This is a genomic window from Vibrio sp. CyArs1 (assembly GCF_022432925.1).
In the GTDB taxonomy this organism is placed as follows: domain Bacteria; phylum Pseudomonadota; class Gammaproteobacteria; order Enterobacterales; family Vibrionaceae; genus Vibrio; species Vibrio mediterranei.
Genome location: NZ_JAKRBO010000005.1, coordinates 288,357 through 403,699, shown reverse-complemented (window position 1 = coordinate 403,699; position 115,343 = coordinate 288,357). Strand labels below are relative to the sequence as shown.

Below are 115,343 nucleotides of genomic sequence, written 5' to 3'. Positions count from 1 at the left end.
ATCAGAATGACTTTCCCAAATTCCAATACCAAACGTTAAAGTGTAAAAAACTATCGGTGCAATTAAGGCTAACACTGCAACTGTTAAACATATTTTTGATTTCAAAATGATGCCTTACTTTAAAAATATTTATAACGCCCTGTTAAGGTGTGAGCAACGCAATACCGATGCCGCCGCATACCACCTTAAACACTAAACGCAACGCATAGTAAAAATGCCACGCGTTGCGAATCACTCTTAAACAGTTTGTTAGCTCTTGTCCCAACTAAGCAAAATATATGCATGATGCTCCCAATGTAACTTTTTTATCGGAATTGATAACTCATGCGCTAGATTCAAAATTGTAGGCTTGTAAACTTTTGGAAAAGCGTCGCCAAGAATTATCGAATGTACACATTGCAATAGGTCTATGTAAATTGGAGCTGATGTTGATTCCAAAGACGTAGGTATTGCAACATACCTAAACTCCATTTCATCTTTGTAGTCTGGTTGCTTTGTAAAGAAAAACTCTTCAACATGCTGATTTACGAAGCTTATTGCAATTTCACTAGCTGGGAGACTATCTAGTTCTGAACCATCTATATCTAAACAAGGTATATTACGATTTAGATCTGGTTCTTCATACCGAACATCCCCGTAACTAATTTGATAATTTGATTCAAGTTGCATTTTCAATTGATTAATTAATTTAGATTTGGAAACAACGATACATACGCCTTTGTGATTATCACCATATTGAGCCCACATTCTAGATTTAAGAGCACCGTGAGAACGCAAATTACCATCGACGATATCATTTTGGCAAAGTGATATAAATTTGGATTTTTCTCTTAACAACTGGTCTATTAGGAATGTAGCTTCATCAACTTTTTTGTCATGGTGTTCTTCCCACCCCCACCCAACAGCACCCGTTAACTTAGGTTTATACTCCTGAGGGTCATTCGTACCTGAAAACTCCCCCATCCGAAGAGTTTTATTAAACAGAATATGCTCCAAAGCTGTTTCTTTGCGAGTGAAATGGAACAGCGCATCTGCGGATGATATGAATTTAATATAATCATCATTAATACTGTATTGTAATTTCAAAGTCTTTCTCCAGAAGAGAGCTAACGCCGCGTTAAGGTGTGAGTAACGCAAGGCCGGAGCCCCTGCAAACTACCTTAACCACAAATACTAACGCATAGTGAAAATGCCACGCGTTACGAATCGCTCTTAAACGCTTTGTTAGTTGCCTTTTCCCAGAGCTTTATTGATGTGTCAGCAATTTTGCCAAACCACATTTCAAAAAATGCATCACGTTTGTTGGATATGACATTAAAACCTGTTTCGTGTGCAACCACTTCATCACCGTAGACTGATTCGGCGGTTACTGTAACTGTACAACTATTAAGTTGATCATTTGCGGACTCGGAAAGGCAGTAACTAAATATAACTTCAGATGAATTGGCACTTAAAGCGAATGGTAATGAAGTAGCAATATCCTTGCTATGAGGGTTCTTTTGTTGGATAACTTTTGAGAAATCATTGAAGTTAGTGATCTCAATTTCCTCGCCGGATGCTAAATATAATTGAAACCTTTTAAGAATAGCTGCACCATTACCATCGTTGATCAATTTAAACTCGCGAATTACTTGATGATCTTTAGACGCAGCTGAAAAGTAAGTATGGATTATAGGTAGTAGCTCTTTTCGGTTGTGCTGACGCTGCACAAATAAGGTTAGGCACGCCACTAACAGCGCTAAAAAGACTAATATTACTTCCATTGAACCTCCATAATCTTGGTGGCAACTAACGCCTTGTTAAGTAGCAGCTAACTTGCACGACACTCAAGCATAGCCACGGTAAACACTAAACTCAACCAAAACAAAATCGCCAAAAATTAGCTGTCTGCTTGAACAATTTGTTATGTCACGCAATTGGTTTGAGCACACTTTTCCACAAAGATGGAATAGATAGTTGTTCAATTTTTTCGAATGGCTCTCGCGAGTCTACCTCGGTAAAATAACTTATAGCAAAAATAACAAGTACAAAAAGACCGGATAATGCGTTGCACCATAACTGGAACTTATCAGAGCCGAACATCAACTTAACTAACTTATCAACAGCCAAAACTTCATTATGTACTTCTAGGCTTAGTATCGAGTACAAAGCGAAAAAGTTCGGCAACATGAACAGCAACACTATCGTTGCACATGTGTTCATAATAAATCGCTTTGGATTCTCGGCTGGAATATTTAACCTGAAGAACTTTCGCTCCGCGTCCTTTCTGTTCTTCTGGATGAACATTTCAAGAGCAAAAATCGCCAAATATACCGGGTAAGCAAAGACAGCTGAAGCCACCATCCCAACTTTAAATATGACTCCAAAAGCTAAACAAAGTATGAGCCCCAGTCCTACTGCATTAGCGAAGTAGGCAATTACACTAAATTCCATAGTTTCCATTTATGCCTCCAGTGACATAACGCCTGCAATAAGGTGTGCCCCACTGAACCAGCAAAGCGCACCGAACTCAATACCAAAACCGCCTAGTGTAAAGCATCACCTTGATTGCCTTGTTATGTTTAAACTAACTCCCTCTGAGCAGAAAGTAAGTAAGCATAGTTCTTAAGCGAGTCTGGTAATTGAGCACAAGTTGGAGTGTCTTTAATTGCTAGCTTAACTGATGCTGCAGCCCCTGCTCCAAGAGTCAGCATACTCGGAATCGATGCTGGGATTGCCGTAAACAATGTTGCTAAAGCACCAAGTAACCCTGATAAAGCAACAAATTCATCAGTTGCAACTTTTGTAATAGACTTGAATACTACGTTTTGATCTAACTCACCAACTACTTTACTGTAATTTTCAAGTTCTCTTTCCAGAGTACTTTTTACTTTTTCTGCTTCCTTAACCGTATTTTCTGCCGAACAGATTCTCGCCGTAAAAGTATCTATAACATCTCTTAAAGCAAGTAATTCTGGTTGTCGTTTTTCTCTAAAACTTAATACATCTTCGAGAGGAACATCAGAAGCGGGAATTGGGAGCATATTAAACAGGCTAAACTCTGTCGCAGCCCTGATGATAGAAGCTTCTTTGGGAATAAAGACTTCAGGCTGTGTTTGAAAAAGACTCCACTCACAATCGTTCGATTTGTTTAAATGAACCAATGATGCAAGCTGTGAATACAATGGGATTTCTTGAATATACAAGCCTCTACCCGCTAATTCAACGTCCAATCCAGCAGGGGGTTTACCATTGACCGCGAGCCCTTCCGCTTTTAACAAATCAAGTTCTGGATTAGAGGGGCCAAGGAAACTATCACGCATCATGAAGCTTTCCATCGCGCTAAAATCAATAACATCCCAAAATAATAGAGCATAGCGTAAGCTATCTAACTCTAACTTATATTTCAGGTCTCCGTGATAGCCCTCTTGTGTTCCATCCGAAGGAATAAAAGTTGGCCCAACTACAACACCACGTCTCATAAACTCTCCTTTAAACATAACGCTTTATAGACGGATTATTTCCGTACTTCCGCACACACTACCGCCTTCTAATAACATAGAATCTGACCATGTTAGATCATTAGTGTATGAAAATCCGTAGATTAAGTATTATTAGCTTTGTTGCACATCACAAAATGCGGAAATTTTCCGTATAAGTCCTCAAATCTTACTTAGACTCAACAACTGTACACAAACACAGTATCGGAGTAAGTTATGAAATCCCCGTTTTTGAACTACATTCGTGACTTTATGCGCGCGAGGCACTATTCGGAAAGGACAATAGACGCCTACCTCTCTTGGATATTTCAGTACATTGTTTATCAAGATAAAAAGCATCCAAAGGAAATGGGTACTGCGGAGGTGGAAGATTTTCTTTCCTATTTGATTACAAGTCGTAACTTGGCTATGCGTACTCAGAATCAAGCACTCAACGCGCTAGTGTTTTTATATAAACATATCCTTCATGACCCTATAGACGTCAATATGCGCTTTAAGAAATCTAATAAGAGCAAAAAGCTCCCTACAGTCCTCACAGTAAAGGAAGTAAGCAAAGTGCTTGAAAGTATGCCGCCGAGCTTTTTATTGCCAGCACAACTCATGTATGGCTCTGGCTTACGTCTTATGGAGTGCCTTCGGCTCAGGTATCAAGATATCGACTTTGATTATGGCGCATTGAGAATATGGCGAGCGAAAGGAAATAAGAATCGAGTAGTTACGTTAGCCAGAGAGCTATTCCCAGCGATACGGCAACAGCAGCAACACGTTGAGAGTATTTGGAGGCAAGATGTTAAGCAGAGTGACTATTCCGGCGTGTGGCTCCCCAATGCATTGGCGACTAAATACCCAAACTCAAACAAAGAGCTCAACTGGCAGTTTCTGTTTCCTTCTGCTCGGCTGTCTATCGACCCTACTTCTGATTTGATTCGTCGACACCATATTAATGAGTCGAGCGTACAAAAAGCTCTGAAATCTGCGGTGAAAAAGACGGGGATAGAAAAGCAGGTTAGCTGTCACACGTTGCGGCATTCATTTGCAACTCACTTACTGGAAAGCGGCGCAGATATTAGAACAGTGCAGGAACAATTGGGACATACAGACCTTAAAACTACGCAGGTCTACACGCACGTCATTAACCGAGGAGCGAGTGGCGTGAAAAGTCCGTTATCTAATATTCTTTAGATACAAAAAAGGAGAGCTTTCGCTCCCCTTTTACATAGACCTAACTGCTAATTAAAGAGCAGCTTTCGCTTTTTCAACTAGAACTGCGAATGCAGCTTTGTCGAATACCGCGATGTCAGCAAGGATCTTACGGTCGATCTCGATAGATGCTTTCTTAAGACCGTTGATGAAACGGCTGTAAGATAGACCATTTTGACGAGATGCAGCGTTGATACGTGCAATCCACAGTTGACGGAATTGACGTTTCTTGTTGCGACGGTCACGGTAAGCGTATTGACCAGCTTTAGTAACTGCTTGGAAAGCTACGCGGTAAACACGTGAACGTGCACCGTAGTAACCTTTAGCTTGTTTTAGAACTTTCTTATGACGTGCACGAGCTTGTACACCACGTTTTACGCGAGGCATTATGTCTCTCCTAAACTAAACGATTGATAAACTAAAAAGAATTAAGCGTATGGCATCATACGAACAACTGCAGCCACTTCACACTTAGGAAGGATTGCATTTGGACGAAGCTGACGCTTGTTCTTAGTAGTACGCTTAGTCAGAATGTGACGTTTTGTAGCGTGCTTGTACTTAATACCACCAGCAGTTTTCTTAAAACGCTTAGCAGCACCTTTGTTGGTTTTCATCTTAGGCATGATGAATAACTCCGCATTGTTGAGTTGATTAAACAATAGTAATTAGGGCGAACAAAACCCAGCTGTTCAGAAAACAGCTGGGTTTTCTTACTTGTAAAGCCGTTAATTACTTCTTCTTAGGGGCCAATACCATGATCATTTGGCGACCTTCGATTCTAGTCGGGAAAGATTCTACTACAGCTAAATCTACAGTATCTTCTTTCAGACGATTTAGAACGTCGACACCAATGTCTTGGTGAGCCATTTCACGGCCACGGAAGCGAATTGTTACCTTCACTTTGTTGCCGTCTTCTAGGAAACGCGTCAGGTTGCGTAGTTTTACCTGATAGTCTCCAATATCAGTTCCAGGACGGAATTTTACTTCCTTAATCTGAATCTGCTTTTGCTTCTTCTTCTGCTCTTTCGCAGCTTTGCTCTTCTCGAAGAGGAACTTGCCGTAGTCCATCACACGACAGACTGGTGGCTCGGCGTTAGGGCTGATCTCTACGAGATCCATACCAGCTTCTGCAGCTGCATCTAGTGCTTCTTGAATCGATACGACACCAACAGATTCACCATCTGCACCTGTTAGACGAACTTCACGAACGCCACGAATTTCACCGTTTAAACGGTGCTGGTTTTGTTTGGCCGGTTGTTGGCCACGTCTTCCGCCTTTAATAGCTTATTCCTCCAGATTGAGCTTACGGCTAGAAACCTCGACTTGGATGTATGAGATAAAGTCATCCACTTTAAACTTGCCTAGGTCCTTACCCTTACGTGTACGTACTGCAATTTCTCCGGCTTCCATTTCTTGGTCGCCACAAACAAGCATGTACGGGATACGCTTCAAAGTATGTTCGCGGATTTTAAAGCCAATCTTCTCATTTCTCAAGTCCGCTTTGGCTCTAATTCCACTTTTTTGCAGTTTTTGTGTTACTTCTTGAACATAATCAGACTGTTTGTCAGTGATATTCATGATAACAGCTTGTTCTGGCGACAACCACGTTGGGAAGAAGCCAGCGTATTCTTCGATAAGAATACCGATGAAACGCTCAAGAGAACCTAGGATTGCACGGTGAATCATAACAGGAACTTGACGTTCGTTGTTTTCATCCACGTATGTAGCACCTAGACGACCCGGTAGGTTGAAGTCTAGCTGAACTGTACCACATTGCCATGCACGATCTAGGCAATCATATAAAGTAAATTCGATCTTAGGACCGTAGAACGCACCCTCACCTTCTTGAATCTCGAATGGAATTTCCATTGCTTCAAGAGATTGTTTTAGTGCTTCTTCAGAGCGATCCCAGATTTCATCGCTACCTACACGCTTCTCAGGACGAGTCGACAGTTTCACCACGATGTTATCAAAACCAAACGTGTTGTATGTGTCATAAACCATCTTGATGCAAGAGGTTACTTCGTCTTGGATTTGGCTTTCAGTACAGAAGATGTGTGCATCATCCTGTGTAAAGCCACGAACACGCATAATGCCATGAAGTGCGCCTGACGGTTCGTTACGGTGACATGAGCCAAACTCAGCCATACGTAGCGGTAGATCACGGTACGATTTAAGACCTTGGTTAAAGATCTGAACGTGACCTGGGCAGTTCATCGGTTTAATCGCGTATTCACGGTTTTCTGATGAAGTCGTGAACATTGCGTCTGCGTATTTGTCCCAGTGACCAGAACGTTCCCAAAGAACGCGATCCATCATTAGAGGACCTTTTACTTCTTGGTAACCATATTCAGTCAGTTTTTCACGAATGAATACTTCTAAGTCACGGAATACAGACCAACCGTTGTGGTGCCAGAACACCATGCCTGGAGCTTCTTGCTGCATGTGGAATAAATCCAGCTGCTTACCAATTTTACGGTGGTCACGTTTTGCCGCTTCTTCTAGACGCGTCAAGTGCGCTTTAAGCGCTTTTTTATCGTGGAATGCAGTACCGTAGATACGTTGAAGCATCTTGTTGTCACTGTTACCACGCCAATATGCGCCTGCCACATTCAGTAGTTTGAAGTGTTGGCAGAAGCCCATGTTAGGAACATGAGGACCACGGCACATATCAATGTATTCTTCATGATGGTAAAGGCCTGGACGGTCGTCTTTAGAAACGTTCTCGTCTAGGATTTCCATCTTGTATGGTTCGCCGCGACTTTCAAATGTGTCACGAGCTTCCTGCCAGCTAACCTTTTTCTTGATAACTTGATACTTGGTTTTTGCTAGCTCTTTCATACGTTTTTCGATTTTTTCAACGTCTTCCATAGTAAGAGACTGTTCTAAATCGATATCGTAGTAAAAGCCATTGTCGATCGTAGGACCGATTGCCATTTTCACATCTGGGTACAGTTGTTTAATAGCGTGACCAAGTAAGTGAGCACAAGAGTGGCGAACAATTTCAAGACCGTCTTCGTCTTTCGCCGTGATGATTTCTAGGCTCGCATCGTTTTCAATTAAATCACAAGCATCTACGCGTTCGCCATCTACACGACCAGCGATGGTTGCTTTCGCAAGACCAGGACCGATTGAAAGAGCGACATCCATTGTAGAAACAGGGTTATCAAATTGACGTTGGCTACCGTCAGGAAGAGTAATTACAGGCATGTAGTATCCTATTTACAGTGGTCTTGCACACCAAGCAAGACATGTTTTATTGGTTAGCAATTTTCAGTGAAGCGAAAACTGCCGCGATTTCATTGTGTTATCAGCTTATTTTGATGCAAATACGGATGCACCAGCCAAAGCGAACGAACATTGTAAACAAAGCTCAAGAAATAACAATCAGAAATGTGACATGTTTAATAAAACAACGATAACTCGCCTCTTTCCCACGGCATGGCATGCCTCGTAAATTCCTGCTGTTGCAGCCTCATTCTCGTTATGTGAATCTTTGATTTCACATCAATAGCTTCTAATCTATATATTGGGTATGTTGGAAAAAGGAACTTCTTATGGACCATTCAGAATATTACGTCAAACTCAATCAGGATGGGCATTCTACCGTATATTGTGAAGGACACTTATCGCTAGGGAGCGAAGTTATCGAAGTGGAAAACCAACTCGACCAAAATCATGATGATTCCACCGCCATCATTATGCTTGCTAATGGCACTAGAATATCCGGAGTCAAAGTCGTCGAATAAGATAAACAAAAAATAAAAAGGAGGCATGCTTGCCTCCTTTTTAACATCCTCACTCCGTGAGTCACGAACTCGCGTTAGCGTATCTCGCTTGCTGTATCCATGCTCTTACCTCATTAGGCGACATAATGGCAGGATCACCCAACGATTTGTCATCGGCTTCAGCAAGCTGTTTTGGCAAAATATCAATAAGCAGTTCTAGATCTTTGTGGGAATGAATCTCCTCATCAAAGACCTTTGCCATATCACGACTGTACGACGCATGACGAGCCCTTGCCGCTTTGACCAACCCTTCTAACAGCGTATACCAAGTTGTCATAGGACCTTGCACAATCGAGGCAGACTCTGCTGCTGAATCAATAAAGGCAAATGGTACGGTAGTAATCGGCTTGTTGTATTCCATCGCAGCCAAGATCCAATCGGTATCAAATGAAAAATCATACACTGTTGGATTACGAAGGATAACTTGCAGCGCATCACGGGAATAAAGCTTAAATGCCGCCTGAGTATCTTTAATACCTTGAGAGAATATTTGCTCCCCTATCATTCGCTGCATATGGCGTAGAGTCTTAATGCCGATGCCCCAACGCTCTTCTTGTTTGACCAAAATCGACTCTGGATGTTTGCGATTACCTAAAACCACTTGTTTGGCCTGTTCTAAGTAAGGTTCTAGCAGCAATCCTATTTGCCCTAAATGAACTGAGTTGTCAGCATCGGTATAAACAACGACATCTGCGCCCTCATCTATGGCCTTTTGGCAACCAAGTACAATCGCTCCACCTTTACGAGAGTCGTCAGCACTATTCAGATTAGCTAACGGTCCTTCATCCGTATCCAAATGTTCCGACAGTTTAAATACTGTGACTTTATCGGGCTGCTCTGTGGTCTTAACGATACCTTTCGCAATATCAGCACTATCATGAGGGCATCCATCATCTACTGGGTAAAGATGCCAATCGATGCAACTTCCCGAAGTGATCCAAGCTAGCTGTTCTACCTTCATTCTCAACGAATCTTCACCGTTGGGGTTTTGTTCTGTTTTGGGGTTTAATCGATTGTGCTCTCCCCACATCGCAAACACCACACCAATGCGCAATGGTGTTTGGATTTTTCTTACATAGCGCTTTGAGGCAACCAATTTAACAGCTAAGCGGTATTCCAGTGGCGCTTGGTCTTCTATCGCTAATTGCTTTAAGTCGCCAACAGATAGGCTGCTCAACGCATCCAGTTGCTCTGCTAATTGCAACAAGCCCCTTTGTTGGTGATTATCGGTAAGGTCGAAATGTACGTTCGAGTTTTGGAGAAGCGTAGATGCTTGCTTAAGATCTTGATTGCTAGCCATGGTCCCTGCCCTAATTAGTGGAAACAAAAGCAGACTAGGATTTATGGACGTGAGTTCAAATAATTGTCTTCAATATATCTAGCAGGTAATTCTAAACAAACCATATGAAATCGCGTTGTTTACTTACTGGTTTTCTTGCTCTACCGGAACTGGAGCAAAACTCCTTCGTTGCACAGCCTCGACACCCGAGCTACTCTCTGCGCCAATATTGGCTCTTGGTACTTGCCTCTCTGTGCTGAGTGTATTGTCTAAGTCCCCCAAATCAGCTTCATTTGCCAGAGCATTTATCTCATCTCGTTCTGCGGCTTCGTAATCGAACTCATCAATTGGCGTCGCGATTATCGTAACCTCGTTTTCAGCTGGCGCTGGTGAAGTTTGAATCAAGTGACGATTAGTCACCACTGCTCTAGCTGGGGCGGAGGTTGGAGCTGCATTATTAATGCCTTCGGGCGTTTCGTTAGGTTGTGATGCTGGTTTCGGCACAAAGCCTTGAGATTGAGAAAAATTCGATTCAATGCCTTTTAGTTTTTTTTGTCCTGGAACAGTTTGCGTAGCCACTGGTGGTGGCGTGCTCGATGGTAAGCTTGTCTGTGTGCGAGTAGATTTTAGGCCAATCTTGGGACCAGAGAATGCAAAAAGATTGAGTTTTTCCTGCCAAACTTGCAAAACTGCCGCATCATTTTCCCACGATTGGTCATAGCCACCAGCAACATCAAAAGTCTGCATTTGCGTCAGCAGTTGAGTATTTGCTTGTTCGTTTTTTTGATGAAGATACTGCTGCATTTGAGACCATTCCGTCCCTCCAGTCAGTAAATAACGCACACTATTAGCCCAATACTCATACGCTTTCGGGTCATTGTCTAAGTTGGCACACACCGTGGCTAGAGCTTCAGCAAGACCTGCGTATTGCCACATTTTTTCCGTACCCAGTTTTGCTTCCGAGGCTAATATTTGCAGACTCAGTCTATGGTATTGTTCCGCTGCTTGTTTAAATCTTCCGTTACCAGCCAGTAAGGTGGGCTGACTAAATACCCTTAATTCGACGTCCTGAACCTGTGCACTAGTAGACGTGGCAAAGGAAAACAGGAATAACAACAGCAGAAATCTAATTGTAGTCATCAAACGTCTCCACTAAACACTTACCAGGATGATAGAAACGTGAGTCAAACTGTACGTCTCGGTATTCTCGTGTTCCCGATGGTTGATAGAGTTTTCCATTCTGCTTGTATAGCAAGGCTTCTAGAACCCCAGCGTTGGTCTTAAGCGTAATACTCTTTTCGTACTTACTGTTTCTTTCATAGCGGCCTTCATACCAACCTCGTTGCGGATCGTAGAGTTCACGCACTAGTACCATCAAGCGGTCGGTATAATCGGTCTTCCACAACGCCCACATTTGAAAAGCCACACGAGTCGATACCAAAGCAAGCAAATCATGGGAACTTCCATCTTCGGCTAACGTTATCCATGGAGTACCCAAGGCATAGACCGCGTCATAAACAAAATAAGGATCGCCTGCTACTACATGATCACCTCGCGCGGTATAGATTCTATCTACATCCCAACGCGCTTCTTGCACTAAATAGAGAGAATCTGCCATCGCAGACATTACCGGGTCAGAATGATTCGCATCGTTAGAACTGGAATCCGAAATCTTATCCCAGTTAAACTCTAACCCCATCCATAAGTAAGGAGTGCTGTAGACAGGTCTTAGGACGTCAAAATCTCTGGGGTCTCTACCATCAAAAAGCAGGTCAATGCCATAAATAGTCGCAACGTCATACGGGTCTATTCGCATCGCTTTGTAAGGTACAACTTGCCAATCTAAATAAGCATAAGAGGTATATTCTTCGACGCCCAAACGCCCCTCTTTATAACGGGTCACATTGCCTCCATATATTGCACCGCCGAACAACTCACCATCTTCATTGATAAGTTCACAGAAGTTCCAGCGCAATACTGCCTTATCAATGTATTCGGTAAATTCAGGAGAGAATTGCTTAACGATGGCGAGTGCAATAAGTAAACGCCCAGTATCTAACGAGGACCATCCAATATCACTAGGTTGCAAACCATAATCCACTTTCTGTCCCGTCTGGGTGTGATAAACCTTGTGCGGAACTTGTCCCATACTCAAGTTCATGTCATTGAGAAAAGTCAGTACTAAGGTGAGTCGTTCGTCGTATTGTTTGGTTGAGATAAACTCGAACTCTTTCGCTGCGAGCAAGGCGAATAGATAATCGGCAATGCCTGACATATTGGTTGATGGGTAGTTGTCGATGCCATTAACTAATCCAGTTTGAAGCTGGGTGTTGTTCTCAATGTATTTCCAGGCAGTACTTGCCCAAGCCAACTCTTGTTCAGTTAGCTTTCCGTAACGTCCCTGACGAAATGTCTGAGAAGTATTGATTGCTTCAACACCAGAACTTACACCTTGGACAATGGTTCCACAGGCATAAAGTAGAGGCAGAGCTAAAAGCAAAACAACCAGCCTTTGCATTCGATGCGCCCCTAAGACTTATTTTTCTTCTTTTTATAGTTCTCGCGTGGCAAGCACTGACCTTCATAACCAAAAGGCGATTCCAATGCTTTTTCCCACAAGCTCGGTGCTATATCGTCATGGTACTTGAGTAACTTCCCTTGTTGTTTGTAGAGCAGAATTTCTAAGGTGATACCATTATTGTTCGATGTAAATGTGTTGATACGACCGGTACCATTCTCAAAAATACCCTCGTAAAACCCTTTATCTCTATCGTAAAGGTGAGAAATATGATCGAATAGTAGATCGGTATACTCTGTATCCCATAAAACCCACATCCCCATCGCGCCCTTTACTGCAACAGCGGAGAACTGCGGTAGATATTCGCCATTCTCAGAAATAGTATTCCAAGCAAAGCCATCGGTATAAATGGTGTCATAAACGAAGTATGGAGGCCCTGCTAATTGGTGCTCGGTACGCGCAGTGATAATGCCGGTTTGCTTGTATCGTTCCTCTTGTACACGATAAATTTGTAACGCGAACTCAGCCATCCATTCATTAGTATAACTGTAGTTGTGTCCTGTCCTATCGTCGGTCAAGTCCCACCCTAACTCAATACCATCTAAAACATAACTTTCAGTTACAACGTAACTATGTGCTTTGAGCTTTCTAGGATCTCGGGTATCGTAAGGGACATCATAACCGTACAAATTGATGGTGGCATAAGGCTCTGGATCAGAGGCTTGACTAGTGTCAAACCCCCAGAGTTGGAATCCTTTGGCTGCATACTCTTCGTAACCCAATCTGCCCTCTTGCAGATACTGAACAGGCTTGTCTTTCTCCAGCAACGCACCAAACATAGTGCCGTTCTCGTCAACGACATTACAGAAATTCCATCTCAAAATCGCTTGGTCGATACCGGTCGCATACTCTGGATAACGATGTTTGACGATATATAGCCAGATGAGCAATCGGCCTAAATCGAGAGCAGAATAACCGATTTCCCCTGGTTGGTTACCGTAGTCCACTTTGGCAGCAGTTTGTGTGTTATAAGCCTTGTTAGGTAACTCGCCACGGAATAGGTCCAATCGATTTAACGTCCCTATAAAGGTAATCAATCGGCGGTCCATTTCCTCTTTCTCAATAATTCCTAACTCGTACGCACTCACCATACCTGCTAGGTAGGATGCCGCATCCCACCAAGTGACCGATGGGTAGTTATTTACCGCATTCACCAGACCTGTTGGCTCTTGATAATTATTCTCGAAGTACTTCCAAGCAATACGAGCCATATCCATTTCTTTTTCGGTAAGCTCACCTTGTCGAGCCTGCGGAATGCTCCAATGACTTTTACGTTCGACAATATCGTCGGAAAACTGATTATATTTATTACCACAGCCAGCCACTGCAAGCGCAACACATAACGTTGTCAAATAGCGCATGTTATTCTCCCTAATACAACCTTGTCCTTATTTTGCGCCTACGCTTAATAATGGTCCGTTTTCTATGTAGGCCAGCGACTCTAAAACAATGCCATTGGTGTTCGCGGTAATTGCTCTATTAGGTCGTCCATCAACTTCATAACGACCCGAATACCACCCTTTCGTTTCTGAGAACAGAGGCGATACTTCACTAATTAACAAATCCGTGTATTCATTCTCATACAAGGCGTACCAACCAAACGCAGCCTTGGTAGATAGGGTTTTTAGGTGTGACTGGTCTTTACCATCATCTGAAATTGCGTTCCATTCTTTACCGTCAGAAAAAACCGTGTTGTAAACGAAATAAGGTGGCTCATCGACGTTATCTTCACTTACTGCAGTAACCACGCCAGTATCATCATATCTGCGCTCTTGAGCACTAAACACACGGTGCGCGAAGATTTTCGAGACGCTGTCAGAACCAAACTCTAGCCCATCAAGAATATAAGACTCACTAACCACGTAGTTGTGAGCATGGAACTTAGCCGGGTCACGTTTATCGGTTGGAATTTCAATACCGTAAATATCAATCAGGTCTAGATAATCAATATATTTCATTGAATTAAATACATCTCGTCCCATCAGGAACAGAGATTTAGACGCGTACTCTTCATAACCAATACGTCCTTCTTGCACTAACTCAAAACCGCCTTGTTCACTTGGTCTAGAACCGTATAGATATCCATCGATTAGCATTTCGTTAATCTTCCAATGATTAAGAATGTTGTTTACATCTGCGTTGAAATTAGGATATTGCCAGATCAATATATTGAGTGGCACTAGTATTCTACCGATATCAATGGCTGACCATCCTATCCCTTCAGGAGTCGGGTTGTTTTGGTAATCCACCATTTCTAACGTTTGTGTGTTGTAAGCTTTATTTGGCAACTTACCTTCAACCAGAGGAAGTCTAGCAAGTGAACGCAACGCTTTCTGCATTCGCATTTCAAACACTTCATCAGTGATCACATTGATTTTTTCCGCAGCAATGAGGCCCATTAAATAAGAGGCGGTATCCCACATAGTCGTCGACGGATAGCCATCAACGGAATTCACCAATCCCGTGTTATCTTGGTAATTGTTTTCAAAGTAGCGCCACGCCGTATTCGCCCAAGTAAACTCTTCATGAGATAACACTCGATTTTCTTTAAGTGGGATCTCTTCGTGGGCTTCAAAGGTGATATTGCCTAACACCTTTCCGTAGTCTCGCGTCTCTATATTGAAAGCGATGACCAATGCAGTACACAGACCAAGAATGAAAACAACGTGGTGCCTTGCAGCCAATAATGCGTCTTTAAACTTCATACTTTAAATCCTCTGTGCTGGTGACTTCTTCTTTGTTTTTCTCTTCTTTTGGAGGCTCCCAAAAAGCGGCAGCTATCATTCCCCACATAGCTAGCATGTTATTGAGAATCCAGAATGTGTTGAACACTAGACCGCCACCGGAATATTCACCCCAAGAGCCCGTGTAGTAACCGACCCAAGCATAAAAAATAGCGAAGAGACTTAAGCCAAACACCACCATTTGAGGCAATACAAGTTTGGCAAAATTACCTGTTTGTCTTTCTTTTGGTGTGGTTGGGAAGCTAATTTTGCGTCCTCTAAGCACTGTCCAAAGCGCACGCAAATTAACTGGGAAAAATGACAAGAAATTTGTCTTACCTTTGTAGCCATCCACACCCCAAGTGCCCACCATCATCGCGATTTCCGCAGTTAAGATGTACGGCAAGAAATGTAAATAAAAGGTCACATCATAAGCACTAACAGGAGCGATTGAGGTAAGAAAATAGATTATTGGACAAGCGAGAAAAATGATATTCCAGACTGCCGATAAGTTAGACCAGAAGCTCGCGCCATACATGAGTTTTTGCTTAAAGCTCAAGCCCTTCCTGAAAATCGGATTGTCATTCATAAAGATGTCGATGGAACCACCAGAGTACTTAAAGCGCTGAACCGTCCAAGTTTGCAAGTCTTGCGGTGACAGCATTTTACTTTCTACTCTCGGATGCATTACCGAACGCCAGTTTCGTTCTGTATCTGAATGAAGAACAATCGAAGTGTACAAATCCTCTGATACGTGGAATTTGTATGGTGTAAATTCCGTATCAAACAAAATCTCATTTCTAAGGTTGTCTGAAATCGACTGATCAACCTCTTTTTCCTTAGTCAGTTTTCGTATCTGCTTTTCAACATCTTGCTGCTCTTTGGTGATCTGTTCAGCGTATGCTCTTAGCGCTGCTTCCATTACCGCCTCGCGTCTATGAATCGAGCCTGCACCACAACAAAATGACGCGTTTACCCAGTTACGACGACGTTGAATAACGTCATAGAACATTTGCGGATCATTGACAAAAGGATCCTGACCAAAGGTCACTGGCCCGTAAAACTTTTCTACTCCTTTGCCAAGAGCGGCGGCAGCTTTACCAAATTTACGCTCCAGCCAGACCGGAAGACGAACTCCTTCTGGTAAATCAAAGAACCATTGTGGTGTTTGGACCCAAGCCACATTTGGGTCTCGGAAATAACCTAGCGTATTCTCTAGAATCGTAGGTAGTGGCCTAGTGTCAGCATCACAGATAACCACGAAATCACCATAAGTCTGTTCCATGGCATTTCTCAGATTACCGGCTTTGAACCCCACATTTCCCTCGCGAGTGATGTATCCAACATTCATCTCCTCTGCAAGTGCCTTCATCGACTCCCGCTTTCCATCATCAAGAATGAAAATTTTCATCTCGATGTCATGGGGGTAAGTAATTCGTTGGGCGTCTTCAATACTCAGTCTGACGAGGTCAGGCTCTTCGTCATAGCTTGGGAAAAACACATCGACCGCTAACGGCCTGTCCTCGGCGGAGTCTTTAACACATTGATTGATATTTGATGGTGGCTCTTTCTTAGGTTCATCTTTAGTTTTCCATAAGTTAAACGTAAACAATATAGAGCCGATAAATGCACAAGATTCTGCAAAAGCCAATGGAAGTGAAAACCACAATGCATCCATGTTCAGAGCGTAAGTCCAACGCCACCACAGGTACCAAACACCTAACGTTAAATTACACGTCGCTAAATATTGATACAGCAACTCTCTCGGTATACTGTGAGGTACAGGTTCCGGCGGCACTCGATGTTCATACTTTTGAAAATAGTTGTCCATTTGCCTAGCTTCCCTATAGAAAATGAAATTTCCTACTTATTAACCCTAATGTGTCGATTTAAAAACACCTATCATTTAACGCTCTGCACATTAGTAATCTCCTTTGGAATAGTGATTACTGGATATCACTTCTCCATCCCTTGACTTAATATCAATCACAAACTCTGAACCCACCATATTTAGCGGAACTGAAGCAATGTCAGAAATCGAATTTGAAGCGATGATTACGTCGTTTTGTTCCCAACACAAATTGAGTTCATTGTTATTATCGAAACATTCGAGCGACACGGTTGCTTTTGAAAATTCGCTTCTTGAGTCATTGATTACACTGATATTTATAATCTTATATGACTTGTAATTATTTACACTGGCAATCGCTAAAATAGGCTGAAATGACTCTTTAACTGCAAAATAGGCAGGTTTAGGATTTCGTTCTGCATCAAGAATTGCCCAAGTTACGGCTTGCCAACTATCCACAAACATAAATTGATATATTGCAGCGATGCCTTTATTTTTTTTCAATCTAAGTTGCTCAGCGGCGTATTTATTCACTTGCCTTTGATATTGCTGTGTATTAGCAATATAGTCATTAAGAGAGTTCCCTACTTCCACCCTTGCAATATTGAGCGTTTCATGATGCTGATAATTATGATACGAAAGCTTCTTAAGCTGTGCTTTATTGAGTGGCCAATTAGACTCCCCATTCAATATTGTTTCCACGACATCAACATCAGGGAAAGACTGTGCCCCAAATTCACTGATGATTGGCGGGCCTGCGATTTTACGGTAGTCCTTATAATGACCCGAATACCAACCAAACCATGGATGCTCATGGGTGTAAGACGCTTCTCTTGCAATACGATGGTCGCCCGTTGCTTTTAAAGCCTGATAAACGGCTTTAGTAAGTTCCAAATTATGGTCAGGTTGATAACTTTGGTACTTATATTTCATCCACGTTGCATCCCACGGCGGTTCATTGTGAGCGCTCCAAAATGCGATAGAAGGATGGTTGTATAGCATATCGGTCATATCTCTGGCCTGAGATTCTGCTTCAGAGACCAAACCAATTGAGTCCTCATAACCCCATTGCAATGGGAAGTCTTGCCAAACAATTAGACCGAGTTCATCTGCTTTATCATAAAAACGCTTACCTGCAACATGAGCATGTACTCGAACACTATTGATATTGGCTTCTCGCATCAACATCAAATCACGTTCATATTCTTCATTCCCCATTTCACCTAGCCACTGACTACCAATGTAATTAGTCCCACGAATAAAATACGGTTGGAAGTTTACGTAGAAATGTTGGTTGTCCTCTGAATATTCAAAATGTCGAAAGCCTATTTTTTCAGAGCGTTGATGAGACAAAATTCTTTCACCTTCGAATACTTCAACACTAAGGTCGTATAAAGTTGGCGTTCCCCAATCATATGGCCACCACAGTTCCCTCTTCATACTAGGAATGGTCCAAAGGATGTCCGATTTTCCTTTAATCACCGAACGAGTAAATTCGTAGCGCTCAATCGTCGCTTCAGATCGTTCGGTGTTATGACGTTGCAGTGTGATAACAATGGTTGCGTCAGCGGTAATACTGCTATCCAAAGTCAGTTTAAGTTGCCCAGTCGTCTCTCCATCACGACTTATCTCAGGGACAAATTTAAATGCTTTTATCGCTATCGGGCCAGTTCTCTCGAGAGCTACGCTTCCCCATATTCCTCCAGAATTTGCTTCTTGCCCTCTATCGGACCAAGCTCCTCCAGGTCGAGTGTCATGGTGATTTAGAACGCCTTTAATCTCTTTTTTGTTGAGAGACCAATCTTCTACTTTCTGGTCATTTTCGCTCGTTACCACCACAGAGAGTTGATTGTCGTTGGTTTTGATAACATTTGTGACTTCGTAATCAAAGGGGGCGAAATATCCGCTATGAGGCGTGAAAGGAATATTGTTGAGTGCAACTCGTGCTTGATAATCGACAGCATCAAACTTGAGCCAGTAACGCTTCGATGAGTCATAATTACTGACATCGAAGTTGGTCTGGTACAAAGCACTACCTGAATACTCTACGCCTGAACTGTACCAATTTGATGGAACTGCGATGCTCGTTTGCTCTGCATTTTCAGAACTAAGCTTTTTGAAATCCCAATAGCCATCCAATGACTGGGTGGCATCAGTGTGAGCTAGCTCGGTAGACGTACAGCCTACCAATAGTATTCCAATACTTAACTTTGCAATCCAACGCCACATCCCAGCCACCTATACCACCGCGTCATATGACTTAATTAAATGGAAAGTATTGCGGTTGTCATCGAATGTTAGTTCGACTTTATCAACTAAAGCCGCAAGAATAATAAAGCCTCTGCCTGACGTTACCCACGTGTCGGGATCGTCCGCGTCCGGTTCAATAAAATCGGCCTCAAGCGCAGACGCAAAATCATCTTGAGACATTCCTTCTCCGAAATTGGTGATATCAACGGTGATCGTCGAGTCTGTCAACGTACTAACAATTTCTATGACCTCACCCTCACGCTCTTTATAAGCATGCTCAAAAGCATTATTTACCAACTCAACCACGCACAGCTCTAGTTCATCAATAACACTGTTTTTGACCGCTTGTTGAGACCAAAATGCCTTCAAGTCATCGGCAACGTTTCTTGATGTAATCAGTGAGCTTTCGTAAGTGTGAGTAAATACATTGCTATCAACCATGCTTTCTCCCATCACATTTTATTAATCACATCGGCTAAACGATTCAAAGCTGGGTGTGGGCGCAGGTTCGTCCACTGAGTTTTATCCTCAACCTCACCGTCATGTCCTATGCCAAAATCACCAAAGATAGTCTGTTCCTCGACAACAGCATTGGTATGAATTCGCGTATAATCAAACACCAGAGAGTGTTTTATTGTCGCATTGGCGTCCACTTGACAGTTTGCGCCAATCAAAGCTGGACCAGTGATGGTCGCACCCTCTTTAATTTGGCATCCACTACCAATCACGACTGGCGGAATAATATTGCATTTTTCAAGATCGACTTGAGTGTTAATCCCGAGCCAAATACCCGCTTTCACTTGCGTGCCCGGCACTCTATAACCTGGAACTTTTCCGCTCAATACGTCCTCGGTAACACCCCAAATATCCTTGATGTTACCGACATCCAGCCACTGAAAGTTCATTTCAACAGCGTAAAACGGTACATGTTGCTCTACGAGTTTAGGGAATAACTCACTACCAATATCAAACTCTTGGTCGCTAGGTATATAGTCGAAAATAGCGGGTTCAAAGATGTAAATACCTGTATTGGCAAGATTAGACAGCGCATCTTCGCGAGCGGGCTTTTCCTGAAAACTTTGCACCAAACCTTTATCGCCCGTTACCACAACACCGTATTTTTCGACTTCTTCTTCAAGCACTCGTTTGGTTATAATGGTCGCAATACCTCCGCATTTTTTATGCTTGCGAACCGCCTCTTTCAAATCAAGGTCAATCCACGCATCACCACAAACCACGACAAACGTCTCATCAAAGAATCCCGAAAACTCTTGAATGCGTTTCATCCCCCCAGCCGAACCTAGGGCTTTGCTTTCAAACTTGCCGTCTTTAAGCTCTCCTTCACAAGAATAAGAAAGCTGAACATCAAAATGGTGACCATCGCCGAAATAGTCTTCTATTACCTCAGCCAAGTGACTTGTATTAATGACAATCTTAGTAATATTGTGTTGAGCGAATAACTCGATCATCGACTCCATTACAGGTTTACCTAATATCGGAATCATAGGTTTAGGTATCTGCTGAGTGATGGGTCTAACTCGAGTCCCCTTGCCTGCCGCCAATATCATTCCTTTCATTGCCTATCCCCTAGCCTAATTAGAATTACCACTTAAACCGACGCCGTCATTGCATCCTCAACCGTGTCATAGGTTTTTACTAGCCTATCCATTCGGGTCAACTTCAATAGATCTCTAACAGGTTGTTTAGCGCCAACAATAGCAATTTGCCTATCTCGAAGGAGCTTATAAACCGCCATTACAGCTCCTAGGCCACTGCTATCCATGAAATTTACATTCGATAGATCAAGCAACAAATTAGGTTTAATATCGCCCTGAATATCTTCCATAGATTGCCTAAACGTTGGAGCCAACTTAGCGTCAAAACGCGATTCTTGTACTTCCACAACCGTAAATAGGTCGTTGTTCGACACTTCATAATTCATAGTAATTTTCCTATTGGTTTGGTGCCCATTTACAAACTAAAATACTTATATCATCATCAAAAACGTCACTCTTTTGCCACTCCCTCACCTCTGACACAATGGCATTCGGTTTGTTTTCAAAGTCTGTAGCGGCATGGTGTTGTATCCTCTCTTTTAATCTTTCTTCGGTGTAAAACTCGCCTTCAAATCTAGCTTCAGTGATGCCATCGGTATAAAGCCAAACCTCATCGCTTGGACCAAGCGTCACCGACTTTTGCTTGTAGTCTGCAAAATCAAACATACCAACAACAAAGTTATCCTCTCCAAGAAATTCCGTAGACTGCGTTTCATGCTGATACCACACAATTAGTGGATGACCAGCAATGCAATAATCTAGCTGCCCAGTTACCTGGTTCAATACGGCATATACCATAGTAAAATAAAGGGGGTTTGAATCATCTTGGCTATATATGTCATTTAGTTTCGCCACTACCTCATCAGTTCGGCGAATTACTTTTCCTGAGGACGATTCCTTATAAACCACTGAGTTTGGACCACTTGCGATAGACAGCGTTTGTTGAACGGAGAAGGACAACAATGCAGAAGATACCCCATGTCCCGACACGTCTAATAAATAGAAACCAATATGCTGCTCGTCGAGTTCGAAATAACCCAAAATATCACCACCAATCTGCGCACTCGGAATTGATGTGTAATTCATCAACACGTTGTTGAATTCAACTTTCGTTGGTAGCAATTGACGAATAAAATCGCCTGCCGCGTCTAAGTCTTGTCGGATGGTGGCATACGCATTATCAAGCGCCTGATTCTTTTTGAGTAATTCGTTATGAAGATTTAAATTTCTAAAACCAGCTCGAATACGCGCATCTAGTTCGTCTATAGCTGTATTTTTCGCAACAAAATCATCAGCACCTGCATTAATCCCACTGACAATCGAGTCATTATCATCTTTAGCAGATAATAAAACGAAGAATATATAGCGATTGTAATCTGTCGATTTTAGAGCTTGGCACAATTGAACCCCATCCATTTTAGGCATAACCCAATCACTCAATACGAATTGAATATGTTCGCTTTTCTGCAGTATTTCTAAGGCTTCATAACCATGACTGGCTACAGTGACACTATACCCCTTCTTCTTAAGAAGTGAGCTCATTAGAATCTGCGTGGTTTTATTGTCTTCCACCAATAAAACCTCTTTAGATTCTGCTGCGTCTTTGAACTCTTTTTGTGTCATTTACGAGATTCCGTCTCACTTATGAAGCATTATTTACTAGAATAGAAACTGAGAACGAAAAAACAAAAAAAATATTTTGCTTTTCTTTACCTTAGAGCAAGGTTGTATATCTGAAGTTAGGACTACGGCTTGCAAGGACGCAATAATAAATGAAGAAATACGTCATTATTGGCTTATCAACCATCACATTTTCCTCGTTGTGTTTTGGTGATGAATATCTATCAAATACTCGCGAGCATGCGCCTGCGCCTATTTCCCCAAACCTGACCAATAGTGACAACTCCATCAATAATAAAGATGAATACAGTGAATTAGACTTAATTTGGCGAGGCGTAGAAAGCTCCTTCGAACTGCCATTTGGTGAACTAAAAGACCGAGAAGGGTTATCGGGGCTAAGTGGTAACTTTTCACTTAACTTGCCATTAATTCAAACCCAAGATGCCAACTTGCCTTCCGGCGCAACAAATGGCCCTTCCAATGTCAATTACACAGCAAATTTATCGTTGAAATATGTATTAATCGGCAACTGGTTTGCCTCTGGCACTCTTTATTACTATTTCGATAAAGATCAGCAACAAACATGGAACCCAGACTTTACCTATGTTTTTGGTTACAGCGATTGGCGTCCTTACACTTTTAGTCTTTTGTATTCCAATTACGGTGGGAATCGTTTTTCACCTGAACCAGGCGGCTCAAGAACCAATTTTGATGAGGGTACAGTATCGCTTGGATGGAAGTTTCCAATTACCGGAAAGCTACTAGAGTGGACTCGAGTTTCCGAAGACGGGAGCATTGGGTGTCAAGTCGACTACAATTGGACACCCTCTTACTTCGACCTTGCGTCCTCCAGTTACAAGGCTCATCACCGAACCGCATCTCTAGGGTGTAAGTACGCTATTTTCGGGAACTGGTACGTTAACGCCACCGCATTCTATTACTTTGATAAGTCCCAACAACAACCCTGGAATCCCGACTATACCTATGGGTTTGGGTATTTCGATTGGCGACCAGGAACAATCACTTTGCAATATAACAACTACTCCGGTAACCGTTGGAACCCTGGTAACGCGGCTGAAGGCACTGGCCGTTTCCTAGATGGCTCCATCACCATTGCATATTCATTTTCATTTTGAGTCTCTTAACTTTTTCGTGCAAATTGCGTCGCATATTGGCTTCCACGTAAATCTCAAAATGACACAGAACATCTGCTAAGAATTTTTATTTTAGTTTTCAGATTGTTATAGCCATGAGCAAATTGGCACATATTCTGCTCTACTCCGATCGCGACGGTTTTGTGGAAAACAGTTCAAAACCTCCTAATTCATATGTTAATGCATCAACGAAATTGGCTAGAGAGAATCCCATGGACGGAACAAAAAACGACGACCTGATTACAGGTACTGACCAAGCCGACAATCTAAACGCTAAGTCCGGTAATGATGAAATTCATGCTAAACAAGGTAATGATTTCGTGGCGGGTGGCGAAGGTTCTGATCATATTCAAGCCGGTGAAGGTGCGGACACGGTGCTAGGTGATGTGGAATACGATTCCTCGTCAAACAGTGAAACTTCAGATAGTAGCAGTGGCGATGATAGTTGGGGAACCACGACAACCGTCTATACCTATTCTGGTTCAGAGTCGAATTCATCAGAAGAAACCATTGTACATGGTGTACGTCTAGGCAATTACATCATAGAGCAAACGGGCAACCTCACTGCAAACTTCAATGTAAGTGGCACCTACGAGACGGTCATAGTCACAATCAAAGATGACCAAGGTGTCGTCATCCACTCTCAAGAAGCCATTGTTGACGAAAACGGTGATGTCGTCATCGATTTTGAGTTTACTGAATCTCAAGTGTCTGCTGATACACCTGTCTTTTTTTCGTTAGAAAGCGTTGATGGTACTCCCATTGATGACGATCTTGAGAGCGTCAATATCGCCGTTCACAACATCTTTAACGACCAAATTTATGGTGGCGCCGGAGACGACATTCTCAAGGGGCAACAAGGTAACGACACCATTTATGGTGGAACGGGTGACGATTTCTTAGATGGTGATATCAATGACGACCGTTTGTTCGGCGAAGAAGGCAATGACGTTTTAGTTGGTGGTAACGGAGACGACTATTTATCCGGCGGCACCGGAAATGACACCCTTCTTGGCAGCGACGGAAACGATACGTTACATGGAGATGAAGGTGACGATACGCTGTTAGGTGAACTTGGTGACGACACTATTCACGGCGGCGACGGTGCAGATATTATCATTGGGGACGACGGCACCGACACCCTATACGGTGATGCAGGTGATGACAAAATCTTTGGTGGCAAAGGTGATGATCTCCTAGAGGGTGGCGAAGGCGCGGACGAGTTACAAGGCGAAGAAGGTAACGATAATATTCTTGGTGGTTCAGGTGCAGATTTTGTTATCGGTGGTGCTGGTAATGACACTATTTCCGGAGGCGACGACAATGATCTCTTGCTCGGCGGCGATGGCGATGACGTAATGCAAGGTGACGCTGGAAATGACGTTCTTGTTGGCGAATTTGGTAACGATACGCTCTCCGGCGGTGACGGCAATGACGTGCTTATCGGTGATTCAGGTAATGATGTGCTTGTCGGAGGCCTTGGTAACGATGAGCTCTATGGTGGCGAAGGCAGTGACACAATAGACGCAGGCGATGGTGACGACATAGTGCATTCGAATGAAGGAGCCGATGTTATCGCTACAGGCGCAGGCAACGATCAAGTATATGCAGGTGAAGGCAATGACGTGATCAATACAGGCTCAGGCGATGACATTGTATTTGGACAAAGCGGTAGTAATGTCATTGATACAGGAACGGGGGCCGACACTATTTACACCGAATCTGGTGACGATGTCATTTCTTCGGGTGCCGATAACGATACCATTTTTGCCGGCTCCGGACTCAATCAAATAGATTCAGGAGATGGCGACGATACTATCTATGCGGATGATGGCGCAGATAACGTCATTTCTGGGCTTGGAGACGATGTCATCTATGCTGGCGACGGTAACAATACCGTTAAGGCTGGGATTGGTGACGACAAAGTTTACGCGGGGTCAGGTGACGACGATATTGATGCGGGTGACGGACACGATGAAGTTTTTGCGGGCGGCGGCAATGACACCATCAATGCAGGACTAGGAAACGACTCTATTTTTGCAGGCGGTGGCGACGATGTTGTTTTGGGGCAACAAGGGGCCAACAAACTTTTTGGTGAGGCAGGCAATGACACCTTAACTGCGGGCAGCAATGCCAGTGAACTCTTTGGTGGTTCTGGCAATGATGTACTAACAGGTTCTGACGAAAACGATCTACTCGCTGGTGGTTCAGACGACGACCAACTATTTTCTGGCAAAGGTGATGACACCATATTTGCCGGCTCAGGTGCCGATAACGTGGTCACGGGTGAAGGTAATGATACCGTGTTTGGCGAAGCGGGTAGCAACACCATCAGTACTGGTACAGGAGATGATGCAGTTTACGGAGGTACTGGGGCTGATACCGTTGATGCAGGCGAAGGTAATGACGCTATTTATGCCGACCGAGGCAATGATGTTGTGCACGCAGGCTTAGGTGATGACCACATTGATGGTGGTGACGGTGATGACAAGCTCTACGGTCAAGACGGAAACGACGCTATTTTTGGTGGCGACGGTGACGATGAGTTAGTAGGTGGTGACGGCTATGATTTCCTCGCTGGTGGCGCAGGCGATGATGTCATGACCGATGATGGACAAGACACATTATTAGGTGAAGCAGGCAACGATACGCTCACAGCGGCAGCGACTGGCTCACACAATATCTACGGTGGCACGGGTGATGATACGCTGATTGGTAGTGATGCCGCGGACACACTTTACGGAGGAGCCGACAACGACACCATTACTGGCGGCGGCGGCAACGATACCCTATTCGCGGGAGACGGTGCGGACACTGTCACTGCAGGTACTGGGGATGACACGGTTTATGGCGAAGCGGGTAACAATACTGTCGACCTTGGTGAAGGCAACGATACGTTATTCGGCGGTTCTGGAAGTGACCATGCTGTTGGCGGGCTTGGTAACGATAGTCTCTCCGGTGGAGGTGGCGCAGATGTTCTATCAGGAGACGCTGGTGAAGATACGCTGGATGGCGGGGATGGTAATGATGAACTATCCGGCGGGGAAGCAACAGACGTACTTCTTGGTGGCGCAGGCCATGACACCTTAAGTGGTGATGCTGGAAACGACTTTATTTACGCAGGAAGCGGCGACGATACCCTGCTTGGGGGCGATGGTACCGACCAACTATTTGGTGAGTCAGGAAATAACCTGATTGATGGTGGTAGCGGTGACGACATTCTAATGGGCGGCACGGGAAACGACACCATTTTAGGCGGTGACGGTGATGATTTCATCAAAACGGGCGCCGGTAACGATACGGTTTCTGGTGGTGTTGGTAATGACAATATCAGCGCTGAGTCTGGTAGTAATGTGCTATCCGGTAACGCAGGTGACGACACTATCACTTCAGCGGATGGTAATGATACTTTGGATGGGGGCGAAGGTAATGACGCGCTTACTTCCGGAGGGGGACATGACACGGTTCGCGGTGGATTAGGCAACGATACTATCGTCGCTTCGGCAGGTAATAATACCCTTTACGGTGATGAAGGAAATGACACGATTAGTTCCGGTGCGGGTGACGATACCTTGTATGGGGGAAGCGACAACGACTCGCTCATTGCAGGTGCAGGTCATGACAAACTGTATGGAGGCGACGGCAACGACACGCTCAATGCAGGCTCTGGCCATGACGTCTTAGAAGGTAACGAAGGGGATGACAAACTCTACGGCTACGGCGACAACGACCAACTCGACGGCGGTTCCGGTAATGATCAGTTGTTTGGTGGTGATGGCGATGACCAACTAATTGGTGGTATTGGTAACGACAAGCTCAAGGGTGATAGTGGTGTCGACCTACTCTACGGTGGCGAAGGCAATGACCGTTTAGAAGGCGGGGCAGGAAACGATACCCTATTTGGGCAAGATGGTAATGATACTCTCTATGGTCAATCCGGTGACGACCAAATGTTTGGTGAGTTGGGCGATGACAAACTCTTCGGCGGTAGCGGTAACGACAATCTCTCCGGTAAGGAAGGGAACGATACGCTCGATGGCGGAGGTGGTAGTGACTATGTAGATGGCGGTGTGGGTAACGACACCTTACGCGGCGGTAGCGGTGATGATCTTGTCTTTGGTCAAGAGGGCAATGACTCTCTAGATGGAGGGTCGGGTCTTGATCAACTGTTTGCAGGTAGCGGTGACGATACTTTGACATTTGATAGTGAGGAAATGACCTCTGGTGATGCGAACACCGTATATTTTAGCGGGGGTGAAGGGTTCGATGTCCTTGTCGTGGGTAGCGACGGTGACAACCAAACTATAGATATGTCTAAAACTGCATTCCAAGAAATAGAAGGGGTAAGAGTCAACTCTTCAGATACTGACATATCCATTGCATTAGACAAAATAGTAGTTAACGACACCGCTGGAGAGGCGAATGGACAATTCGTGTGTACTGGCGCCAACTCCATCGACCTCACAGGTTGGGGTTGGGAGCTAAAAGGTACGACGACAGACATGGCTCAAGGTTTGAAAGATGCCTACGAAGCACAAAATCTTGATACATCTAACCTATACGGCTACAAGCTCGAAAGCTCCGACGGTAAAGAGGTCACGATTTGGAGCGACCTCGACCAAGACAATATCAACTTCCCAACAGATATTGCTTAACCTTTTTCCTTGTGAGTTCCTGACTGTTTGCCCTTCGAAAGAAGGGCTTTTTTATGCTGCCATTTAAGAGTAAAGCTGGAGTAAATTTAGAGATAAGATCTTGGTTTTAAGAATGGAGATAACCGTATACTTTTTCGTTGCAGTGCTGGCAGTGATAAGAGTGATGGTGGGTTTTCTGACCACAATGCGGACAAGGAATCATACGTTGATCTTTACTCAGTAATATAACAACTAACCCTATGGGCCCCAAGACATAACCAAGTAAAATCCCTGCAATTAGTCGACCTTTAAGTGCCCCTACTACCCCACTCGCAATAAAAAACGCGCCATAAAAGCTTAGCCAAAAAAGCATGTCTGAATCCATCTATACTTCCCTCATCGCCCGATAATAGCTAACCGTTAGCGGTGCTGTTAGGTAATCCCAAAGTGTTCTCTGTTCCAAAACAATAAATACTTCAGTTTGCATGCCAGGGTATAGCTCGATGTTTTCTAACTGATGCAGCGCTTCGGCGTTTAACCTCACTTGTACTTTGTAGCCAACGACATTGTCATCTGCATCATCACCCAAACGGTCTGCAGCGACATAAGTCACCTCACCATCCACAGGCGGTGTCTTTCGAATGTTATAAGCGCTTAATCTGACTTTGGCTTCAAGACCGACTCGCACCACATCAATATCTTGTGGAGGTACCAAAGCTTCAATAATCAACTCATCACTGTCAGGGACGATTTGCATTAAGATATCACCAGGATTCACCACTGCACCTACTCCAGCAATATTAACACCAACAACCGTTCCTTGATGTTCACTGCGTATTGTTACCCGTTCGCGCACATCCGACGCCGCTTTCAAGGCTTCTTTGACGTCGCGCGCTTCTTTTTGAGTCGAGGCTAGCTCAGCAGCATAGCTTTGCTGTTGTTCTAGGCGCTGCGCTTTATGGGTTTGCTCTAAAGCGTTTAGCTGCCTGAGTCCAACCTCAATATCGGCATTCACCTCTGCAAGCTCTGCGTCAATTCTTGCCAATGCTCTTTGTAGTTCCAACATTCGAGTCTTTGAGACATAACCTTTATCCACCAGCCCCTTGGTCATATCAATTTCTTGTTTAACTAAGGAGAGTTGTCGTTCCACTGCTCGCTTTTGAAACTGCCCTCCTCGTACTTGCTCATCTAATAAGGCTTTACGCTGTAAGTACTGCCCTTGTGAGAGCTCTGATTTCAAAAGAGCCTGTTGAAACTGGACTTGCTCGTTACTCACGATATTGCTCAATATCTGCGTACGTTCAATGGTGTTAGTGGCTAGTTCAGTCCTATCTCCCATACTCCAATCAACAACACTGCGCTCTTCGAGCAGTGCTTTTAATCGGCGTTTTTGAAACTCTAACGACATAAGCTTGAGATCTAAGCGCTGAAAATCTGCTTCTGCCCTCGAGTTCGATAACTCTACTAGAACTTCACCGACTTCCACATGCTGACCCTCACGCACAAAAATCTGTTTTACGTATCCACCTTCCAGATGTTGTACAGGTTTACGTTTGCTCTCTACTACCACGACACCTTTTGCGATAGATGCGGAGCTAAGCTCTACACTCGTACTCCACCAGACAAAACCAAACACCGTTAGTAAGGTAAGTACTATCCCTGATTTAATGACTTTCGATGTATCAAAAACCATAAGTCCTCCTACCCTGCTGTTCGCGCTGTTGATGCTGCTGGTTCTGGAGTAGTATCCACACTCGAAGATAAACCGAGGAACTGCTCACTCTTACCAGCTTTCTCGACCTTCCCATCTTTTAAGAGCACAACCCAATCCATTTGACGAAGAAAACCAGGGCGATGACTGATCATCACAACGGTGATTTCGTTCTCTTTACAATGTTGGAGCACAATAGCGAGCGCGACTTCACCTTCTGGGTCAAGGTTTGAGTTGGGTTCATCAAGTACTAGCACTTTAGGGTTGGAGAAAATCGCTCTAGCAAGACCAATTCTCTGCATCTGACCACCAGACAGCTGCAAACCACCTTCACCGCAGTAGGTTTGATACCCTTCAGGAAGCGAGATAATCAGTTCATGTATGCACGCTAATTTTGCCGCTCTAACTACATCCTCATCATCAGCGTCACTGAAACGACAAATGTTGTCTCTCACCGTCCCAGCCAGCAAACCAACATGTTGTGGTAAATAACCAATGTGTTCCCCGAATTGTATATCCGACCATTGGCCTATAGCCGCCCCATCCACTTCTATCATTCCAACACTTGGCTGATAGATCCCCATAATGAGTTTCGCTAAGGTAGACTTTCCGGAGCCTGAATTACCCAGTATGGCAAGTGCTTGACCGGCGCCAAGTTTAAAACTAATGTTCTGCAATATTGGCTCCTGCACATTAGGTAACTTCAGCCCTACATTCTTGAAATGCACTTGCCCTTTAGGATCCGGTAGTTTAATTTTCTGCGTTGCATCTTCGGAGCTTTGTAACACGTTTAAACGTCGCCAAGACTTATACGCAACGTACCAAGATTTCCAACTACCCACCGCCTGTTCAAATGGGGACAACACGCGCCCCATGATAATGGAGCTCGCAATGATCGCTCCTGTACCAAGCTGTTGATTGAGAACTAAATACACGCCTAACGACAGAACTACCACTTGAAGTAAGGTTCTGAAGTATCGACTAAGTGCCAGTAGCTTTCCCGCTTTCGAATTAACTAACCACTGATAGGCAAGCATCTTTTCACTTTTATGTTCCCATACACGGCCAATATTCTCTGACATTCCCATCGCTTTAAGCATTGGGGCATTGCGCAAATAGTCGTTTAGCTCCATGTTGGTGCGATTTGAAAACTGAACAGACTCTTCATTAGTGGTTCTTGACTGAACCAACATGATCATTGCTAACAAGACAAAAGTAACAGTGCCAAATAGAGCAACTAAGCCAATGTATGGGTGAAGCATAAAGAGAATAATGAGGAAGAACGGTGACCAAGGAATATCGAAGATTGCAGACGTCGATGGCGTCACCAGAAAATTACGGATCTCCGATAGATCCTGCAAACCTTGCTTTTCAATTCTGTTGGTTTGGGAGGATTGAGATATGCTTCGAGACAACAATAAGCCGCTTAAAGAAGCATCCAGTTTAAGTCCCGATTTTTGAAGAAGCTCTGTTCGAATATGCTCTAGTAGGAACTGCGCGGTAATAAGAAACAGCACAATCCCCATCAACGCAAACATGGTTTCCATGCTATAACTCGACAAGACTCGATCGAATAACTGCAAACCATAAATAGGTAAAGACAGAACTAAGAAATTAATCGCAAGACTGAACCAAGCGGCTACCCACAATTCCTTGCGAGCCTGAGAAAACGCTGTTCTGATACGTTCCATGTGTTCTCTATACTGTTGTAATTGCTTCGTACTGGGCAGTATAGGAACTACGTTGGGTATTTCGAGATTATTTGATGATCAAACTCTCTTTAGAAACAAATCCTTAGTGTAACGCTCACATCGTTTAGGCAAGTTGTAAAAGACGGCTGATTTCTTGCCCAGTCACAAACTGTCTTTGGCTTTCTTTTAACACCCAATTAATTGGATTTCTCACCCATGGCTGTGGGTCATTTTTTGGAAATCGGTCTACCGTTCTTAATCCAACCACGTTCAAACCTACTTCCTGACACGTCTCTATACATCGTTTGGCGTGCCATGCTTGCGCAACCACTATCACGTTACGGCCCACGGATTTATCTAACGCTTTTCTTGCTACGTCAGTCGTGGTTTGGTAGTTGTCATCAGCAATTACATGTGCATTGGGCAAAGCCGTAATGTGCTCTGCTACTTCTTGTTGTATATGCGCGTCAAGAAATCCGTTTTCACGAACCAAATCAGTGGCTACATTGGCAAGTCGTTTGTTGACATCTTCGCTATCACCGAAAGAAAATGCCACTACGCTATGTGCATTGAGTGGTGAACCAAAGTTTTCGCTAACGAGCGTTGTAGTTTCTAAATACTGAGCAAGCCTTTGTTTCTGAAAGGTATCTAGCCGATAGTCGAGTTGTTCAGATTTAAGAAAAGTAGCCAAGACACTGGCTGACTGGCGAACGAGAGAAACGTTAGATTGAGAGAGTAAGTCGATGAATTTTCGCATAGGAGCACCTTAATTTCAGCTCGCCTATCCGTTGACTTTTGAAGAGTCCTTTGACGCAGAATATAGTAACAGAATTATCGAAAAAGAACAGAAAAACGTTCAATTATTATACAAATCACTTCTAATTTAAAACCTCCTGATAAGTATCGTAAAAACTAGATTAGAAAAACATTATTCATGTCTTATCATTTAGTTAAGTATGGAATCTAGAGTAAGGGAGCAATATAAGTGCAAAAGTTGATGGCAAAGCTAGCTCTCTACATTGCTTTCATTCCCGTGCTCACTTTTGCGTCCGATGAACCAGAAGCACCCAGTTTTTATGGCGGAAGAGGCGTCTCTCAGGGTGATACCTCTGAGGCACCTTCCACTATCGAATACCAAAGAAGGGCGCTCGCTCCCCCAATTATTGTCGAAACGATAATTGATGTCCCTTCAAATGTTGAGCTTAACAAACCATCATTGTCCCCAACTAATTCAAGTCAAACTGTTGAACTAGATTTGTCTCGTTTAACGCGCAACGATTGGCTACTTGCAAAAAAATCCATGTACTACTTTGATTTAAATTATCATCCTGAAACTGGGTTCTGGGATTCCGTACAAGGCTATCATCACGCGACCATGTGGGATATTGCCAGTGGAATTTCGGCAACACTCGCGAGTTATGAACTAAACCTTATTTCCAGAGAAGAAGTGAGAGATAAACTCAGCCTTACTTTGGATACGCTCGCCACTATAGCGTTGTATCAAAACACCCTTCCAAATAGAGAATACAGTACCAAACATGGAAAACCATCAGGCAGTTACAGCGACACCAAAAGTAATGGCAATGGTTGGTCGGCGCTTGATATAGGTCGATTACTTATTTGGCTGCGCATCACCGAAAAAATGCTGCCCGAACTGGCTAGTAAAGTCGCCATCATAGAAAAAAACTGGAAACTCGCATCAGCCGTTCACAAAGGTACGCTTTATGGCACCAAACTATATAAAAACAAAGAATACTATCGACAAGAAGGACGCTTAGGCTATCTGCAATACGCCGCACAAGGGTTTGAGTTATTCGGTTATAACTTAGCGCAGAGCTTTACCAAACAGCACGTAGAAAAAGTGTCGGTCGATGGTATGTCTGTATATGTGGATAATCGAAACGTCCCCTATTTCACTACTGATCCCTATGTACTAACTGCCATAGAAATAGGGGCAAAGAACGTATGGTGGAATCAACTTGATCAACTTTACCAACTGCATAAAAAACGTTCCAAACAGTTAGGGCAACCTCAAGTATTTGCTGAAGACGCGATGAGTAAAAGTCCTTGGTTTGCCTATAACAATATTTACTATTATGGCAAACCTTGGCTGAGCGTGAGCCCCGGGGGTAAACCGATCGAGAACCCACAGACGTTCAGTTCAAAGATAGGATTCGGACTAAGTGTTTTATATGCCGACGATTTCTCACAACAACTCTACAACACGGTTGTTAAAACAAGTCTAAGCTCTCGAAGTATCCCAACTGGTCGTTATAAAAATGGCGGCACTAACACCGCCTATAACATCAATACCAACTCTCTTGTGCTTACAGCACTATGGTATAAAGCTCTTGGTAATCATGCTCTCTACCCTTATGCATTAGAGCAGTCAAATTCCGCCAAATAGCCTGCAAGTTCACCAATGTTGTCACCTAGAGTGTTCTTACGTTAAACACATGCTCTACATTGCTGATAGCTGAAAGGAGTTCATCGTTAGGCTCTTGCTCAATATCGAGAATGGTATACGCGACCTCCTCTCGGCTTTTATTCAGCATATCGAGCACGTTAATATTCAAATCAGCCAACAGAGACAATACGCTACCCAAGACCCTAGGGACATTATCGTTAGCAAACGTAATTCGGTAGCCCTCTGCCCTTTCTAAACGAATCGTAGGAAAGTTAACTGAATTAGTAATGTTGCCATTTTCCAAGAAATCAATGAGCTGCTCCGCCCCCATGATGGCGCAATTTTCCTCTGCTTCGGACGTCGAAGCGCCAATATGAGGCATGAGGATCACGCCATCACGCCCAATAAGAGAGGGCGTTGGAAAGTCAGTCACATACTGATCAATTTGGTGATTCTCGAGCGCGGTTATTACTGCGTCTGTATCGACAATTTCTTTACGAGCAAAATTCAGCAACACCATGCCTGGTTTAGCTGAAGACAATAAATCGTGGTTAATCAATCCTATAGTTGAAGGCAGTGCAGGAACGTGAACGGTCACGAAATCACATTTTGCAATCACCGACACTAAATTCTCCGCTCTCTTAATACGACTTGATAACCGCCAAGCCGCTTCAACACTCAGCGCTGAATCGTAACCAATCACGTTCATACCAAGATCAATAGCGGTGTTAGCGACAGAGGCACCAATTGCGCCTAAACCAATTACACCAAGTGTTTTGCCTTTGATTTCAGAGCCAGAAAAACGCTTCTTTTCCTTCTCTAATAGCTTATCCATCGCCATAGCATCAGTCATATCCGAAAGGGTATGGGAGTAACGAATCCCACCCACGACATCTCTTGCCGATAACAAAAGCCCGGTTAATACCAACTCTTTCACTGCATTGGCATTAGCACCCGGCGTATTAAACACGACGATTCCATTTTCTGTGCAAGATTTGATCGGGATATTGTTTACCCCTGCTCCGCATCGTGCAATGGCTTTAACGCTTAAAGCAATGGACTCATCATGGAGTTTATGACTACGAAGCAAAATTGCATCAGGCTCACCAAACTCACTACATACTTCATATTTGTCGCGTGAGAACTTATCCAATCCTTGATTCGAAATAGCGTTGTAGGTCTTTATTTTCTTCATTGTCGCTTCACCTTAAGTTGAAATTCCATTTCTACTCATCAGCGTACTGTTATTGTCCCAAAGCTGGCTTTTTTCTGTTGTGCCAGAGACAACAAAGCACCTGACCAGCAGGTGCTTTGTAATTATTGTGTGACTTCAGCATAAGCCCAATCTAGCCATGGCAGTAACGCTTCCAAGTCGCTAGATTCAACGGTAGCCCCGGCCCAAATCCTGAGTCCCGCTGGCGCGTCCCGATAAGCGCCGATATCAAACGCGACACCTTCATCATCCAACAATTTAATCATCGCTTTAACTTGCTGCTCCGATGCATCAAGCGTGAGGCATACACTGGTGTTAGAACGTTGTGTTGGTTCTTTAGCTAAGAAGTGTATCCACTCTCGTGATTCAACGAAGTTTGTTAGTACAGCAAGGTTGGATTCCGATTTCTCAATCGCCGCACCTACACCGCCAATATCTGCCACCCAATCGAGAGCATCAATATAGTCCACCACGCATAACATAGAGGGTGTATTGATCGTCGCCCCCTTGAAAATGCCTTCTATAAGCTTTCCACCTTTTGTCATGCGGAAAATCTTCGGCAGTGGCCACGGGGGTGTATAAGACTCTAATCGCTCGACCGCTTTAGGGCTCAAAACAATGACCCCATGAGCCCCTTCTCCACCTAACACCTTCTGCCAGCTGAAAGTGACCACATCCAGTTTTTCCCAAGGCATAGGCATCGCAAACACAGCGGAGGTTGCATCACAAATAGTCACCCCCTCTCTATCATCACTAATCCAATCACCATTCGGGACTTTCACTCCAGAGGTCGTGCCATTCCATGTAAAGATGGTATCGTGTTGTGGATTTGCCTGTGTTAGATCTGGTAGCGACCCATAATCGGCTAAATAGCTATTTACTTGCTCAAGTTTCAATTGCTTGGTGATGTCCGCTAACCAACCTGAGCCAAACGACTCCCAGTGGAAAACATCGATTGGACGATGACCTAACATCGACCACATCACCATCTCCATCGCTCCAGTATCGGACGCAGGAACGATGCCAACACGATAGTCTTCTGGGATACCCAGTATTGCTTTGGTTTTTTCTATCGACTCAGCCAGAACCGCTTTGCCTAAAGACGAACGGTGACTGCGGCCTAATGTGGAAGCATCCAGTTGAGTGAGATCATACCCCGGACGCTTGCTACATGGTCCAGAAGAGAAGTTAGGGTTTTGCGGTTTGAGTTGAGGTTTCATAAGCCTCCCTGCTTGTGAATATTGAATAACTATTCATCACATTGTCGTAAAACAGACGCTAAGGCAAGAGGGTTATGCTGATCGGCAATAAATATGTGTATTTACTGTGTGAAATGAGCCGTTTTCTCTGCAAAAACAACAAAAGAGTACTTTGGATTTTTGAGACAACCCCAAATTAAAAAGGCAGTGCTTTTACGCACTGCCTTAAACGAGATACTGTTTGTTGCTTATCCCACAACACCAACAGCAGCTTGCATGATGATGCCGCAGATGTAAGCTCCGTACGTCCCTAGCGCATAACCAAGTACTGCCATCAAAATACCTACTGGTGCTAGTGATGGGTGGAAAGCCGCGGCGACAACAGGCGCTGATGCTGCACCACCAACGTTGGCTTGGCTACCTACAGCCATGAAGAATAGCGGTGCACGAATCAGCTTAGCCACAAATATCATCAACAATGCGTGAATCGTCAGCCATGTGATACCGATAAAGAAGTAGCCCGGATTATCTAGAATCGCAGTCACGTCCATTTGCATACCGATAGTCGCCACTAGAATATAGATAAATGCTGAACCGATTTTAGAGGCTCCAGCATGTTCTAGTGTGCGCGCGGGTTTGAACATAGAAGCAATCAATGCAAATGTCGTAACAAGAACGATGAGCCAGAAGAATCCTGACGTCAGACTGTATTTCTCTAACCCTGGCGCATTGGTTGCGATCCAAGGAGCAATCAAATCAGAGCCAAAATGTGCAAGACCCGTTAAGCCAAAGGCGATCGCCACGACTTTCATCATATCTGTCGTTGTGATTGGACGAGAGTTTTCCTCTTCGTATTTCGCAACGGTTTCTTTTAGTTCATCAATAGAAGAGGTGTCAGCTTTAAGCCATGCATCCATTTTCTTTTGACGACCAGCCATGATAAGCAAGATAGCCATCCAAATGTTGGCACAGATAACGTCAACCGTAATCATCGCAGAAAATAGTTGGTCGCCTACACCGAACACTTCTTTCATTGCAGCTTGGTTAGCACCGCCACCAATCCACGAACCCGCAACTGTTGTTAGGCCACGCCATACATCACCAGAAACGAGGTCTGGATTGATAAAATCTAAAATTACGATTGCAGCTGGTCCACCAATGATGATGCCCAATGTGCCCGTTAAGAACATAATTACCGCTTTCGAACCTAAGCCGAAGATCTTCTTCAAATCTGCAGAAATGATCAACAGAACCAAAGCGCCAGGCAGTAAGTATCGGCTAGCAACAAAATATAACTTTGAGTCAGAGCCGTCGATAATGCCCGTTGTATTAAGTAAAGACGGGAGGAAATAGCACAGCAACAGACCAGGGACAAAAGAGTAGAACTTTCTCCAGAAAGGATTTTTACTACTCTCGGTGATAAATACTCCACCAAGAATGGCAGCGAGTAAGCCCATTATGACTGCGTCATTCGTGATCATTATTGTTAGTCTCCTTAACTTGCATCCATTGAAACATTTAGACACATTTGGTCAGTGGCCAGAGACTATACATACATCTCTTTATTGTCACAAATTTTAACAATTTTTACCCAATCGAAATGAATAAATAGAAATTCATCTTTGCCAAAAATCGATTAGCCTACACGTTTCGAGTCTGTTGATTGCGTATAGTCATTCACTAGAATTAAGTAAAAACACTATATTATCAGCAAGTTGTAATACGTATTTCATGTTGTTCAGCAATCATTTTGACAACAATTCCTTCACCATTAATCATCAATCTCGCAATACAACCAGGCGCATAAAAATTGTTAAATCGTACAAATATCAAACAAGCATCGATTGATTGTTATTTGATGTAAATCACATTTGAGAACATAAAAGTGTTGAGTTTTAACGGTGATTTTCACGAAACTTGCCACCATGTATCACATTTTCAACACTATTTACCGCAACTGAACCAAAAAAAGAGGAGCAAAGCTCCTCTTTCGGTTACTCGATAACATTGAGTATAGGTCATTCCATCGTCGGCATTGAGAATGAGCTTGTATGCTGTTCTAATCGAACACTAGCAGGCCAACGACTAGTCACGGTTTTCATCTTGGTATAGAAACGTACGCCATCATTTCCATGAACGTTTAAAGGTCCAAAGATAGAACGCTTCCATCCTCCAAAACTATGAAATGCCATTGGAACAGGAATTGGCACGTTCACACCCACCATGCCAGCTTGAACATCCTCACTAAACTGACGTGCGGTTTCCCCGTCACGAGTGAAAATAGCGGTCCCGTTACCATATTCATGTTGATTGATTAATGATAACGCCGTTTCGTAGTCACTGACACGAACCACGGCTAACACCGGTCCAAAAATCTCTTCCTTATACACTGTCATTTCTGGCGTGACGTTATCAATCAGAGTTGGGCCAACAAAGTACCCTGTTTCATTTCCCGTCACGGTAAAGTCGCGGCCATCAACAACAATTTCGGCACCTTGCTCTTCGCCGCTAGTGATATAGTCGCAGATGGCTTGTTTGTGAAGCGCAGATATCACCGGGCCCATATCGTTTTCAGTACCCTCCACAATACCTGGGCCTACTTTCATTTGTGAAATTTGCTGTGTGAGCTTCTCAATCAAACGGTTTGCGGTCTCATCGCCGACTGCCACTGCGACGGACAGTGCCATACAACGCTCACCTGCAGCACCATATGCCGCCCCCATAATGGCGTTGGTCGCCATATCCATATCGGCATCTGGCATCAAGATGCAGTGGTTCTTCGCCCCGCCAAGGGCTTGGCAGCGTTTCCCATGAGCAGAGGCTGTGGCATAAATGTATTCAGCGATTGGCGTAGAACCAACAAAACTAACCGCCTCTACTTTAGGTGACGTAAGCAAGGCGTCTACAACTTCTTTATCACCATTAACTACATTAAAGACACCATCAGGTAATCCCGCTTGTTTTAACAATTCAGCAAGAATCAAAGCCGTTGACGGATCTTTCTCAGACGGTTTCAACACAAAAGTATTACCCGTCGCTATGGCAACTGGAAACATCCACATTGGAACCATGGCTGGGAAATTAAACGGAGTAATACCAACACAAACACCGAGAGGTTGCATTAAAGAGTGACTGTCAACGCCAGTACCGACATTAGCTGAGTGCTCACCTTTCTGTAAGTGAGGGATACCACAGGCAAACTCCACCACTTCTAACCCACGAGTCACCTCCCCTATCGCATCGGAGTATACCTTGCCATGCTCATTTGAAATGGTGCGTGCTATCCGATCCATATTCGCTTCAAGTAACGCCTTGAATTGAAACATCACTCGCGCACGTTTGAGCGGTGACGTCTTAGACCAAGCTTTAAAGGCTGTACTCGCCGCTTCAACCGCTTGCTCAGCTTCATGAGCGTAACTCAATACCACTTGTTTTGTTTGTTCTCCGGTTGCAGGGTTATAGACCGCACTAAAGCGCTCACTTTCACTGTTAACAATCGCCCCTGCGACATAGTTTTGAATGGTTTCCATAGTATCTCCACAATTCTAATAAATACTCAGGCATCAAATATCACTGCGATGTACTCGGCCTGAGTGCATGTAGTTACATTCGATTTTTCCACGCTGAAACAAGCGTTAGATAGTTCGCCTTTATATTCGCTTTGAATGTGTCGTCATCTAATTGGTTAGCAAGCCACGCTTTCGAAGGCTCACCAAAGATAGTCCGCCCTACGGCAAACCCTTTAACAAGCTTACTGGCTTGAGCGTGTTTAAACCCTTCAGCCAGCGCTTCTTTCGAGGCATCTAATCCAAGTAAGACAACGCCATAGCAATGGCTGTCATTGCTTGACACTAGATCTTCAACCGCTCTCCAGCCTTCAGGTAATAGAGGAGGCAACTTCCACCAATCCGGTTTGATTCCTAACTGATAGAGTCGCTGTATCGTTTCGATATAATAGTTATCACCTTGAGGCATCGAGCTTGGCAGAATGACTTCAATCAGTAATTCATGCCCTGATTGGCAGCATGCAAGATAAACATCACTTAGTAGGCGCTCTTGTTGCTTTTTGAGTTCAAGAGCATCGTCGGGATGATAGAAGACTAAGCACTTCACAATGTGTTCTTTAGGCCAAGACACAAGTTGCGAACCAATATTGCCATGTTCAAGCTCCAAGGGACGAGAGCCTGGCAGCTCGATTGGTCTTCCAATCCACCAACCTTTACCTGTAGCTTCATTGAGTGCGGCTTGTCCATAAGTACTATCACATAACAAACCGGCTCCGCCTTGTAACCCCTGCTCACGCACTGTTTCTGAATACGCTTCTAGTATCAGCTTCTTGAGCTTGGGTAACTGACTCAATGACGCACCGACATCTTGAGCCATTTGCTCCAATTGAATTCGATGGTCAAAGGCAAGTATGCAAAGGTCGTCCCACTCTTTATCTCGAGTAGTCACACGATGTAAGTGATTCAATCTTGTATCTAAGTCTGGCCTTGGGACTTGCTCTGCACGTGATAAGTAATCGTCCAACTCCTCTTTCGAAGGCATCGCCGGAGCGCAACCGTGACGAGAGACAACTAGTGCTCCACAAGCATTCGCATAATCACACGCTTGTTGCCAGCTTTCATCATTGAGGTAGCCTCGCAATAGTCCAGACATAAAGGCATCGCCAGCGCCGAGCACATTAAGCACATCAACTCGTACACCCGTTGCGTTAATTGCACCATCAAGGTGGTCTGGAATTTGCGAATCGTAGACCGAGCAACCTAAAGCACCTCGTTTGCAAACCAATGTCGCATCAGTGACTTTGCGCACCCCATTAAGTGCTTGTAACGTCTCGGTTGAACCACCTGCAATATGGAACTCCTCTTCTGTCCCGACGATCAAATCGAACAGGCCGAGTACCTCTTGTAATTGTTCAGTGACAGCTCCTGATTCAATAAAGCGAGTCTCACCATCACCCAGTGAAGTTAGTCCCCAAAGCACCGGACGATAATCGATATCCAACGCCGTTCTTACGCCGTGCTTTCTGGCATAGCGAAGTGCGGTAAGCACGGCATCTCGGGTCTTAGGATTCGACAAATGCGTGCCCGTGATAGCGAGGCAGCGTGCTGACGCAATATAGTCTTCGTCTATATCGTCAGACGTAATGGCCATATCTGCACAGTTGTCACGGTAGAAGATCAGCGGGAAAGTATCTTCATCTTTGATACCCAATATGACTAAGGCAGTTAGACGTTCTTTATCAGTAATTAAGAAACTGGTGTCTACATCAAGTCTTTCAAGCTCTTCACGAAGAAATCGCCCCATATGTTCATCGCCCACACGAGCCAGCATTGACGACTTTAACCCTTGTCTCGCTGTGCCATACGCGACATTACCAGATGAGCCACCTAGGTATTTCGAGAAGCTGCTCATGTCTTCTAGCCGTGAACCAATTTGCTGACCATAAAAATCGACGGCCACCCTGCCCATGCAAATCACATCAAACTTCTTATCCTTCTGCCTCATTACTTCATCTCCTCCAAGATTAGTGAAATATTTATTTCATTTTATTATAAATTGGAATTATCGATAAAAACCGTGATCGGCCGCCAGTTTTTATGTCCAATCTAATCAACAAACCTAAAAAACGATCGAAGTCGAAAATTATTTTTCATTTAACCGAGATCGTTTATCAAATCACCCCACCATGCCCCGATCCATTTATAACTTTTAAAAAACACACGTTACAGATTATTTATTTCGTTGTAAAACATATACTTAAAAAGACAAACACCAATAAGCAAGAAAATCAAGTGAGATCGAGATAACACTTTTAACAATTACGACACATTAACAGTGGTGATATTTTGAACATCACCTTATAGTTAAAAACCAACGGATAGTAGAAAATATTTTTCAATCAAGTTTGCTGCCACCGTTAGTAAAAAGTCAGAGTGAATACTGAATAAATGCTCTACAGATTTCATCTAATAACGAAATGAAATATTCATATTTGTCGATAGATAAGTGTGATGGATACCAAGGAGGCATTTATGCCAACTAAGAAACAAGGGATTACTATGTTGCTGGACAGAATGTTAATACTCGCATCAAACACCAAAGCACTGCTTAAAGGAACGCTATTAGTTCTTGGACTTATTGTTCTTACCGCTTGTGGTCAGGAAGAGAAAAAAGACGATGTAACACGCATTGGAGTAGCGATACCAAACTTCGATGACACCTTCATGGTTTATATGAAAGATGCCATGGATAAATACGCTAAGCAGTTTGATGGCAAAGTCGAACTCACATTTGTGGACGCCAAAGAAGACGCAGCCAAGCAATTAGGCCAAGTAGAGAACTTCATCGTTCAGCAAATGGACGCCATTATTTTGGTTCCAGTTAACACCGATGCCACGCAACCTCTTACAGACCGAATCATCAAGGCAGGGATTCAACTTGTTTATCTGAACCGTCGACCTGACTATCTGCCCGATAGTGTGTTCTACGTTGGTTCTGAAGAGCTGAAATTTGGTGAAACACAAGCTCAATACATCACAGATTCAGTGGACGGCGGTAATGTTGCCATTCTTATGGGTATGCTGACTCATGAAGCCGCAATCATGCGCACTAAAGGTGTCGAAGACTACTTGTCTAAAAATCCAAACTTCCACGTTGTCAGAAAACAAACCGGTCTATGGCAGCGCTCACAAGGCATGACGGTTATGGAAAACTGGCTCAATTCAGGAGACAAGCTTGATGTCATCGTTGCAAACAATGACGACATGGCTCTAGGAGCAATTCAAGCATTGCGCGCAGCAGGCAAGCTTGATGACACCTTAGTCGTTGGCGTTGACGCAACACCTGATGGTTTGGTTGCGGTAAAAGATGGAGCCCTAAGCGCTACTGTATTCCAAGATGGCGCGGGCCAAGCACGAGGTGCTATCGATGCTGCGGTAGATGCTGTTAAAGGCAAAAAACATCAACAGGTCACTTGGATCCCCGCTGAGCTTGTGACTCAAAGTAATTTAGCAGCATTCGAAGCGAAGCAAAAAGGTTAACCACCCACGCTCCGTGTTCTCCCCCTCTTTAGAATACGGAGCTTTTTTCGGAGTAGTAATAGTATGAGCCAAGTCTTACTAGAAATGCGTGGAATCACCAAAACCTTTCCTGGTGTAAAAGCGCTCGATAATGTGCAGCTCACTTTGAAACAAGGCCGAGTTATGGCGTTGATGGGTGAAAATGGTGCGGGTAAATCAACCCTAATGAAAGTGATGTTTGGTATTTACCAAAGAGACAGCGGTACCATTCGCTACAAGGGAGAAAATGTTGAGTTTCAAGGCGCCAAAGAAGCGTTAGAAGCGGGTATATCAATGATACACCAAGAGCTATCTCCTATCCTGCATCGAAGCATCGCAGAAAATATCTGGCTAGGTAGAGAACCGCTAAAAGGGCCACTACGCCTTGTAGACCACGCTAAGATGTACAGCGACACCACAGAGTTATTGAGTAAATTGGACTTAAAACTCGACCCCAAAACTCCAATGAGTGAACTGACCGTCGCAACTATGCAAATGGTGGAGATTGCAAAAGCTATCTCCTATCAATCAGAGATCATCATTATGGATGAACCAACTTCCGCACTCACGGATAAAGAAGTTGACCATCTGTTCGAAATCATCGAAATGCTGAAGTCTCGTGGTTGTGCGATTGTTTACATCAGTCACAAGATGGATGAGATATTCAGGATCTGTGACGATATTACTGTCTTTCGTGACGGCTGTTTTGTTGGCGAGCGCGAAGCGAAGCTTACTAACAATGACGAATTGGTACAGATGATGGTAGGCCGAGATTTAGGAGAAGTATTCCCTCCCCCTACTGCCAAACCTGGTAAAACTCGCTTGGAGGTGGAAAACCTCACCGTTGAAGGCGCATTCAGCGATATCAACTTCAAATTACACGAAGGAGAAATTCTTGGTATCGCGGGTCTAGTAGGCGCAGGTAGAACCGAGTTAATTGAAACGCTTTTCGGCGTTAGGCAAAAAGACGCAGGCACTATTCGAATCAATGGTGATTACGTCGAAATTAACACACCACAAGATGCTATCCGACACAAAATGGCCTTCCTAACCGAAGATCGACGACATTCAGGGCTTTATCTGATGCTCGATATTTTCGCCAATACCTCCATTGCTCATTTGGACGCCTACCGAAACAAAGTCGTCAACGTGCTCGATGTGAGAAAGATGAAGCAAGACAGCCAAACCCACTGTGAAAAGCTAAAAGTAAAAACGCCGGGAATGTACGAAATGATCGACAATCTGAGCGGCGGTAATCAACAAAAAGTATTGTTGGCTCGCTGGATGCTGACCAAACCTGACATCTTATTCCTAGACGAACCCACAAGAGGAATCGACGTTGGAGCCAAGTCAGAAATCTATAAGCTAATGCGTCTGCTAACCGGCATGGGTAAAAGCTTGGTCATGATCTCATCAGAACTTCCAGAAGTCATGGGAATGAGCGACCGCATCTTAGTTATGCATGAAGGCAAACTCAAAGGTCTTATCGACGGCCCTGATGCGACGCAACAGAAAATCATGTCGATGGCACTCAATTAAACATTGAGACACCTCCAATTTAAAACACCACGAGTCTTTCAAACTAGGACTTGAGGCCAGAGTAGTAACTCAAGGAATGCAGTTATGATTGCTAAACTGATTAAAGCGACCTCACCTGAAGGTCAAGCTCAAACTAATTTCAAGCGCATGGTATCTAAATATGCGATATACGTAGTATTTGTCTTCATGTGTGTTGTGATGTCCATCCTATCGCCCGTTTTCCTATCGGTCGCTAACTTATTAAATGTAATGACTCAAATGGCAAGTATTGGTCTTCTTGCGCTTGGCGTTACTATCATCATCATTACCCGAGGCATTGACTTATCTTCTGGTTCAGTACTTGCTGTAGCGGCCGTAGTCTCAGCCAGTATGGCGCAAACCATCGACTGGTCAATGCGTATGTACCCTGCGATGCCAGAGCTACCTATCATCGTTCCTATTCTAGCGGCATTAGCTGTTGGCGCATTATGCGGTTATATCAATGGAGCACTCATTGCTTACACTGGTATTCCTCCATTCATTGCGACTCTAGGTATGATGATCGTTGCCCGTGGCGCTGCCCTGCTTTACTCAGATGGCCGCCCTGTAAGTAGCCTTATTGATTCTTATCAATGGATTGGCCAAGGCAGCATCGTGGGTATTCCTGTTCCTGTTATCATTTTCGCTGTGATGGCTTTCGTGTCATATGTACTACTGAACTACACCCGATTTGGTAAATACGCTTATGCCATCGGTGGTAACGAAACCGCCGCGTACGTCTCTGGCATCAATGTAAAGCGCTATAAGATCTTGGTTTATACCTACGCGGGTTTGTTAGCGGGTATATCTGCGCTGATTTTGGCGGCTCGAATCAACTCTGGTCAACCGGGCCTGGGGATCATGTACGAGCTAGATGCAATCGCAGCAGCGACTGTCGGCGGCGTATCGCACGCTGGGGGCATTGGTACGATACAAGGAACTATTATCGGTACCATGATTATGGGTGTACTTCAAAATGGTCTCGACCTTCTCAACGTTTCGGCCTACTGGCAGCAAGTAGTAAAAGGCTTAGTCATTATCTTTGCCGTTATGTTTGATATGAAGCGCCATAAGAAGAGTAAATAGTGCAACTACAGAATAACTTTGAGTAGGGTACGAGGCGGCTCTTATCTAGGATACCTTGGATTCCTCGGTATAGTCGCTCTCGGTTTGGCTCATCGCGCCTTTTTACAAGGCGCGTTTTTCTTCCTCGTCACACACTCAATGAAACAAATATTTCAAACCACTATAAAATGAGGTATTTTGTACGTCTGTCCTTTGATTTTGGCTTTCGGAGAACTCTATGATAGCGGCTGCTACATTAAGTGAACTACAAGAACAAATACGTTTGGAATATTCCGGCTTAAGTAAACGACTTCAACAAGTAGCAAAATATGTGCTTGATAACCCTAATGATATCGCACTGGAAACTGTTGCTATCATTGCGCAGAAAGCCGAAGTTCCACCTTCCACCTTAATTCGATTTGCCAGCGCCTTTGGTTTTAGTGGCTTCAATGAGATGAAACAATTATTTCGTAACAAAATCGTTGAAGAGACCTCAAGCTATACTGATCGAGCAAGAATCCACAAGCAGCTACACACAGAACCATTAGCGCCTGAAAGCCCAAAACAGATACTTCAAGAGTTTGCCAACGCTAACTCACAAGCCATGAATTTCCTGGCAAACCAAACCTCAGAGCACGATCTTAATAGTGCTATCGATATTCTACAGAGCTGTGAAAACATCTATCTAATTGGCTTACGCCGCTCTTTTAGCGTGGCTTCCTACTTCACTTATGCACTACGTCATTTAAACAAACGTGCATTTCTGATTGATGGCCTCGGGGGAATGTATGAAGAACAACTGAGCATGATTGGTCCAAACGATGCCATTGTTGCCATCAGCTTTAGTCCTTATGCCAATGAAACCGTCGCCCTAAGTGAAGTGGCTTCCAAAGCAGGTGCGAAGCAGATTGTGATAACCGATAGTCAGGTAAGCCCCCTCGCTGCTTTTAGCGATGTCAGTTTCGTCATCAAAGAAGCCAAAGTGGACGCCTTTCGCTCTCAATCCGCTTCGCTATGTTTGGTTCAGAGTATTGCCGTTGCCATGGCGATTAATAATGAACACGAATAAAAACAGCGCCCTAAATTGGGCGCTGTTTTTATGACATCGTCAAGAACTAGATAAAGACCGTTCGCTTGCTATTCATTGACTCAATTGCGGCGTCTGCTAAACGCAGTGCAAACTCGCCATCGATACCGGAACAATTAGGCTTACCACCATTAAGAATGTCTACGAAGTGTTGCCACTCCGCAATGTACGCCTCTTTATATCTCTCTAAGAAGAAGTGTAGTGGTTTCGCGCATTCTACTCCTTGAGCAGAAGTCATACTTATCAGGTTCTCACGGACGTTTTCCGCTTGAAGCATGCCTTTCTCGCCGTGCAGTTCAATACGCTGATCGTAGCCGTAACCAGACTTACGACTATTCTGAATCGTAGCGATTGCACCAGACGCAAAGTTCAATACAATCACTCCGGTATCAATGTCACCTGCCTTTCCGATCTCAGGGTCTATTTTACAACTGCCATGAGCAGTGACCGAGACCGGGTCTTCACCCAAAATGAATCTCGCCATATCAAGATCATGGATAGTCATATCACGGAACATGCCACCAGATACTTTACTGTATTCCGCAGGTGGCGGCTCTGGGTCGCGAGAGGTAATCGTTAGTGTCGCTGGCTCACCTACTTCACCTTCAACCGCGCGTTGTTTCAGATTAGCAAAGTGAGGGTCAAAACGGCGATTAAAACCGACAAGTAAAGGCACCTTATATTGTTCGACAACACCCAAGCAATCGCGAACTCTGCTTGAGTCGAGATCGATCGGCTTTTCGCAGAAGATCGTTTTACCTGCTTTCGCGCCCAGTTCAATCAAATCAGCGTGAGTATCGGTAGCGGAACAAATACATACCGCATCAACACTTGTGTCGGCCATTGCTTCTTCAATAGATTGACGTTTAGCACCATATTGGTCGCATAAAAGATTGGCATTGACATCATAAGGGTCAATCACCGAATACAAGTTAGTTTCAGGGTGATTGGCAATGTTCACAGCATGAACTTGCCCAATGCGCCCTGCTCCAAACAGCGCGATATTATACATTCTGCACTCCTTCCTTTGCTTGTCGTTTGTCCAACTCGATGGTGAGTCAAACCAGAATAAGTTGCTCATGAGCGGCATGGTTTCGGTAGGTAGCCATATGACACTCATCACGATTACATGTAGTCCTCAGAATTAATCCATGCATGAGGACTTTCCCAACTGAACAGCCATTTGCGCTTAGGTCCGGCCATTACATTCAGGTAATAGCTGTCATAGCCTGCCATGGTAGCTACAGGGTGGTAACCTTTTGGCACCATGACCACGTCTTTGTCATACACCGCCATGCACTCATCTAACTCCCTATCATCGGTGTACACGCGCTGCATACAAAAGCCTTGAGACGGGTCTAAGCGATGATAATAAGTTTCTTCTAAATAGGTTTCTTGGCCGTCGATATCTTGGTCGTGTTTATGGCTAGGATAAGAACTCGTACAGCCCTCTTCAGTAAAGACCTCGACGACGAGCAGGCTGTCCGCGAGTTTGTTATCTGGGAGAATATTGTGTACGTACCTTTGGTTCTGTCGCTTACCTCGGTGCTCAGCATCAACATCTTGAGGGGCGATATGACGAGTCGGAAAAGTACCTTCACTGGGCGCTTCGCAAACCGCCAGTTCCAAATCCGTTTCAGCCAGAATCTGAACACTCTGCAGGGGTGCGACATACACTGAGTGTGGCCTAATACGCTGTTGGTTTTCATCTTTTTCAAATGGCGACATACGTTCACCTATATTACTAAACACCTGATTATTAACCGTCACAGTTGCTCTTCCCGACACCAAGACTAAACACTTCTCGGTAGCCGTTTGATCAAGCATTAACACTTCCCCTTTTGCGATCTCATAAACTGAAAAGCCAACGTATTGCCAATTTGCACTCTCTGGCGTAATCGATTGAACACGGGAATCAGGAGATGATTGAGAGTACTTAGAAAGCAGATAAGACATAGGGAGCGCTCCGTTGCCAATGAGGCCTTGTGAAATATTTAATTCAATTATATTTATATGAAATATTTATTTCGTGACATAGACAACAAAGTCCACTTAATACGGAGAATATTTAACCGTTAAGTGGACACATTATTTGCTTAGAACAGGGCTTTCATACCTTTAAGCATCTTAGTAGCGACATCGTAATAATCTTGCTCCCACATTTGATCATTTAGATATTCGCCCGAATAGAAGCCTTGGTAACCCGTAGACTGGATGGCATCAACCCACTCAGACAAAGGAATATCGCCTTGACCAATAAAGTGACCACGTAACTCTCTTTCATCTGGCCAAGCTGCTCCTTCTTCAGGGCGAGTACCATCTGAAATATGGACGTTGTAGATAAGGGAGCGATCAATGTTGGCGATTTGCTCGAGACTTGCGCCTCGGCATGCCCAAAAATGCCAGGTATCGAGAACAAAGCCAAAGTTGTCGCGCCCTACAGCATCTAACAAACGATAGTAATCGTCGAGCGAAGCAATGGGAGTCCATGCTGCACCCTCATATTGAAAGCGAATGCCATAATCTTTACCTATATCCGCAATCGAACGTATATTTTGAGCTGTCAGCTCAATATTTTGCTCTAAAGTGAGTCCGTTCAATGCTTCAAAGGCATTAAGTTGAATGGTAGGTGCACCTATTTGCTGAGCGAACTGACATAACACTTCGGCATCTTGGAACAATTGAGCTTTCGACACTTTATCCGTCACTTCGATGGCGCCAATAATATCAATCGCTGTAGGCTCTATGTTGAAATGATCTAAACGCTGTTTAAATTGCTCTGCGGATAGGCCGGCTTTAATGTAGCGCCAGAGTTTTTCAGTGTGGATTTCTAACCCTTGATACCCAGTGTCATGAGCTAAACGAATGTCAGAAATAACATTGCTGTGGAGTGAACACATACCATGTAAAGCATAACGCATAGTGGATCTCCTTGAATTTTGGCAACAAGAAGCTAAGCCTTGATGCATTTGCTTTACAAGGCTTACTCTTTAATAGTCTGGATGTTCATTAATTGTGATTAATTTACTTCGCGGCACATTAAGCTAACCGCTAATGTCTGAGCTAGGTACATTGAACTACTCAACGAGCGGAACCCCATTACCTCGCCTTCTTGGACTTCAAAACACACTTCCATCTTACTGCCTTGAGGCGTCATCTGATTGTCGGTAATGGCGATAATAGGTACGTTCTTTTTGTATGCTTCGTCAATTAGGTCACTGGTCTCTTGCGCGTAAGGGTTGAATGTCACCGTGAACAGCACATCGTTTTCGTTCATACGACGCGTCATGGGTGACAACATGCCACCGTGATCATCTAAGAGCACAACGTTGTTATCCGATTTCATTAACGCATACCAGAGGTAGAACGCCACAGGGTAAGCTCGGCGCATCCCTTGAATGTAGATGGTTTCCGCCCCTTCAAGCATGGCCACAGCACGTTCCAATTTCTGTGGCGACACCATAACTTGAAGTTGTTCAAGCGCCTCAATATTGGCATCACCAAAATCTTGAAAGATGGCCTGTGGCGAATCGTGTGGAACATCTTCCATCTCACGTGCTTTACGAACACGTTCTTTGTAGTCTCTAGGACGATTCAAATACTGATCTCTAAACAGTATCTGCATAGACGTGAAGCCATCAAAGCCCATCGCATTGGAGAATCGACTTAGTGTCGACAACGGTACATTGGCTTGTTGGGCGATGGTTGCCATGGTTTCTACGGCGACCAGCATTGGCTGTTCCATGACAAAGTCGGCTACCTGCTGCAGCCTGCTGCTCAGGCCGTCATAGCGTTTCACGATAAGTTCGCGTAACGAATCTAAATCAGCGGGTACTTTTACTTCTACATCCATAGTGATAACGCTCTCCTATTCGAACGCAATAAATAGTCAACCGGTCCCCTTCCCAAATTAGGTTGGGGACTCTATTTTATGATAATAATTCAAAGTTGCGAATCGCTTCTTGCTTAACATACGGCATTGCTTTCTGCATAAAGTAGATTCGATCAAATTTCTGCGGTTCATCATTCATATAACCGCGCAAGTTGTGACCAAGAGCTTGACGCAAACAGGTACCAATATTGAATTTTGATACGCGACTCTGTTTCAACTTAAGCATGTCTTCATCGCGAATACCGCTCGTTCCGTGAATGACTAAAGGTACCGTGACCTCATTGGCAATACGATCTAAGCGCCCAAAGTCGATAGTACAGGTTGGCTCGGTCAAACGATGAATATTACCTACCGAGATTGCTACACAGTCAACGCCACTTTCTTGGGCAAATCTAGCAGCATCCTCGGGCTCAGTATAGATAGATTTGATATGGTCACGTCCCTCTTCGTAAGGTACTGAGCCAATCTCACCTTCTACAGAAGCACCCAGTGCGTGAGCCACTTCGACTACTTTTTTTGTGCGAGCGATGTTTTCATCCAGAGTCAGTTGAGAGCCATCAAACATAACCGAGCTGAAACCCGCTTTAAGCGCACGATAGACAATGTCTTCTTCATAAGTATGGTCCAAATGTAGGCAGACCGGTACGCTGCTCTTGTGAGCGAGATTGAGGAACATCGCCGCAGCGGTTTCCACACCGTAGAAATCGACAACATCTTTATTACAAGCCAGAATGACTGGCTTACCAACTTCTTCCGCCGCTTCTACCACTGCTCTTGCGTCTTCGAAGCCGAAAATATTAAAGCAAGGTACTGAATAATCAGAAGCCGCCGCATCAGGTAATAGATCATTAAGATTCACTAACATGCTTTGTCTCCTATTTGAACTTCGCAATCATATCTTTGATACCTGGAATGGTATTCACTTGATATTCATGGTGAGGGTCAAAATGTTGAATCAGAGACTTGTCAGTCTTCCCAACAATAATAGTGAAGTAATACATCTCATAACCCGGCGCTGCCACACTTGGGTGGTAACCTTTGTCGATAGCGATTACTGAGCCTGTTTTAACGTGATAAACCGGACCATGGTCATCTTCATGTTCATACAAGAACTGAGCACCAAAACCGAAATCAGGGTTAAAACGGAACTGATACACTTCTTCGTATAGTGTTTCTCGGCTGCCATCTTCTTTCACACGATCTTCATCATGCTTATGTGGAGGGAAACCTGACCAACCACCAGCACCAACCGTAAACAATTCGCTCACTAACAAACGACCGCGTTTGTCAGCATTTGATTGACCAAGAACATGTTTGATTTTACGGTGCGTTTTGGTGTCGTCTGAGCCGTATTGAACGATATCGACATTCTCTTCACGAACGCAGAACGGTTCGAGTGACGCTTCAAACTTACCGCCAGCAATCATGACGTCGGCATTCTCGCTGACACACTCTATTTGCGCTGTGTAACCAAGTGGTACATAAACCGCTTCTGGATTGCCGTCCCACACTGACGCACGTTTACCAATGTTGTCGAACACTTGGGTATCTTGCCCATTAGTCACTGAAACACTACAAGTGCCACCAGCTAACACGATAACAGACTCATACCCTTCAACCTCATGGTTGAATGTGCCGCCTTGAGTCAAACAAACTTGGTTGAAATAACACAAAGGTGTGACTTCATCATTAATACCTACAATGGGTTCATTTTTATTATCGTAGGGTGGTATGTGTTTACCCATATTCTTTCTCCTCACTGCTCTTTTCTTTGAGCGCAGTTTCAATTCCCTAAACTTGTTCATTAATAAAAAAACCGGGCCACGATGGTGTGTATTTTCGCGAGTATCTGAGGTCGAAATACCGGCCCGGGAGACTAAATACTGTCTTCAATCACATCAGTCGATGCCACTAAACACCTTGGTTTCTTGTCTCAATAAAATCAAAAAGCTGCTCTTTCGTTGGCATAGCTTCGGTACAGCTATCACCACTGACATTAATCGCAGCCGCAGCGGATCCATTTCGCACGCCTTCTTGCAGTGTGCCACCATTCACTAAGGTCCAAATCAAACCACCAGCAAAGGAGTCACCAGAGCCAAATGGCTTATTCACTTCAACTCGGAAGATGCCTTGTTGGAACTTAGAGCCATCACGGCAATACACTTTCGAACCAAACTCACCAGCCTTAATCACCACAATCTGGGTGTTGTCGCGCATAAAGCGCTCTGCCGTGGCATCGTCATCCTTATTGCCCGGAGCAATCACCGTTTCCATCATGTCGAACTCTTCACGATTACCGATCACGATATCGGACAGGCTAGAGGCAATCCCGTAATAGATAGAAGCATCAGTATCGGTGCGCCATGAATAAGGACGGTAGTCCACATCCAAGACAACTAAAGTGTTACTGCGACGCGCATGTTGCATCGCGATCAACGTAGCTTCACGACTTGGGCTCTCAGAAAGTGCCGTGCCTGTCACCACCAAAACCTTTGAACTTGCGATATATTCAGGGTCGATTTGCTCTGGCTTTATCGTCAGATCAGAAGCGTTATTTCGATAGATAAGGACCGTACAGTCACTTGGTTTCATCTCAGTGAAAGCGACCGAAGTGCGAGAGCCAGAGTTGTCAGTCATCATGCCGTCTAGGTTGATCCCCTGTCCTGACATGTAACCTTTTACATAGCCACCAAACGCATCATCAGCAACACAACCAATGAAACCCACTTTGCCACCTAGTTTGCTCACAGCGACCGCAATATTGGCCGCTGAACCACCAACAAACTTGTTGAAGCCCGACAAATCCGCCATATCGGTTTTTGATTCGCGGGCGTATAGATCCACACCCGCGCGTCCTAAAACGATGGCATCCAACGGTCTGTCATGTTGAAATGCAATTTTCGTCATCGTCGTTCCTATTATTTGTAGCTAACCCAAGCCGCGCCTTGGTCTGCAGACTCAACGCACTTCTCACACAAACGAACCCCTTCGATGCCCGCATCAATACCAGGGAACCAAATACCCGCTAGGGCTTCTTGGTCATCGCGGTCAGCTGCATCAAATGCCATAGCGAAACGGTGATATAGGTTAGCCCAAGACTCAAAGTAACCTTCAGCATGACCACCACCAACACGGTTAGAGGCAACACCTTCTGCGTCTTGATACAAGTACCCCATGCCACGCTCTAGTACGCGAGGTGCTTCACCTTGTACTTCGTAACGAAGTTGGTTTGGATACTCATCCCACCATTCGATCGATGCTTTAGAGCCGACAATACGGATCTTCTGTTGATGCATCGAACCAGAGTTCACAGCCGATGCCCAAAGCGTACCAACTGCGCCGCCTTTGAACTTGATCATCACATGTGCGTTATCTTCGAGTGGCGCACGAGATTCGATAAAGCTTTGGCGCATACATGCCAAGCTATCAACTTCTAGTCCGGTCATTACCTCGTTGAGATAAAACGCATGGGTACCAATGTCACCTAGCACATAAGTTGGACCAGATACTTCAGGGCTCACACGCCATTTCAAACCTGGGTCATTTTTCTCGTATTCTTCATTATGGAAGCCGTGAGCGAACTGCATATTGATGACACGAACCTCACCAAGGTCACCTCGTTGCACCATTTCACGCGCCTGTTGGACCATAGGGAAACCTGTATAGCCATACATCACACCGATAACACGATTGTTTTGCGCCGCGATAGTTTTTAGCTCTTCCGCTTCTTCAGTCGTAAAGGTGATTGGCTTTTCGCACACCACATGAAGTTTGGCTTCTAGTGCTGCTTTACAGATTTCATAGTGAGTAGAGTTTGGCGTAGCAATAGAGACAGCTTGAATGCCATCTTCACGCTGAGCTTCTTGAGCAAACAACTCTTTATAGCTTGAGTAACAACGCTCTGGATCTAGGCCAAGATTGACGCCAAAATCGCGGCAACGATCAGCATCTAGGTCAAACGCACCCGCAACCAACTTAAACAATCCATCACGCTGTGCTGCATTGCGGTGAGAGTAACCAATTTGGCTACCACGACCACCACCTACCATTGCCCAACGAATTGGCTGTTCAAAATGACGCTCTTCATTAAACATGCTTGACTCCTTGTGTGGCTCCTAGTGTCTAGGAGCCGAGATTAAGTGTTAGAAAATTAAATAGAAATCTGAACTAGACACCGCGGCGCTGAGTGGCGCGGCCTTCTTCCCAACTCACCACTTTCTCTGCGACGTGGTCGTTGCGTGTTACCTCTGGTAGACCGACTTCCCACCAGCAATCGCACTTAGACCATGCTGCTGGCGATACTGGGTCAATATCAACCACGATAACGTAAGTACGGTCGGCTTCTTTAGCGCGTTGGAATGCTGCATCGAACTCATCTACCGACGTCAGCTTCTCACTGATCGCCCCTTGCGCTTCAGCGTGTTTAGCGAAGTCGACACGAGCCACTTCGCCATCAGGACGACGACAGTCTTCAAGTAGGTTGTTAAAAGAGTCGTTACCCGTGTTGTTCTGAAGCTTGTTGATAACAGCAAAGCCACCGTTATCGCACACTACGACTATCATCTTGTGACCAGTAAGGACGGATGAGTAAATGTCTGAGTTTTGAATCAGGTAGGAGCCGTCACCGACAAGCACAACCACATCGTTGTCTGGGTTTGCCACTTTAGCGCCCCAACCGCCGGCAATTTCATAGCCCATGCATGAGAAACCAAACTCGATATCAAACTTGCCGATTTGGTAGTTTTGCCAGTTCATTGCTAATTCAGCAGGTAGACCGCCTGCGGCTGTCAGCACCGTATCACCTGGCTGCATGGATTTGTTCAGCTTACCAATCACTTCTGCGTATGAAGACAGTCCAGGTAACAGGTCGCCCTCTTGAGGGTTGGTACGACGATGAACGACCGCTTTCCACTCATCGGCCTGCTCTTTCGCAGTTTGAGCCCAGGCATTATCACCCTGCCAATCACCAAGTAACTTCGATAACTCAACCAAGCCACGTTTAGCATCACATTTGACTGGCAGCGCGCGGTGTTTTATCGCATCAAAACGGCCAACGTTAATAGTGATAAGCTTCATGTCTGGGTTCTTGAATACACTCCACGAACCTGTAGTAAAGTCTTGCAAACGAGTACCAATTGCGACGACAACATCCGCATGCGCCGCCATGTAGTTGGCCGAATCAGAGCCTGTCACACCAATAGGTCCTGCATTGAGCGGGTTGTCTTGCAACATCGTGGCACGACCCGCGATAGTCTCTACAACCGGAATATTGTGTTGTTTTGCGAATGCCGCGAGCTCATCAGTTGCAAGTGAGTAATGCACTCCACCACCAGATACGATCAGTGGTTTTTCCGCTTTCATCAGTACTTCTTTTGCGTCCTCAAGGTCAGCAATTTCTGGCTCTGGTCGACGAATACGGTGGATTTTTTCTTCGAAGAACACTTCAGGGAAATCGTAAGCAACGCCTTGAATATCTTGAGGAAGGCCGATAAATGCAGGTCCACAGGTCTCTGGATCAAGCATGGTGTCAATCGCTTGAGGCAATGAGTGCATCAGCTGTGAAGGCGAGATAATACGATCCCAGTAACGAGTTAGTGGTTTGAAAGCATCGTTACAAGTAATAGATGGGTCGTAGAAATTCTCCGGCTGTTGTAATACTGGGTCAGGTAAACGGCTTACGTATGCGTCCCCTGAAATCAATAGCACAGGAAGTCGGTTAGTGTGAGCAATACCCGCTGCGGTCACCATATTGGTTGCACCCGGACCAATTGAACTTGTCGCGATACCAATACGTCTGCGCTGGTTTGCTTTTGCATAAGCAATCGCCGCCGTCGCCATCGACTGTTCATTTTGACCACGCCAAGTCGGAATTTTGTCTTCAATGTTCTTAAGTTGCTGTCCAAAGCACGTCACGTTGCCGTGACCGAATATGGCAAAAGCGGTGCCGAAAAGTTGCTCTTTTTTTCCATCTATTTCGATCATTTGAGCAGCTAAGTATTGTGCAAGCGCTTCTGCGACAGTTAGGCGTACAGTTTTCATTCTATTCCTCGGTAGTCTCAACTTTGTCCATTCCATGAGTAAGCTACGTTTTGCATCCCTAACCCCGTAGCTTTGTGATGGGGAGCGTGGCTCCCCATCATCCAGAGCTCAATTACAAGCCATATTTCTTCGCGTAACCTGTGATGTTCTCGTAAGCAGTTTTTGCGTAAGTTAGTGGGTGAGCTTTTGCTGGGTCTTGTTCAGCTTCAACCAATAACCAACCTTGATAGTTACGAGCTTTAAGCGCTGCAAACACGTCGTCATAGTCCACATCGCCCGTACCAGGGACAGTGAATACACCGTCAAGAACAGCATTTAAGAAGGATTTATCAGCTTCGCGAGCCGCTTTCATGACATCAAGACGAAGGTCTTTGAAATGCATGTGACCGATGCGATGACCCCAACGCTCAATCATAGTCACTGGGTTACCGCCACCGTATGTGATGTGGCCAGTGTCCAATGTTAGGAATACAGACTCACCCGTGAATTCCATCATAAGGTTGATGTCATCTTCTGTTTCACAGATAGTGCCAACATGATGGTGGAAAGAGAGCTTAATATCGTGTTCGTTTAGTAGATAGTCAGCGACTTTGGTCAACTTCTCGCAGTACATTTTCCACTCATCCATTGATAAGATGACGCGCTGTGAAAGTGGTGTGTTGATGTCGCCATGGACAGTGTTGCTCACTTCACCATATACCATTGCTTTACAGCCTGCTGCCTTAAGAAGCTTGATGTGGTCTTGCATCGCTGCAATCTCTTCATCAGCAGTCATCGTCATTAGGTTACCGCTATACCAACCTGACGCGAGTACAAGGCCGTGTTCTTTAAGTAGTGGTACTAATACTTCTGGCTCACGTGGATACTTGGTGCCTAGCTCTGTGCCTGTGAATCCAGCTTCAGCCATTTCACTTAAACACGTTTCCAAAGGGATCTCGCCACCAAGCTCTGGCATATCATCGTTGGTCCAAGTCAGTGGGCTAATTCCATATTGCACGTTGCTCATTTTTATTCTCCGACAATGTTTTAAAGATTTTCCAAGTGATTCAAAGCGCTCATGTTGATCAATTCATCGCATTAGCAAACTTTGAACATCTCCTGTTGTTTCACTGAGGACTACTTTAGCCAAAAAAAACATCAATGAAAAATATTTTTCATATCATGCAGTGAGATTTTCAAAACAAGATGAAATTGGAAAAAACCTATATAGCACGCGGCTTACCACTGTTTTTGATCTAGATCTCACTTTTATTAAGCATATATTTTTCAGATACTTATATCATTTGTAGGATTTGAAAAAGATTTTTCATAGTTTGATGAAGATAACATTTTTGGACAAAATGACAGTTTAGCGGTAGTCGAAACAGAAAAGAGTCAATATGATTAAAACACCAGCAAAATGAAAAATAATTTTCAAATCACACAACTATAACATCTGCTGGACTTATAGAATGCCAATACTCGTACCCTACAAACCGAAGTATTGGGCGTTACCCAACTGGAACTGGTTCGATGGTAAAGGGACAGCTTTGGGGAATCTCAATAAGGAAAATAAAATGGAAGCAACATCCAAGGCAGAAGCACGAAAACACAATATTGCCTATATTGTTCGAATCTGCTGTATTGCAGCACTAGGCGGGATACTACTAGGATATGATACCGCGGTAATTTCAGGCGCCATTGGCCCTATTAGAGAACACTTTGGTTTAACCCCAGCACAAACTGGCTGGGCCGTATCCAGTGTCGTACTAGGCAGTATTATCGGCGCAGTCAGTGCCGGTTGGGCTGCTCTTAAGTATGGCCGTCGCAACACCCTATTCATCGCAGCCGTGCTCTTTATGATTTCGGCCATTGGTTCAGCTTTAGCCGCCACATTTAGCTTCTATGTCATCTTAAGAATTGTCGGTGGTGTTGCCGTCGGTCTGGCATGTGTTGTTTCCCCAATGTATATGTCTGAAGTCGCTCCTAAAGACTTTCGAGGGCGCGCCGTCAGTATGTTCCAACAGTCTGCCGTTATTGGTCAAACAGGTGTTTTCTACGTCAATTATCTTATCGCTAAAGGTATGTCAGAAGCTTGGTTAGTGGATCTAGGCTGGCGTTGGATGCTGGGCTCCGAAGTGATTCCGGCGGCACTGTTTGCAGTGTTACTGTTTATTATTCCAGAGTCCCCTCGTTGGTTGGTACTCAAAGGAAGAATCGATGAAGCGAAAACCACTCTGTCTAAAATCTCTAACCCAAAACATGCAGAACAACTTATTCTGGAAATCCAAGACTCCCTTAAAGACAGTTTAAGCACTGCTAAGAACAAAGTGAGTTTACGCTCTCCTCTCTTATTCGCTATTCTTGTCATCGGTACCTTTGTTGCTGCGGCGCAACAGTTAACGGGTATCAACGTCATCATGTATTACACCCCTGAGATCCTGAAACCGATTACGGGCTCTACAGAAAACGCTCTATTCCAAACTACCTTCGTTGGCGTGGTATTTATTCTAGGTAATGCGCTTGGCATGTATCTTATCGACAAAGTCGGACGTCTACCGCTAATGAAATACGGTACCTTCGGCTGTGCACTTGGTATGTTTGTTGTGGGCTATGTTTTGTATCAACAAACGGAAGGTTATGCCGCCTTGTTCGCGCTATGTCTATACGTTGTTTCCTATGCCACTTCATGGGGCTGCGCATGTTGGACCATGATTTCTGAGATTTTCCCGAACAGCATCCGCTCTAGAGCGATGGCGATCGCCGTTGGTGCTCAATGGTTTACTGGCTTTATCGTCACTCAATCCTTCCCTATGCTTAACGAAAATGCCTATCTAAAAGAGAACTTTAATGGTGCATTTGCGTTCTGGTTATTTGCGATTCTTTCCATCATCTGTATGTACGTTGTTGTTAAGTATGTACCTGAAACCAAAGGCGTCAGTCTGGAAAAAATGGAAGAAGCCATGGCGAAAAAATTGGGCAAAAAAGTGCCACAGTCCACATCTGAAGCACGTGCTTAATCAATAAGACTCCACAACAAAACGGGAACAGGCTAACTTAAGGTCTGTTCCTTTTTTTGTTTTTAACCTGGCCAACACAATGAGGCGTTTATGCTCGATAAAATGGCGTTTTTTGTTTACGTGATTCGCTCTGGTTCCATTTCTTCTGCGGCACGACGATTCAATATTTCCGTTTCGGCTGGCAGCCGCTGGTTACAGGAACTTGAAAACCACTTTGGAACCACTTTGTGTCGTCGTTCAAATCGACTTTTGGAAGCCACTCAGGCTGGTCAAACTCTATTCGAAGAATTCTCCCCCCTAGTCGATAGCGCAGAACGCATCAGCAGAAAGCTAGAGGATTACCAGTCACAAGAAAAAGGCCATATCGACATCGTCTGCACGCCTGTCTATGCCAATCATTATTTGATGGATATGATTGCTCAATACTCCAAGGCTCACCCAGACGTGACATTTAATATCAACGTCACGCCTTGGGCGTTAGACCATGCAAGTACCTCTGACTTAATGATCAGCGCCAATGCCAGCTTCCAAGGTTATCGCGAAAAAGATTTACTGCTGGTGAAGCGAGAATTGATGCAATGTCCGTTTATTGTCGTCGCCTCTCCACAATATCTTGAATCGCACAACCTACCTTCTCACCCTAGTGACTTGGCTCAACACCCTTGTTTGATCGCAACCACGCTCACCGGAAGTAACGATTGGATCTTTCGTCAGCAAGCGGAAAATATCATTTTAAAGGTACCGAAAACCGTTGAGGTTAATGATAGTGATTTGTTGCTAAGAGGGGCTTTGAATGGAATTGGAATTGCGTACCTGCCAGAGTTTGTCGCGAGAAGTTACATTGATAATGGTAAGCTAATCGCACTACTGCCCGACTATCAAACCAGTATTTGGAGTTTAAATCTGTATTATCATTCGCCGCAGACCGCCTCTCCCACGGCGACAAAATTTAAGGATTTTTTGCTTGCCAGGAAAGAAGAACGGCATAGCTGACTTATACCATTACGAAGCTTTGTATCGCGTCGTAACATAGCTTCGCACCAGATAAAAATAAGAACGCGTAGCAAAGCTGATAGATTCGCTCCTGACTAACTTTATGAAGTAGCATTACACCAAGTTTCACTCCCACGGGAGCGAACGGAATAAGTAACAATGCAGTGAATAAATTGGTTTCATCAAACTCCCCCAGCGCCACATATGGGACTACTTTTACCACATTGATAATGGCAAACAGCACCGCCATAGTTGCGATAAGTGTGACTTTCTCTAAGCGCAGTGGCAGCAAATAAATACTTGCTGGGCCACCGCCTGCATGAATAGCCGTACTGGAAAACCCGCCCAATGCACTCCAAAACCACGCGCTCAATTTGCCTGGAGTCGATGACGACTGTTTACCGCCAAACCAGTGCTGAAAACAAAAAGCCAAAGACAGCAAACCTATGGTGAGTTTTAGGCCAGTTTCAGGTGTCACACTTAAGAATAACCCCGCGAGCACCACACCTAGAATCGACCCAGGAAGCATTTGCTTTAAAATCCGATAATCAGCGTTCTTGTAATGGTGACGAACGGCGAACGCGTCCATAACAATAAGAATGGGCAGTAAAATTGCCGCTGCCTGAGTAGGAGAGATGATGAGTGCCATTAACGGAACCGCGATGATCCCCAATGCCCCTCCTAGCCCACCTTTACCTATGCCATAAATCAACACAGCAGGTATTGCCATTATGTAAAACCAAGGATCGCTGACTATCGGCATGGTTAGACTCCTAATGAAGCGAGGTAGTTGCGGCTGCGCTGAAGGTCAACTTTTACCTGTTGCGACTGTTTAACGTTGTGCTCGTGTTCCACAACTAACCACCCTTGATAGTCAATTGATTTTAAACTCGCAATGACTTGATTGAGTTTGATATCGCCGTCTCCAAGTGGAGTAACAAGCCCGTCAGAATAGGCATCAATCCACGGCTGTTTGTCTCTAATTGCTACACGTAACTTGTCGATAGATACATCTTTCAAATGAACATGCTCAATCCTATTCGCATACTGTCTGATCAGGCTCAAAGGGTCCATTCCATCTAAAAACGTATGACCAATATCGAGACATAATCCAAGTTCGGAATCGGAAAATTGATGCAATACAAACTCTATCTCATCTTTAAACCCAATATACCCACCAACACCGGGATGCAGTAAACAACGCAATCCATGCTCCTGAGCTAGACTAATGATTTGTCTCATGTTGTTGATGAGGTGATGTTTCTGTTCTGAGGTTAATCGAGGTGCTGTTGCACTTTGACCGAGACTGCCAAAGCGCTCAGGATGATTACCTTCCATAAGCAGTAGCGTACCCACTCCTAGCGCCTTTAAACGAGCGCACGTTTTCTCAGTTTGGTTGAGAATTGCTGGCATTTTTTCGCTGTCACTAAAGGGTTGTTGCAGCTTACCAGCACATATTTCTAGTCCTCGCGTTCGGCACGCACTTTTGGTCAGCATCGACTCCTCTGGAAAGTAGCCGTCTGGCCCCAGTTCAATACCACGATATCCGCAGTCACTTGCCTCCATTAGCACTTTACCCCAACTTGGGTTTAGCCCATTGTCTGGCTCTTCGATACCCCAACAGCATGGGGCGCAAGCTATTCGATTATGCATAACGTTTTCTCCAATTATCCTGATACCAAGATAAAAGTGTTAATAATGAAAAGACGTGATCAACCACCAATTTGGTATTTGCATTTATGCAAAGCCGCTTTGAATTCTTGTCTATAACACTTTGCCGCCTCTCCCTTTTAGACTGAAACAAAGCGCTCAAACAGACGCATTATTTAAGGTATTGGGAGACAGAGATGGAACGAATTTTTATTGTCGCAGCAAAACGCACCCCTATAGGGAGCTTCAATGGTTCACTTAGCTCATTATCCGCAGTTGAGCTTGGAGCACACGCGATTCAAGCCACAATCGAGCAGGCTGATATTACGCCAGACCTGATCGACGAAGTGATCGTAGGTAATGTGTTAACCGGAGGATCTGGTATGGGTCCTGCCCGCCAAGCGGCGATTAAAGCCGGGATCCCAGATTCCGTTCCTGCTTACACCCTTAACATGATCTGTGGCAGTGGAATGAAAGTCGTAATGGATGGCGCAAGCCACATTAGAGCAGGCGATGCCGACATCGTCATGGCTTGTGGAATGGAAAGTATGTCCAACGCGCCATTTATCGCCAATGGTCAAATCCGACGCGGATATAAAATGGGCCATCAAAACCTTGAAGACAGCATCATTAAGGATGGGCTGACTGATGCGTTCCACCAATACCATATGGGTATCACGGCAGAAAATATCGCCAAGAAATTTGAATTAACACGTGAAGATCAAGATGCTTTTGCACTGGCGAGTCAAAAGAAAGCGGTCCACGCCTTAGAAAGCGGTGATTTCACCAACGAAGTTGCCCCACTCACTATTGTAAGCCGCCGCCGTCAAACTGAAGTAAAAAGTGACGAATACCCAAAACCAGATTGCACCTACGAAGCCTTACAAAAACTTAGGCCTGCATTCACCGCAGAAGGCACGGTTACCGCAGGTAATGCATCTGGCATCAATGACGGTGGTTCAGCCATTCTATTGGCCTCTGAATCCGCAGTACAACGTCATGGTTTAACACCACTTGCAGAGCTTATTGAATACGGACAAGGGGCTATCGCGCCCGAGGTTATGGGACTTGGTCCAGTTCCCGCGATTGCCAACGCACTTAATAAAGCCAATTTGTCGATAACTGATATTGAAGTGTTCGAGCTTAACGAAGCCTTCGCGGCTCAAGCTCTTGGCGTTGCTCATTCATTAGCGGAACAACACAACATTGATGTGCCATGGCTATTGGAGCGAACCAATTTAAGTGGTGGAGCGATCGCACTCGGCCACCCTATCGGAGCATCAGGTAACCGAATTCTTACTACTCTTGTCTACCAATTGCATCGAACCCAGAGTGACTTGGGTTTGGCTTCATTGTGCATCGGTGGCGGCATGGGCACAGCCGTCATTATCAAACGTTGTTAAAGAGGAAACGACCATGAAAAAAGCAGCATCACCTCAACAACTCAAAGACATTCTGCATGACGGCATGACCATCATGGTAGGCGGTTTTATGGCAACCGGTGCGCCAGAAAAACTTATCGACCTACTAATCGAATTCGACATCAAAGACATCACCCTTATTACTACCGATACGGCATCACCCGGTAGAGGTACAAGTCGACTGATTGCTGAGAAGCGAGTCAAAAAGCTTTATGCATCACACATCGGTCTTAACCCAGAAACAGGGGCACAAATGAACGAGGGGATCTTGGATGTCGAGCTCGTCCCTCAAGGCACTCTTGCCGAACGAATTCGCAGCGGAGGAGCCGGACTCGGTGGTGTTTTGACGCCTACTGGCCTGGGCACTATTATCGCCGAAGGCAAACAAGTGATTAATGTTCAAGGAAAAGACTACTTGCTAGAAACCCCTTTGAGGGCAGACATCGCTCTTATCCGCGGCTCCATCGTCGACCGTCGTGGCAATGTGTTTTACAGCAAAACCACGCAAAACTTTAACCCCTTGATGGCAACCGCTGCTGACACAGTAATTGTTGAAGCGGAGTCTCTGGTAGACATAGGCGACATTCAACCAGAAGCCGTGCACACCCCTAGCCTATATGTGGACTATATCTTAACGGAGGACGCGTAATGAGCACTCAACTAGACAAACATACGATTCGCCTTCGCATCGCCTGGCGTGTCGCCCAAGAAATGCGTGACGGAGATATCGTCAATCTAGGCATTGGTCTACCTACTCTAGTGGCTAACGAAGTCGACAAAGATGTCGAAATCCTTCTTCAAGCAGAGAATGGACTGCTTGGTATTGATAATTTAGCTGAAGAGCATGAAATAGATGCTGATTTGGTTAACGCAGGCGCACAACCAATTACCGCAATCCAAGGGAGTTGTTACTTCAATAGTGCAGATTCGTTCGCCATTATTCGCGGCGGCCATGTCGATTCAACCGTGTTGGGCGCATTGCAAGTGGATGAAAAAGGTAATCTCGCGAACTGGATTATTCCAGGAAAGATGGTGCCCGGCATGGGTGGCGCGATGGATCTCGTGGTTGGAGCAAAGAAGGTGATCGTTGCGATGGAGCACACTGTCAAAGGCAAAGCGAAGCTATTACGCGACTGTACTTTGCCACTCACGGCTGTAAATCAAGTGGATTTGATTGTCACGGAAATGGGCGTCATAGAACTGACTGAACAAGGGATGCTGCTCACTGAATTAGCTCCGGAGTTTTCTGTTGAAGACGTTCAGCAAGCAACAGAAGCTGAACTTCGTATTTCCCCTGCATTAAAACCAATGCCCATCCCTACCTAATTCTGGTCTTAGAACTCTGAACATAAACCAGACGCCTAGTTGAGTTTAACCACTCACCTAGGCGTTATTTTTACCCTCAACACAAAACACTGGATATTCATACAGCACAGGTCTATACTGGTTGTACATACAGCAATTCATGAGGTGTAGTTATGTTGCAAGAAAAACTAGAACGCATCAATGAGCTTCGCAAACAAGCGATGTCTGATCCTGAATTCATGAAGTCTGCGCAAGCACACGCTGATGCGATTAAACACGAATATCATCCCACTCCAAGCAAACGTAGCAAGAAACCCAAAACATTGTCCGATATCTACCAAGGCTACGATTTTGGAATTTAACTCATAGACAAATACAAAAAAGGAGAGCATAAGCTCTCCTTTTTGATGGTTCGAATAGCCTTAGAACACTGTAAACAGTCTTTAAATAAAAGACCCAAACTAAGCTATCGTCCCCACTCTAAACGGACGAATTTTTCTGATAGTCATTGGATTTTGACCACCTTGCGCAGACAACCTTTTGGCTTGAGTGCGTTTTAATTGAATGTGACAAAGTTCCAATATCAAACCAAACGCCATCGCAAAGTATACGTAACCTTTGTTGATATGAATTGCGAAGCCTTCTGCCATCAACAAGCCACCTAACAACACCAAGAACAATAACGCTAGGGTTTTGAAGCCTGGGTATTGGGTGACAAGGTTATTGATTTTCTCTGCCGTCAACACCATGACCACCGCCGACGCTAATATCGCAGCAACCATAATTGGCACTTCACTTGTTAAACCAACCGCCGTAATGACAGAGTCCATAGAGAAGACCGCATCCACCGCAACAATCTGTAATAACACCACCGCCAAGCCTGCGCTTACTCGTGTCGAATGCGCACTTTCATCGTGAGTCAGCCAGCTCCAAAGCTCTTTCAAACTCTTGGCCAGCAAAAACGCACCACCCAAGATCATAATGACAACTCGTCCAGTGAAGGCGAATTTAGCGATTTCGAATAAAGGTTGCGTCAATGACATGACCCAAGTGATCGAAAAAACTAACACGATACGGGCCATAACGGCCAAGCCAATACCTAGGTTTCGGGCCAACTTGCGTTGATGTAGTGGAAGGCGCTCACAAAGTACGGAGATAAACACGACGTTATCAACACCGAGTACGATCTCTAAGGCAAATAGTGTGGCAAAAATAGCCCATGCTTCAGGCTGAAGGAAAAGTTCTAACATGATTGCGGCTCCAGGAAAGTGGAACCAATGGAATTGTAAAGTCGACTATAGGGGTCGTCCATTTAGGGTTAATACCTCTGTTACTTAGGGATCGCAAGTAAATCACCAAACCCTCTAACGAGCAATATGTCAGAATGTAACCAAACATGTCGTTGATTCATAAATTGATACATGCAACCCCAAACAGTGAATACGCGCCAATATTGCTTAGTTCGTCACAATTCCATCTTTGTATAGCCACTTGTATACAAACTGAAGTATTATTGTTTTATTAGGGACATAAATCATGAGAGTGCTGTAATCAGATGGGAAGCCTGAAAAACTCTGTAAGTAAAAGCGTAAAGACCAAAGTCGCTGGTCAGACGCAAGATGACGTCGTTTATTGTCATATTTTTGATGCCATATTAGAACAACGCCTTCCTCCCGCAACCAAACTAAATGAAGAAGCTTTAGCGGAAATTTTTGGTGTGAGTCGTACCATTATTCGTCGTGCACTGCTTCGATTATCGCTTGAAAAAGTCGTCGATATTCGACCGAATCGTGGCGCTATTGTTTCCGCCCCTTCGGTTGAAGAAGCACAACAGATTTTCAAAGCTAGAGAAGTGCTTGAGCTCGCCATTACTGAACTCGCAGTTGTAAGCGCAACCAAGGCGCAAATTGCTGAGTGCCGTAAATTGGTCGAAGAGGAAAACGCCGCCTTTGCCAAAGACGATTACGGTAGTGGCCTGCGTTTATCTGGTGAGTTTCATATCAAGCTCGCCGAAATGGCAGACAACGCACCTTTGCTAGCCTTCCAACGCAGTATTGTCTCGCAGTCGTCACTGCTCATTGCTATGTACGAAACAGGCAACCACTCCAACTGTTCTCAAGATGAACACACCATGTTGCTTGATGCCATTGAGAACGGCGATGAAGAAGTCGCACTTGAGCTTATGAAAGAACACTTAGAACACATTCGTTCTAAATTGAATCTCGATGGAAACAACGCCTCCAACGATCTTCATGTGGTGTTCTCAGACGTGCTTAAGAATAAAGCGAGCTAAGTTGAATAACACGTTATAAGCCAACCAAATACGGTTGGCTTTTTTGATCCTGCTTGTTCCCTCGAAATTTCCGCAGCTTATCGTTTTAAACAACGAAATAATCATGACTGATTTTTTGTAACACAGAATCGACGTCTGATTTCACATTTTATTAAATAAAATCATACACATACAATGCCTACTTCATTCTAAAATCGATTAAAAGCCTTAGTTTTGTTGCTATTTTGTAAAATTTTAGTTGACCTCTTGGTCAAATTATCCAATTATTGACCCAAAGGTCAGAAAATTATAAAAACGAACTATCACGGAACAAGGAGGTCTCTTGATTACTTTTCTACTCAATCAAGAAATCAAGCAGGAAGTAAATGTCTCCCCCAACATGACTGTGCTGAACTATCTACGCACTCATGTAAAGAAAACTGGAACAAAGGAAGGTTGTGGTTCTGGTGACTGTGGGGCATGTACTGTCGTATTAGGTGAGCTCGTCGACGGGCAGCTGAAGTACCGCAGCGTCAACTCGTGTCTAACGTTTATTTCTGCTCTACACGGAAAACAGCTCATTACGGTGGAAGACTTACAAGAAAAAGGTCAATCACTCCACCCGGTACAAGAGGCAATAGTCGAGTTTCACGGCTCACAATGTGGTTATTGTACACCGGGTTTTATCATGTCGATGTTTGCATTGACCAAAAATAAACCTAACGCAAGCAAGCCTGATGTTATGGAATCTCTTGCGGGTAACCTATGCCGTTGTACGGGTTATCGTCCTATCGTCGACTCGGCTTTGTCACTTTGCTCAGAAGAACGTATTGTTGACCAATTCTCTGAATTAGAGCGTGCAACCATTCAGAAGCTTGAGAGTATTCAAGATGAAGATGCAAGCTTACGCCTTGGTCATCTCACTGCTTTTTCACCAAAAACTACTGACGAATTGGCCAAGCTTTACAAAGCACATCCCCAAGCTAAATTGGTCGCTGGCGGCACCGATTTAGCGCTTGAAGTAACTCAATTCCATCGTGAAATCGAAACGTTAATCAGTGTGAATCTGGTTGAAGAAATGAAAGTGTGTGAAGAGACGGACCAAACGTTAGAAATTGGTGCCAATCTGCCTATTTCCGATGCGTACCAACTGCTGACTAAGCACTACCCTGATTTCGGAGAACTTCTACATCGCTTCGCCTCACTGCAAGTACGTAACCAAGGCACGATTGGCGGCAACATTGCCAATGCTTCCCCTATCGGTGACACCCCGCCGCTACTGATAGCGCTTGATGCTAGCATTCAGCTTCGTTGTGGTGATGAAACGCGTGTGATTCCGGTAGAAGAATATTTCATTAGCTACAAAGTGACAGCGCAGCAAGAGAGTGAATTCATCGAAAAGATCATCATTCCAAAACCAAGTAACGACAGCTTCCGAGCGTATAAATTGTCAAAACGTTTAGATGATGACATTTCAGCAGTATGCGGCGCTTTCGCCATTACTGTGGAAGATAACGTCGTGACAGACGCACGAGTCGCTTTCGGCGGCATGGCAGCAACACCGAAGCGCGCCACACTTTGCGAACAAGCGCTTATCGGTCAAGCATGGAATGAAGAGACCATTGCCACCGCGATGGAAGCGGTGAAAAACGATTTCGAGCCGCTTTCCGATTTCCGAGCAAGCCAAGAGTACCGCACTATTTCAGCTGCTAATATGCTTAAGCGCTATTACATTGAAACCAATAACACCAGTAATCTGATCGAAACGAGGGTAACGTCTTATGTCTAACGTGAATCATCAGCAACTGACTCACGAAGAGATGGTTGCCATTGTCAAACAAGATTTGAAAACCGGCGTGGGTAAGAGCGTTAAGCACGACAGTGCACCTAAACAGGTAACTGGTGAAGCGGTCTACATTGACGATCGTCTTGAGTTTCCAAATCAGCTGCATGTGTATGCTCTTTTAAGCACACAAGCGCACGCGAAAATCACCAAATTGGACGTATCGCCTTGTTATGAATTCGATGGCGTTGCCATCGCAATTACGTCCAAAGATGTGCCCGGTCAATTAGATATCGGCGCGATTCTACCTGGTGACCCTCTGTTAGCCGATGGCGTTGTGGAGTATTACGGCCAGCCTGTTATTGCTGTAGCCGCAAACGACCTAGAAACGGCCCGTAAAGCCGCTCATGCCGCCATCGTCGAATATGAAGCACTACCTGCTATCCTTGATGTCAAAGAAGCCCTTGCCAAAGAGCACTTTGTTACTGAAAGCCACCAGCAAAAACGTGGTGACTCTCAAAAAGCACTAGCAAAGGCCAAACACATCATTGAAGGCGAGCTTGAGATCGGCGGGCAAGAGCACTTCTATCTAGAAACCCAAGTCAGTAGTGTTATGCCAACCGAAGATGGTGGCATGATTGTCTATACCTCAACACAAAACCCAACTGAGGTTCAGAAGCTTGTCTCGGAAGTGCTCGGCGTTGCCATGCACAAGGTCGTTATCGACATGCGCCGCATGGGTGGTGGCTTTGGTGGTAAAGAGACTCAAGCGGCTGGACCTGCCTGTATGGCAGCGGTTATTGCACACCTAACAGGTCGTCCAACCAAAATGCGCTTGCTGCGTAATGAAGATATGACCATGACGGGTAAACGTCACCCGTTCTACAACCAATACAAGATCGGTTTCAACGATGATGGTGTGATTGAGGGAGCTGAAATCATTGTCGCTGGTAACTGTGGTTACTCCCCTGACCTATCAAGCTCTATTGTCGACCGCGCCATGTTCCACTCGGACAACGCCTACTATTTAGGCGATGCAACCGTAACAGGCCATCGTTGTAAAACCAACACGGCATCTAATACTGCATACCGTGGGTTTGGTGGTCCACAAGGCATGATGACTATCGAACACATCATGGACGAGATCGCTCGTTACTTGAAAAAAGATCCGCTCGAAGTGCGCAAAGCCAACTACTACGGTGAAGAAGGTCGTGATGTTACCCATTACTATCAAACCGTAGAAGATAACTTCTTGCCGGAAATCACTGAGCAACTCGAACAAAGCAGTGATTACCACGCACGACGTAAAGAAATTGCCGAGTTCAACCGCAACAGCCCGATTTTGAAAAAAGGCTTATCCATTACTCCAGTGAAATTCGGGATCTCGTTTACCGCGACTTTCCTAAACCAAGCTGGAGCACTGATTCACATATACACCGATGGCAGTATTCATTTGAATCACGGTGGTACTGAAATGGGCCAAGGCTTGAATATCAAGGTGGCTCAAATCGTAGCAGAGGAGTTTCAAGTAGATGTTGACCGTATCCAAATCACTGCAACTAACACCGACAAGGTGCCGAACACCTCGCCCACTGCGGCCTCATCGGGCGCCGACCTCAACGGTAAAGCCGCGCAAAACGCTGCAATAACCATCAAACAGCGCCTCATAGAATTTGCATCGTCACACTTTAAAGTCACGCCAGAGGAAGTGATTTTTAAGAATGGTATGGTACAGATTCGTGAAGAAATTATGACGTTTGCGGACTTTGCTCAGCTGGCATGGATGAACCAAATTTCATTGTCGAGCACCGGCTTTTACCGCACGCCAAAAATCTATTATGACCATGAGAAAGCGCGCGGTCGCCCTTTCTACTACTTCGCTTACGGAGCATCGTGCTCAGAAGTAATTATTGATACGCTGACAGGTGAGTACAAAATCCTGCGCGTCGACATTTTGCACGATGTTGGTGCATCACTAAACCCTGCGATCGATATTGGTCAGGTTGAAGGCGGATTTGTACAGGGTGTGGGCTGGCTAACAACCGAAGAGCTGGTTTGGAATGAACAGGGCCGCCTAATGACTAACGGACCTGCAAGTTACAAGATCCCAGCGATTGCGGATATGCCTATCGACTTTAGAACCCACCTTCTGGAGAACCGCAGCAACCCAGAGGATACGGTGTTTAATTCAAAAGCCGTTGGTGAACCACCATTTATGCTAGGTATGTCAGTGTGGAGTGCGCTCAAAGATGCGATCTCGTATGTCGCTGTGGACGGTGCAATTCCTAAACTCGACACACCAGCAACACCTGAACGTGTATTAATGGCGGTACAAGCCGTCACACAAGGGCAGAAAAATACAACCACTACCACAACGGAAGCAAACTAATAAGAGAGGTCACTATGTTTAAGGACAATTGGATTCATGAACTCGCGAAGCTTGAAGAAAACCACGAGCCTTGTGTCATGGTGACCGTTTTGGAAGACCGAGGCTCTGTGCCGCGTGACGCGGGCACGAAGATGCTGGTAACACGAGACAAGATTATCGCCACTATCGGCGGTGGTCATCTCGAACATGTAGCATCAAAAATGGCACGAGAGATGCTTATTTCAGGAGAGAGCGCACTAAAAGTAGAGCGTTTTAATCTTGGAGCCCGCCTCGGTCAATGCTGTGGCGGAATGGCGACGTTAAGCTTCGAACCTATTGGAACAGCGCAAAAACACTTGGTGTTATTCGGCGCTGGTCATGTCGCAAAAGCACTACTGCACATAGTGTCGACATTACCATTTAGAGTGACCTGGATTGATGAACGAGAGGCAGAGTTCCCAGAAGTACTCCCAGATGGCGTGAAGAAACTGGTGTCAGATGACCCTGTTGGTGAAGTCAAACACATGCCACCGAATAGCTACTATTTGGTCATGACTCATAATCATCAACTCGACTTCGACCTGTCAAAAGCCATCATTGATCGTAATGACAGTGCGTACTTTGGAATGATCGGTTCATTGACCAAACGTAAGAAGTTCGACTTTAGGTTATCTCAGCGCGGCTATACACAAGAGCAGATCAACATCATGACCTGCCCTATCGGTATAGGCGCAATTACCGGCAAACACCCTGCAGAAATCGCTGTATCTGTCGCAGGGGAACTGATCTCACTCTATCAAGGTAATCCAGTAGAGCAAAAACGTCCGGATCCGTCGCAAGCACTGCATGAAGTAAGTTAAATGCTTACTTAAAGGACTCAGAATTTGAAGGCCAATTTGTGAGGAGTTGGCTAAAAGGAAGTACCATGACATCACAGCGTAAGGCCTACAGAGCCAGTATTTTACACAGCATTGCTGACCCGAAAGACGTCGGGTTAGAGAACTCGTATGAGTTTTTTGAAGACGGCATGATTGTCGTTGAACACGGCCATATCATCGATATTGGCTCAGCTACAGACGTACTAGCAAGACACCCAAAGCCACTAAAAGTCACCACCTATAAAGACAAGCTGATTACGTCAGGTTTTATTGATACTCATATCCACTATCCACAAACAGGCATGATTGCCTCTTACGGCGAACAGCTATTGGACTGGTTGGAAAACTATACCTTCCCAGAAGAAAGACGATTCAAAAACCCGGTTTACGCACACAAAGTCGCGAAACTGTTTTTGGATGAACTGGCGAGTAACGGAACCACTACAGCCCTAGTGTTCGGTACTGTACACAAAGAATCGGTCGATGTTTTCTTTGAAGAGGCAGAGAAACGTAAGCTTCGTATGATAGCAGGTAAAGTGCTCATGGACCGCAATGCACCAGACTATCTAACCGACACGCCAGAATCAGGATACCAAGCGTCTAAAGAGCTAATCGAAAAGTGGCATAATCGCGGCCGTTTACTCTATGCCGTCACGCCGAGATTTGCGCCAACCAGCACGCCAGAGCAACTTGCAACCGTAGGCAAGCTGCTTGAAGAATACCCAGACGTTTACATGCATACGCATTTATCGGAAAACAAGAAAGAGATTGAGTGGGTACTTGACCTCTTTCCAGAACGTGAAAGCTATCTTGATGTCTATGATCATTACGGACTGCTTCACAAGCGTTCGGTGTTCGCTCATGGCATTCACTTATCTGATTGCGAATGTCAAAGGTTGGCGGATACAGAATCTGCTATCGCTTTCTGCCCTACTTCCAACTTGTTCCTTGGTTCAGGCCTATTTAAGTTGAATAAGCTTGAGGAACATGGCGTGCGTGTTGGTATGGGCACCGATGTGGGTGCGGGAACCAGCTTTTCGATTCTACAAACAATGAGTGAAGCGTACAAAATCATGCAGCTCCAACAAGAAAAGCTGCACCCATTGAAATCGCTCTACTTAGCAACACTAGGCGGCGCTAAGTCTCTTCATTTGGAAGACAAGATTGGTAACTTAGCCGTTGGCAAAGAAGCCGATTTCGTAGTGTTAGACCTTCATGCAACTCAATTGATGCGCTTTAGAATGAAGCAAGCCACTACTCTAGAAGAGAAACTGTTTGTATTGATGAGCCTTGGTGACGATAGAACGGTCTGCGAGACGTATATCTTTGGCGACAAAGCTTATGACGTTCAAGGCGAGCGTGATAAGCGCTTAGTCAGTTAACAAAACATAGCAATAAATCGAAGGCCCTTAGTGGGCCTTTTGTTTTATCTAGATAAACAATTTCGAGAAATAATTTAAAAAAAAGCGCATTTTTTTGTTAGATGAACGAATTCTGAATATTAACTTCAAATCTCGTTAAGATTGACTCAGGCATAGTAGCACCATCAAATGAACACAACGCCTACTTTGAGGTTTTTATGAAAAAAGTAATCATCACTACAGCACTTATCCTTACTTCTGGTTTTGCAGCTGCGAAATCTATGCCTGAGCAAGGTGGTTTTAACGGCCCTATCAAAGGCGCACAAACAACAGTCGCTCAAGCGCTAAGTGCCAATGATGACGCTCCGGTTCAAATCACAGGTAACATCACTCACTCTTTGGGTGACGAGAAATACCAATTTACTGACGGCGCGAACACCATTGTGATTGAAATCGATCGTGAAGATTGGCGCGGTGTAGACGTTACACCAAATGACCGTGTAACAATTACTGGTAGTGTAGACAAAGACACGTTGGAAGATGCAACCGTTGACGTTAAACGCGTTGTCATCGCGGGTTAATAGCCAACAATACTCATCCCATTTTCAAAAGCGGCTGTCATTCAGCCGCTTTTGTTTGGCTGATAGGTTACCAACATCACACCCAATATGATCAATAACGCTCCGCCAATTCGTTGTGGCGTCATTTCAATTGTCGGATATCCCAATAACCCATACTGATCATAGAAAATCGACGCGATAACCTGACCACAGACGATAGAAATCGCCAACGCCAACGCACCAAGTTGCGGTGCTAAATAGATCGACATAGCGATATTAAAAGCCCCTAAAAGCCCACCTATCCATGCCCACCAAGGTAGCGATGATATAGAGCCTTGAGGAAACCAAGGTTTGCCTTCAATCACGACCAGCATGCCTAGCACAGCTGTTCCAACCACAAACGAAACAAACGCCGCTTGTAACGATGAACTCATACCAATTTTCAATTGCGCGTTTACGCCAGCTTGAGACACTAAACCAACCCCAACAACAACGCTGAGTATCACCAGTACGACACTTGTTACGTTCACATCAGTCTCCCGTCAAAACACACTCTTACAAGCGTAGCACTTCATTCATAATAAAATTCATGTACATTAGTACGATAACAACATTGATTTAGGGATATGACATGAGCAAAAAGGTATTCGCAGTTATTGGCACAGGCGCTATTGGAGGTTATTACGGAGCAAGACTCCATCACGGCGGCAATGATGTGCACTTTCTCTTCAACAGCGATTATCAACATGTCATCAAAAACGGCTTAAAAGTCGACTCCCATTATGGTGATTATTCAATTTCAGCTGAAAGCTTAAATGCTTATAATGCAACGCGTGATATGCCCAAAGCCGATGTCGTTCTTGTCGCGCTAAAAACCACCCAAAACCACCTTCTCGAAGCACTGCTTCGCCCTTTATTAAAACCCAATACACTTGTTATGTTGCTTCAAAATGGCATTGGTGCGGAGCGAGAGGTAGCTGAACAATTTAACCTTCCTTTTGTCGGAGGCGGATTGTGCTTTATTTGCTCAAATAAAGTGGCACCTGGACATATTGACCATATTGATTACGGCCGTATCACTATCGGCACTTATGGCGATGCCGGCATTGAAGCACTCGAGGACTTTGCCAATCACCTGACTCAAAGCGGCGTAGAAGTCGATGTCGATCAACGTATCATAGACGCAAGATGGAAGAAGCTGTTGTGGAATGTCCCTTTCAATGGACTGTCGACCGTACTCAACGCCGATACTGCTGAAATGATGAGCTGCGAGGAGCTGGTTAATCTCTCAAAAGAAATCATGATTGAAGTTCAACATGCCGCAAAAACCACGGACACTGACATTTCAGACACCTTGATTGATACCATGCTATCAAACACCGCTAAGATGAAGCCTTACCTCACTAGCATGTTACTCGACAGGCGCAACCATCGAGAACTTGAGATTCAATACATGTATAAAAACGCGATTGATTTAGCGAAAGATCAAGGTGTCGCTATGCCAAAAACTCAGATGCTTTATGAACAGCTATGTTTTATCAATAACCAGATAAAAAGCGTGAAATAATCATGGCAAATCCTGAATTTAAAGAAGACTTAGATGCATTGGATAAGCTCAGTGTCTGTCTGTATCGGTTGGGTATATCACTATTTTCCATCGGCTGTTTGCTGGCAGCCGCATTAAGCTACGAAGGTATCACACTCGCCAGTGTCACATCTCCATTTGATCAATGGATATTCTGGATGCTGCTTACATCCACGGTTTTATCCGCCGCCAACATCCACGTTTACGACAAAACGGTAAGAACGGTGATAATGTGGAGTGGCTGGTTAGCACTCCTATTTGTGGTCACAGACCTCCCAACGTGGGTATCCCTTGGCTTTTGCTTTGTGGTGTTTTCCGGCATTGCACTCAAAGAATCATTCTGCTTCAAAGTACCCGGGCTCAAACTGATACCTGTTCTTCTCGTTATCGCAGTACTTTGCACTGCCCTGAACAAACTCCCAGTTTTAGTTGCGCTCTACATCGCTGTCGGCGGAATTATGGGTTTCTTATCATTTAAGAAATGGCAAATGCCGCTTCACTTCGATATAGGCATTAAAGCGAATTATCAGATTTAGTAATCAAATCTCTGCTACAACCACTCCTGATTAGTGATAATATCTCCGCATCAGAATTACCGAGATACACTATGTTTATCCATCACGTTAACGGCATCGACTGGCTGGTGATTACAGCCTTTGAAGAACTAAAAACCATGTTTATCGAAGATGCAGGAGCGATCCCCTCTTGCTTCTCTAACACCAGCGAATTAAGCCTGATTGACCAAGCCAAACGTACTCATGGATATTTGCCTTCACTCGACGGCGAAATCACCGATACCGGCACATTTCAACGTCAAAATAACGAAGAAGATTTGAACCCACAGCTTGCCTGCCTAGTTGAAGGACGTGGTCGGGTGTTTATCTATCACGGCGGCTTTGTGGCTTTTGTGGATGATGAACAAACCTTTATTACCCAGATGGACTAAATACTTAGACTACATTCCTGAACGACATTCTTTATGAGGAGCCTACCGTGAATGAATTCCGCTCTTCGAATAGAAGATAAATATTCATTTCGAAAAACGACACAGTGTTCATTTACTACTAAAACACAATTCGTTCGCGGTCTCGAAAAAAGCCACCAGTTGGTCCGTTCACCGGCAGATTTGCGGCCCATACTATTCCTTCGACCCCTATCGCTATTGGGCGCCCTCCGTTTCCCCCCATGTCAGTAGCTACCCATCCCGGACAGACTGAGTTTACAAGAATACCTCTGCTTTTCAGTTGATTGGCAAACATTAACGTCAATGAATTAAGCGCGATCTTGGACATGCTGTAGGCAGGAGTGCTGCCAGTCTGATTATCAAGCGCACCCGCACCACTGCTGATATTAACAATACGTGCTTGCTGACTGCTTTGGAGTAAAGGTAAAAGTGCTTGCGTCATTCGCCACGCTCCAAACACATTGGTATCCATCGCTTCTTTGACAGTAGTGAGATTAGCATTTGTCACATTTTGCCAAGTGTCATAATGAATCGCGGCATTGTTGATTAACACATCGACAACGGAAAACCGCTGCTTAACACGCTCAACCAAATGAGTAATGCTACCCTCATCAGTAATATCAAGCTGTGCCGCTAACAAGTTGTCCCAACCTAACTCTTTTACAGCTTGCTGTGCATCACTCATCTGGCGAGCTGTAACAATGACAATGTCACCTTGCGCTGGCAGTTGGCGACTAACTTCTTTACCAAGACCACGGTTTGCCCCCGTAACAATGGCGATTCGCGGTGTTTTATTTCTCATGTCGAGTTCCTTATAAAATCTCTACTGCATCAACGCGGAATTTGGTCACGATGATAGTTTTTACCTTTGCCACCTAAAATATAGGCAGAGCAAGCTCTAGCAAACGATCAAGTATCCACTTGCTAGGCAATATTGCTCTGACGTATTTATTGGTATATCACTTTAAGCGCTTCGCGAGATTTTAAGTTTTGCGCTGCATAGTTAGGCGCCTCTGCCAAGATATCTCGACTACCTTGCTCTGCTTTTCGATTCAATTTCACTGAGGTGATTTGCCAGTTATCGCTTGCCCGTTGCAACTCAAACTCGTATTCACCCGAAACCGCCCAAAAACCTACTGCACCTAGCCAATGACTTGCTGTGAAGTCCACTGTCGCATTCGCTTTATCGCCATCAATAGAGACGTTTAAATTGCTCAAGTCATGGAATGTTGCATCAAACCCGGGAAGGAACCCTGCCCATTGCTTGATCAAGTCTTGGCGTTTAACTAGTTGAGCCTCTCCGCCAAACAGTGTGGTGTAATCCACCGTCAATTCTGGAGCGAATAATCGACCTAAGTATTCAAATGCACCCTGGTCTGCCAAAGCCGAGAAGCTGTTAATGTTGCTTCGAATTTTCGCTTCGTCCAAAGGCATGGTTTGAGCATTCACATTCATGGTAATCGCCCCGATAAACAGTAACCACAGTTGTTTAAGTTTCATGGCACGACTCCTTATAGGTTCGCTTCGAAGTGCTCTACCACTTCATCGACAGCCAGTTTTACCGCTTCTGGTTGGTCGTAAAAATCGAACTGGTTAATGTCGTATAACCATACTGCGTTAACGTTGCTACCAGCATTCTCTATGTAACGATGCGCACCTGCAGGCAGAGCCATGGCTTCAGAGGCCACCATAAGAACTGGTTTATCTTGCGTTGCCGCGCTTGCTTGAGCATCGTAGTTCAACCAGCCAGTCCATGATGCAACGTTGTATTGGTTGTCATATTCAGGAATCAATCCACGATCGACTTCGGTGTAGTAAGGTGCTTGATACATCAGTGCACTCTCGTTGGTTGTGCTTGCCGCTTCTATGTAAACCGGAGTCGCTGAACGCGCTGCTTCTTCCGCTGCTACGAGTAGGTTTTTCGCGCTTTCTTCTCCGCCATAAATTTCAGTCGCCATCGCTTTGTCGTGCAACCAAGGAGCAACCACTGCTGCTGCGTTTACTTTGGCGTTACCAGCAACCGCATCCAACATGTAACCCGCCGACGCACAAATACCCAGGCCACCAATGCGTGATGCATCAATGCCGTCTAACTGACTCACTGCTTCAATCACTGCGCGAATGTCCGCTGTTTTACGTGAAGGATCTTCTAGGTACATCACCTGGTCTTTACTTTCACCCCAACCACGGAAATCAAACGTCAATGCAGCATATCCTCGCTCTGCTAATGCTTGAGCGTAAACCGCTGGCATCTGCTCTTTCACCGTTGTCCACGCACCCGTTACGATAACTACTGGGGCATTTCCCGCACCTTTTGGTAGGTAAAGGTTTGCAGCTAGTTGACCAACTTGAGTATTAAGTTCGATGTGTTTCATGGTGGTGTCCTCTATAGCTAGGTTAGTATTGTTATCATCTGCAGAAACTGAGTGAGCAAAGGTGGTGAACGGCAAACTGCTTAATAGTAGTAAAAGCGATTTCTTTAACATGGCATCCTCTCTGTCTTATGTTTTGCCTGAAGCGTCCGGCTAACTTGGGTATAGATTAGCGCTGTAACGCTAGAGAAGATTGAACATTCCTGCCCAAGTTTTTGTATTTTATTGCCCGCTCAAAAAGTTGACGAAATGTACAAAACTCCGCTAACTTCAGCGAGCAAGTGAATGAGAACAAAGGAACGAAAATGAAGTCCGAGCTTAAGTTTTATGACTCTGAATCTAATGTGCTATCAAGCTGTGGCGACGTGCTGGATATTGAGTTTTCAAACCATGGATTAGATTGGTCGGGCGTATTGGTAGAAAAGGGCACGTCCCCTTATTTCTATCCGAAGAATGTCTACACACCCTACTTCTACTTTGCACTGGCACTAGAAAAAGATTTGAATTGGAGCGTCGAAAAAGATGGTACGTTCGCCGATCTAAAAACCAGCCCGGGCAACATCTGGATTAACCCGCCTAAAACTCCCTTTACCCATGATGTGGCAGAGCCTTGCTACTTCGTCATCTTAGCGATTGAAGAGCAGGAGTTTTTCTCACATTGCCCGCTAAATTTAGACGGAATTGAGCTGCAATTTTTGAACAACTACAATGTGTTGGATGAAACCATTAAGGGCATCATTGAACTGTTTATGTTAGAAGCAAAAGGCAAAGGGCGAAATGGCAAAGTCTACCTCAATAACCTGGTTTCGTTGCTTGCAACCCACTACATCCAAAACTATTCAAACTACTTTGACCTTAAGAACAACCAACTTGCTGCCTCTAAGTTCGACCAACATCAAGTTAGTAAGATTGACCAATACATCGAAGAAAACATGGGTAACAACATAGCGGTCGATGATTTAGCAGAATTGCTCGGTTGTAGTAAGTTTTATTTCCTGAGAGAGTTCAAAAAGCTCATCGGTGTAACACCTTATCAATACCTGATGAATAAGCGTTTGGAGCAAGCACGAGTGGCACTCTCCTCTGCTCCAGTAAATATCGCTTTAACGGCACACGAGCTTGGCTTTAATGACCAATCCCACTTTACTCGTGCGTTCAAAAACCATTTCGGCATCACACCGGGGCAATACATAAAAAACAATGAAAACTGATAGTTAATTGGAAAAAATCACTTTCGGACTTCATGCCCGTCATAGCTTCTTAGGCATAAATGAGTTGGGAGTCATAAAACCATTCTGAGATTTCGGACTGCTTCCCGTACTGCAACAGCTCGACCAAAATACATCTAGCTAGCCCAATCCGTTTAAACTCTTTAATGGCCTATTATTTGGCTGTTAAGTGAAGAAACTGAGTTTGCTCTTACGCTAAGTAAAAAAATGGAGCGATTTCTCGCCCCATCTAGTTCTAGTTACTTGTGGCCGATAACCAGTGCCATCTCATCACCATCCGCAAAGACGCTTCCTTTGAGATCGCTATATTTCGCTTTGATCTCTAAACCGTGTGGCTCTAGTTCACTGGCTAGCATTTCCAAGTTGAAGTGCTGTAGCCAGTTATACACTGTCCACTCTCGGGCATCTTCGAAGATGACGTATTTGTCTAGGGTCACCATCTCCGTTTCGTATTTGAAGTTTGATTGCAAACACCAGTAATTATCTGCGCTCCAGAAACCACCCATAGCGTTCTTCTCGAGGTTTCTAGACTCAGTTTGAGCCGCAAAGCGAGTCGTAGTGTAAACATCCAGTGCAATCGAGCCACTAGGCGCTAACAGGGATTTGAACTTACCTAATAAGGTCGCACGCTGATCTGGATTTAGAGCGCAAAGGTCACACATCACCAGAGTGATCAAGTCGAATTTGCGAACGTCACCGTACTCAAGATAATTCCCATAGTGATACTCGATATCAAGCTGTGATTTCTTGGCTTGGCTTCTAGCGTATTCAAGCGAGTTATGTGAAAAATCCAGACCAACAACGGTACCAACACCTTTGGATTTTAAGCGCTGGGTATAAAGGCCAGGCCCACAACCGAAGTCAATGGTCTTAGAATCTGCGCTTAGGCTAAACTCAGAAACCAACCAACTAGTAGACGCGTCAATAAACGCCGCAGTACGAGATGCAAGGCTAAGTTCAGGGTTTAGATGAAATGCCAGCATCTGCTTTGCGATATGACTATCAGTCCACAATACATCAGCAGTATATGCAGACCAGACAACAGGCTTTGCACTAGCCTCGTCGATTTTGTTGTACATTTTTTAGTTCCGACAATAAGTTAGATTTATCGTCCTTACTTTCAGCTGAAGTTATTTCGTTGAATACCGTAAGGACGCTTGATAGATATTGTTTGTATAAAATAAGTCATTGCTGGTGCCTCCTTAGTAATGAGTTTAATTCGCCGACAAGTTATCAGCTCTTACAAAGACAAGCAACAAAGAGGGAATTTGGAGAAAAAACAGGATCTGATAAGGTCTGACGGCTATGACACATACGATTTGGATAAATCCCAAACAAGCTCTAAACGGATTGGTAGTGGTATTGTAATAAGGCTGAAGAAAGGCACTTCTCAATTACAAAGTGCTAGCTATCATGGCTCTGGACAAAAGTGCGTCAGTGAAATTGCTAAATTAGCAACTCTCGGGTAACTTTATCTATCTTAAGTAGCAGGATCGCGCCGTTTCAGAGTGTGTTGTTCGGTCATTAAACGCTATCCAAACTATCTGTCTCTCTGCTTTTTACTAAGGTGATTATTGGTATGTCTCAATTCGACTACCATCAATGACATACGCTGTGTCTGCTAGCTCCGAGCTGCTGCTTTCTGTTCTGAGCATACCGACTACGTATACCACATCCCAGATTTCAGATATTGCCACACCCTCTTCAAATCTCACTCGAACAATTTGGTTTGGTGGCGGTGGTGGGATATGAATACAGGCCCCAAAATAAGGCACCAGCAAGAAATCTGTCACCAGCTCTTCATCCCCCTCAAGCGGTATGACGAAGCCGGCTATTTTGACTTCAGTTCCATCGAGCTCTTGGCGCACAGTATGTACTTGAGATTGCAGTGCCGCTCCACCTGTGTGATCGGTAATTAAGTTCTTGGTCGGAATATTTCTTTCTTGCTCTGGTATCAAATCTATCCAATGTAGTCTTTGTACATCTGTTTCAATGTCAGCAAGCGCAGTTTGTGGAGGTAAGATGGTTAACATCAAAAATATTAGACTTAAGAGTGTTTTTAAATGTTTCATATCGTTCACTATTCTTGTTAACGTCAACACTCCGTTGTCAATTCCCATCCCTCTGTCGAATATATTTTTGAACTAAATCATCGCTCAAAATATAATGCAGCCTTGTAGTCAAACACTTATTCAAGTTATTCACCTGTCAATATTGAATAAAGACAAATCAACAAGCAAACAACTCAAGTCAGTTGTGTTGTAGCTAATCCTTTGAAAGTGAATTTTTATATATTTCCCCATCTTTCATAATTAGCACAAAGTTCTTATCCGCATTGGCAACCAATTTAATATCCTCTAAAGGGTTACCATCAACCAAAACAAGGTCGGCTAATGCACCTTCTTTTATTACGCCAAGCTCACCAGGATAGGGATCACGAGGTCCACTTAGTTTGAGAAGCCGAGCGTTATCATGCGTCGCCATTTTTAAGATTTCCCAAGGTTCAAACCAAGGTGCCAGCTTAGTTAAGAATTTACCTTGTTTGTTGGCGAGTGATGGGTCGAACAGCATGTCTGTACCAAATGCAATCGGCACCCCGTATTTTTTAGCAAGCTCGATACCTCGTGCTGTGCCTTTGGTCACTAACTTAAACTTTGCCTCTTGAAAAGAACCAGGAGGAAAAGGGATTGCATCTTCATCATCGAAGATTGGCTGCATACTCAACCACGCGCCCTTTTCTGCCATCATCTTAAAAGTTTCTTCTGAGAGAAGGTTGCCGTGTTCGATACTCTTAACACCTGCTCTTAATGCGGTTTGTGCTCCTTTGTTAGTGAACACATGCACCATGACATAAGTATTCCAACTTTCTGCTACGTCAACCGCAGCCTTGAATTCTTCGTAAGTGTATTCAGCAACATCAATCGGGTCATAGCTTGAAGATACCCCGCCACCAGCAGCCAGTTTTATTTGGGTAGCACCAAGTCTCAACTGCTCTCGTACTCTCTTCGTCACTTCAGGCACGCCGTCGGCGACGATAGCAAGGCTGTTGCGCTCTAAATAGTTTAATGGGTCAGTGCTATTGGCTGGCACATCATAACGTCCACGATAATCAAAGTGTCCTGCGGTCTGACTGATTGGGCCACCTGATGGATAAACTCTCGGTCCATTGATTAAACCTTTATCACTCGCTTGTTTGATAGCAAAAGGGTTTCCTCCTGCATCCCTAATTGTTGTAAACCCTCTCATTAAAGTCTTATTTGCACCATCAGAAGCAATGAGGGTCAAGTATCCAAAATCCGAGTTCATGAGCTCACTCATAGAAGCATTGGCGAACATCGTATGCCAATGGGCATCAATTAGGCCCGGTATTAGTGTTTTACCCTTAGCATTAATGACGGTGGCATCTTCAGGGACAGATACCGTTTTACCAATCGATGTAATTTTATTTTCTTCCACTAGTACGCTAACGCCTTTTTGGAGATTTTTGTTTTCACCATCAAATACGTTTGCATTTGTTATTACTGTCGATGCAGCTTCTACTCCTATAGATACCGCAAGTAAAGATAAGCTAAAGCAGAATTTAGCCATTTTAGTTCTTTTTGAATTTATCATAATACGATTCTCTATCGAAAAAATAATATCCAATAAGGTAATTTGGTGTCGTTACTAAATTAAGTCAGTAGAAGTAGCTCTATAACTAAACTATAAATCCGATCTATAAACCATTTATTACCCGCTTTCAATGGTATTCATTATAGTTAAGACACTTAACATAAAAAGGTCACTTTGCGCCAAAGTGACTTATAATGAATACTGAATGACAATAAATTTTCCTAGTGATTCCGTTGAGTACTTTGATAAACGTTAAGTTCACAAAATGGTAGAGAGATACAAAAATGGAAAATCTTAAAATTGCTCGAAGCACGATTTTTTATCCAGTTTATCAAGCACTTTACGATTTCAATGTAAACGTTGCAGCAAAATTGAATTACTCTCGAGTAAACCAAGATACTTCTAGCAGTGATGATTCTTGGGTACTTATCGATGAATTGGTCGCAATCTTACAAGAACTCCCCCATGAGAAGCGTCTCGACATCCTTATTCAAGCGAGCAAGGCTTTTGATATTTCCCTAATCACAGATGAGCTGAACGAAGAGAACAGACCAAGCACACTTGGCCAAGCCTTAAACGTGCTGCTTCCAAAAATCCCCTACATAACATCCCAAGCGAAGACCTGGTTAAGCTATGGAGACGATCGCAAATGGTATCTTTGCCACGACAGTGGTTACTCAAACAAAAGTATTGGTAAAGCAGACTTTGATATCTATAGAAACCTGCAACTTATCTCTTTTTGCAAACTCTATTTAGGCGTGGACTGGGAACCTGATTTTATATGGGTCACAGGGAAAATTTCGCATTCGCTAATCCAATCGAGATTGAAGATTCAAGTTATCGATGGGCATTCTTTTTCTGGGTTTTCTATCCCACTCTCTGAAGAGATAGAACCAACTACCGACGACAGCAATTGGTCTCTAAGCAAATCAATTTCATTGGTTCTCGACAACTATCTGTTTGTAGAAAATATGTCTATACATTCTTTCTCGCGGCTTATCGGCATGAGCTCGAGAACTTTGCAAAGACGATTGCATTCCGAAAAGGTTTCTTTCAGGGATCTTTTGTTAGACTCTCGACTCAACCATGCCATAAAGCTTTACAACGCAACCCCTAAATTAAACAACGAAGACATCGCCTTTCGTTGCGGGTATACCGATGCATCAAACTTTAGAAGAGCGTTTAAAAAACGTTTTGGAATATCATTTAAGCACTATGTCAACAACAAACGTTAACTCAAAATTAGCTAAGCTCCGTCTGTAATATTTTCGCTCTATCGATCTTTAGTTGCAGTCAGTGATCAATCAATGTTAAGTGGGTCTCCACACGAACTAGTCTTTCGAACACAACTAGTTAAGCAAACACTATCCCATAATGGCGAAAGCACAAGCTATCACGATTAATGTTCCTCTGCTCCTATCAAGACATAATTGGTATTACGAAAAGTAAGTTAAATGATGATTTATTAAAATGAGGGCTCAATAGATTGAAACAAAGAATGGGGCACTTTTGAGTTCCAAAAGTGCCAACTGTGAAGATTCTGGACAAATGGGGTTAATGTAAGGCCCTATTGAGTTGTTAATTGAGCCTCGTTTTATCGCTGTTCAAGCACTTATCTCAGCGTTAAGGAAGCGTTCTAGTATAAGAATAATAAAGCGCTTTCTTGAGTGATTATTTGTTAAAAAAACTAGCCACTGCATTTGCTGAAAGCGTTACCGCTTCTGGTTTGTAGTAAAAATCAACGTGGCTAAACTTACCTAAAGCCAGTACTTCATGCTCATTGGTTAACTTTTCAATAAACGCTGTTGAGCAAATTGCGGTTGGCGCATCCTGACCATAAACAACTAGCGTTGGCTGTACTATTTTGTCAGCGTAGTGCTCACAAAGAGAGAATAAGGATTGCATTGGTTGATCTGCCACGTGTATGTTGGTGAAGTTCTCGACTGCTACAGGACCTCGATAGCCATCACGACCATAGTAATCATATGTTTCACCTGCCATTTCCGGAAAGGCAGCTTCTCCAACAAACTCCTCTTTTGACTGTTCGTCATTTAAGCCAAATGGGGCCACATAGTCAGCTTTACCGGTTTCAAACATTTTCTGCTTAGAATCGTTTGCAGCTGCAATCATTTGATGAACGGTTGCTTTATCTGTCCATTGGAATGCATCCGCTGCCATCATGCCTGAAACAAGCGCAATCTTTTTAATACGATGGTCCGTCACCGCTGAAGAAGCCATAATTGAACCGCCCTGACAGACACCCAGACCGTAAATTTCATCGACATATGGTAGCGAGCTTAAGAATGAAACCGCATCCCACGTATTTTCAATTAAACGGAACATGTAACGAGACTGCATATACTCACCAGGAAGTGACGGAGAGTCACCCATACCTAGGTAATCAAATGCAAGGAAGATAAAACCACGCTCTGCCATTTCAGCACCATAAGTTGCTAGCACCTGCTCTTTCACTTGTGGAAACGGGCTTGCACCTAGGATAGCTTTGTACTTCTTGTTTACGTCAAATCCCGCAGGTACATAGAGATTACCAACCAGATCTACACCAAATGATTTGAAAGTTACTTGTTTAATATTCATATTCCTACCTTTTGTTTCTGCTACTTTATTGAATTTGCATTATTCGCTTTCAAACACTGGAATTAATTCTAGTGTTGCCGCTTCGTGCTTTTTTGTGTCAAACGTTAGACGCATTATTGGATATAGAAGCCCCAGTAACTTCCGATAAGCTGAGTTGACTCGGGACGTCACCATCGATAGGTCATTAGGAACTTTGCCATTGACTAACACCTCTAGGTCGCCAACTCTCATCGCACCATTGGGTTCGCCGTCCAAGCTTGGATTATTGATAAATGCGTCATACCAACTCCGCTCGTTGAACTTATACTGTCTGACAAAAAAACGGCCTTCGGTTTGTACAATGGTGATATCTATAAAACGGTGATCGCCACATCTAATCTGATGAACTTTTTTCCTGTCAACGGCTTGAATCAATTGACTTAATTGTTCTTCCTTTTGTCGCATAGTTATCACCTCATAAGCTGTCTGGTAATTGATAAGGCTATCTTAGGTGGTACGCTTCGATATAGCAGTGCACAAAACTGCAAGACTTGTATACAGAATAACGAGGCAGAGTTAATACATCTGGTGATGCGGGAAGTGTTAATATTGAGCACTTGCTATTTCGAGCATAGCCTTCTCAAGGCTTTGATAGTATGGGTTCCAAGTCAATCGAGCATGCACCTTACCCTCCTCTTCATAACCCCAAGCCGACAACCACACTTCACCTCCTTTCTCGCAATAGGCTACCGCGTCACTGTCCATGCTATTCATACACATCGTGTAGGTTGCATCTTGTCCGTAATAAGCATTGCTCGGAGCAAATAAAGGACTCATGTGAGATGCCGTACTAATCCTCAGCCCATCCAACTTCATACTCGATACCGTCACGGTTTCCTGTCCAATATTAGACTCACCATACCAAAGCAGTTGATTACTCGGATGTGTAAAGCGTTGTTTATATAGAGCATTTACCGCTTCTGGGTCGATAATACTGTCCGCCTCACTCAACACAATTAGAGTGGGGATCTCCACTTGATTCTCTTTCAATAACTCTCTTAGCTTTGCTGCACTTTGTGAGTATGCTATTGCTCCGTTTAGCGGTGCAGAGTTATAGCGAGCAAAGTTGTCCTCATCAGTGGTGTAGCCATCAAAAAAGATGGAAGCGATAGGTGCTAACTTTTCAAGATATGGCGTTTGAGACTGAAAGCCTGGAGAGAACAGTAACAAGCCATCAATACCTCCATTTTCGATAGCATGAATTGTGACGAGGTTGCCTCCTGTAGAAAAACCGCCCAACCAGACCTCTTCGTATTGTTGTTTCAATAAACCAGCGTAATGGTCAACGATAGCTTGCCAATCGTTATAGCTTGGCAGCATTAAGTCACTGGGCTTACTCCCATGACCTGGAAGTAGCAACACTTCCACATGAAACCCTTGCACACGCAACGAAGGAGCAATGTCCGAAAAGCTATATGGTGAATCACCCAAACCGTGTACCAGTAAAACGGCCTTGTTTGTCTTGTGTTTCGGTGTCAATTCGAATGGCATGTTCATAGTGATTTCCTTATCGTGGTCATCACTGATGTAACTACGATTTTCCGCTAGCCACTTCTCTGTCACCATTAAATAATCGGAAAATGACGGCTGAATATAATCATAATAATCCTGAGACTGACTTAGCGAAGTTGAAGAACCAGAAATACAACCGGCTAATGAAAAAACAACGCTAAGTAACAGCAACTTGTATAGATTTGCAGACATACCTTTGGAAAACCTCTCTTGTCAGAGCGCAATTGCTCCGTCGATTAGAAGGTCATAATAAGTGGCGGCTATAATTTAAGCAGTGCACAAAACCACGAGAGTTGTATACAAATCCCCGAAATTGATCATTTCGTTGTTTTGTATAAATATTACGGAGTTTTATATACTGTATTTCTGCTTAGACTGACGCATAGTAGTTAGCGCAATGATCAACGTTATCGTCAGCTATTGTTAATGACTGATGCCAGCATTGCGTTACGCCATGAGGTTCAATAATGAAAAAATTCCACTTTGAAACGATTGCAGAACAAAATGCAGTACTTGGTTTACGTCCACCAGAGCATCCTCTTGTTGATGTAATAAAAATGAGCTCAAACAATGATGATAACCAGCTAAATTGTGAACAAGAGTTGGCGCTATCCACCAGTTTCTATTCGATATCGCTCAAACACATTATTTCTGGTGAACTCATGTATGGCCGCACAAAGTACGACTGCTCCAATGGTACTATGCTGTTTTTTGCACCTAATCAAGAAGTATCAGCAAGTGGGATTAAAGTTGATGCAGTAGCTCGAACTATCTGTTTCCATCCGGACTACATTCGTGGCCACAAATTACAAGATGAACTGAAGCAATATCAGTTCTTCAATTATTCCGTCAATGAAGCGCTGCACCTTTCTCCAAAGGAAGAGCGACATATGGCAAATATGTTTGATACGCTTGAGATTGAAAACAGCAATTGCTTAGATGCCTTCAGTAAAGACCTAATTCTCTCGCAAATCAGTACGTTATTGATGTATGCCAATCGTTACTATCACCGACAGTTCTTGATGCGCAAAGAAACAGATACATCGGTATACGATAGGTTTTCAAATCTATTGGAGGCTCGATTAGAAGCTGTTGTTAGTCAATCGGAAACTATTCCTGAAGTTGAAGATATGGCGCGAGATATGAATATGACGAGTCGCTACTTGAGTGATGCCCTCAAGGCAGAAACCGGAAAGACAACCAAAGACTGGATTCATTATGCTTTGATTGAAAAGTCAAAGGATCGCTTGCTTTCAAGTAAGGATTCTGTCGCGACTATTGCATATAGTCTTGGCTTTGAATATCCACAGTATTTTTCGCGTTTATTCAAAAACAAAGTAGGAATGACACCATCTGAATATCGAGCAGAGAACATTCGTCATTAATCGGAATTTTGGATGACGAATGTCCTAAGGTAGATACGAAACACGAAAAGGGACATAAACTCGTTAATCTTTCACAAAACCACGATAGGTGATTGGCTGATATAGCTTAAAAGCACTAAGAACTCTTTATTGCTTCCATCTATTATCAACAAAATCTATAAAGTATTTCCTTAACAAGGTGACTTGTCGAAGAGTCCGGCTAACATTACAGTGACCAAATCGATTGGGCAGTTTGTTGTTCTGTGCCAGTCCATGACAAGAATTTATCTGTTGTTATTCAGATAAAAATCTATTGAATAACTAGGAGCTTAGAATGAGCAAAGTGATCTTAATTACTGGAGCAACCGATGGTATTGGGTTAGCAACTGCCAAGGATTTAATAAAGCTAAGTCATACAGTTATCATTCACGGTCGAACGCCAGCCAAAGTTTCAGGCGTCGTTGATCAGTTACTGGAATTGAATTCAGATGCGAAAGTAGAAACGATCATTGCTGATTTATCTGATCTCAACCAAATAAACAAAATGGCTGATGAGGTTTCTCAGCGATTCTCTCAAATCGATGTCCTCATTAATAATGCCGGCGTATTTACAGCTCCCGCAACTAAGACTGAAGATAATCTCGACATTCGTTTTGTCGTCAATACTATTGCCCCTTATCGTCTTACACAGGCTTTAATTCCATTGCTTGCTGCTAACGGACGTGTGGTTAACTTATCTTCGGCAGCACAAGCCACTGTCAACTTGGATGCACTGCGAGGAAACAAGCCACTCGGTGATTCAGATGCATACGCGCAAAGTAAACTCGCTCTTACTATGTGGTCTCGCGCGTTGGGATTACGCTATGAGCAAACAGGACCAATGATTGTGTCTGTTAATCCGAAGTCATTTTTGGGAAGCAAAATGGTGAAAGATGCATATGGTATTGCAGGAAATGACTTAGATCTCGGTGCTGATATTCTAGTTCGAGCATCGCTGTCCGATGAATTCGCGCATGCACATGGCAAGTATTTTGATAATGATTTAGAAAGCTTTGCCGCACCGCATCCTGATGCATTAAATGAAACGAAAACTGAACAAGTATTATCCGTTATTGAAATGTTATCTGCTAGATAGACTCATATAGGAATAAAAAGGTTAACCCACAATATCGTGTCGAAAGGTTAACCTTTTCTATTATTAATATTCAGGATAGGCAGCAACTATAAAAATAGAGTAATATACCTAGCCATTATCGCAATTCTTGACAAAACCATGACAAAACCCCGACTGTGGTAGCCATCTGATTCCTATAACCTTCCCGCTCCGTTCAAGCCCAAAATAAAAACTATGATTATATTTACCATTGATTCTTTTAAAGAGGTTTTTCATATTCATACCTCAATGAAGAATAACCAGTTTAGTACTCAATATTTCAACGATGGCAACAAGCTTCATAAGTTGAAAGGAATAAGTATTAAAAAAGACGTGTTTGATGTATCGGGAATGTACCATGAAGTTATTACTGGCTGCACATTTGAGTTTTACAGTCGATCTGACATCAAAGTTAAAATCGTCGAAGGTGAGTTTCAAGTCGAAGACATAGAGCTTTCACGACAAACTACGACAGATTATGGTGTCTGTACCTCAGCATCTGAGTTCTGCTTTTAGTTAAACCATAAAAAAACTGACTAGCATGTGCTAGTCAGTTTAAACGTATTAAAGATGACTTCATCAGTTATTGAATCTGAGCACCTTGTTCTACCCATTCTCCAATTAACATACGTTCCTCATCTGTCATCTGAGTTAGATTACCTAACGGCATTACCTTCGTCGTCACGGTTTGAGCGACAATGCGTGGTACATTCACTTTGATCTCTTCAGGCGTATCCAGAATCACGCCAGCCGGAGCGGTTTGGAATGCAGCATGTGTTGGCGTTGCAGAGTGACATACCGAACAGCGCTCTTGAATGACATCATTAATTTGTGCAAAGGCAATTGTGCCATCATCTGCTTGAGCCGCAATATCGGCTGAGGCTTGCATGTCTGCATGATGATCACCAGCTTCAACCACAGGTGCTTTTGCGACAGGGGCAGCTGGTTTGTTGGCATAAGGCGATGTAACAAAGGCTAGCGTTACCATACCCAAAGCAGCAGCAGGTATTGTCCATGCGAACTTCTGGCTACCATGACGTGTATTAAAGTAGTGACGGACCAAGATACTAAATACTGATAGCGCAGCCAAAATTGCCCAGTTGTATTCAGAACCATATGTGCTTGGGAAATGGTTGCTGATCATGATGAACAACACTGGCAAAGTCAGATAGTTATTGTGCCGTGAACGTAACAGGCCTTTTGCTGGCAATGTAGGGTCCGGCTCTTGATTGTTTTCAATCGCTTTCACTAAAGCACGTTGCGCAGGCATGATGACGAAGAACACGTTACCAACCATGATGGTACCAATGATAGCGCCTACGTGGATGTAAGCACCACGTCCACTGAACACCTGCGACAAACCATAGGCTGCACCTACTAACCCTAGGAACAACACTATACCTAACAGTACCGGCGTTTTGCCCAAAGGCGAGTTACACAGTAGGTTGTAGATTACCCAACCAGAGATAAGCGCAGCAATACCGATCATAATCGCTGTTGTTGAGTCGATGCCCGAACCTGGAGCTACTAGATAGATTTCAGCATTGAGGTAATACACTACGCCCAATAGCAGTACACCCGTAATCCAAGTAAAGTAAGCTTCCCACTTAAACCAGTGAAGGTTTTCTGGCATTTTTGGTGGTGCCAGTTTGTATTTCTCAAGATGGTAAATACCACCGCCGTGAATCGCCCACAAATCGCCAGATAGGCCGTCTCTAGGGTTAGTACGGTTGAGATTGTTCTCAAGCCAAACGAAGTAGAAAGACGCTCCAATCCATGCGATACCTACAATCATATGGGCCCAACGAATCATCAGGTTGAGCCATTCTGTCATGTGCGGATCCATAACACACTCCTCAAAAGCAGCTTAGACAGTCGCTTGCTGCTTGTCCTTATCTTGTTTCGTCTTATCGATGTCTTGCGGTAAATCCTTCAAGTCCAACTGTACAAAGTTCTCTTCAAAGAACACTTCATCACAGTTATGCCCTTCTCCAGCTCTATCGACGATCAGAAATTTATCTTGGTCGGTCAGAGCCAGAACCGGATGGTGCCAAACACCTTTGTGATAGTTGACGCCCTGACGACCGTTACTAAAGAAAGCTCGGCAATCAGTCAAAGAAGGATCGTCGCCTTTTGGTGCGACAACGATAAGATACGGTTGACCAAGCAATGGTATAAACGCCTGTGACCCCAGCGGGTGTCGCTCTAACATCGAAATGGTGAGCGGATACTGAAGCGGGGTCGCTTGGAAGATACTCATGATCGCACGCCCCCCATGCTCTTCAACATCGGCTTCAGCTAGCTTATGGTAGCGACGAGTTGACCCATTATTGATCATAAAATAGTCACTATTTTCAACTTCAATCACATCACCAAATTGCTCAAATGCGGCCTTGGTGAGTGGCTCAATAGTTAGATGACGAATACCATTACTCATAAAAATTCCCTCTATTAAGTTTAGTCTGCTTTTGTACCAAATAGGCGTAAGCGACTAATACCACCATCAGGGAAAATGTTTAGTCTTACATGGGTAACTGGGCCAATCTCATTAACCTCAGAGACAAACTCGTGAATATCGTGCGCGTTTAGTTTTTGAGAAGGAAGTAGCTCCTTCCAAAACAAACTCTGAGTGGCGACTTGATCATCTGTTCCACCTTTCACGTAAGCGGCTTGAATTGAGCAGCTATCTGGGTAGTTACCTTTGAAGTGCGCTGTATCAACAACAACACGACCAACATTACCCGCATGTCCAAGTGCCACAATCACCCAGTCGTTACCCGGTGTTCTGCGTCGAGCGGTCTCCCAACCATCACCCATGTTTTCACCACGACCAGGGCCAAGGATATTTGACTTGTTACCATAGTGCTCATCACTACAAGCCAACGCACGACCACCATTTTCTACGGCCGCCAAGTCAACTTGTTGCAACTCGTCGATAGCATTCCAATCTACACTAGGGCTTCCGTAGACACGAAGACGCGCTACACCACCGTCTGGATAGATGTTAAGACGAACATGGGTATATACTTTGTCGCTGTCAATTTCGTTTAGATGGTGCTTGTCACCTTCTAGACTTTGTGATGGTAGAATTTCTTCCCAGCCTTCCGCATGAGTGGGATCAGCATCTGGGCTATAAATCGCGTCAACAGACGCTGACGGAGGGAAGTTACCTGTGAAAAATGAGGTATCGATATCAAGGCCTGCAATCGTTCCCGCTAAACCGAGCTTAACCACACAGAAGTCATAACCTTCGCCACGTTTGCGGCGGCTTTCCCAGCCGTCCATCCATTTGCCATTGTCGTCATAAAGGTCGTCTTTCCACTCTGGTGCTTCTCGACGAAGTAAACGACTCTTGTCAGCAAAAAAGTCATCGGTAGCGTATAGCGCTTCTGCGCCTAGTTTGTCATCTGCAAGGTTGATGTATTGTTCAATATTCAAAGACATTTCCTGTCATCCAGTTCAATTAATCCAATTAATAATAAAATGAGTACCTGCTTGCTCGTCGCCATTATCGGCCTCTGCCGACACGTTCATTGCTTAGATTTTCCAGCTTAGGCTTTCGAGCTTAGGTTAATAAAAGAGATAGTCGCCTTTCCTTTGACTTACATATCTCTCAAGCGAAATAACGCTATCTTGTTGATTTCGTTAAGCGCAGTAGCAAACTCAGTTTCACTATCATTGCCTAATCGCATCTCGAACGATTCAAGAATTTGGTAACGATTGGCCCCTTTAACCGCCATGATAAAGGGAAAGTTGAAGCGATTTTTGTAGCTGTTGTTGTAAGTAGTAAATTTGGCAAATTCCTCTTCGGAGCACTGGTCAATACCAGCACCAGCCTGCTCGGCTGTAGATGCCGCGGTAAGTTCTCCATTGACCGCTGCTCTACCGGCTAAATCTGGGTGAGCGTTGATCAAGTCGAGTTGTTTTTGCTCAGACGCATTAAGCAGCGTCATCGACATTTTCAAATGTAAACTTTCTATATGGTTGTCATCTGCATCCAGTCCAGCGTCAAAAACGGACTCAGCCACCCAAGGACTGTGCTCATAAATGTCAGCAAAGCTTGAGACAAACTCATCACGTACCATAGTTGTCGGTGTGCATGATTTGAATTGTGTCATTATTGAGCTCCTTGCTGTTCATCGGGTTGATATGGGTGGTGTTCATGCCAGTGTTTGGCAATATCGATGCGGCGACATAGCCACACATCTTCATGTTGACTGACGTAATCTAAAAAGCGTTTTAGCGAGGCGATACGTCCCGGACGTCCAATTAATCGGCAATGTAAGCCTACAGACATCATTTTTGGTGCAGTTTCACCTTCTTCATACAGAGTATCGAAGGTATCTTTTAGGTATTGGAAGAACTGCTCACCAGAGTTGAATCCTTGAGCGGTAGCAAATCTCATATCATTTACGTCAAGCGTGTACGGTATAACTAACTGGGGTCTCCCTGCCTCTGTGTGCCAGTAAGGAAGATCATCATCATAGGCATCAGAGTCGTAAAGGAATCCGCCTTCTTCTGCCACAATACGTCGTGTATTTGGACCGGTTCTTCCGGTATACCAACCAAGCGGACGTTCACCCGTCACCTGCTTAATAATTTCTATCGCCTTGATCATATGATCGCGCTCTTGCGATTCATCAGTATATTGGTAGTCGATCCAACGATAGCCGTGACTGCATATCTCATGCCCCGCTTCTTTCATTGCCACAGCGACTTCAGGATAGCGCTCAACCGCCATCGCAACCGCGAAAATGGTTAGTGGAATATCATACTGCTCGAACAACCTAAGCACACGCCATACACCTGCACGGCTTCCGTATTCGTAAATCGATTCCATACTGATGTGACGCTCACCTTTTATTGGCATAGCACCCGGAATTTCCGATAGGAATGATTCCGATTCATCATCTCCGTGCAGTAAGCAACGCTCACCGCCTTCTTCATAATTCAATACAAAGGAAACCGCGATTCGTGCGTTATTTGGCCACTTTGGGTGAGGGGGATTCGCTCCGTAGCCGATGAGATTGCGCGAATAATCCTTATTCATCCACAGACTCCTTCTTGGTTCTTTTCTGCACTCTCTTTGGAGTGCGCTTTCACTCTTTGGTTTACTTAATTGTATACAATAATTTATCTCAATGTAAAGATTTTGTTTATCAAATTACATTTTGGAAACATAATGCTATTTTTCAACAAGTTATAATTGAATGATTTTTAACCATCACTATTTTAGTGCATGTTCCGCCCATATTCAGCACCGTTTTGATGCAACATTTTCATAACATAAACCTTTACTAATGGCGTAAATTGTGTACATATTAATATCAATAGAATTAAACAGACCTGATTTTTGTATACAGAATTACAAGATGACATTAAAGGAGCGTGTGTAAGCACGAAGCAATTATGGGACGACTAACAACGCATGTACTAGACACCGCAAATGGTGTACCTGGGTCAGAGATCCAAGTGGATCTTTTCCGTATTGAAGGTGAAGAAAGTCAGTTTATTAAGAGCGTAATGACGAACTTCGATGGCCGAACTGATTCTCCTATTCTTGAAGGCGATGACTTTGTCGCTGGAAAATATCAACTCATTTTTCATGTCGCTCCTTACTTTGAGCGTAAAGGTGTCGAGCTAGACCAAGTTCCTTTCCTTGACGATATCGTAATTCGCTTTGGATTGAATGATGAGGATGCGCATTATCATGTGCCTCTGCTCGCCTCCCCTTACAGTTTTTCAACCTACAGAGGCAGTTGATCGCTGTAGCAACCTTCTCCTAGCAAGTGCAAGACAACAACAGGCAGCCTTGCACTTCTAAGAGCTCGCTCTTTTGCGAAAGAGCAATAAGTAAATTGGAATGAACCTACTCTCTTTGGAGAATGGCACTAGTGCTGGAGTGACTCTGCAGCAAGGTGTCATGGGTACTGCTGTTTTCAATTTAAGGAAAAGCAACAAACTTTATACCCAATTTCTACATTAAGGGTATTGTGTAAAGGACTTACTCAAATGAATGAAAGCAAAGCAGAAGTGCTCAACGAATCGGCTGGAAATGGCGTGCTTGAACGCTTTTTCAAGATAAAGCAACACGGTTCGAGCGTTAAAAATGAGCTCGTCGGAGGTGTAACGACCTTTGCTACTATGGCGTACATTATTTTCGTCAACCCAAGCATTATGGCAGCCTCTGGAATGGATCAGGGAGCGGTCTTCGTCGCCACCTGTATTGGTGCAGCCATTGGCTGTTTACTCATGGGGCTGTTTGCTAACTGGCCCGTTGGACTCGCGCCCGGTATGGGTCTTAACGCTTTCTTCTCTTTCACTGTCGTCAGTGAAATGGGATACAGCTGGGAAGTGGCACTCGGAGCGGTATTTATCTCCGGTATTCTCTTTGTCGGTATGAGCTTCTATAAGATACGACAGTGGATCATTGAGAGTATTCCTGAAAGTTTACGTTACTCGATGACGGCAGGTGTCGGTCTCTTCTTGGGTCTTATCGGCCTGAAAACCGCAGGTATTGTTGTTGAAAACCCAGCAACGTTGGTCTCTCTAGGTGACTTCACTAAACCAGATGCGCTTTTGGCTGCTATTGCCTTCTTGATCATTGCGGTGCTCAGTGAGCGTCGCGTGTTCGGTGCGGTACTAATCGGTATACTGAGCGTTACTATTGTTGGCATGATGTTGGGTCTTGTTCAATACAATGGCTTCTTCTCTGCACCACCAAGCATTGCCCCAACCTTTATGGCGATGGACATTTCAGGCGCACTTAACGTTTCTATGGTCAGTGTGATTCTTGCTTTCCTTTTTGTGAACATGTTCGACACAGCAGGTACGCTAATGGGTGTCGCTGAGCGAGCTCACCTAATCAACAAAGAAACAGGCAAAATTGAAGGGCTAAGCAAGGCACTTAAAGCCGATAGTATTTCTAGTGTTGCTGGTGCATGTGTGGGTTGTCCACCAGTGACCAGTTATGTAGAAAGTGCCGCAGGTGTAGCTGCAGGCGCTAGAACTGGTCTATCCGCGATTGTCGTTGCCGCTCTTTTCCTAGCAGCAATTTTCCTTTCTCCATTAGCCGGTATGATTCCTTCTTATGCTACAGCTGGCGCTCTTATTTATGTCGCGTTCGTCATGATGAGTAGTATGCAGCATGTTGATTGGAAAGACTTTACCAATGGTGCTCCAGCAGCCATAACAGCGCTAATGATGCCACTTACTTTCTCTATCGCTAATGGTATCGCTCTTGGTTTTATCACTTACACCGTTCTTAAAGTAGCAACAGGTAAAACCAAAGATGTCTCTATTTCAATGTACCTATTAAGCGCCATTTTCGTTGCCAAACTGGTATTCATTGGCTAACCCAAAATCAAGCGGTAATCGTGCCTTAACGGTTACCGCTTGTTTTTAACCCTGCCGTTTAGGTCAGCACAAAGGACGAGCAGGATTACTATCACTACGCAGTTTGTAGAAGTCACCATGTCACCACCAAGGAAGAGTCGATTCATCGCTCTCTAAAGGAATAAGTATGAAACTTCTGTACACCCTGAACCAAAAACCGCCTCACGGCATGACCTTTTTACTGGCCGTCCAACATATGCTGGCCTCTATTGGTGGTATCGTCGCTGTACCATTAATTGTTGGCGCTTCCATTGGCCTACCTAACGACGAAATTGTCTCCCTCATTAACGCCGCCTTACTGGCATCTGGTATCGTCACCATCGCACAATGTGTCGGTTTCGGCCCTATCGGAATTAAGCTACCAGTTGTTATGGGTTCAAGCTTTGCCTTTCTTGGTGTTGCCATCTCCATAGGTAAAGATTCTGGCGTATCCGGCATTATGGGTGCAGCGTTGGTTGGCTCGTTTGTCGTCATATTAGCTAGCTTCTATATGGACAAAGTTCGTAAGCTCTTCCCAACTGTTGTAAGTGGAGTCGTGGTCACCCTAATCGGGCTCACCATACTCCCCGTTGCCATGAACTGGGTCGGAGACGCCCCCGCCGTTAGCAGTGAATTTGCTACCTTGCCTAAGCTGTTTCTTGCCGCTGTGTCACTTGGTATTGTGATTGCGGTATCGGTTTATTGTAAAGGTGCGGTTGCGGCTTCAGCTATTGTTATCGGCCTTGCCGGTGGTTACATCGTAGCGCTGTCCATGGGAATGGTTGATCTCGACCAAATAAGCACCGCTGAATGGGTAGGTGGTCCAGAACCGTTTAAATATGGTCTTACGTTCTCAGCCAGCGCCATTGTTAGTATGAGTTTGGTTTATATAGTTGTCATCGCCGAAGCGACTGGTGACTTTATGGCACTCGCAAACAACTGTCACACCAAGATTGATGGTAAAGACCTTAAGCGCGGATTGCTTGGCGATGGTCTGGGCAGCACACTTGCGTCATGCTTAACAGCTATGCCACTGGCATCATTCAGTCAAAACGTAGGTATTGTTGGCATTACAGGTGTTGCAAGCCGTTACGTTGTTGCAGCAACAGGTGGACTGCTCATCTTGGGTGGTTTGTTCCCGAAACTGGCAGCGATTGCAGTAACGATTCCAAAACCGGTGCTAGGCGGTGTGGGTTTTGTCATGTTTGGCATGATAGCTTACGCGGGTATTCGCATGCTTATTAAAGCGGCTGATACTAAACGTAATGCCCTTGTCATCTGCGTTGGTTTAGCATCAGGACTGGCAGTCACGTTTGAGCCACGCTTACTTCAACATTTCCCTCATGAACTTTCAAACTTCCTTCACTCAGGGATTACAACTGGTACGATCGTCACCGTACTTTTGCATCAGTTCTTGCCAAAATCAAGCAAGCGCGAAGAGCAAGAAGCACACGAAGAAAGCCGTGCTATGGTTAAGCAAGAGATTCATGAACTTCAGCAACAAGAAGAAAACCAAGAAATATCACAGACAGAGCTGTCTGCAAAAGGTAATAATTAAGAACAGCTAACAATACAGTGGCTACAACTGTCGTGCTCTAAGACATGGCTTAATCAATGACATAGAGCACCTTACATCAACTAAAAACTTAAAAAAGACCCTCTTCCCTGAAAAGGCTGAGATGGCTAAGGATTACTATGAATGGAAACCGTATGGATTAAGAATCCACTTGCTATTTACACTGGCACTACAGAAGACGCTGGCGGCGGTATCGTTGTACAAGGCAGTCGAATTGTCGAGCTAGTAGCAAGCAACCAAGAACCCACCACAACCATTACGGCGGTTATCGACGCATCACAACATGTCGTCACTCCAGGGCTCGTGAATGCCCACCATCATTTTTATCAAACGCTAACTAGAGCTTACCCCGATGCGCTCAACAAAGAGCTGTTTCATTGGCTAAAAAGCTTGTATCCAGTATGGGCAAATCTCGACGAAGAGATGATGAGTGTCGCTACAGAATTGGCACTTGTTGAGCTATTGCTCTCTGGCTGTACGACAGCCTCGGATCACCACTATTTAATCCCGACTGGCCTTGAACATGCGATAGATTTGCAAGTTGAAGCCGCGCAAAAGCTTGGAATAAGGGCCATATTTACTCGCGGTTCGATGAGTTTAGGGGAAGATGATGGCGGATTACCACCGCGTCACACAATACAAACGGAACAGACCATCGTTGATGACAGCTTGCGCTTGATCAATAGTTATCATCAACGTGAAGATGGAGCGATGACTCAAATCGCGCTCGCACCTTGTTCGCCATTTTCTGTGACCACTGATTTAATGAAAGAAACGGCACGAATCGCCAAAAATGAATCGGTGATGACACATACGCATCTCTGCGAAACATTGGACGAAGAAGATTTCTGTCTTGAGAAGTTTGGTATGCGTCCGGTAGATTACCTTGAGGACGTAGGTTGGCTTAATGAGCGCACTTGGTTAGCTCACGGTATCCATTTTAACACTGAAGAGATTCGCAGACTTGGTAAAGCAGAGGTAGGAATAAGTCACTGCCCTACTTCTAATATGATGTTAGCGTCCGGTATCTGTAAAAATAACGAGCTTGAGAAAGCTGGCGTGAAAGTAGGCTTGGGGGTAGACGGTTCAGCTTCCAACGACGGTTCAAACCTAATAGCTGAGGTTCGTATGGCGATGTATTTGCAACGCCTTCGCTATGGCTCTAACAACGTTACGCACTTTGACGCGCTTCGCTGGGCAACGTCAGGATCAGCACGCGCTATGGGGCGCACAGATATAGGCGAACTCGCCGTCGGCAAACAAGCAGATATTGCCATGTTTAAGCTCGATGACATTCGTTTCTCTGGCAGCCACGATCCACTCGCTGCTCTACTATTGTGCGGAGCTCAACAGGCAGACCGTGTGATGGTGGCTGGTCAATGGCGAGTTCACGATGGTGCTGTTATGGGCGTGGATATGCCACAGCTCATTGAGCGACATAAAGCCGCCGCACTTCGCTTAAGACAAGCAGCATTAAGTATGTAGCTTATTCATTGAGTTATCACGATAGCAAAGGGTCTCACTATTAGTGAGACCCTTTTTATTCACATCAATAACTTCTAACGAGATGTGATGCGTTAAATTTCTTGCATCAACTGAATATAGTTACCGCAGGTATCATCAAGTACTGCAATCATCACAGTGCCTGTTTCTCTTGGCGCAATGGAGAACTCAACACCAAGGGCAGACATTCTTTCGTATTCCGCAGCAATATCGTCAACAACAAACGACGTCCAAGGGATGCCTGCCTCTTTAAGAGATTGTTGATACAACTTGGCAGGTTCAAATGCCATGGGTTCAAGTAGTAGTTCAACACCCGATTGTTCCTGTGGAGATACTACGGTTAACCATTTGTGCTCACCTACAGGTACTTCCGTCTTCTTCACAAAGCCCAACATGTTGGTGTAGAAGTCTAATGCTTTGTCCTGATCGTTGACAGGAACACTCGTTAAAGCAATTTTAATCATTCATATTTACCTTAGATGTAATGGAATAACTAAAAGATAGCCAAGAAGTCATAGGAAAACTTATTCAAGATTGCTTTTATTGCGCTTTTGAAACTCCCTTGGTGAATAACCCGTACACTTTTTAAACACCGAGGAAAACGTCGCTACGCTTTCGTACCCCACTTCAAAGCAGGTATAGGTAATCTGGTGCCCCTCTCGCAACAGTGCTTTCGCTTTGGCAATGCGCATATCCCTGAGATAGCTTCGGGGTGTGACACCATAAAGCTTTTTAAAAATGCGCACATAGTGAAAGCGCGACATCAACGCCGCTTTAGCTAAGTCGTTCAACTCAATATTCTCTGAGTGAAATTTTTCCATGAAGGCTTTGGATTGGCGAATGAGTAAATACTGCTTGGCCTTTATGGGAGATTCACTGTAGAGACGGTCAATCTCTTGTTCATAGAATGTTTTGTTAGAAGGTGCCACTTGGACTCTGTCCCTTTCCAAAATACTCATCAAAGTCTAACACACGACTTGGCCTTAATTGCTAGGCAAACAAATCTCAATCGGTATGATTTATGAGTACGAGCAAGTGTGTATAATCGTCGGCAGACTCTTGCTGTCAGCATGAGAAAGACAGCGAACTAAAATGGATGGAAGATGAAATTACAAACTATCGATAAGCAGTTATACCGATCTCGTTTAAACATCGTCATAATCGCTTGTATCGCGACCTTAGCAATTTCAAGTTTAGCGATTTCACAAACCCTGATTTATCTCTTCCCTTCTCCTTCTGGCTCTCACTTTCACTGGAACCTTCTAGGCGTCATAGTTAGTGCTATTGGGCTTGTTATTGTTCTTCTAAAACTCAAAGCCCAACCCAAGATGAAAGAGGTCGTTTATGTTTGGGAACTGAAACAAGCACTGAATCTCATTTATCGCAAAAATCGCAAGCTGCTAGCCGCCGCCGAACAAGGCAACGCTGATGCGATGTTAGCGCTGCAGTTCAGCTACGAAGGGTCGCGCCAACTTTGGCAACTTGATGACAACACCATCACCATAAGTAGCTTAAACACTGCACAGGAAAATCTTGACGAATGGATACAAAGGTACGGCGTAACAATCAATGTCAGCGACTATGACTCAGCAATATTGAAGCGATTCTAATATTCACCTAGCTACATACAAATATCACCATCAATTAAACATCGCCTTTAAATAATATATTTAATAGGCGATGTTTTCTAAAGAAACACTCTGTTTCAATCACAAACAAATCCTCAGACTTTTATTAATAATCCCATAAACCAATGCTAACCAACTAACACACCGGTCACTTTGAAATATAATCTAACCAATTAATACATAATGACCAATATATTAAATAAGTCATTGATTTATATATAACATAATTGATTTTACTTTGAATTAACATTCAGGTAACATCTGTTTTTATTTATCTACTTCATAGGCAATTTGAAAGTAAACTCAACCCAGTACCCACAAAGAAACTATGGGATATATTAGTTTCAATATTAAAAGTTCCGTTAATTAGTTTCTAGCTGTGTGACTGTTTGTATCAATAGATTTCTGGCACATTGATATAACGAACTTATATAACTATATTCACAAACCATAATAACTATATAAATATTTGTGCACTGGTTAATAACCTTTGTTGAAGTCAAAGTCGTTATAATACTCAAGGAAATCTCATGATTGAAATCCATTGGTCGGTCGCGCTCGCAATGAGCTTTTGCAGCTTTCTAGGCATACTAAGAGTGTATGGAAGGCGTGTTGATCGATTTATGAAGCGTGTTTCTGCTCAGATGTTAAAAATTCTCAATGGCTCTATGAAAGCCTCTAACTACGCTCAACAGCGAACAGAAACAGAGTTGTATCAAATTGGCAGCCAGGAACGTAAATACGAATTTGGTGACTATATTCGCCAGCAAACCACCCGAAATAAAGACCTTTAGCATATCTATTAGACACAGCTGCTTTTATTCCGCTCTATATCGATGGAGCAGCTGTACGTCACCTCTACCTTGTAAAAGTGCACTTATACCCGACTCTTAACACCACAACCTTGTATAACTAACTTGGTGAGAAACGTCGCCGCTTGTTCATAATCTGCGTCGTCTAATTCGGGTTTATCCAATACACTGCAAATCTGCCAATTAAAATCAGCGTAGGTCTGAGTCGCAGACCAAATCGCAAACATAAGATGATGCGGTGGTACTTCATCCATAAAGCCTTGTTTCGACCAAGTAGCAAACTTGGAAATGATCATCTGCGATTGTTCAAACAGCTTGTCTCGAATGGATTCTGGCAACACCTTTGCCCCGGACATTACTTCACTAGCGAACACACGAGAAGCATGAGGATAATCACGGGAAATCGTCAGTTTGGTACGAATATATTGAGTCAACGCTTCGACGGGATCATCTAACTGTTCGATAGGTAATGACGCAGCAAGCAATGGCTGAGTGACGGTTTCGAGCACGGCATAGTAAAGTTTGTCTTTGGAGCTAAAGTAGTAAAAGACGTTAGGCTTGGGAATATCTGCCGCTTTTGCTATATCGGCCATCTTGGTGGCTGCGTAACCATGCATAGCAAACTGTTCACTGGCAACCTCGATAATAAGGTCTTGGTTCTTTCGTCTGATTCGCGACATACTCTTCCCTGCTCTCATGTGCTACTTAGTTAATCTTAATGAAAACAAAGAATAAGTCCAAAACTTATGGGGAATACTGAGAGGTAAAAAATCCCAAAACCGATACAAACAGCGCCTGTTAATGTTGAAGTTAGAAGCCCTTTAACTCCAATAACTGCCTGCACGATTTCGGGAACGCGTATAAAAGGAGACAAAACTACGCGATTTATGCGGAAATCATGGCCCTAAGTAATCATTATTCGTTACGGATTGAATGATTAGAGCGAGCCTCTATTGCTTTAATTAGTGCAGAGTGGTCCCAGTTTTCACCACCTAAGTCGGCACACTCACCAAACAGTGCTTGCGCGTTTTCAGTGTTGGGTAACGCGACTTCAAGTTCTTGAGCTCCAGTTAGCGCAAGGTTTAGATCTTTTTGGTGAAGCGCAATCTTAAAGCCAGGGTCAAATGTGCCTTCTACCATACGTTCGCCATGCACTTCTAAAATCTTAGAACTTGCAAAGCCTCCCAATAGCGCCTGTCTCACACGCGCTGGATCCGCACCGGCTTTCGATGCAAAAACAAGGGCTTCCGACACTGCCTCAATATTAAGTGCAACAATGATTTGGTTAGCGACTTTACATGTTTGGCCTGCGCCACTATCACCAACAAGCGTGATGTTTTTGCCTAGTTTCTCAAACAGTGGGCGAGCTTGATCAAATGCTTCTTGGTCGCCGCCTACCATAATGCTCAGTGTTGCATTAACAGCACCCACTTCACCACCTGACACCGGAGCATCTAGATACTGTGCACCACTTTCTTTAATGCGTTTAGCAAATGACTTAGTCGCGATTGGCGAAATTGAACTCATATCAATCACTAACTTTTGAGACGTGCTTGCCGCTAACCCCTCTTCCACTCCGCTTGCTCCGAACAATACGTCTTCAACTTGTGGTGTATTTGGCACCATTAGAATGATAACGTCAGCGAGCTCAGTCGCTTCTTTCGGTGAGTGACATACTGTTGCGCCGCGAGTAACCAGTTCAGCCGGTGGAGCATTGAAGTGATCCGACAATACCAATTCGTAACCTGCCGCTTGCAGGTTTTTAGCCATTGGCTGACCCATAATTCCGGTACCGATGAATGCAATTTTCATGATGTGTTCTCCTTAACGTATCGAATTATTGAAAAGCGTTTAACCAAGAAAGACCTTCTTCAGTGGTCGTCTTCGGCTTGTATTCACAGCCCACCCAACCTTGGTAGCCCATTGCGTCAAGTTCTCTCAATACAAAGTCATAATTGATTTCACCGGTACCTGGCTCATGACGCCCCGGGTTGTCAGCCAATTGAATGTGAGAAATTTGCGATAAGTTATTGGTGATGGTCGGAATTAAGTCGCCTTCCATAATTTGCATGTGATATATGTCGTATTGAACCGATAGGTTCGCACTACCGACTTCTTCAATAATGGATTTCGCTTGTTCTGTGGTGTTCAAGAAGAAGCCTGGAATATCACGTGTATTAATCGCTTCAATCACCAACTTGATGCCTGCCGCTTCCAGTTGCTGAGCAGCATAACGAAGGTTGATTACGAACGTCGTTCTCGCGTCTTGCTCAGTCACACTTGCCGGAACAATTCCTGCCAAGCAGTTGATTTGCTTACAGCCCAGAGTCTGGGCGTAGCTTATCGCTTGGCTCACCCCTTGTTGGAACTCTTCGATGCGACTTGGGTCGACCGCAATACCACGATCTCCCGCATTCCAGTCACCAGCAGGAAGGTTAAACAAAACCTGCTCTAGATTATTGTCATCCAACACCGACTTAATAGTTTCTGCTGTGAAATCGTAAGGAAACAGATACTCTACTCCGTGAAACCCAGCATTAGCCGCTTTTTCAAATCGACTCAGAAAGTCAACTTCATTAAACAGCATCGATAGGTTAGCTGCGAATTTTGGCATAATTTTCTCCTTAAGACTGTGAGTTTGACGAATCTAGTGACGACAGTGCAGTTGGTGCATCCGTTGCATTTTCAGCTAGTGGTTCAAATTCATTGATAGCGTTGATTTCGACCCCCATTGAGATGTTAGTGACACGCTCTAGAATGATTTCAACCACAACAGGGACCTTGTGTTTCGCCATCAGCTCTCTTGCCTGAACGAACGCATCTTGGATGTCTTCTGGCTGTGTTACACGAATCGCTTTACAGCCTAACCCTTCCACCACTTTCACATGGTCAACACCATACCCTTCAAGTTCTGGAGAGTTCTGATTGTCGAACGCAAGCTGCACGCAATAATCGATGTCAAACTGACGTTGTGCCTGACGAATTAGGCCAAGATACGAGTTGTTAACGACTACGTGGATATATGGAAGATTAAACTGCGCACCCACAGCTAACTCTTCAATCATAAATTGGAAGTCATAGTCACCTGATATTGCGACAACATCACGGTTTGGATCCGCGGCTTTCACACCCAGCGCAGCGGGAGCAGTCCAGCCTAAAGGACCCGCTTGGCCACAGTTAATCCAATGGCGTGGCTTGTATACATGAAGGAACTGAGCCGCCGCGATTTGCGATAGACCAATCGTGCTGACGTAACAAGTCTCACGACCAAATGCTTTGTTCATCTCTTCATAAACACGCATTGGTTTAATTGGCGTTTCCGTAAAGTGCGTTTTACGCAACATACTGGATTTGCGCTGCTGGCATTCACCAACCCAAGACGCACGATTAGGTAAAGTACCTTTTGATGAACGTTCGCGAGCAACATCGACTAATAGCTCCAATGCAGATTTGGCATCCGACACAATACCAAGATCCGGGCAGAATACGCGTCCAATTTGAGTCGGCTCAATGTCTACGTGGACAAACTTGCGGCCTTCGGTATACACATCCAATGAACCGGTGTGACGGTTAGCAAAGCGGTTACCAATACCGAATACAAAATCAGAGTTCAAAAGCGTTTCGTTACCATAGCGGTGTGCCGTCTGAAGACCCACCATACCTGCCATCAACTCGTGATCATCAGGGATAGTACCCCAGCCCATCAGCGTTGGAATCACTGGCACACCAGTCAGTTCCGCAAACTGTTGTAGCAATTCTGATGCGCCTGCGTTGATAACACCGCCACCTGAAACAATGACCGGTTTTTCGGCAGCACACAGCATATCGAGTGCTTTTTCTGCCTGCTCGCGAGTTGCGGTTGGTTTGTATGCCGCAAGTGGCTCGTAGGTATCGATATCAAATTCGATTTCAGCTAGCTGTACGTCTAGTGGCAAATCGATAAGAACCGGGCCAGGCCTACCTGAACGCATTAAATGAAATGCTTTTTGAAATGCGCGTGGCACTTGAGCGGGCTCTAGTACTGTGGTCGCCCACTTTGTTACTGGTTTGGCAATAGATTCTATATCTACCGCCTGAAAATCTTCTTTATGCAGTCTTGCTCGAGGGGCTTGCCCAGTAATACATAGAATCGGAATCGAGTCCGCCGATGCAGAATAAAGTCCCGTGATCATATCCGTTCCAGCAGGTCCCGATGTACCAATACAAACACCAATATTACCTTGGTTAGTTCGTGTGTAGCCTTCTGCCATGTGTGATGCGCCTTCAACGTGGCGGGCTAACACATGGTCAATACCACCTAGGTGTTTCATCGCCGCATACATGGGGTTGATTGCTGCGCCCGGAACACCAAACGCAATGTCTACTCCCTCTTTCTTTAGTACGGCTACAGCTGCTTCAATTGCCTTCATTTTCGCCATTCTAATATCCCTCTCAGATTGTATACAATTCAAATCCATATTGTGTACTATGAACCATATCCAGAGAATCGCAACCCCAAAATCAACATTTTTGCAACATAGAGTTAATACACTAAGTGACCACTTACGCCGTAGTTCCTAACAAATAATGCTTTATATAAAATATCTTTACGTAAAAATATTTTCAGAAAAATTCGATGATAAATTAATGTTAAATACCCTTTGATCATTTGTTTGTTTTCCAATATAAGTAAATACACGGATACAGTTTTGTATACAAAATAAGAAAGTATTGTTTAAAGGAGACGAACAATGGCACTTAATGAAGTTATGGACGCAGCACAAGCAGATTGTCTTAAGGTAATTGGAGATACCCAGTCCACAGCTTATCAAGCGATCCTAAATTCCGACGCCCTAACCTTCCTAGAAACGTTAGTTGCGCACTTTGGCAGTAGACGCACTCAACTGCTACAAGACCGTGAAACCAAACAAGCCGCCTTTGATGCGGGCGAGCTACCAGATTTTCGCAAGGACACCAAATCAATAAGAGATGACAAGAGTTGGAAGGTTAGCCCGCCGCCAGCTCCGCTATTAGATCGTCGCGTTGAAATTACCGGTCCTGTTGATAGAAAGATGGTCATTAATGCACTGAACTCCGGCGCAAAAGTATTTATGTGTTGCTTTGAGGATGCTTCCTCCCCGACCTGGCAAAACATGGTAGAGGGACAGATCAACTTACGCGACGCTAACCTTGGAACCATCAGTTATTACGACGACACCAAAGACAAGCAATACTCATTGAATAGTGATCCAGCACTATTAATTGCTCGACCTCGCGGACTTCATTTACCAGAAAAATCTATTCAATATCAGGGCCAGCCGATTGGCGGGTGCTTAATGGATTTTGCGTTGTATTTCTTCCACAACTATCAGTCTCGTGCAGACAAAGGCTTAGGTGTTTATTACTACATTCCAAAGTTGGAAAGCATGGAAGAAGCGAAATGGTGGGATGACGTATTTGCCTTTACTGAACGCTACTTCGGGGTACCAACAGGAACAATTCGAGCGACTGTGCTTATCGAAACACTACCTGCTGTATTCCAAATGGAAGAGATGTTGTATGCAATGAAGGACCACATTGTGGCCATGAACTGTGGTCGATGGGACTATATATTCAGCTACATTAAGACGTTGAAGAACCACAAAGACCGAATTTTACCAGACCGACACGGCATCGGTATGGACCAAGAGTTCCTAAACGCCTACAGCCAATTACTGGTTAAAACCTGTCATGCACGTGGTGCACTTGCAATGGGCGGGATGTCTGCCTTCATTCCGGCAAAAGATCCTGAAGAGATGGAACGTGTAACAGCGAAAGTCATTGAAGATAAAAAACGCGAGTCGAATAACGGTCACGACGGCACGTGGGTCGCGCACCCTGCATTGGTTGATCTTGCGATGTCGGTGTTTGACGAGCAGCTTCAGGGGAAAACAAATCAACTTGATTATGTTAGTCCATCGGAAGACATTACTGCCGAGACGCTATTAAAACCTTGCGAAGGTACGCGTGATGAAGCGGGTGTGCGCAAGAATATTCGTATTGCTCTCTACTACATTGAAGCATGGATACAGGGGCACGGTTGCGTACCAATTTATGGACTGATGGAGGATGCCGCAACGGCTGAGATCTCTCGTGCCAACATTTGGCAGTGGATCCACCACGGTGTCACTCTGGATGATGGCCAAGTATTTACATCATCACTCTTTCACACTTGGCTCTACCAAGAGCTAAAAACGATTAAACAGGAAGTTGGCGATGCACGTTATGCTGCAGGACGCTTTGATGAAACAGCTGACCTTTTTTATGAGCTTTCTACAGCAAAACAGTTCGCTAACTTCCTGACCCTTCCAAGCTATTCGTTACTTTAACCAAACTGTTGGCAAAGTACGCATAAATCCTGCTGACTTAGTCCGAATAAGTGCTTAAGGCAGCAGGTACGAATAGCGCAAGCTATGAGACGAGGAGATAACATGGGAAGTTTAACTCTACAACAAGCACTGACCATTATTGATGGCACATTTGAAGCTGGACTGTCTGACGACTGTGCGCCTTTGACTGTTGCCGTTCTTGATAATGGAGGAAAACTGATTTCTTTGCAGCGACAAGATGGGTCTAGCATGATGCGACCTGACATTGCAATTGCCAAAGCATGGGGCGCATTGGCGCTAGGTTGTTCCTCCCGAAAACTAGCGCAAGACGCTGATTCTCGTCCTGCATTTATCTCCGCGGTTAACGTACTTGCCCACGGTAACATGGTTCCCGTTCCGGGCGGACTGCTTATTCGAGACGAAGAGAAAAACGTGATTGGCGCTATTGGCGTGAGTGGCGATCTCTCTGATATTGATGAGCGCTGCGCTATTCAAGGGATTAACTGTGCCAACTTATACAGCGATGAGGTAGCCGCTTAACGTATAAGGCCCTAACGAATTAGGGCCTTAATGCTTATTCATACTGGCTTAACCAAATTTTAAACAACTGATTTGCCTGTTTTTTCTGAGAAGCCGAAAGAGATTTCACCAGTCCATCTTGCACTTCGACGTGTTCTTCGATCATTTTATCAATCAGCACTAAGCCATCTTGAGTCAATTGCACCGTAACGCTTCGACGGTCCGCCTTGCTGTGCTCTCTCGAAATTAATCCTTTGGACTCCAACTTATCCAATCTATTGGTCATCGCTCCTGACGTAAGCATCATCGTGTTAATTAGCTCTGACGGCGTTAAACGATAAGGCTTTCCACTACGTCGCAAGGTTGCCAATACATCAAATTCGCCAAGTTTTAAGTCGTATTTTTTGTGTAAATCCGCCACTTTGGTTTCCATATATTTGGCAATGCGCATTAGCCGCCCCATCATGGCCATAGGTTCTGTGTCCAGCTCAGGCTTCTGTTTTGCCCACTGCTCTACTACGCGATCAATCGCATCCATGTCTTATTCATCCACTGGTTAATCATCAAGAAAAATTAGTTTAACATAAAGATACTTTACAGGCAGCCAATTTGTCGTTAGAGTGTCCGCAAATATCTTAACGTAAAGATAAAATAAATGAACATACTTTTGGCAATGATCCCCGCCTTTTTCTGGGGTACAACTTATGCCGTAACCAAATTTACGCTACCAGACTGGCCGCCGATTTTGTTAGGGGCTCTGCGAGCGCTACCAGCAGGTTTATTATTACTGCTGGTTAAGCCGACTTTACCTAAAAAAGGTGAATGGCAAGTATTACTAACGCTTGGTCTTATCAACATCGCCACCTTCTTTGGTTTGATATTTGTGATGGCGCAAACCTTGCCGTCTGCCATTTCAGGCGTAGGTATGGTTTCGGTGCCTGTTTTCGCAATGTTATATCAATGGCTGGTAAAAAAACACCGTCCGAGCTGGTCACAAGCATTGAGTGGTCTAGCACTGGTATCACTGGCATTTTTCTTGTTTTCGCCAGGTTCGATCAGCCTTAACCCAATAGGTTTAGGCGCAATGCTTGCAGCGATTATGTGTATTGTCGCGGGTAGTAGTATCACTAAGTCATTGGGCACTAGAATTCACTGGTGGACAATATTAACTTGGCAGCTAATCTTAGGCGGCGCAATCTTAGCGATTGCTTCTGGCTTTCACGCCGCAATTGCACCGGAAACTTATGTCTCGGTCATCGAGAACTTTGATGGTCGAAACCTGTTTGGTTTAAGTTGGGTCGTTGGTCTCAATACCGCACTAAGTTACGGCATGTACGTATGGCTGTTACAGCGGATGACAGTGGTAGATTTCACTTTCGGTGGTATCGCAAACCCAATAGCAGGCATTGTTTGTGGCCTAATGCTACTTGGTGAGTCGTTCACGCATACTCAATACATTCTGATGATGGGTATGATAATAACCTCACTGATTCCACAAATGATCATGGCGATAAAACAGCATCGTGTGACGCGACTAGCCAACCGATAATTACAAGATACCGTTTTCCCAAAAGCGTTTAATACAATGCTCGGCAGCTTCTACCGAGCATTGTTGTTTCCGAGGCTAACACTTTACAAACATAGTCAGAACCGTACTATAGGCGGCTGTTTTTACCAAAAGAGAATCCTTGTGAAACGATTAGTACTGTATGTCTCAGACAAATGCCCTCACTGTAAAGATGCTCAGCGTTATTTGGACAGCAAGGGTTATAAATACCGCCTGACCAATGCAAAGATGCAGCGTGGTCGCAAAGAGTTAGATGCGATTGGAGCTCGTTCTCTTCCTGTACTGAAAATTGGTGACCAATATATGGTTGGTTGGAACCCAAAGAATTTCGAACGTATGTACAAAAGCAATTAATATATCATTTCCTATACTGCCTCTATCAATGTCGGGAGGCAGTATAGTATGAACAATTGGTGGGTATTTTTAATTGGATTCGTTACCGCTTTCAGTTATGGGGACAGTCTAAAAGTCTTGGATGAAGCGAGGATCATCAATCAACGACTGTATTTAGTTCATATTGGCAGTCAGCCTTCGCCGATACACACTTGTTTCGCCACCCAAATTGCCAACCAAACGTTAATCACACCGGCTCATTGTATCTACGATTATACCTCTCGCAGCTTCTATCCACTCAGAGATATTCGTCTAACCGCGCTATTTGGCCAAGATGAACGTTATGATTTTGCTCACGCGACTTCAGTAAAGACCGATCACCAGAACGTCGAAAAGATGACGGCGCGAGATGACTGGGCCATTCTTGAAGTGGGTTCTCAGTTAGGCTGTCACCAGGATATCGCTGCTCTTGTCGACACCTCTACCGTTCAATGGGAGAACGAGCCGATTCAATTGTTGGTTTATGATCAAGCTCGTGCAGCACTTGCCATTGAAACCTGTTTTGTTGACTCATCTAATCTGAGCGACATGACCATAAGTCAATGCAGTGATATGACTCAGGTGTTTTCTGGCACACCTATTTACGTCCAAATAGGTGTGAATATGGCTTTGATTGGTATGGTCACCAATAAACAACAAGACATAAACCATTCTGTTTATTCCGCAACGTCTATCGGGCAAGTGCTCACTCGGCTACCTACTTCGAGTACTTGCATCAAAGATGCTTCTTAACAAAGTCTATAAAAGTCCTATCAGCGCGCGATAAGTACCCATCTTTGCGCCAAGCCAGAGCAAGGTCGACGAATACTGGCGGCTCAAACGACAGTCCCTTAAGTTCTGGTTCATGCCCTGTGACCAACTCCAATAATGCCGTAATAGCAAACTCACGCTTTACTATAGATAAAATCATTGGGAGAAGATTAGTTTCAAACGAGAACTTCGCTTCGATATTACGGCGTTCACACTCTTCATCAATAAAGTCGCGGTGGAAATATCCGGGTTTAAACATCACCAGTTCTTCATCGAAAAACTCGTCAAAATCTAATGATTGTTTATTTGCAAATGGGTGGTTTTGACTGACTACCGCGACCATTTCAGAGCAAAAGATCTGGTCGACTTCTAGATCACCGGGCACGTCCGTATTGCGAATAACACCGAGGTCGATATCTCCATGGAGTAACATCTTTCTGATGTCTTGTGTCCCTGCCTCAATAACCGTCATTTTGAGATTGGGATAGGCACTCTTAAATGCCATGACTATTTCTGGAAAAAAATAGGACCCCATCATACTTGGTGTCCCCAAACGAACTTCGCCCTTTAATAACCCTTTCATCTCATCAATGGCTAGGCTGGCATCATCAATTTGGCGCAGAACCTTCTGAGCATGAGGCAGTAATACTCGACCTTCCTGTGTCAACATAACTTGTTTATCGACGCGAGAAAAAAGCTGTACACCGAGCTGCTGCTCAAACTTCTTGATAGAAATGCTCAGTGCAGGCTGAGCAATGGCCACCGCTTGGGCTGCTCGGGTAAAGTTTTGGTGTTCTGCGACGGCAAGAAAGTGCTTAAGTTGTTTAATATCCATATTAATAAAATATATCGAAGTTATAGCATTAATATATTTCATTAATCCATATTTGAGTGCTAACTTGGTCACATAAGCATCGTTTAGTTATAGAGAATCAGGTTGTGATAGAGCTGCATACGAAACAATACCAACAGATAACTTGGGCATTAGCCCTCGGCTCCTTTTTGGTGTTTTGTAATCTATATATCTTCCAACCAATCCTACCGCAGCTTGCTATACACTTTTCAGTCTCTGAAACTGAAATAAACTGGGTGTTCGCTGCTTCTACGCTAGGGCTGTCGGTATGCCTAGTACCTTGGGCTATTACTTCGGAGAGCTTAGGCCGACGGTTCGTTATGCTCGCAGGTTTATTTGCGATTCCTGTTATCGGTTATTTGATGTTGTTAACCGATAACTTATCGACACTCGTGTTTCTGCGAGCTTGTATGGGAGTATCCTTAGCAGCATTTGCCTCAGTAGCCGTCGCCTATATGGTAGAGGAATTATCCAGTGAAGCCTTTACTCGAGCTATCGGCGGCTATATCGCTGCCAACTCACTAGGTGGTATTGCGGGGCGTGTTGCTGGCGGTATACTCACAGGCTACTTTGATTGGCATACCGCGGTGCTAATTATCTCCAGTTTTACATTAGGTTGCGTCATCATTGTCGCCTTGCTATTGCCGAAGCAGCAACATTTCAAACCGACACGTGGCCTTTTCTTTCACCACAACCGAGCCCTGTTAACTCATCTTTCTACACCGATAGTTTGGGTTGCAATGATCATCGGCGGTATTAACTTTGCGCTCTTCGTCAATCTCTACTCTGTGATGGGGTTTAGATTGGTGGCGGATCCGCATAATCTACCAGTCACGCTATCTGCGCTGATCTTCCTTTGCTACTTAGCGGGTACGGTTTCTTCCAAATGGACTGGCAAATGGCGCGCTCACTTCTCGCCAATTCTTGGAATGGCGCTAGGCACGACACTCAGCTTACTTGGTATGCTA

At 44.3% G+C, this 115,343-nt stretch carries 106 protein-coding genes (2 of these 106 cut by a window edge); 41 read left to right on the top strand and 65 right to left on the bottom strand.

Translation table 11 applies throughout. The annotated features are described in order from the left end of the window. The 5 genes from MMA19_RS17210 to MMA19_RS17180 form a co-directional block, all read right to left on the bottom strand. On the bottom strand, window positions 1–105 hold the 5' end (the start) of the coding sequence (locus MMA19_RS17210) for a hypothetical protein (protein WP_240206767.1). Its footprint begins 465 nt before the window's first position; 105 of the gene's 570 nt are visible here — the first part of the coding sequence; it begins with the start codon at window positions 103–105; its stop codon lies beyond the left edge, outside the window. 144 nt (window positions 106–249) lie between these two features. Next, window positions 250–1,086: a DUF2971 domain-containing protein gene (locus tag MMA19_RS17200; protein WP_240206765.1), complete on the bottom strand. Its 837-nt coding sequence runs from the start codon at window positions 1,084–1,086 to the stop codon at window positions 250–252. Window positions 1,087–1,199: 113 nt separating this feature from the next. Continuing rightward, window positions 1,200–1,763 (bottom strand): hypothetical protein, encoded by a 564-nt coding sequence (locus MMA19_RS17190; protein WP_240206763.1) that lies wholly within the window; start codon window positions 1,761–1,763, stop codon window positions 1,200–1,202. Window positions 1,764–1,908: 145 nt separating this feature from the next. Next, window positions 1,909–2,442, bottom strand: a complete 534-nt coding sequence (locus tag MMA19_RS17185; RefSeq protein WP_240206761.1) for a hypothetical protein — start codon at window positions 2,440–2,442, stop codon at window positions 1,909–1,911. A gap of 119 nt (window positions 2,443–2,561) precedes the next feature. After that, entirely contained in the window at window positions 2,562–3,461 is a 900-nt protein-coding gene (locus MMA19_RS17180) for a DUF6236 family protein (RefSeq protein ID WP_240206759.1), read from the bottom strand. A 234-nt stretch (window positions 3,462–3,695) separates the two neighbouring features. Between MMA19_RS17180 and MMA19_RS17175 the strand changes: the two genes are divergently transcribed. Continuing rightward, window positions 3,696–4,661, top strand: coding sequence for an integron integrase (locus MMA19_RS17175; RefSeq protein ID WP_240206757.1), 966 nt, complete (start codon window positions 3,696–3,698; stop codon window positions 4,659–4,661). A 51-nt stretch (window positions 4,662–4,712) separates the two neighbouring features. Here MMA19_RS17175 and rplT read toward each other — a convergent pair whose 3' ends face one another. The 4 genes from rplT to thrS all read right to left on the bottom strand — a co-directional run bounded on the left by rplT (window position 4,713) and on the right by thrS (window position 7,889). Then, window positions 4,713–5,066, bottom strand: coding sequence for a 50S ribosomal protein L20 (gene rplT / locus MMA19_RS17170; RefSeq protein WP_004401084.1), 354 nt, complete (start codon window positions 5,064–5,066; stop codon window positions 4,713–4,715). Between the two features lie 41 nt (window positions 5,067–5,107). Next, the gene (gene rpmI, locus MMA19_RS17165) at window positions 5,108–5,302 is read right to left on the bottom strand and encodes a 50S ribosomal protein L35 (protein WP_004401085.1); all 195 of its coding nucleotides are present in this window, start codon (window positions 5,300–5,302) and stop codon (window positions 5,108–5,110) included. A gap of 106 nt (window positions 5,303–5,408) precedes the next feature. Next, a complete protein-coding gene (gene infC / locus MMA19_RS17160) occupies window positions 5,409–5,960 on the bottom strand; it encodes a translation initiation factor IF-3 (RefSeq protein ID WP_081411588.1) in 552 nt (183 codons plus the stop codon). Window positions 5,961–5,963: 3 nt separating this feature from the next. Continuing rightward, window positions 5,964–7,889, bottom strand: a complete 1,926-nt coding sequence (thrS, locus tag MMA19_RS17155) for a threonine--tRNA ligase (protein WP_240206756.1) — start codon at window positions 7,887–7,889, stop codon at window positions 5,964–5,966. A 347-nt stretch (window positions 7,890–8,236) separates the two neighbouring features. Here thrS and MMA19_RS17150 point away from each other — a divergent pair, with 347 nt between their 5' ends. Then, window positions 8,237–8,428, top strand: coding sequence for a hypothetical protein (locus MMA19_RS17150; RefSeq protein WP_063605343.1), 192 nt, complete (start codon window positions 8,237–8,239; stop codon window positions 8,426–8,428). A 61-nt stretch (window positions 8,429–8,489) separates the two neighbouring features. On the opposite strand, the gene MMA19_RS17145 is transcribed toward MMA19_RS17150, so the two are convergent. The 11 genes from MMA19_RS17145 to MMA19_RS17095 form a co-directional block, all read right to left on the bottom strand. Beyond that, complete coding sequence (locus MMA19_RS17145) at window positions 8,490–9,767, bottom strand: glycosyltransferase (RefSeq protein WP_006070680.1); 1,278 nt, start codon at window positions 9,765–9,767, stop codon at window positions 8,490–8,492. 123 nt (window positions 9,768–9,890) lie between these two features. Further along, window positions 9,891–10,886, bottom strand: coding sequence for a hypothetical protein (locus MMA19_RS17140; RefSeq protein WP_124941088.1), 996 nt, complete (start codon window positions 10,884–10,886; stop codon window positions 9,891–9,893). Next, complete coding sequence (locus tag MMA19_RS17135) at window positions 10,873–12,264, bottom strand: DUF3131 domain-containing protein (protein WP_240206754.1); 1,392 nt, start codon at window positions 12,262–12,264, stop codon at window positions 10,873–10,875. Before MMA19_RS17135 ends, MMA19_RS17140 begins: the two co-directional genes overlap by 14 nt. An 11-nt stretch (window positions 12,265–12,275) precedes the next feature. Then, window positions 12,276–13,685, bottom strand: a complete 1,410-nt coding sequence (locus MMA19_RS17130; RefSeq protein WP_240206753.1) for a DUF3131 domain-containing protein — start codon at window positions 13,683–13,685, stop codon at window positions 12,276–12,278. Between the two features lie 27 nt (window positions 13,686–13,712). After that, complete coding sequence (locus tag MMA19_RS17125) at window positions 13,713–15,029, bottom strand: DUF3131 domain-containing protein (protein WP_240206751.1); 1,317 nt, start codon at window positions 15,027–15,029, stop codon at window positions 13,713–13,715. Next, complete coding sequence (locus tag MMA19_RS17120) at window positions 15,019–16,878, bottom strand: cellulose synthase catalytic subunit (protein ID WP_240206749.1); 1,860 nt, start codon at window positions 16,876–16,878, stop codon at window positions 15,019–15,021. Before MMA19_RS17120 ends, MMA19_RS17125 begins: the two co-directional genes overlap by 11 nt. Window positions 16,879–16,968: 90 nt before the next feature. Further along, window positions 16,969–19,125 carry a glycoside hydrolase family 2 TIM barrel-domain containing protein gene (locus MMA19_RS17115; RefSeq protein WP_240206748.1) on the bottom strand — a complete coding sequence of 719 codons (2,157 nt, stop codon included), beginning with the start codon at window positions 19,123–19,125 and terminating at the stop codon, window positions 16,969–16,971. Window positions 19,126–19,134: 9 nt separating this feature from the next. Continuing rightward, entirely contained in the window at window positions 19,135–19,587 is a 453-nt protein-coding gene (locus tag MMA19_RS17110) for an ATP-binding protein (RefSeq protein WP_031496075.1), read from the bottom strand. 11 nt (window positions 19,588–19,598) lie between these two features. After that, complete coding sequence (locus MMA19_RS17105) at window positions 19,599–20,723, bottom strand: NDP-sugar synthase (RefSeq protein ID WP_006070672.1); 1,125 nt, start codon at window positions 20,721–20,723, stop codon at window positions 19,599–19,601. Between the two features lie 32 nt (window positions 20,724–20,755). Next, the gene (locus MMA19_RS17100; protein ID WP_006070671.1) at window positions 20,756–21,088 is read right to left on the bottom strand and encodes an STAS domain-containing protein; all 333 of its coding nucleotides are present in this window, start codon (window positions 21,086–21,088) and stop codon (window positions 20,756–20,758) included. A 10-nt stretch (window positions 21,089–21,098) separates the two neighbouring features. After that, window positions 21,099–22,325 (bottom strand): SpoIIE family protein phosphatase, encoded by a 1,227-nt coding sequence (locus tag MMA19_RS17095; RefSeq protein ID WP_240206747.1) that lies wholly within the window; start codon window positions 22,323–22,325, stop codon window positions 21,099–21,101. A gap of 149 nt (window positions 22,326–22,474) precedes the next feature. On the opposite strand from MMA19_RS17095, the gene MMA19_RS17090 reads away from it, so the two are divergent. Both MMA19_RS17090 and MMA19_RS17085 read left to right on the top strand, forming a co-directional pair. Then, window positions 22,475–23,458: a hypothetical protein gene (locus MMA19_RS17090; protein ID WP_240206746.1), complete on the top strand. Its 984-nt coding sequence runs from the start codon at window positions 22,475–22,477 to the stop codon at window positions 23,456–23,458. 230 nt (window positions 23,459–23,688) lie between these two features. Next, complete coding sequence (locus MMA19_RS17085) at window positions 23,689–28,131, top strand: calcium-binding protein (protein WP_240206745.1); 4,443 nt, start codon at window positions 23,689–23,691, stop codon at window positions 28,129–28,131. A 106-nt stretch (window positions 28,132–28,237) separates the two neighbouring features. On the opposite strand, the gene MMA19_RS17080 is transcribed toward MMA19_RS17085, so the two are convergent. The 4 genes from MMA19_RS17080 to MMA19_RS17065 form a co-directional block, all read right to left on the bottom strand. Continuing rightward, window positions 28,238–28,495 (bottom strand): membrane protein, encoded by a 258-nt coding sequence (locus MMA19_RS17080; RefSeq protein ID WP_031493429.1) that lies wholly within the window; start codon window positions 28,493–28,495, stop codon window positions 28,238–28,240. Then, window positions 28,496–29,803, bottom strand: coding sequence for an HlyD family type I secretion periplasmic adaptor subunit (locus tag MMA19_RS17075; protein WP_006070666.1), 1,308 nt, complete (start codon window positions 29,801–29,803; stop codon window positions 28,496–28,498). It lies immediately after the preceding gene. Window positions 29,804–29,811: 8 nt separating this feature from the next. After that, window positions 29,812–31,512 carry a type I secretion system permease/ATPase gene (locus MMA19_RS17070; protein ID WP_198557738.1) on the bottom strand — a complete coding sequence of 567 codons (1,701 nt, stop codon included), beginning with the start codon at window positions 31,510–31,512 and terminating at the stop codon, window positions 29,812–29,814. Between the two features lie 124 nt (window positions 31,513–31,636). Then, the gene (locus tag MMA19_RS17065; protein ID WP_240206744.1) at window positions 31,637–32,269 is read right to left on the bottom strand and encodes a hypothetical protein; all 633 of its coding nucleotides are present in this window, start codon (window positions 32,267–32,269) and stop codon (window positions 31,637–31,639) included. Between the two features lie 228 nt (window positions 32,270–32,497). Here MMA19_RS17065 and MMA19_RS17060 point away from each other — a divergent pair, with 228 nt between their 5' ends. Beyond that, the gene (locus MMA19_RS17060) at window positions 32,498–33,919 is read left to right on the top strand and encodes a DUF3131 domain-containing protein (RefSeq protein ID WP_240206743.1); all 1,422 of its coding nucleotides are present in this window, start codon (window positions 32,498–32,500) and stop codon (window positions 33,917–33,919) included. Window positions 33,920–33,944: 25 nt separating this feature from the next. Here the strand turns inward: MMA19_RS17060 and MMA19_RS17055 are convergent, their stop codons facing one another. From MMA19_RS17055 to iolC (MMA19_RS17035), 5 genes are all read right to left on the bottom strand, one after another. Continuing rightward, window positions 33,945–35,114 carry a phosphoglycerate dehydrogenase gene (locus tag MMA19_RS17055; RefSeq protein WP_240206742.1) on the bottom strand — a complete coding sequence of 390 codons (1,170 nt, stop codon included), beginning with the start codon at window positions 35,112–35,114 and terminating at the stop codon, window positions 33,945–33,947. Between the two features lie 122 nt (window positions 35,115–35,236). After that, window positions 35,237–36,352, bottom strand: a complete 1,116-nt coding sequence (locus tag MMA19_RS17050) for a phosphoserine transaminase (protein WP_062460183.1) — start codon at window positions 36,350–36,352, stop codon at window positions 35,237–35,239. A 227-nt stretch (window positions 36,353–36,579) separates the two neighbouring features. Next, complete coding sequence (locus MMA19_RS17045) at window positions 36,580–37,812, bottom strand: DUF819 family protein (RefSeq protein ID WP_240206741.1); 1,233 nt, start codon at window positions 37,810–37,812, stop codon at window positions 36,580–36,582. 537 nt (window positions 37,813–38,349) lie between these two features. Next, window positions 38,350–39,861: a CoA-acylating methylmalonate-semialdehyde dehydrogenase gene (locus MMA19_RS17040; protein WP_240206740.1), complete on the bottom strand. Its 1,512-nt coding sequence runs from the start codon at window positions 39,859–39,861 to the stop codon at window positions 38,350–38,352. A gap of 73 nt (window positions 39,862–39,934) precedes the next feature. Continuing rightward, a complete protein-coding gene (iolC, locus tag MMA19_RS17035; RefSeq protein WP_240206739.1) occupies window positions 39,935–41,842 on the bottom strand; it encodes a 5-dehydro-2-deoxygluconokinase in 1,908 nt (635 codons plus the stop codon). A gap of 527 nt (window positions 41,843–42,369) precedes the next feature. Between iolC (MMA19_RS17035) and MMA19_RS17030 the strand changes: the two genes are divergently transcribed. The 4 genes from MMA19_RS17030 to MMA19_RS17015 all read left to right on the top strand — a co-directional run bounded on the left by MMA19_RS17030 (window position 42,370) and on the right by MMA19_RS17015 (window position 47,086). Further along, a complete protein-coding gene (locus tag MMA19_RS17030) occupies window positions 42,370–43,377 on the top strand; it encodes a sugar ABC transporter substrate-binding protein (protein ID WP_006070657.1) in 1,008 nt (335 codons plus the stop codon). Between the two features lie 63 nt (window positions 43,378–43,440). Then, the gene (locus tag MMA19_RS17025; RefSeq protein WP_006070656.1) at window positions 43,441–44,934 is read left to right on the top strand and encodes a sugar ABC transporter ATP-binding protein; all 1,494 of its coding nucleotides are present in this window, start codon (window positions 43,441–43,443) and stop codon (window positions 44,932–44,934) included. Between the two features lie 84 nt (window positions 44,935–45,018). Then, entirely contained in the window at window positions 45,019–46,038 is a 1,020-nt protein-coding gene (locus tag MMA19_RS17020) for an ABC transporter permease (protein WP_006070655.1), read from the top strand. 217 nt (window positions 46,039–46,255) lie between these two features. Further along, window positions 46,256–47,086: a MurR/RpiR family transcriptional regulator gene (locus MMA19_RS17015; RefSeq protein ID WP_006070654.1), complete on the top strand. Its 831-nt coding sequence runs from the start codon at window positions 46,256–46,258 to the stop codon at window positions 47,084–47,086. Between the two features lie 46 nt (window positions 47,087–47,132). On the opposite strand, the gene iolG is transcribed toward MMA19_RS17015, so the two are convergent. From iolG to iolE, 10 genes are all read right to left on the bottom strand, one after another. Beyond that, window positions 47,133–48,116, bottom strand: coding sequence for an inositol 2-dehydrogenase (gene iolG, locus MMA19_RS17010; protein ID WP_240206738.1), 984 nt, complete (start codon window positions 48,114–48,116; stop codon window positions 47,133–47,135). A gap of 113 nt (window positions 48,117–48,229) precedes the next feature. Further along, on the bottom strand, window positions 48,230–49,060 hold the full coding sequence (gene iolB / locus MMA19_RS17005; RefSeq protein WP_240206737.1) for a 5-deoxy-glucuronate isomerase: 831 nt from the start codon (window positions 49,058–49,060) through the stop codon (window positions 48,230–48,232). A 140-nt stretch (window positions 49,061–49,200) separates the two neighbouring features. Beyond that, window positions 49,201–50,025 carry a sugar phosphate isomerase/epimerase family protein gene (locus tag MMA19_RS17000; protein ID WP_240206736.1) on the bottom strand — a complete coding sequence of 275 codons (825 nt, stop codon included), beginning with the start codon at window positions 50,023–50,025 and terminating at the stop codon, window positions 49,201–49,203. Window positions 50,026–50,123: 98 nt separating this feature from the next. Beyond that, window positions 50,124–50,957 carry a MurR/RpiR family transcriptional regulator gene (locus MMA19_RS16995; RefSeq protein ID WP_006070650.1) on the bottom strand — a complete coding sequence of 278 codons (834 nt, stop codon included), beginning with the start codon at window positions 50,955–50,957 and terminating at the stop codon, window positions 50,124–50,126. Window positions 50,958–51,033: 76 nt separating this feature from the next. Further along, complete coding sequence (locus MMA19_RS16990) at window positions 51,034–51,861, bottom strand: class II fructose-bisphosphate aldolase (RefSeq protein ID WP_006070649.1); 828 nt, start codon at window positions 51,859–51,861, stop codon at window positions 51,034–51,036. A gap of 10 nt (window positions 51,862–51,871) precedes the next feature. Further along, window positions 51,872–52,741: a 5-deoxy-glucuronate isomerase gene (locus MMA19_RS16985; RefSeq protein WP_107306677.1), complete on the bottom strand. Its 870-nt coding sequence runs from the start codon at window positions 52,739–52,741 to the stop codon at window positions 51,872–51,874. Between the two features lie 166 nt (window positions 52,742–52,907). Continuing rightward, window positions 52,908–53,903: a 5-dehydro-2-deoxygluconokinase gene (gene iolC / locus MMA19_RS16980; RefSeq protein ID WP_006070647.1), complete on the bottom strand. Its 996-nt coding sequence runs from the start codon at window positions 53,901–53,903 to the stop codon at window positions 52,908–52,910. Window positions 53,904–53,914: 11 nt separating this feature from the next. Next, a complete protein-coding gene (locus MMA19_RS16975; RefSeq protein WP_088877186.1) occupies window positions 53,915–55,090 on the bottom strand; it encodes a Gfo/Idh/MocA family oxidoreductase in 1,176 nt (391 codons plus the stop codon). A gap of 73 nt (window positions 55,091–55,163) precedes the next feature. Then, the gene (gene iolD / locus MMA19_RS16970) at window positions 55,164–57,035 is read right to left on the bottom strand and encodes a 3D-(3,5/4)-trihydroxycyclohexane-1,2-dione acylhydrolase (decyclizing) (protein ID WP_171388617.1); all 1,872 of its coding nucleotides are present in this window, start codon (window positions 57,033–57,035) and stop codon (window positions 55,164–55,166) included. 112 nt (window positions 57,036–57,147) lie between these two features. Then, the gene (iolE, locus tag MMA19_RS16965; RefSeq protein WP_006070644.1) at window positions 57,148–58,041 is read right to left on the bottom strand and encodes a myo-inosose-2 dehydratase; all 894 of its coding nucleotides are present in this window, start codon (window positions 58,039–58,041) and stop codon (window positions 57,148–57,150) included. Window positions 58,042–58,591: 550 nt separating this feature from the next. Between iolE and MMA19_RS16960 the strand changes: the two genes are divergently transcribed. After that, on the top strand, window positions 58,592–60,034 hold the full coding sequence (locus tag MMA19_RS16960; protein WP_006070643.1) for a sugar porter family MFS transporter: 1,443 nt from the start codon (window positions 58,592–58,594) through the stop codon (window positions 60,032–60,034). A gap of 90 nt (window positions 60,035–60,124) precedes the next feature. Then, on the top strand, window positions 60,125–61,027 hold the full coding sequence (locus MMA19_RS16955) for a LysR family transcriptional regulator (RefSeq protein WP_240206735.1): 903 nt from the start codon (window positions 60,125–60,127) through the stop codon (window positions 61,025–61,027). 1 nt (window position 61,028) lies between these two features. Here MMA19_RS16955 and MMA19_RS16950 read toward each other — a convergent pair whose 3' ends face one another. Both MMA19_RS16950 and MMA19_RS16945 read right to left on the bottom strand, forming a co-directional pair. Beyond that, the gene (locus MMA19_RS16950) at window positions 61,029–61,790 is read right to left on the bottom strand and encodes a sulfite exporter TauE/SafE family protein (RefSeq protein WP_006070641.1); all 762 of its coding nucleotides are present in this window, start codon (window positions 61,788–61,790) and stop codon (window positions 61,029–61,031) included. Window positions 61,791–61,792: 2 nt separating this feature from the next. Then, the gene (locus MMA19_RS16945) at window positions 61,793–62,680 is read right to left on the bottom strand and encodes a TIM barrel protein (RefSeq protein WP_107306683.1); all 888 of its coding nucleotides are present in this window, start codon (window positions 62,678–62,680) and stop codon (window positions 61,793–61,795) included. A gap of 194 nt (window positions 62,681–62,874) precedes the next feature. Between MMA19_RS16945 and MMA19_RS16940 the strand changes: the two genes are divergently transcribed. From MMA19_RS16940 to MMA19_RS16925, 4 genes are all read left to right on the top strand, one after another. Further along, on the top strand, window positions 62,875–64,080 hold the full coding sequence (locus MMA19_RS16940; RefSeq protein ID WP_240206734.1) for an acetyl-CoA C-acetyltransferase: 1,206 nt from the start codon (window positions 62,875–62,877) through the stop codon (window positions 64,078–64,080). Window positions 64,081–64,093: 13 nt separating this feature from the next. Continuing rightward, window positions 64,094–64,747, top strand: a complete 654-nt coding sequence (locus MMA19_RS16935; protein WP_240206733.1) for a 3-oxoacid CoA-transferase subunit A — start codon at window positions 64,094–64,096, stop codon at window positions 64,745–64,747. Next, window positions 64,747–65,424 (top strand): 3-oxoacid CoA-transferase subunit B, encoded by a 678-nt coding sequence (locus MMA19_RS16930; RefSeq protein WP_240206732.1) that lies wholly within the window; start codon window positions 64,747–64,749, stop codon window positions 65,422–65,424. The genes MMA19_RS16935 and MMA19_RS16930 overlap by 1 nt, the downstream gene beginning before the upstream one ends. Window positions 65,425–65,576: 152 nt before the next feature. Beyond that, the gene (locus MMA19_RS16925; protein ID WP_006070636.1) at window positions 65,577–65,765 is read left to right on the top strand and encodes a hypothetical protein; all 189 of its coding nucleotides are present in this window, start codon (window positions 65,577–65,579) and stop codon (window positions 65,763–65,765) included. A 99-nt stretch (window positions 65,766–65,864) separates the two neighbouring features. Here the strand turns inward: MMA19_RS16925 and MMA19_RS16920 are convergent, their stop codons facing one another. After that, window positions 65,865–66,653 (bottom strand): TerC family protein, encoded by a 789-nt coding sequence (locus tag MMA19_RS16920; RefSeq protein ID WP_240206731.1) that lies wholly within the window; start codon window positions 66,651–66,653, stop codon window positions 65,865–65,867. A 305-nt stretch (window positions 66,654–66,958) separates the two neighbouring features. Here MMA19_RS16920 and MMA19_RS16915 point away from each other — a divergent pair, with 305 nt between their 5' ends. The 6 genes from MMA19_RS16915 (at window position 66,959) to MMA19_RS16890 (ending at window position 74,646) form a co-directional block, all read left to right on the top strand. After that, window positions 66,959–67,696, top strand: coding sequence for a GntR family transcriptional regulator (locus MMA19_RS16915; protein ID WP_006070634.1), 738 nt, complete (start codon window positions 66,959–66,961; stop codon window positions 67,694–67,696). 322 nt (window positions 67,697–68,018) lie between these two features. Then, a complete protein-coding gene (gene xdhA / locus MMA19_RS16910; protein ID WP_006070633.1) occupies window positions 68,019–69,464 on the top strand; it encodes a xanthine dehydrogenase small subunit in 1,446 nt (481 codons plus the stop codon). Beyond that, entirely contained in the window at window positions 69,457–71,847 is a 2,391-nt protein-coding gene (gene xdhB / locus MMA19_RS16905) for a xanthine dehydrogenase molybdopterin binding subunit (protein WP_006070632.1), read from the top strand. The genes xdhA and xdhB overlap by 8 nt, the downstream gene beginning before the upstream one ends. A 14-nt stretch (window positions 71,848–71,861) precedes the next feature. Then, complete coding sequence (xdhC, locus tag MMA19_RS16900; protein WP_240206730.1) at window positions 71,862–72,686, top strand: xanthine dehydrogenase accessory protein XdhC; 825 nt, start codon at window positions 71,862–71,864, stop codon at window positions 72,684–72,686. Between the two features lie 65 nt (window positions 72,687–72,751). Beyond that, a complete protein-coding gene (gene guaD, locus MMA19_RS16895) occupies window positions 72,752–74,086 on the top strand; it encodes a guanine deaminase (RefSeq protein ID WP_006070630.1) in 1,335 nt (444 codons plus the stop codon). Window positions 74,087–74,283: 197 nt separating this feature from the next. Next, entirely contained in the window at window positions 74,284–74,646 is a 363-nt protein-coding gene (locus MMA19_RS16890; protein ID WP_006070629.1) for a NirD/YgiW/YdeI family stress tolerance protein, read from the top strand. 41 nt (window positions 74,647–74,687) lie between these two features. Here the strand turns inward: MMA19_RS16890 and MMA19_RS16885 are convergent, their stop codons facing one another. Further along, window positions 74,688–75,155: a DMT family transporter gene (locus MMA19_RS16885; RefSeq protein ID WP_063605382.1), complete on the bottom strand. Its 468-nt coding sequence runs from the start codon at window positions 75,153–75,155 to the stop codon at window positions 74,688–74,690. A 101-nt stretch (window positions 75,156–75,256) separates the two neighbouring features. On the opposite strand from MMA19_RS16885, the gene MMA19_RS16880 reads away from it, so the two are divergent. The 3 genes from MMA19_RS16880 to MMA19_RS16870 all read left to right on the top strand — a co-directional run bounded on the left by MMA19_RS16880 (window position 75,257) and on the right by MMA19_RS16870 (window position 77,156). Beyond that, window positions 75,257–76,192, top strand: coding sequence for a 2-dehydropantoate 2-reductase (locus MMA19_RS16880; RefSeq protein ID WP_240206729.1), 936 nt, complete (start codon window positions 75,257–75,259; stop codon window positions 76,190–76,192). Between the two features lie 2 nt (window positions 76,193–76,194). Continuing rightward, a complete protein-coding gene (locus tag MMA19_RS16875; RefSeq protein ID WP_171388624.1) occupies window positions 76,195–76,746 on the top strand; it encodes a DUF2301 domain-containing membrane protein in 552 nt (183 codons plus the stop codon). A gap of 71 nt (window positions 76,747–76,817) precedes the next feature. Continuing rightward, window positions 76,818–77,156 carry a hypothetical protein gene (locus tag MMA19_RS16870; protein WP_006070625.1) on the top strand — a complete coding sequence of 113 codons (339 nt, stop codon included), beginning with the start codon at window positions 76,818–76,820 and terminating at the stop codon, window positions 77,154–77,156. Between the two features lie 118 nt (window positions 77,157–77,274). Here the strand turns inward: MMA19_RS16870 and MMA19_RS16865 are convergent, their stop codons facing one another. The 3 genes from MMA19_RS16865 to MMA19_RS16855 form a co-directional block, all read right to left on the bottom strand. After that, window positions 77,275–77,976, bottom strand: a complete 702-nt coding sequence (locus MMA19_RS16865) for an SDR family NAD(P)-dependent oxidoreductase (protein ID WP_240206728.1) — start codon at window positions 77,974–77,976, stop codon at window positions 77,275–77,277. A 146-nt stretch (window positions 77,977–78,122) separates the two neighbouring features. Continuing rightward, window positions 78,123–78,674 carry a nuclear transport factor 2 family protein gene (locus MMA19_RS16860; RefSeq protein ID WP_240206727.1) on the bottom strand — a complete coding sequence of 184 codons (552 nt, stop codon included), beginning with the start codon at window positions 78,672–78,674 and terminating at the stop codon, window positions 78,123–78,125. A gap of 11 nt (window positions 78,675–78,685) precedes the next feature. Then, window positions 78,686–79,549: an alpha/beta fold hydrolase gene (locus tag MMA19_RS16855; RefSeq protein WP_346657542.1), complete on the bottom strand. Its 864-nt coding sequence runs from the start codon at window positions 79,547–79,549 to the stop codon at window positions 78,686–78,688. A gap of 302 nt (window positions 79,550–79,851) precedes the next feature. On the opposite strand from MMA19_RS16855, the gene MMA19_RS16850 reads away from it, so the two are divergent. After that, window positions 79,852–80,757 (top strand): AraC family transcriptional regulator, encoded by a 906-nt coding sequence (locus tag MMA19_RS16850; RefSeq protein ID WP_198557724.1) that lies wholly within the window; start codon window positions 79,852–79,854, stop codon window positions 80,755–80,757. Between the two features lie 257 nt (window positions 80,758–81,014). Here the strand turns inward: MMA19_RS16850 and MMA19_RS16845 are convergent, their stop codons facing one another. The 3 genes from MMA19_RS16845 to MMA19_RS16835 form a co-directional block, all read right to left on the bottom strand. Next, window positions 81,015–81,854, bottom strand: coding sequence for a class I SAM-dependent methyltransferase (locus MMA19_RS16845; RefSeq protein WP_240206725.1), 840 nt, complete (start codon window positions 81,852–81,854; stop codon window positions 81,015–81,017). A 492-nt stretch (window positions 81,855–82,346) separates the two neighbouring features. After that, entirely contained in the window at window positions 82,347–82,808 is a 462-nt protein-coding gene (locus MMA19_RS16840; protein ID WP_240206798.1) for a DUF3299 domain-containing protein, read from the bottom strand. Between the two features lie 232 nt (window positions 82,809–83,040). Further along, on the bottom strand, window positions 83,041–84,363 hold the full coding sequence (locus tag MMA19_RS16835) for an amidohydrolase family protein (protein WP_240206724.1): 1,323 nt from the start codon (window positions 84,361–84,363) through the stop codon (window positions 83,041–83,043). Between the two features lie 308 nt (window positions 84,364–84,671). On the opposite strand from MMA19_RS16835, the gene MMA19_RS16830 reads away from it, so the two are divergent. After that, entirely contained in the window at window positions 84,672–85,622 is a 951-nt protein-coding gene (locus MMA19_RS16830; protein ID WP_240206723.1) for a helix-turn-helix domain-containing protein, read from the top strand. Between the two features lie 436 nt (window positions 85,623–86,058). On the opposite strand, the gene MMA19_RS16825 is transcribed toward MMA19_RS16830, so the two are convergent. The 3 genes from MMA19_RS16825 to MMA19_RS16815 form a co-directional block, all read right to left on the bottom strand. Further along, window positions 86,059–86,985 carry an alpha/beta hydrolase gene (locus tag MMA19_RS16825; RefSeq protein WP_124941041.1) on the bottom strand — a complete coding sequence of 309 codons (927 nt, stop codon included), beginning with the start codon at window positions 86,983–86,985 and terminating at the stop codon, window positions 86,059–86,061. A gap of 39 nt (window positions 86,986–87,024) precedes the next feature. Next, window positions 87,025–87,429: a hypothetical protein gene (locus MMA19_RS16820; protein WP_124941040.1), complete on the bottom strand. Its 405-nt coding sequence runs from the start codon at window positions 87,427–87,429 to the stop codon at window positions 87,025–87,027. A gap of 138 nt (window positions 87,430–87,567) precedes the next feature. After that, complete coding sequence (locus MMA19_RS16815; RefSeq protein ID WP_240206722.1) at window positions 87,568–88,728, bottom strand: alpha/beta fold hydrolase; 1,161 nt, start codon at window positions 88,726–88,728, stop codon at window positions 87,568–87,570. A gap of 275 nt (window positions 88,729–89,003) precedes the next feature. Between MMA19_RS16815 and MMA19_RS16810 the strand changes: the two genes are divergently transcribed. From MMA19_RS16810 to MMA19_RS16800, 3 genes are all read left to right on the top strand, one after another. After that, the gene (locus MMA19_RS16810) at window positions 89,004–89,921 is read left to right on the top strand and encodes an AraC family transcriptional regulator (RefSeq protein WP_240206721.1); all 918 of its coding nucleotides are present in this window, start codon (window positions 89,004–89,006) and stop codon (window positions 89,919–89,921) included. 313 nt (window positions 89,922–90,234) lie between these two features. Further along, window positions 90,235–91,035, top strand: a complete 801-nt coding sequence (locus tag MMA19_RS16805; RefSeq protein ID WP_240206720.1) for an SDR family NAD(P)-dependent oxidoreductase — start codon at window positions 90,235–90,237, stop codon at window positions 91,033–91,035. A gap of 213 nt (window positions 91,036–91,248) precedes the next feature. Continuing rightward, window positions 91,249–91,569: a hypothetical protein gene (locus MMA19_RS16800; RefSeq protein ID WP_240206719.1), complete on the top strand. Its 321-nt coding sequence runs from the start codon at window positions 91,249–91,251 to the stop codon at window positions 91,567–91,569. Between the two features lie 67 nt (window positions 91,570–91,636). On the opposite strand, the gene MMA19_RS16795 is transcribed toward MMA19_RS16800, so the two are convergent. The 5 genes from MMA19_RS16795 to puuE all read right to left on the bottom strand — a co-directional run bounded on the left by MMA19_RS16795 (window position 91,637) and on the right by puuE (window position 96,103). Beyond that, window positions 91,637–92,899: a urate hydroxylase PuuD gene (locus MMA19_RS16795; protein WP_062460126.1), complete on the bottom strand. Its 1,263-nt coding sequence runs from the start codon at window positions 92,897–92,899 to the stop codon at window positions 91,637–91,639. Between the two features lie 21 nt (window positions 92,900–92,920). After that, the gene (locus MMA19_RS16790) at window positions 92,921–93,490 is read right to left on the bottom strand and encodes an ureidoglycolate lyase (RefSeq protein ID WP_006070610.1); all 570 of its coding nucleotides are present in this window, start codon (window positions 93,488–93,490) and stop codon (window positions 92,921–92,923) included. A 20-nt stretch (window positions 93,491–93,510) separates the two neighbouring features. After that, on the bottom strand, window positions 93,511–94,497 hold the full coding sequence (gene alc, locus MMA19_RS16785; RefSeq protein ID WP_006070609.1) for an allantoicase: 987 nt from the start codon (window positions 94,495–94,497) through the stop codon (window positions 93,511–93,513). Between the two features lie 158 nt (window positions 94,498–94,655). After that, window positions 94,656–95,171 carry a 2-oxo-4-hydroxy-4-carboxy-5-ureidoimidazoline decarboxylase gene (uraD, locus tag MMA19_RS16780; protein WP_006070608.1) on the bottom strand — a complete coding sequence of 172 codons (516 nt, stop codon included), beginning with the start codon at window positions 95,169–95,171 and terminating at the stop codon, window positions 94,656–94,658. Then, the gene (gene puuE, locus MMA19_RS16775; RefSeq protein WP_088877161.1) at window positions 95,171–96,103 is read right to left on the bottom strand and encodes an allantoinase PuuE; all 933 of its coding nucleotides are present in this window, start codon (window positions 96,101–96,103) and stop codon (window positions 95,171–95,173) included. Before puuE ends, uraD begins: the two co-directional genes overlap by 1 nt. 359 nt (window positions 96,104–96,462) lie before the next feature. Between puuE and uraH the strand changes: the two genes are divergently transcribed. The 4 genes from uraH (at window position 96,463) to MMA19_RS16755 (ending at window position 101,488) form a co-directional block, all read left to right on the top strand. After that, on the top strand, window positions 96,463–96,816 hold the full coding sequence (gene uraH, locus MMA19_RS16770) for a hydroxyisourate hydrolase (protein WP_006070606.1): 354 nt from the start codon (window positions 96,463–96,465) through the stop codon (window positions 96,814–96,816). A gap of 249 nt (window positions 96,817–97,065) precedes the next feature. After that, window positions 97,066–98,409, top strand: coding sequence for an NCS2 family permease (locus tag MMA19_RS16765; RefSeq protein ID WP_006070605.1), 1,344 nt, complete (start codon window positions 97,066–97,068; stop codon window positions 98,407–98,409). A 166-nt stretch (window positions 98,410–98,575) separates the two neighbouring features. After that, window positions 98,576–99,985 (top strand): nucleobase:cation symporter-2 family protein, encoded by a 1,410-nt coding sequence (locus tag MMA19_RS16760; protein WP_107306696.1) that lies wholly within the window; start codon window positions 98,576–98,578, stop codon window positions 99,983–99,985. A gap of 141 nt (window positions 99,986–100,126) precedes the next feature. Then, a complete protein-coding gene (locus MMA19_RS16755) occupies window positions 100,127–101,488 on the top strand; it encodes an 8-oxoguanine deaminase (protein ID WP_240206718.1) in 1,362 nt (453 codons plus the stop codon). A gap of 92 nt (window positions 101,489–101,580) precedes the next feature. Here the strand turns inward: MMA19_RS16755 and MMA19_RS16750 are convergent, their stop codons facing one another. Both MMA19_RS16750 and MMA19_RS16745 read right to left on the bottom strand, forming a co-directional pair. After that, on the bottom strand, window positions 101,581–101,970 hold the full coding sequence (locus MMA19_RS16750; RefSeq protein WP_031494100.1) for a VOC family protein: 390 nt from the start codon (window positions 101,968–101,970) through the stop codon (window positions 101,581–101,583). Window positions 101,971–102,030: 60 nt separating this feature from the next. Then, on the bottom strand, window positions 102,031–102,465 hold the full coding sequence (locus MMA19_RS16745) for a helix-turn-helix transcriptional regulator (RefSeq protein ID WP_050798603.1): 435 nt from the start codon (window positions 102,463–102,465) through the stop codon (window positions 102,031–102,033). Between the two features lie 144 nt (window positions 102,466–102,609). Between MMA19_RS16745 and MMA19_RS16740 the strand changes: the two genes are divergently transcribed. Further along, window positions 102,610–103,116: a DUF3087 domain-containing protein gene (locus MMA19_RS16740; protein ID WP_240206717.1), complete on the top strand. Its 507-nt coding sequence runs from the start codon at window positions 102,610–102,612 to the stop codon at window positions 103,114–103,116. A gap of 548 nt (window positions 103,117–103,664) precedes the next feature. Continuing rightward, the gene (locus tag MMA19_RS16735; protein ID WP_038228374.1) at window positions 103,665–103,928 is read left to right on the top strand and encodes a hypothetical protein; all 264 of its coding nucleotides are present in this window, start codon (window positions 103,665–103,667) and stop codon (window positions 103,926–103,928) included. Window positions 103,929–104,011: 83 nt separating this feature from the next. Here the strand turns inward: MMA19_RS16735 and MMA19_RS16730 are convergent, their stop codons facing one another. The 4 genes from MMA19_RS16730 to gcl all read right to left on the bottom strand — a co-directional run bounded on the left by MMA19_RS16730 (window position 104,012) and on the right by gcl (window position 108,364). Beyond that, entirely contained in the window at window positions 104,012–104,626 is a 615-nt protein-coding gene (locus MMA19_RS16730) for a TetR/AcrR family transcriptional regulator (RefSeq protein ID WP_038228372.1), read from the bottom strand. Between the two features lie 235 nt (window positions 104,627–104,861). Continuing rightward, complete coding sequence (locus tag MMA19_RS16725; RefSeq protein ID WP_200874587.1) at window positions 104,862–105,761, bottom strand: 2-hydroxy-3-oxopropionate reductase; 900 nt, start codon at window positions 105,759–105,761, stop codon at window positions 104,862–104,864. Window positions 105,762–105,783: 22 nt separating this feature from the next. Continuing rightward, entirely contained in the window at window positions 105,784–106,560 is a 777-nt protein-coding gene (gene hyi / locus MMA19_RS16720) for a hydroxypyruvate isomerase (RefSeq protein WP_038228368.1), read from the bottom strand. A 10-nt stretch (window positions 106,561–106,570) separates the two neighbouring features. Then, complete coding sequence (gcl, locus tag MMA19_RS16715) at window positions 106,571–108,364, bottom strand: glyoxylate carboligase (RefSeq protein ID WP_236109674.1); 1,794 nt, start codon at window positions 108,362–108,364, stop codon at window positions 106,571–106,573. 312 nt (window positions 108,365–108,676) lie between these two features. Between gcl and aceB the strand changes: the two genes are divergently transcribed. Together aceB and MMA19_RS16705 are read left to right on the top strand one after the other, a co-directional pair. Beyond that, entirely contained in the window at window positions 108,677–110,293 is a 1,617-nt protein-coding gene (aceB, locus tag MMA19_RS16710) for a malate synthase A (protein WP_006070594.1), read from the top strand. Between the two features lie 102 nt (window positions 110,294–110,395). Continuing rightward, window positions 110,396–110,833, top strand: a complete 438-nt coding sequence (locus MMA19_RS16705) for a heme-binding protein (protein WP_006070593.1) — start codon at window positions 110,396–110,398, stop codon at window positions 110,831–110,833. Between the two features lie 34 nt (window positions 110,834–110,867). Here the strand turns inward: MMA19_RS16705 and MMA19_RS16700 are convergent, their stop codons facing one another. After that, window positions 110,868–111,350 carry a MarR family transcriptional regulator gene (locus MMA19_RS16700; protein WP_240206716.1) on the bottom strand — a complete coding sequence of 161 codons (483 nt, stop codon included), beginning with the start codon at window positions 111,348–111,350 and terminating at the stop codon, window positions 110,868–110,870. Between the two features lie 117 nt (window positions 111,351–111,467). Between MMA19_RS16700 and MMA19_RS16695 the strand changes: the two genes are divergently transcribed. The 3 genes from MMA19_RS16695 (at window position 111,468) to MMA19_RS16685 (ending at window position 113,504) form a co-directional block, all read left to right on the top strand. After that, window positions 111,468–112,361, top strand: a complete 894-nt coding sequence (locus tag MMA19_RS16695; protein WP_088877153.1) for a DMT family transporter — start codon at window positions 111,468–111,470, stop codon at window positions 112,359–112,361. 141 nt (window positions 112,362–112,502) lie between these two features. After that, the gene (locus MMA19_RS16690) at window positions 112,503–112,733 is read left to right on the top strand and encodes a glutaredoxin family protein (RefSeq protein WP_006070589.1); all 231 of its coding nucleotides are present in this window, start codon (window positions 112,503–112,505) and stop codon (window positions 112,731–112,733) included. Between the two features lie 48 nt (window positions 112,734–112,781). Next, window positions 112,782–113,504, top strand: coding sequence for a hypothetical protein (locus MMA19_RS16685; RefSeq protein WP_240206715.1), 723 nt, complete (start codon window positions 112,782–112,784; stop codon window positions 113,502–113,504). Here the strand turns inward: MMA19_RS16685 and MMA19_RS16680 are convergent. Next, window positions 113,488–114,357, bottom strand: a complete 870-nt coding sequence (locus MMA19_RS16680) for a LysR family transcriptional regulator (RefSeq protein WP_240206714.1) — start codon at window positions 114,355–114,357, stop codon at window positions 113,488–113,490. The two genes, MMA19_RS16685 and MMA19_RS16680, sit on opposite strands and share 17 nt — an antisense overlap. Window positions 114,358–114,461: 104 nt before the next feature. On the opposite strand from MMA19_RS16680, the gene MMA19_RS16675 reads away from it, so the two are divergent. Beyond that, window positions 114,462–115,343, top strand: partial view of an MFS transporter gene (locus MMA19_RS16675; protein WP_240206713.1) — the 5' portion only. 330 nt of this gene lie beyond the right edge of the window; 882 of the gene's 1,212 nt are visible here — the first part of the coding sequence; the start codon lies at window positions 114,462–114,464; its stop codon lies off the right edge, out of view.

What these genes read in the sequence shown, in the direction of transcription:
- MMA19_RS16705 (WP_006070593.1), top strand. Translation starts at nt 110,396, where the DNA reads ATGGGAAGTTTAACTCTACAACAAGCACTGACCATTATTGATGGCACA.
- MMA19_RS17105 (WP_006070672.1), bottom strand. Translation starts at nt 20,723, where the DNA reads ATGAAAGGAATGATATTGGCGGCAGGCAAGGGGACTCGAGTTAGACCC.
- MMA19_RS17190 (WP_240206763.1), bottom strand. Translation starts at nt 1,763, where the DNA reads ATGGAAGTAATATTAGTCTTTTTAGCGCTGTTAGTGGCGTGCCTAACC.
- xdhC (WP_240206730.1), top strand. Translation starts at nt 71,862, where the DNA reads ATGTTTAAGGACAATTGGATTCATGAACTCGCGAAGCTTGAAGAAAAC.
- MMA19_RS16960 (WP_006070643.1), top strand. Translation starts at nt 58,592, where the DNA reads ATGGAAGCAACATCCAAGGCAGAAGCACGAAAACACAATATTGCCTAT.
- MMA19_RS17150 (WP_063605343.1), top strand. Translation starts at nt 8,237, where the DNA reads ATGGACCATTCAGAATATTACGTCAAACTCAATCAGGATGGGCATTCT.
- iolC (WP_006070647.1), bottom strand. Translation starts at nt 53,903, where the DNA reads ATGACGAAAATTGCATTTCAACATGACAGACCGTTGGATGCCATCGTT.
- MMA19_RS16955 (WP_240206735.1), top strand. Translation starts at nt 60,125, where the DNA reads ATGCTCGATAAAATGGCGTTTTTTGTTTACGTGATTCGCTCTGGTTCC.
- MMA19_RS17065 (WP_240206744.1), bottom strand. Translation starts at nt 32,269, where the DNA reads ATGCGAAAATTCATCGACTTACTCTCTCAATCTAACGTTTCTCTCGTT.
- MMA19_RS16795 (WP_062460126.1), bottom strand. Translation starts at nt 92,899, where the DNA reads ATGGATCCGCACATGACAGAATGGCTCAACCTGATGATTCGTTGGGCC.
- MMA19_RS17180 (WP_240206759.1), bottom strand. Translation starts at nt 3,461, where the DNA reads ATGAGACGTGGTGTTGTAGTTGGGCCAACTTTTATTCCTTCGGATGGA.
- MMA19_RS16935 (WP_240206733.1), top strand. Translation starts at nt 64,094, where the DNA reads ATGAAAAAAGCAGCATCACCTCAACAACTCAAAGACATTCTGCATGAC.
- MMA19_RS16800 (WP_240206719.1), top strand. Translation starts at nt 91,249, where the DNA reads ATGATTATATTTACCATTGATTCTTTTAAAGAGGTTTTTCATATTCAT.
- MMA19_RS16815 (WP_240206722.1), bottom strand. Translation starts at nt 88,728, where the DNA reads ATGTCTGCAAATCTATACAAGTTGCTGTTACTTAGCGTTGTTTTTTCA.
- iolB (WP_240206737.1), bottom strand. Translation starts at nt 49,060, where the DNA reads ATGTCTTATCTGCTTTCTAAGTACTCTCAATCATCTCCTGATTCCCGT.
- MMA19_RS17110 (WP_031496075.1), bottom strand. Translation starts at nt 19,587, where the DNA reads ATGGTTGATAGCAATGTATTTACTCACACTTACGAAAGCTCACTGATT.
- MMA19_RS16925 (WP_006070636.1), top strand. Translation starts at nt 65,577, where the DNA reads ATGTTGCAAGAAAAACTAGAACGCATCAATGAGCTTCGCAAACAAGCG.
- MMA19_RS17115 (WP_240206748.1), bottom strand. Translation starts at nt 19,125, where the DNA reads ATGTGGCGTTGGATTGCAAAGTTAAGTATTGGAATACTATTGGTAGGC.
- MMA19_RS17090 (WP_240206746.1), top strand. Translation starts at nt 22,475, where the DNA reads ATGAAGAAATACGTCATTATTGGCTTATCAACCATCACATTTTCCTCG.
- MMA19_RS16740 (WP_240206717.1), top strand. Translation starts at nt 102,610, where the DNA reads ATGAAATTACAAACTATCGATAAGCAGTTATACCGATCTCGTTTAAAC.
- MMA19_RS16805 (WP_240206720.1), top strand. Translation starts at nt 90,235, where the DNA reads ATGAGCAAAGTGATCTTAATTACTGGAGCAACCGATGGTATTGGGTTA.
- MMA19_RS16835 (WP_240206724.1), bottom strand. Translation starts at nt 84,363, where the DNA reads ATGGCTAAATTCTGCTTTAGCTTATCTTTACTTGCGGTATCTATAGGA.
- MMA19_RS17140 (WP_124941088.1), bottom strand. Translation starts at nt 10,886, where the DNA reads ATGACTACAATTAGATTTCTGCTGTTGTTATTCCTGTTTTCCTTTGCC.
- MMA19_RS17000 (WP_240206736.1), bottom strand. Translation starts at nt 50,025, where the DNA reads ATGCGTTATGCTTTACATGGTATGTGTTCACTCCACAGCAATGTTATT.
- iolC (WP_240206739.1), bottom strand. Translation starts at nt 41,842, where the DNA reads ATGAGGCAGAAGGATAAGAAGTTTGATGTGATTTGCATGGGCAGGGTG.
- MMA19_RS17120 (WP_240206749.1), bottom strand. Translation starts at nt 16,878, where the DNA reads ATGGACAACTATTTTCAAAAGTATGAACATCGAGTGCCGCCGGAACCT.
- MMA19_RS16790 (WP_006070610.1), bottom strand. Translation starts at nt 93,490, where the DNA reads ATGAGTAATGGTATTCGTCATCTAACTATTGAGCCACTCACCAAGGCC.
- MMA19_RS16950 (WP_006070641.1), bottom strand. Translation starts at nt 61,790, where the DNA reads ATGCCGATAGTCAGCGATCCTTGGTTTTACATAATGGCAATACCTGCT.
- MMA19_RS17075 (WP_006070666.1), bottom strand. Translation starts at nt 29,803, where the DNA reads ATGGTTTTTGATACATCGAAAGTCATTAAATCAGGGATAGTACTTACC.
- rpmI (WP_004401085.1), bottom strand. Translation starts at nt 5,302, where the DNA reads ATGCCTAAGATGAAAACCAACAAAGGTGCTGCTAAGCGTTTTAAGAAA.
- MMA19_RS16820 (WP_124941040.1), bottom strand. Translation starts at nt 87,429, where the DNA reads ATGCGACAAAAGGAAGAACAATTAAGTCAATTGATTCAAGCCGTTGAC.
- alc (WP_006070609.1), bottom strand. Translation starts at nt 94,497, where the DNA reads ATGTCTTTGAATATTGAACAATACATCAACCTTGCAGATGACAAACTA.
- iolG (WP_240206738.1), bottom strand. Translation starts at nt 48,116, where the DNA reads ATGTATAATATCGCGCTGTTTGGAGCAGGGCGCATTGGGCAAGTTCAT.
- MMA19_RS16750 (WP_031494100.1), bottom strand. Translation starts at nt 101,970, where the DNA reads ATGATTAAAATTGCTTTAACGAGTGTTCCTGTCAACGATCAGGACAAA.
- MMA19_RS17125 (WP_240206751.1), bottom strand. Translation starts at nt 15,029, where the DNA reads ATGAAGTTTAAAGACGCATTATTGGCTGCAAGGCACCACGTTGTTTTC.
- iolD (WP_171388617.1), bottom strand. Translation starts at nt 57,035, where the DNA reads ATGAAAACTGTACGCCTAACTGTCGCAGAAGCGCTTGCACAATACTTA.
- MMA19_RS16830 (WP_240206723.1), top strand. Translation starts at nt 84,672, where the DNA reads ATGGAAAATCTTAAAATTGCTCGAAGCACGATTTTTTATCCAGTTTAT.
- MMA19_RS16855 (WP_346657542.1), bottom strand. Translation starts at nt 79,549, where the DNA reads ATGAAACACATCGAACTTAATACTCAAGTTGGTCAACTAGCTGCAAAC.
- rplT (WP_004401084.1), bottom strand. Translation starts at nt 5,066, where the DNA reads ATGCCTCGCGTAAAACGTGGTGTACAAGCTCGTGCACGTCATAAGAAA.
- MMA19_RS16940 (WP_240206734.1), top strand. Translation starts at nt 62,875, where the DNA reads ATGGAACGAATTTTTATTGTCGCAGCAAAACGCACCCCTATAGGGAGC.
- MMA19_RS17095 (WP_240206747.1), bottom strand. Translation starts at nt 22,325, where the DNA reads ATGACACAAAAAGAGTTCAAAGACGCAGCAGAATCTAAAGAGGTTTTA.
- iolE (WP_006070644.1), bottom strand. Translation starts at nt 58,041, where the DNA reads ATGAGCAACGTGCAATATGGAATTAGCCCACTGACTTGGACCAACGAT.
- MMA19_RS16890 (WP_006070629.1), top strand. Translation starts at nt 74,284, where the DNA reads ATGAAAAAAGTAATCATCACTACAGCACTTATCCTTACTTCTGGTTTT.
- gcl (WP_236109674.1), bottom strand. Translation starts at nt 108,364, where the DNA reads ATGGCGAAAATGAAGGCAATTGAAGCAGCTGTAGCCGTACTAAAGAAA.
- thrS (WP_240206756.1), bottom strand. Translation starts at nt 7,889, where the DNA reads ATGCCTGTAATTACTCTTCCTGACGGTAGCCAACGTCAATTTGATAAC.
- aceB (WP_006070594.1), top strand. Translation starts at nt 108,677, where the DNA reads ATGGCACTTAATGAAGTTATGGACGCAGCACAAGCAGATTGTCTTAAG.
- MMA19_RS17185 (WP_240206761.1), bottom strand. Translation starts at nt 2,442, where the DNA reads ATGGAAACTATGGAATTTAGTGTAATTGCCTACTTCGCTAATGCAGTA.
- MMA19_RS16730 (WP_038228372.1), bottom strand. Translation starts at nt 104,626, where the DNA reads ATGTCGCGAATCAGACGAAAGAACCAAGACCTTATTATCGAGGTTGCC.
- MMA19_RS16680 (WP_240206714.1), bottom strand. Translation starts at nt 114,357, where the DNA reads ATGGATATTAAACAACTTAAGCACTTTCTTGCCGTCGCAGAACACCAA.
- MMA19_RS16810 (WP_240206721.1), top strand. Translation starts at nt 89,004, where the DNA reads ATGAAAAAATTCCACTTTGAAACGATTGCAGAACAAAATGCAGTACTT.
- MMA19_RS16945 (WP_107306683.1), bottom strand. Translation starts at nt 62,680, where the DNA reads ATGCATAATCGAATAGCTTGCGCCCCATGCTGTTGGGGTATCGAAGAG.
- MMA19_RS17045 (WP_240206741.1), bottom strand. Translation starts at nt 37,812, where the DNA reads ATGATCACGAATGACGCAGTCATAATGGGCTTACTCGCTGCCATTCTT.
- MMA19_RS16975 (WP_088877186.1), bottom strand. Translation starts at nt 55,090, where the DNA reads ATGTTTAATGAAGAGCGTCATTTTGAACAGCCAATTCGTTGGGCAATG.
- MMA19_RS17015 (WP_006070654.1), top strand. Translation starts at nt 46,256, where the DNA reads ATGATAGCGGCTGCTACATTAAGTGAACTACAAGAACAAATACGTTTG.
- MMA19_RS17080 (WP_031493429.1), bottom strand. Translation starts at nt 28,495, where the DNA reads ATGGATTCAGACATGCTTTTTTGGCTAAGCTTTTATGGCGCGTTTTTT.
- MMA19_RS16870 (WP_006070625.1), top strand. Translation starts at nt 76,818, where the DNA reads ATGTTTATCCATCACGTTAACGGCATCGACTGGCTGGTGATTACAGCC.
- MMA19_RS16765 (WP_006070605.1), top strand. Translation starts at nt 97,066, where the DNA reads ATGAATGAAAGCAAAGCAGAAGTGCTCAACGAATCGGCTGGAAATGGC.
- MMA19_RS17070 (WP_198557738.1), bottom strand. Translation starts at nt 31,512, where the DNA reads ATGGAACGTATCAGAACAGCGTTTTCTCAGGCTCGCAAGGAATTGTGG.
- MMA19_RS16700 (WP_240206716.1), bottom strand. Translation starts at nt 111,350, where the DNA reads ATGGATGCGATTGATCGCGTAGTAGAGCAGTGGGCAAAACAGAAGCCT.
- MMA19_RS16840 (WP_240206798.1), bottom strand. Translation starts at nt 82,808, where the DNA reads ATGTTAACCATCTTACCTCCACAAACTGCGCTTGCTGACATTGAAACA.
- MMA19_RS17135 (WP_240206754.1), bottom strand. Translation starts at nt 12,264, where the DNA reads ATGCAAAGGCTGGTTGTTTTGCTTTTAGCTCTGCCTCTACTTTATGCC.
- MMA19_RS16825 (WP_124941041.1), bottom strand. Translation starts at nt 86,985, where the DNA reads ATGAATATTAAACAAGTAACTTTCAAATCATTTGGTGTAGATCTGGTT.
- MMA19_RS16995 (WP_006070650.1), bottom strand. Translation starts at nt 50,957, where the DNA reads ATGGATGTAGAAGTAAAAGTACCCGCTGATTTAGATTCGTTACGCGAA.
- MMA19_RS17145 (WP_006070680.1), bottom strand. Translation starts at nt 9,767, where the DNA reads ATGGCTAGCAATCAAGATCTTAAGCAAGCATCTACGCTTCTCCAAAAC.
- MMA19_RS16760 (WP_107306696.1), top strand. Translation starts at nt 98,576, where the DNA reads ATGAAACTTCTGTACACCCTGAACCAAAAACCGCCTCACGGCATGACC.
- guaD (WP_006070630.1), top strand. Translation starts at nt 72,752, where the DNA reads ATGACATCACAGCGTAAGGCCTACAGAGCCAGTATTTTACACAGCATT.
- MMA19_RS16735 (WP_038228374.1), top strand. Translation starts at nt 103,665, where the DNA reads ATGATTGAAATCCATTGGTCGGTCGCGCTCGCAATGAGCTTTTGCAGC.
- MMA19_RS17175 (WP_240206757.1), top strand. Translation starts at nt 3,696, where the DNA reads ATGAAATCCCCGTTTTTGAACTACATTCGTGACTTTATGCGCGCGAGG.
- MMA19_RS16860 (WP_240206727.1), bottom strand. Translation starts at nt 78,674, where the DNA reads ATGAAACTTAAACAACTGTGGTTACTGTTTATCGGGGCGATTACCATG.
- MMA19_RS16985 (WP_107306677.1), bottom strand. Translation starts at nt 52,741, where the DNA reads ATGGGTAAACACATACCACCCTACGATAATAAAAATGAACCCATTGTA.
- MMA19_RS17085 (WP_240206745.1), top strand. Translation starts at nt 23,689, where the DNA reads ATGGACGGAACAAAAAACGACGACCTGATTACAGGTACTGACCAAGCC.
- MMA19_RS17130 (WP_240206753.1), bottom strand. Translation starts at nt 13,685, where the DNA reads ATGCGCTATTTGACAACGTTATGTGTTGCGCTTGCAGTGGCTGGCTGT.
- uraD (WP_006070608.1), bottom strand. Translation starts at nt 95,171, where the DNA reads ATGACACAATTCAAATCATGCACACCGACAACTATGGTACGTGATGAG.
- MMA19_RS16875 (WP_171388624.1), top strand. Translation starts at nt 76,195, where the DNA reads ATGGCAAATCCTGAATTTAAAGAAGACTTAGATGCATTGGATAAGCTC.
- uraH (WP_006070606.1), top strand. Translation starts at nt 96,463, where the DNA reads ATGGGACGACTAACAACGCATGTACTAGACACCGCAAATGGTGTACCT.
- MMA19_RS17100 (WP_006070671.1), bottom strand. Translation starts at nt 21,088, where the DNA reads ATGAATTATGAAGTGTCGAACAACGACCTATTTACGGTTGTGGAAGTA.
- MMA19_RS16755 (WP_240206718.1), top strand. Translation starts at nt 100,127, where the DNA reads ATGGAAACCGTATGGATTAAGAATCCACTTGCTATTTACACTGGCACT.
- MMA19_RS16865 (WP_240206728.1), bottom strand. Translation starts at nt 77,976, where the DNA reads ATGAGAAATAAAACACCGCGAATCGCCATTGTTACGGGGGCAAACCGT.
- MMA19_RS16695 (WP_088877153.1), top strand. Translation starts at nt 111,468, where the DNA reads ATGAACATACTTTTGGCAATGATCCCCGCCTTTTTCTGGGGTACAACT.
- MMA19_RS17055 (WP_240206742.1), bottom strand. Translation starts at nt 35,114, where the DNA reads ATGAAGAAAATAAAGACCTACAACGCTATTTCGAATCAAGGATTGGAT.
- MMA19_RS16845 (WP_240206725.1), bottom strand. Translation starts at nt 81,854, where the DNA reads ATGTACAACAAAATCGACGAGGCTAGTGCAAAGCCTGTTGTCTGGTCT.
- MMA19_RS16850 (WP_198557724.1), top strand. Translation starts at nt 79,852, where the DNA reads ATGAAGTCCGAGCTTAAGTTTTATGACTCTGAATCTAATGTGCTATCA.
- MMA19_RS16745 (WP_050798603.1), bottom strand. Translation starts at nt 102,465, where the DNA reads ATGAGTATTTTGGAAAGGGACAGAGTCCAAGTGGCACCTTCTAACAAA.
- MMA19_RS17020 (WP_006070655.1), top strand. Translation starts at nt 45,019, where the DNA reads ATGATTGCTAAACTGATTAAAGCGACCTCACCTGAAGGTCAAGCTCAA.
- MMA19_RS17040 (WP_240206740.1), bottom strand. Translation starts at nt 39,861, where the DNA reads ATGGAAACCATTCAAAACTATGTCGCAGGGGCGATTGTTAACAGTGAA.
- puuE (WP_088877161.1), bottom strand. Translation starts at nt 96,103, where the DNA reads ATGAATAAGGATTATTCGCGCAATCTCATCGGCTACGGAGCGAATCCC.
- MMA19_RS16685 (WP_240206715.1), top strand. Translation starts at nt 112,782, where the DNA reads ATGAACAATTGGTGGGTATTTTTAATTGGATTCGTTACCGCTTTCAGT.
- MMA19_RS17025 (WP_006070656.1), top strand. Translation starts at nt 43,441, where the DNA reads ATGAGCCAAGTCTTACTAGAAATGCGTGGAATCACCAAAACCTTTCCT.
- xdhB (WP_006070632.1), top strand. Translation starts at nt 69,457, where the DNA reads ATGTCTAACGTGAATCATCAGCAACTGACTCACGAAGAGATGGTTGCC.
- MMA19_RS16915 (WP_006070634.1), top strand. Translation starts at nt 66,959, where the DNA reads ATGGGAAGCCTGAAAAACTCTGTAAGTAAAAGCGTAAAGACCAAAGTC.
- hyi (WP_038228368.1), bottom strand. Translation starts at nt 106,560, where the DNA reads ATGCCAAAATTCGCAGCTAACCTATCGATGCTGTTTAATGAAGTTGAC.
- MMA19_RS17050 (WP_062460183.1), bottom strand. Translation starts at nt 36,352, where the DNA reads ATGAAACCTCAACTCAAACCGCAAAACCCTAACTTCTCTTCTGGACCA.
- MMA19_RS16990 (WP_006070649.1), bottom strand. Translation starts at nt 51,861, where the DNA reads ATGTTAGTGAATCTTAATGATCTATTACCTGATGCGGCGGCTTCTGAT.
- MMA19_RS16930 (WP_240206732.1), top strand. Translation starts at nt 64,747, where the DNA reads ATGAGCACTCAACTAGACAAACATACGATTCGCCTTCGCATCGCCTGG.
- MMA19_RS16920 (WP_240206731.1), bottom strand. Translation starts at nt 66,653, where the DNA reads ATGTTAGAACTTTTCCTTCAGCCTGAAGCATGGGCTATTTTTGCCACA.
- MMA19_RS17030 (WP_006070657.1), top strand. Translation starts at nt 42,370, where the DNA reads ATGCCAACTAAGAAACAAGGGATTACTATGTTGCTGGACAGAATGTTA.
- MMA19_RS16880 (WP_240206729.1), top strand. Translation starts at nt 75,257, where the DNA reads ATGAGCAAAAAGGTATTCGCAGTTATTGGCACAGGCGCTATTGGAGGT.